The organism is Clostridium sp. 'deep sea' (assembly GCF_014931565.1).
Lineage (GTDB): Bacteria > Bacillota > UBA994 > PWPR01 > PWPR01.
In genome coordinates this window covers 1,672,472-1,787,814 of sequence record NZ_CP063353.1, presented here as the reverse complement: position 1 = coordinate 1,787,814, position 115,343 = coordinate 1,672,472, and the positions used below count along the sequence as shown (strand labels likewise).

Genomic DNA, 115,343 nt, shown 5'->3' with positions numbered 1-115,343 from the left:
TAGATCATGTAAAAATAACAGCCACTCCTAAGATTGGGTCTTTATGGATAGATTTAAATAATAGTAATACAATAGATAATGAGGAGACTGCCCTTACTGTTGATTCAATAGTTACTAAAGCAAATTTAGATAATAGTCAATTTAAATACATAAACTCCAATGGTCACAATTCTGCATTTACTTTTAAGGTAAATGATGGGGCTTTTGATAGTGATGATATTTACACAGCTACCTTAAACGTCATATCACAACCAACAGTAACACTAATCTTAGATCCTAGCTCTGAAATTAATGAAAATGGTGGTACTACAAATCTTAAAGCTACATTATTACATAAATTTAACAAAGATATTACAGTTAACCTTGCATTTTCGGGAGTAGCTACTAATATAACAGATTACACAGCCACTTCCTCTATTATAATTCCTAGTGGTCAGCTATTTGCAACAACAGTTCTAAAGGGAATTAAAGACACCATCTATGAAGAGGAAGAGTCCATTATTGTTGACATAGACTCAGTAACTAATGGTAGGGAAAATGGAATCCAGCAGGTTATTTGTAAGATAAATGACGACAGCGATAAGCCCTTAGTAACTCTTGAGGTGAGCTCAACTCAAATATTAGAAAATAATGAGACATGTACAATAACATTTCATAAAACTGGCAGCACAACTCAAGATATAACAGTAAATTTAGCTGTACTATCCTCTGGCACAACTGCTACAGGGTCGAGTACAGATTATAACTTAGCAAGTAATACCATAACAATACCAGCAAACCTGAATCAAGCAACAACAATACTAACAAGTGTTCAGGATACCTTAGATGAAGAAGATGAAACTATTATTATAGATGTTGATTCAGTGACAGGTGGAACTGAAGATGGAACACAACAACATACAATAACTATCTTAGACGATGATGATCCTCCAACAGTAACATTAACAATAGAAAAAAGCAACTTAGCTGAAAATAGTGGACAGGCTACTCTAAAAGCTACACTGTCAGAAGAGTCAGGTAAAAACATAACAGTAAACCTAGCATACACAGGTGATGCAAGTAATGAAGACTATGTAGCGCCTACTATTATTAAAATCAATGCTGGTGATATTGAAAACTGCATTACTATAACAAGCACAAATGATAATATAGCTGAAGGTCAAGAAAGAATTAATGTTGAGATAACATCAGTAAATAATGGCACTGAGAAAGGTGAGCAAGCAGTAACTGCCACTATAAGTGATAATGATGTAGCAGGATTAACCCTAACAGATACAACAGGGAAAACAGTTAGTGAGAATGGTTCAACAGACACTTTTACTATAGCTATAGATACAGAACCACAAGATAAAGTAGTATTAGAAGTTAGTAGCTCAGATACAGGTGAAGTAACTGCTAGCCCAGCTGCCTTAACCTTTACTAAAGATGACTACAGTAATAAAACAGTAACACTCACAGGTGTTGACGATAGCCTTATAGATGGCAATATAGCTTCAAATATTAGCATAGCCGTAAAAAATGATACCAGTGATAGTCAGTATCATAATTTAAATAAAACAGTTTTTGTTACAACAACAAGCGATGATACAGCAGGATTTACCATAACCCAAACAAATGGCAATACATCAGTAGCAGAAGATGGTGCTACAGATAGCTTTAGCGTAGTTTTAGATGCCCAACCAATAATAGATGTTGTTTTAGATATAAGTAACCCCAATACAGCTGAACTAACCCTAGATAAAAGCAGCTTAACCTTTACAAACTCTAATTGGAACAATCCCCAAACAGTAACAGTAACAGGAATAGATGATTACATAGATGATGGAAATCAAAATACAGATATAACAGTAAGTATCAATGATGAAAAAAGTGATGATAGCTTTGACCCTATTGCTAATCAAAAGATTACTGTAACAACAGTTGATGATGATGAAGCAGGCATAACATTAATTCAAACAGGAGATAAAACGATAGTGTCAGAAGAAACCACTACAGATACCTTTGATGTAGTGCTAGATACTAAACCAACCAGTAATGTAGTTATAAATATAACGAAATCTACTGTGGGAGAAATAAAAATTAGTGACGATAGCTTAACCTTTACAACAAGTGATTGGAATCAAGCTCAAACTGTTACTGTAACAGGATTAGATGATAACCTGGTAGATGGTAATGTAACCACTAATATTAACCTGAGTGTAAATAATTCAAATAGTGACCTAACTTATCATAATGTAAGCGAAACTCTAGTTGTAACAACAGAAGATAATGAGGTTGCAGGCTTTACTGTAACTGAAACAGATGGAAATACTACTGTTACTGAAAATGGAGCAACAGACTGCTTTGCCGTAGTATTAGATGCAAGGCCAGCTAACAATGTGGTTATAGACTTAACTGTTCTAAACATCGAGGAGTTAACACTTAGTAAAAGTAGCTTAACATTTACCAGTTCTAATTGGGATAAGGTACAAACAGTAGTTGTAACAGCTATAAATGATACCTTTGTAGATGGAGATAAAGAAGTAGGAATTGAATTAGGCGTAAATAACTCAAGTAGTAATATCCATTACCATAGCCTAAGAGATACTCTATCAGTAACAACAGAAGATAATGAGATAGCTGGTTTTACTGTTGAAGAAACAGCGGGAGATACAGAAGTAAGTGAGGCAGGAACTACAGATACCTTTACAGTAGTTTTAGATGCAAAGCCTGTAAATAATGTTGTAATCAACATAAATAAATCGGACACTAGTGAGGTAGAACTAGACACCACTAGCCTAGTCTTTAATAAAGATAACTGGAATATTAAGCAGGTAGTAACTGTAACAGGACTAGATGATCATTTAATAGACGGCTATATAACAACCAGTATTAATTTAAGTGTAGATAGCACAAATAGTGACCCTTATTTCCATAATATAGGTCAAATAATTGCAGTATTAACATTGGATAATGATGTAGCAGGATTAACCCTAACAGATACAACAGGGAAAACAGTTAGTGAGAATGGTTCAACAGACACTTTTACTATAGCTATAGATACAGAACCACAAGATAAAGTAGTATTAGAAGTTAGTAGCTCAGATACAGGTGAAGTAACTGCTAGCCCAGCTGCCTTAACCTTTACTAAAGATGACTACAGTAATAAAACAGTAACACTCACAGGTGTTGACGATAGCCTTATAGATGGCAATATAGCTTCAAATATTAGCATAGCCGTAAAAAATGATACCAGTGATAGTCAGTATCATAATTTAAATAAAACAGTTTCTGTTACAACAACAAGCGATGATACAGCAGGATTTACCATAACCCAAACAAATGGCAATACATCAGTAGCAGAAGATGGTGCTACAGATAGCTTTAGCGTAGTTTTAGATGCCCAACCAATAATAGATGTTGTTTTAGATATAAGTAACCCCAATACAGCTGAACTAACCCTAGATAAAAACAGCTTAACCTTTACAAACTCTAATTGGAACAATCCCCAAACAGTAACAGTAACGGGTGTAGATGATTATTTAAAAGATGGTAATCAAGATACTAATATTACATTAAGTATAAATAGTACAGAAAGTGATAATAACTTCGACTCAGTAGTAAATCAAGCAGTTAAAGTAACAACAGTAGATAATGATGTACCAGATCTAATAATAATTGAAGCGGGCGGTACAACTAGTGTTACTGAAGGTTCAACAGATCAAATAGCTATTAAGTTAGCAACCCAACCAACAGACGATGTGAAAATAACATTAGCACCAACAGATGAAAGTGAAGTAGCCTTATCTAGTACATCTATTACAATAGAAAACGCTAAATGGAATGTAGAGCACCTAGTAACAATAACAGGTGTTGACGATACTGACCTAGATGGGGATATAACAAGCGATATAAACATTAGTTCAACTAGCCCCGCTTCAGACTACAATAGCTTAAGCAAAAAAGTAAATGTAATTACAAAAGACAATGAAATTGTGATTATGAGCGTAACTGGAAATAGTCGTGTTATTAATAATGGTGGTGCCCCAAGTACAAGCAACGATACGGATTTTGGTGATGTAGATATTAATACTGGTTCTGCTACTAAAGTATTTACAATACATAACTCAGGAAACTATATTTTATTAGTTGATTCTTTTAATTGTAGTGGAAGTGGATTTTATATACAAACTGCTGCTGGTGATGTATTACCAGGGTCTGAGACGATTTTTGAAATAAAATTTGATCCAAGCACTACGGGTGAGAAAACAGCAACTGTAACTATTACCACTAACGATAAAGCCAATAGCACCCTTAACTTTACCCTAAAAGGAACAGGAACAGAGGATACAGTAGCCCCTACAGTAACAGCATATAACCCAGCAACTGGAGCAACATCAGTATCAACTAGCACTAATTTAGAACTGACCTTTATTGAAAATATAGTTAAAGGAACAGGTAACATAACACTAAAAAAATATAGCGATGATAGCATAGTAGAGGCAATACCTGTTAGTAAGGTATCAGTTGTAAATAATATTGCAAGCACTACCCTAACAAACCCTTTACAAAAATCCACTAAGTACTATGTAGCAATAGATAACACTTGCTTCAAGGATAGCTCAGGTAATGCTTTTGCAGGAATTAGCAATAAAGATACATGGAGCTTTACAGCGATAAAACCAAGCAATAGTGGAAGCTCAAGCACATGGATACCAGTAGAGGTAAATGGAGAGGTGCAGCAATTTGTAGCTAAATCTCAAACTAAATATCAAAACGGCAAGCGGGTGACAATAGTAACTGTAGACGAAAAGAAATTGCAAAAGAAACTAGAGCAAGAGGAAAAGCCAGTGGTACATATACCAATAAGCAATAAAATAAGCACAGTTAAAAGTAAGCTAAATGGGAAAATAGTAAAAACCATGGAGCAAAAAGAAGCAGTAATAGAAATTCAAACCCAAATAGCCTCTTATGCTCTACCTGCTGAACAGATTAATATAGATGAGGTTTCAGAGCAACTAGGAGAAGATCTTGATCTAGAGGATATTGAGGTAGGTATTGAAATTGGTGGAACACCAAAGGAAATGATAAAAGTAGTTGAAAAGACAGCTGAAAAAGATAAACTAACCTTGGTAGTGCCTCCAGTAGACTTTACGGTGAAGTGCAGCTATAAAAATAAGACTGTAGAAGTGAAAAAATACAATAGCTATGTAGAGAGAACAATAGCCATACCAGAGGGAGTAGAAGCTAGTAAAATAACTACAGGTATAGTGGTTTACCACGATGGATCATTCTGCCATGTACCAACAAAAATAATAGTAATAGGTAAAAAGTACTATGCTAAAATTAATAGCTTAACTAATAGTACCTATTCGGTGATTTATAACCCACAGCAGTATGAAGATGTAGAGGGACACTGGGCAGAAAATATCTGTAATGAAATGGGCTCCCGAATGATTGTAGCACCATCAACTGATACAAACTTTAAACCTAATCAAGAGATAACAAGATTATACTTTACCAAAACAATAGTAAAGGCACTTGGTATTGGCGATAAGGGAACGGTTTCTAAGTTTACTGATGTTAAGCAAACCGATGACTACTTTGGCTATGTAGCGACTGCCCTTGAGTATAACTTAATAAGTGGCTATGCTGTAGATAACACCCTAAGACCTCACAACAAGATAACCCGAGAAGAGGCAGCAGCCCTTATTGTAAGAACAATGAAGCTGGCAGGTTTAAGTGTGGAGATTACCGAGCAGGAAATAGAGCAAGAGCTTAATAAGTTCGCAGATAAAGATCAAGTAGGAAACTGGGCAAAGCAGGTTATGGCATTATGTATTAAAAATAACCTCCTTAAAGGAAATGAAAAAGGTCAATTATGCCCTAAAAGTAATATAACTAAGGCAGAACTTGCTGCTATTCTTTATAGGTTGTTAACTGAAGCAAAATTAATTTAATTGTAATATATAATTACTAAACTACACGTACATTAAATACTTTGGTGTCTGTTATATAGCAGACCCTTATTTACACATGCTAACATCGGTAATACTAACGAGTTACTTTTAGTTAAATCTATTATAGAATACAGATATTAAATTAGGTGATCTATCACATGAGTGAAGAAGCTAACGGAATATTCTATAAAAGAAGCCGATAAACAGGTTATTACAGTAAATAAGAGTAGTGGTTTAAAGAGCAGCTTAGTTGAGTTTGGGTAAAAGTTTTAAGTGTGTTTAAAATGAAAAGAATAGATAAGTAGTTCAAGCAGTAATTTAACCACATTGTAAACGTCAACAAAATGCAAGAGTCACTTTGTGGCTCTTTTTTTTATAATTTAGGATAAAAATAACTAGCTTAACAGTAAAAGTTTTAATCTAAACAGCTATTACTAAATAAAGTATGCACGTTTTGAATAATTTATAAATAAAGTATACTAATTATCTTTATAAATGATATAATATAGGCGTATGTGACATTATAGTTTAAATAGTATACACTAATTAACTAAATAGTATACACTATATATACAAATAATGAATTTACTATGTTACATATAGGTAACTGAAGGGAGTTAATTATGAAAAACAAAAAGTATGTTTACTTATTTAAAGATGGTAATGCAAGTATGAGATCATTACTGGGTGGTAAAGGGGCAAACTTAGCTGAAATGACCAATATAGGCTTACCAGTACCCCCTGGGTTTACAATTACCACTGAGGCGTGTAACGAGTATTATGATATAGGTGAAAAGCTACCTTTAGGATTAGAACAGCAGCTAGAGTTAGGAATAAAGAATGTAGAACAGCAGCTAAATAAAGAGTTTGGCAATACTAATAAACCATTGCTTTTTTCAGTAAGATCGGGTGCAAGTATTTCTATGCCCGGTATGATGGATACCATTTTAAACTTAGGATTAAACGATAAAACAGTTTTAGGCTTAATCAAGGCCAGCAATAATGAGTGTTTTGCCTTAGACTGTTACCGAAGATTTATTCAAATGTTTGGTGATGTTGCTATGAACATTCCCCATTTTTTATTTGAGCAAATTCTCAATAGTATCAAGCAAAAACAAGGTGTAGAATACGACTATCAGTTAACTGCTGAATCGTTAAAGCAAATTATAGAGCAGTATAAGGAGCTATACTTAAAGCACACTAATGAAGAGTTTCCCCAAGACCCTTATAAACAGTTATTATTAGCGATTAATGCAGTATTTAACTCTTGGAATAGTGATAGAGCAGTTTATTATCGTAATTATAATAAAATTGCGCATGATTTAGGTACAGCTGTTAATATTCAAGCTATGGTATTTGGCAACTTAGGTGATGATTGTGGTACTGGAGTAGCCTTTACCCGTAACCCATCAACAGGAGTTAACCAAATTTATGGCGAGTATTTATTTAATGCCCAGGGAGAAGATGTTGTTTCTGGCAGTCGTACTCCGTTACCTATTAGTGAATTAGAGAAGGATATGCCAGCTATTTATAATCAGCTTCTTAAAATTTGCAGCATTCTTGAAAAACATTATAAAAATATGCAGGACATTGAGTTTACAATAGAAAAAGAAAAACTTTATCTTTTACAAACTCGTAATGGTAAACGTACTGCTGCAGCCTCAATTAAAATAGCTGTAGACTTAGTAAAAGAGGGTTTAATTACTAAAGAGCAGGCTTTACTAATGGTTGATGCCAAACAAATAAGTCAACTATTACACCCCAATATTGAAAACACTAATGATTTAAACACAATAGCTAAGGGTTTGCCTGCCTCACCAGGGGCTGCCTCTGGTATGGTAGTTTTTAGTGCTGACAAAGCCGAAAAGCTTGGCAATGAGGGTGAAAATGTAATACTAGTACGTAACGAGACCACCCCAGACGATATCCACGGCTTAGTAATGTCGCAAGGAGTCTTAACTAGCAGAGGTGGTATGACAAGTCATGCAGCTGTAGTAGCAAGGGGTATGGGCAAACCAGCAGTGTGTGGTTGTGAGCAAATTAAAATTAATTTTAAAGAGAAATACTTTGTAACAACTAACACTAGGGTGCATGAAGGAGATATTATCTCTATAGATGGCGCAACTGGCTTAGTAATACTAGGCTTAGTAGCCATGTCATTACCTAAACTAGCAGATGAGTTTACAGAGTTTTTAGCTTGGGCAGATGAGGTAAAAAAACTTGGTGTTAGAGCCAACGCAGATAATGGCGAAGATGCCTTAAAGGCTCGTGAATTTGGTGCTACAGGCATAGGACTTACCAGAACAGAGCACATGTTTATGGAAAAAGAACGTTTACCTATAGTACAAAAAATGATATTAGCAGATACCCTTAACGAGCGCAAAGAATATTTGCAAAAGCTATTACCATATCAAAAACAAGATTTTTATGAAATTTTAAAAGCCATGCAAGGATATCACGTGTGTATAAGATTATTAGACCCTCCTTTGCATGAGTTTTTACCAAACAAAGAAGACTTAAAAGTAGAACTTACTGAACTAAAGCTAAGAAATGCAGATTTAAATATAATTAAAACTAAAGAAGCTTTACTTAAAAAAATAGAATCTTTACACGAATTTAACCCAATGCTTGGACATAGGGGTTGTCGTTTAGCAATAACTTATCCAGAGATTTATGCTATGCAAGCACAAGCCATATTTTTAGCTGTGGCTGAGTTGGTTAAACAGGGTTATGAAGTATTGCCAGAGGTAGAGATTCCTTTAATCGTCGATGTAAAAGAACTAGAATTACTAAAAAAACAAACTATCGAGATTGCAGAACAAATAATGCAAGAGCACAATGTTAAGTTTAGCTATACCATTGGTACCATGATTGAATTACCTAGAGCAGCACTAACAGCAGATGAAATAGCAAAAGAGGCTGATTTCTTCTCATTTGGCACCAATGACTTAACCCAAACAACATTCGGATTCTCTAGAGATGATGCCGAAAGTAAATTTATGCAACACTATTTAGATGCTAAAATCTTAAAAAATAACCCATTTGTAACCCTAGACCGCTCGAGTGTAGGCAAACTAATGGATATAGCGATAACTTTAGGTAAACAAACTAACCCTAATATACTAATTGGTATATGTGGAGAACACGGTGGAGACCCAGAGTCAATAGCATTATGTAATGAACTAGGGCTAGACTTTGTAAGTTGTTCAACCTACCGAGTTCCCATTGCTCGCTTAGCAGCAGCTCAAGCAGAACTTAAACAAAGAAAAGAATTAGTGTAAAAACTAATTCTTTTTAACACATGGGGACGGTTCTCTTCGTGCTAAATTACTACTTTAATCTTCAAAACGCACATCATATTTCCCGAATTATAGCTATTACCCGGGAAATATGATGTGTTTTGTCGTTTTAGTATCTATTATAAGTTTTTTAATCTAAGCTTTGCTAAACTAGTGATATTTAATTTGTAATTTAGTAAAATGAAGTTATTGACCCTTACACGAGGTAAGGGTTCATAATTTAGCTGAGGGGTGAAGTGCATGGTTAGAATTGGTGATGTTTCAAAGGCCTATGGTGTTTCAAATAGAACTTTACGTTATTGGGAGAGTGCTGGTTTAATTAAAAGCACCAGATTAACTAATGGCTATCGCTACTTTAATAATGATAATATTGTTAAAGTAAAGCAAATTGTTTTGTTAAGAAAACTAAACTTGCCTTTACAGGATATTAGCCAAATATTTAACTCTACTGAGTTAGCTACTATTGTTAAGGTATTAGAAAATCATTTATATAAAACTGAGCAACACATTGACTACCTTAAGTCCATTAAGCTATTACTTAAAAAACTTATAGTTATAGTAGATTCTAAACAGAGCTTATCCTCAGCCTTTAATGCGATAGATACACCCAATAATGTAGCATTTAATGAACTAAAAAACGCACTTCAAATAGCACTCTCAGAAAGGAAATTGAATTTGAGTAATGTGTATAGCTCAAATGATGTGAGAATAGTTAGCATATCTAAAATGATGGTAGCGAGTTACAGAGTAATAAGTAAAACTCCTGAACAGGACTGTCATCAACAGCTTAATAAGCTAATAGTAAAAAATAACTTACATCAGCAGTTAGGCTTTAGAATTTATGGCTATGGTTTTAATAATAGCGAAGGAAAGTATGGCTATGAAATGTGGGTTACAATAGCCCAAGATTTTGAGGTTAAAGATCCATATATTAAAAAAGAAGTAGCTACAGGGTTATATGCCGCTATTCCAGCTTATTTACCTATTGTAGGAGAGCGTTGGGATCAACTGAATAGCTGGGTTGAAGAAAGCGACATCTATAAACTTGACTGGAGACCAAAAGATAATCGCCACTATTTAGAGCAGTGTATAGATTGTTTTAGTTTTAATGCTGAAAAAAATGACGCCAATAGGCAGTTAGATTTACTACTGCCTATTGTAAAAATAAATAATCAAGAGCAACTAAGCCCTCAAATACATATGCAGTTAGAGCCACAAATAGTAACATTGCCAACTATTATATTAGCAGGCTGTTTATTTGAGCAAAAAGAAAATACTAAGCTCTGGAGCAAAAAAATACCCTGGTATAAGTTAGCTAACAGTATATATAAAGCAGGTGATAATTGTTCTGCTAAAATAATTGCTGGCAATAACACTTTTAGTTTAGTATATGGAGATTCTACAACTAAGGCTTTTTACTTAAATAAAAATAAAGCAATAGTGAATAGTGTATTTGCTGCTGTGCAAATTAAGCAGAGCTTTAAGACTTATCCTAATAAGCTACATGAAAAAGAGCTTAAAGGCAAGAGCTACCTAGTATTTAGTACTTGGATAGACCCAGAAAAGGTTGGGTTAAAAAAGCTAAAGAGCAAACAATTATATCTTGCAGCAAGTGAATATTGTGAAGCAAATGACTGTAAAGTAGACTTTAGTTATTATCTTGAGAGAGAGTATAGAAAAGACGGTAAATATGTAGATAAAATCGAGATATGTATTCCTTTAAAATGATTTAAAATAATGAATAAAAAAATTAGTGTAAAAACGAATTTTTTTGGTGCTACAATTATTTAAGTAATTACATTAATTTTAGAATAAAAAGAGCCGTGATTAAATAAACTAAAGACTGTAACTTAAGTAAGTACAGCCTTTTTACATAAACATTTTAATGGATTATTTTTTTTGAGGAACTAACAATTATTTTATGATTGCGATGAATTTTGTAATACAAAGACTTATCTTTAAAATACTTAAAACGCCAATAACCAGGCCAAGTATTAACCTCTAATACCCAAGGATACAAATTATTATCAACACCAAAATCTACCCCCAGTTCTCTTAGATGAGGGTATCTTTTTGTTAAGGTATTGGCAATATTTTTTGAGATAAATATTATAGATTTTTTAAGCTTAACAATCTCTTGCTTAGTTAAGTCAGTAGACTTTAAAAAACTATTTAAAGGCAGGCCTTTGCCCCCGCTGTCGAGATTTGTGACCATTTTATTATCTGCTGCGATTCTGGCAATATAGCCAGTTACTAGCCAATAGTCATAAGGTTTTTGTACAACTGCTCGTATATCTACTGGTTTATGCTGATGTTTTATTAGGTCAATACCTTGTTGTAGCAAAAATCGTTTTTTGGGAGCTAGTTTACTAATAAAATTAATTACCTCGTCCATATAAAGGTTTTTCTGAATATCTGTTAAATAATGAATATCATATTGCCCTAAAACACTAGTTCTGCTAATAGAGCCTACAAATATACCCCGTTCACCAATATTAGGTTTAAAAACTACCATAGGATATTTATTGAGCATGTATGTTAAATTATTAGTATTTAAAAAAATAGTTTCGGGTATATACGGTTTAACATGTCTGTTCTTTTGATATATTTTGGTTTTTTTCATTTTACTACAAACACGTTGATAGTAGTAAGCTGACATACAATTACACTCCTTATAAATGGTTTATCTTTATCTGCTAAATTTACATGTGTAATATATGTTATGTGATTTTTAACAATACTGTGTATTTTAAGTGGTAAATATTTACTATTAACTAATATTGAAACTTATATTTCTACTTAGTATAAGAAGCAAAAGAGGCAGTGATTAATCACTGCCTCAAAATGAATGGATTTTGTCTTGTTTATCGCCACTCTTTATACAATTTTGCTACTATTTTTTCAATAGGAGCTCTATTGGTCTCAATATCTATAACCTCATTTAGTTGAGCTATTTCAGTTAATAATGAAGCAATATTTACTCCCTTATTGAGCTGATACTCGTGAATATTTTGCTCGCTACTTAGCAATTTGGCGTTATTAAATACAGGGGATAAAGTGCCTTTAGTAGTTATTGTAATAGTCTTATTAACACCTATACTAGCTCTTAGCTTTTTAAAACCACCATCATAGGCTATTTTACCTTTAGATAAAAGAATTATTCTGTGGGCCATTTCCTCAAGGTCATCCATGTCATGGCTAGTAACCACTACGGTTACCTTGTTTTCTTTGTTTATTCTTTTTAAAAAGTCAATCATGTTTCTTTTTGCTAGTACATCTAAGCCTAAAGTTGGTTCATCTAGCAGTATAACTTGGGGTTCATGTAAAAGCATTAATCCTAAGTCGGCTTTCATTCTTTGCCCTAATGATAACTCTCTGGCAAAGGTATTTAAGATGCCTTTTAGATCTAATAATTCTACTACCATATCTAACATTTTGTTATATCTTTTTTTATCAATGTTCCACACAACTTTTTTCCACTCATAACTCTGAATAATAGGGTGATCCCACCAGAGCTCGGTTCGGTTACCAAATAACACGCCAAGCTTATGCATGAGTTTAATTCGATTACGTTTTGGAGATAAACCTAAAATACTTATATCTCCGTTTTTAGGCATTAACATGCCAGCTAAGAGCTTCATTGTAGTGCTTTTACCTGCTCCATTAGCACCTGCATAAGCCACAAACTCCCCTTTTTTAACCTGAAAAGATACATTATCTAAGGCTGTAATGGTTCTTTTTTGGGGTTTTATTAGGTTACTTATTATATCTTTAAAGTTATTAGTTCTTTGCCACTGCTCAAAGGTTTTTGTAACGTTTGTAATGTTTATAGCTAGGTTATCTTCGGTGTCCCATGTCTTTGTATCTATTTGCACCTGTTTTAACATAATGATTAAATCCTTTCTTAAATACAAAATAAGTTATTATAAATAACGTTAAAGCAACTAATGCTGGAAATATATTTGGTAATGCCAATGGTTGTTTACCTAATAAAGTCATGCTTGGAAACCAGCCCAATAAGCCGTATGGCAAAACAGTTATTAACGGATAAACAATAAATTTTGGCATACCTGTTAGGGGATATTTTGTTAATGAACTTAAATTATCTATTAATAACATCGATATTTCTTCACAAGCAACAGGGGCATAAAATGCTGTGCTTGAAAACAAATATGATAGACTTAAAATTATTACTATGCTAACTAATAAACTACCAATAAAACTTAAAACCCACCACCAAGTAACGCATACAGCAAGTTTACTTAGTGCTATGCAGGTTATAGATATGCCAACCACTAAGGTGCTACTCCCTGTAAAGGGAATAAAACCCTCACTAATAAGCTGAATGGGCATTGATAACGGTTGAATAAACATGTGTTCAAATTGCCCCCTACCAATTCGCCTACTTATATGACCCACATTGTTCATGGAGCAAAAGGTATTAAAAACTCCAAATACAGAAGTCACATAACCTAACATAAATAAAACCTCATAGTGGCTCATATTACCAATACCTTTAAATCTCATTGCTAGTAAAAAAATAGAGCTAATCGATGCCAGTGCTGCAATAGATTCTGATAAAATCGCAAATACTGCTATTTTAGTATCTCTTAGTAACCACATTAAGTCTAATTTGGCATAAAAACCTAATAACTTTAGTAGTTGCAAAGATTTAAATTGCTTTTTAACCTCCATGGCTTATCATCCTCTCCTGAGATTTTTTAAAGAATAATATAGCTAAAATCCACAGTACAATATTCCAAATAACTTGAATCATAATAGGCTTAAATGGCTCTGATATACCTGTGTAAATAGCTAGGGTAGCTCCTCCTAAGCTGGCAAACGGCTGATAAATTAAGATATTGCCAAGCCCCCAAGGTAAAATTGCTAGGGGTATAACACTGCCTGAAAAAACTAAAACAATAGCATTGCGAATGTTATAGACCAACCAAGAGGCATTTATCATTCTTATTTGAATACAAGCAAAGATAAAATCCATTGCTATTCCTAATGAAATACATAGAATTAAGCTAACTAAAAACCACCACGAATCAGGGGTAATTGTTACTGCAAATAACGGTGATAAAATTAACATTGGAAGAGTGAATAGCAATAAATCAACCAAGCTTGTGCCAATGGTTTGAGCAACTATATGCCCATAAATTGATAACGGTCTTTGATATAGACCAATTATTAGCCCTTCGTAAATCCAGTTTCCTAAAGGAGTTCTAACTACTAAAAGTCCACCTAACAAAGTACTCATATAGGTATAGCTAAGCATTTGTTTTAATGACATATCAGTTTTAACACCGCTAGTCATTAGAGTTCTCCATAAAAATATTAAGGGAATTAAGTATACAATTTTAAGAATATAGTTAGGCAACAAATAAAAAACGCCAGCATTGGTTTGGGCTTTTGCAGTCATTGTTGCTGTTTTACAGTATTTTTTTAAGTTCATAAAAATCACTCCTTTGTTTTTCTTTTTTTTAAACACAAAAATCCCCTAATACCGGTTAATGCCGGTATTAGGGGATTATCATTTTATATTTATAAAATGAGTTAACTAAATAAGCTAAGGTGCTTATGCAGTATTCCCTTTATATAAAGGCAAGAGGTTAGTTAAACGGTATAGTTTAAAATAGCGAACTAAACTATTATCATTATTTACTTTGATTACATTGTTAGTTGCCAAATTTGTTAATAAATTACAATAGAATGACGCACTAACCCAATTTGCCTTTTGTAAATGTGCTTTATTGCTAATAATATTACAGAAATCTACAAACCAATTTGTAAGTAATACATTTCTCGCTATTGTCACTACTCTCACCTCCTTATATTAATTAATACATATTTCATAGTACGTTAGTTCGTTTTTTTTGTCAATATTATGATATGTGTTTTAAAATTAAATATGATTGTTCATTATGGACATATAACATTAAATATTTTGCCATATTTAACTTATTTTTTTTATTTAGCAATAAATTTTACTCACATCGTTAAAGAAATGTGATAATATAAAATCATGAATTTATAATACTTTTTTCATTTCACTATAAATGTCTTAATAATATTTAAAATTTTTATTTTTTTAAATCGATAATAAGTTGTATTGAAGATATATATAAATAGTCACCTAAGAATAATCATCTATGGATATAAATAATTTTGCAATAAGTGCAAAATAAAAAATTATGGAAGGAATGTACAAAGGTGATGGTATCGTTTTTAAGGGGTATAAATGTTGGAGTTAATAACAAAATTAAGATGAGTGAAATTGTAAGTATTTACACTAAACTTGGCTATTTTAAAATAGCCACCTATTTAAACACTGGCAACATTGTTTTTATAGGAACTCGTAAAAGAAACACCAATTTAATAGAAAAAGAAATTCAAAACATGATTAAACATAACAAGGGGCTTAATATAGAGGTTATTATAAGAACAAAAAGAGAGTTGCAAGCTATAGTAGATAAATTTCCTTTTGAGACAGAAAACAATAAAAATCTATATGTAACTTTGTTAAAAACTGCAAGCAAAGTAGATTTTACAGAGCAGATAAATAGTAGTTTAAAAGAGTTTGATTTGTGCAGGATTAACGAAAAAGAAATATACTTATACTTACCAGATGGCTATAGTAAAAGCAAAGTCAATAATGCCTTTATTGAGAAAAAAGCTAATGTGGTATCAACAACAAGAAATCTAAAAACAATAAAAAAAGTGTTAGAAATGATGAGTTAAGACTTAACTATAGAACTGTTAACAGTTCTTTTTTTATGGGCTTTAGCTAGGTTATCATCAGATAGGGCAGAAAAAATTAAAGTTTATTAGCTAGCATAGGGTATAAATACTAGGAAAACTAAGTGAGCAAACCACGTAGTTAACTTGTCAAACACTGTAGTCGAAGCTAAAAGCGAGTATATTACAGAGCTGAATACTAGCTTTAAATTATACTAATGTTCAGCCCCTTATTAAGATCTTACATAGGGCCAGCTTTTTTATGGCCTTTTTTTGCTTTACCTTTTATCTCTGGAACTGGTTCAAAATCATTTTTATCATGATTCATTTTTTTATTACTTTCAGTACCATGTGAATCACTAGGATTAGGTCTTTTCATTCCTTGTTTTGCCATAACAACACCTCATTAAAAATTTTTTACTATTATGCCCAGTTAATATTGATTAATGCACGTTTGTTCAATTAGCAGAGCTTATTTAACGAACATAAATAATACATACATGTTATTGTACTTTATAGTTTACTTTATTTACTATATAATGTGTTTGTGTTACAAATAAAATACTATCAAAAGGAGGCCAAAAAAATGATTAACATTGATTTAAATGAACATAAATTAAATACTAAGATTTTAAATGGCCTACACTATTATTTTGCTATTATTAAGTTAGTAACTCATTAGTTTACTTATAAAAATAATAAAAGCTGTAGCCATATTAAGGCTACAGCTTTTTACTTAGAAAGTTGTTTAAAAAGAGAATATGTAAAATCATAACTCTTTATACATACAGAGGAGGATCATAATGAACGAAGTTAAAATTGTACACTATGAACCAAAGTATGCTGCATCATTGGCTCATATGTGGAATAAAAGCGGTCAAAATTGGGGTGGAGATAGCACTATTCGAACTGCAGAAAGTGTAAAAGAGGCAGAAGAAAGATACAGTAATATTTATACCTTTTTAGCAGTAGCTGGTGAAGAGGTTGTTGGTTATTGTAGTTTTTCTAATTACAAAGAAGATGAAGGGGCCTCATATATTCCCCTTTTAAATGTAAGACCCGACTATTTAGGCAAAAAGGTAGGTAAGATGTTGGTTCTTAAATGTGTTGAAATGGCCTTAAAATGTGAGTGGCCCAGGCTCGACTTATATACCTGGACTGGTAATAATAAAGCAGTTCCTCTCTATAAAAAATGTGGATTTTTTTGGGAGGAAGAAGATGCATATACACATTTAATGAATTTTTTGCCTTATGTAATGGATACCGAGGCTGTTAAAGAGTACTTTAAAGAGATAGATTGGTATCAAGATAATAAGCGCAAAATTGAAATTAAGAGCGATGGAAACGTTGAAGGTCAGTTTGATTTTTACGAATATAATTGGCAAAAAAATGACTTAGTTTTAAATATGGAATTTGAGCGACGTGGCCGTGGCTTAACCTGTATAGAAACAAATGATTATTTAATAAAAACTAGGCTAGAAAAACAAAAGTTAATTTGTGGTTCAAGTTATAAAATAAAGTATGAGTTAACTAATAAAAGTGGCAAACCTTTACAAGTTAGTATTGAAGGTCAAAATGATAAAAATATTAAGTTTAACTTTAATTATAGTAACGATATAAACAATACTGAAATAGTTTACGGGCAGTTTTTTGTAGAAGATATAAAAGAGAAACAGGCTAAAATAAAAACTCATCCCTGTGTTAGCTCTTTAATTAAAATAAATGGTAAAAAATCATTGTTTAAAATTGGTGTTAATGCAATTCAACCTATTAAGATTGATATTGCTAATGATAATGAATATAAACAGCTTAATGCAGATAGTATTTGTTATATTAATATCGAAAATAATTTTGAACAGAATATTAAGCTTAATTTTGAGCTAATCAATAATGATTTGGTAGAGTTTAAAAATAAAAATATTGCTTTAGAGTTAGAGCCTAAACAAAAACACCATTTAGCAATACCCTGTATTATTAAGTCTTATGGATTTTACAGTGAGCAGTTACAGGTAAAAATAGCTGTAAATAATAATCTTGTAGAGCATGTTACTAATTTAAAAACTACTTTTAGAGGTTATTATGGCATGTTTCATGGTGAAACAGAAGAAGCATATTATCTTTACAATGGTCCATATGTTGTTAAATTCATTAAAGAATCTAACTACACAGAGTTTTATAAACTAGGTATGGATGAAGAGGAGGTTATTGATACAAGTATACCTCAGTTTGGAAAACCTTATTACAGTGAGTTTAAAAATAAAAAACCCAATGAAGTTAAATATGTTGAAAAAAGTAATAGTGAGTGTTTAATTTTAAAATTTAATTCAGAAAAATTACCAAATATAGCTTTAAACTATATCCTTGAGCTTTTTTCAGGTGGAATAATAAAAATTTACTATGAAGTTGAAAACAACTCAGACAAAAATGTGAAGGATTTATTTGTATGTCAGGATAGTTACCTGTTATTAAATAATGGTTATTTGCCTTATGAACAAGGCATTATTATAAGTGAATGTGCAGATGGTGTTGATGTAGGTAATTGGGATGCCAAAAAATTAAGCGAAAACTGGTTATTTAGTGATTTTAGAAATACTAAAGGCATAGCGTGGCACCCAAGTTTAGAGGCTATTTTTAGAGGGGTCTCTACTATGATAGAGAGTAAAATAAATAATATACAGGCACATAAATCGGTCTTTACTAAGCCTATCATACTTACCATAGATACCTTTAAAAATTGGCAGGAGTTTAGAAATTATTTGGGTTATACTAAAAAATTAAATTCAGTTGCTAGCCAAAATAGCTTAATAAGTAGTATTAATAATAATAATCCATTTATAAAAGATCAATTTGAGTTATTAATCTATGAAAATAAACGACAAGAGATTAAAGGTAGTATAGAAGTCGAATCTTTTAATAACTCAATAACTATAGCAAAAACAAATCTATGTATCCAAAATAGAAAAGCTGTAAAATCTGCTTTACTTAATGCTAGGCCAGAGATAGATATTGTTAAACTCAATATTGAGCTAAATACCCAAAATCTTAAGAGGGAAAAAGCAATATTCTTTGTAGATTCAAAAGCGATAAAATCTAAGCAGTTTACAGAAAAGGGCAAAAGTATTTATGAAGTAAATAACGGTATTATAAGCCTAAAAGCTGCACCTAATTTTTCGCCAGGAATATATTCTATGCAGTATAAGGGTAGCGAATGGTTAAATAGTAGTTTTCCCGAGCCATCAATAAAAGCTTGGTGGAATTGTTATACAGGTGGAATGTTTACAATGTTAGATGAATTCAGCTTTGCTTCACTAAATAAAGAAGAAAAACAAGCCCAATTTGTTAGAATTGAAGATAATTTAGGTAATGTATGGTCTGGTATTAAAACAAGCCTTATTGTGACTAAACACGAAAAATATAAAGGAATAACAGTTAACGAGTATTATTTATTACTAAATGGTGTTCCTGTGGTAGCTAATTTTGCTGTAGTTTCGCAAACAAAGGGTAGTTTTAAACAAAATTTAAGTTTACAATTGTATTCTTTTATTGAACAAACAACTGATCGCACCCAAAATTGGATTAAGAGATGTGAAGGCAGTGAAGATGTTGTATTTCAATATGGTGAGAGAGAGTTTGAAATAGTAGCTAAAGATATAACTATTCATGGCTCAAAAACAGTAGATTATACTTTAACCAGATTGTTGAATGATGGAAAACATGTTTCTTTCTATACTAAAAACACTTATTATGCTTATGATGTTGTTGATATTAGTTTAGCAAGTAATAGTCCTGTGATTATTATTCCTCAGTTTGGCATTTTTAGTAAAGAAAGCCTATCAAAAGAAATGTTGAAGGATTTAAAACAAGTGAGATTTAAACTAACTAACTAAGTTATAAATTATGATTTTAGAATATTTAATGAAAGTGTTGCTTTAGTAATATTTGTTACACTTTCATTAAATTATAATTAATTCTTTATTATTATTGCTAAATAATGTATAATCATATTATGTTTTATTATGGTATGCAAATAATAAGCAAATTTAGAAAGAGGAGGTCATGATAATGATAAAAGCAAATACAGGTGTAAAAGATAGTGAAGTTTTATTTCATGACCTACAGTTTAATTTATAGTTTTTAAAATTTTAGACTGTAGCTATTATAACTACAGCTTTTTATTTCATAATATGTGTTCAAGGTAGCAAACTTTAAAATCTTGATTAACTATATTTATTTAAGTTGTGGTTATACTACAACTTTTATTATTTTAAAGGTTGATTTACATAATGGGTTTTAGGAGGAGAACATGAACGATATTAAAATTGTTGAATTTGACTATAAATACGCAGAGTCACTAGCTGATATGTGGTCCAAAAGTGGCGATAGCTGGGGCGGAGAGAGTGTTATTCACACTGCTGAAAGTGTTATGGAAGAGGAAAAAAATGCTGGCAATATCCATTCTTTTTTAGCCTTACATAATAATGATGTTGTTGGTTACTGTAGTTTTTCAAACTACAAAGAAGATGAAGGAGCCTCGTACATACCGCTACTAAATGTAAGACCCGATTACCATGGTAAAGGGGTTGGTAAAAAGTTAGTATTAACATGTGTAGCTGCTGCTATAAATTCAAAATGGCCAAGGTTAGATTTATACACTTGGCAAGGTAATGAAAAGGCTGTTCCTTTGTATAAAAAGTGTGGTTTCTTTTGGGAAAAATATGATGAATATACTCATTTAATGAATTTTTTACCTTACGTTAAAAAAACTGAAGCAGTAGCGCAGTATTTTAATACGATAGATTGGTATAAAGATAGTACCCGTGAAATTAAGGTTGAGAGTGATGGCAATATTGAAGGGGACTTTCATTTTTATAAGTATAGCTGGCAAAAAAATGATTTAATGTTGAGTATGGAATTTGAGCGTAAAGGTAGAGGTCTCACCTGTATTGAAACCAATGATTATCTGGTAAAAGTGAGACTAGCTGAGCAAAAATTGGTTTTTGGTAAAGAGTATGATATTACATATGAATTAGTAAATAAGAGTGGCAAACCTTTAAATATTAAAATTAAAGGTGTAGATAATAAAAATATTAAATACAGTGCTGATTTAAGTTTTAGTATAAAAAATAAGCAGCAGGTAGTAAGCAAGTTTTTTATAGAGCCTATTAAACATGTACAACAAGCATTAAAAACTCACCCTTGTGTTACATCTATCATAAACATTAATGGCAAAGAGTCAGTATTTAAAATAGGTGTTAATCCAAAAAGGCCTATAGAAATTGAGGTTGCTAATGCTAACCAAGTTAAGCAGTTAAATAAGGAAAATAAATGTTATATTAACCTAGAAAATAACTTTAATGAAGATATAGAAATCAACTTTAGTTTAAAAGACACAGATAACGTTAGTTTTATAAATGCCCAACAGGTTGTAAAGTTAAATGCTAAGCAAAAAAAATCCTTATTGGTTAATTGTATTGTTAAAAAATATAGTTTTTATAATGAAGATTTTGAAGTAAACATAAAAACTCAAGATAATAATATTAACTACTTAGCAAACTGTAAAACAGTTTTTAGAGGATACTCTGGGGTGTTTCATGGAGAGTCGGATAAAGCCTATGAGCTATATAACGGTGCTTTTTGTGCCAGATTAATGAAAGCAAATAATGCTACCAATATTTCTAAACTTGCTACTAACTCTACTTATGAACTAAGCGCAGCAATACCAAGGCTTGGTAAACCCTATTACAATGAGTTTAAAAGTAAAAAACCTATTAAAGTAGAGTTCATTACTAAAAGTACTAGTGAGATTATTAAAGCAACATTTAAATCAGAGAAATTTGCAAATGTAATTATGCATTATTATATAGAACTCTTTCAAGATGGTATTATTAAGCTATATTGTGATTTAGAAAATAAGAGTAGTATTAAAGATCTTTATGTTACTCAAGACTGTAAATTCTTATTAATTGACGCGTATTTACCTTATAATGGAGAAGTTATTAATAGTAAAAACTTTGAGGGAATACTTCTTAAACAATGGGACATTAACAAATTTAGCGAAAACTGGGTTTTTAATAACACAAAAGTTAAAGCTGGTTTGAGCTGGCATGATAGCTGTAATGTGTCCTTTGATAATATAGTTGTTATGATAGAAAGTAAAGTAAATAGCTCATATACAACAAGAACTAAGCCCATAATCTATACTATGGATAGCTTTAACTCATGGCAGCAATTTAGAAGTTATTTAGGTTATGAAAATCCCCTAAGCTCTAGCGACGTTAGTGATTCATTTATGTGTAAAATAAATAACAATAATCCATTTATAACTGATAAAATTATATTAGAGTGTGAGCAGCATAAAAAACTAGCTATAGAAGGTAAGCTAAGTGTAAGCAGTAAGTATAATTGCTTTACACAGAGCAATAGCTGCACAGAGTTTAAATTTAATAATAACAAGGCTGTAGTTAATAAGTCTATTGTGAAAAAGCCTGAATTAGATATATTAAGTTTAGACTTTAGTTTAAACTTTAAAAAAATGCAACAAGAAAAACTACTATTTTTTAAAAACAATACTCCAGTAAAACAATTAAAACACAACAAAGGAGATAATACAGTTTATGAGGTAAGTAATGAGCATATAGTAATAAAGTCTTCTCCTGAATATGCACCTGGTATTTACTCTATAATTTATAAAGGCAAAGAGTGGTTTAATAATAGTTTTCCAACTCCAAGTATTAAAGGATGGTGGAACTATTGGACTGGTGGAACATCCATGCTTCCTGGTAATATAAGTTATGCCTCTGTTCATAACGAGCAAAAATCTGCAGGCTTTATTGAAGTAACAGATATTTTTGGAAATGTATGGAGTGGAGTTAAAACCTGCTTAGAAATAACTGAACATGATAAGTATAAAGGACTAACAATAACCGAGTATTATCTTCTTTTGTCAGGCATTCCAATTGTGTGTTCATTTGCAGTAATAAATCAAAACGCTGGAAAATATTTTAGTAAGTTAAATATGGTGCAAAAGAGCTTCATTCAGCAAGCAGACATAGCTAATAACAGCATTATTTATACAGATAATGGCCAAAAAGCTGAGTTTAGTTGTGGTAACTTACAGTATGAAATTCAATTAAAAAACATATTGCAGTTTAAATCAAAAACAACAGATTATAGTTTATATAGGGTTATAAATACTGAAGACCTACATTGGTTTAGTAATACAAATCTTGTATCTTATAGTACCAATTATAGTAGTCATAGTGTTAATGATGGTGAAACATTTACTACCAAACCGCAATTTATGCTCTTTAGTAAAGAAAATCTTACAGAAGATATGCTTAATGATTTAAATAAGTTAAAATTTAAGATATGATTTAAGTAGTTTACAACTCGGAGGAACCTAAATGAAAATAATAGATGCCCATATTCACTTTTCTAATATCCAATCGTTTAAAGATACAGCTAAAGCAATCTCTATAGTTGATTATTCATATGAAGGCTTTAGCGAATCTTTTGCAAAAAACAAGGTAGTTGCTAGTATTGGTATGGGTATTCAAGAGAAAAGTGCAGGGGCCTTTCCTGACAATAAATGTCGCAACCCAATGATACTTGATTTAGCAAAAAAAACACCTAATAACTTATTTTGCTGTTTAGGAATTAACCCCACTAAGCTACTAGGTTTACATGCTAATGATGAGCTTGAAAATATAGAAAAGTATTTAAAATATGATAACTTTGTAGGAATAAAAATATATGCTGGTTATTATCATTTTCATGTTTTTGATAAGGTATATGAGCCAATATATGATTTAGCTGCTAGTTATAAGGTTCCTGTTGTTATTCACTCTGGAGATACCTATAGTGAGCGAGGTTTACTAAAATATTCTCATCCTTTAAATGTAGATGAACTGGCCGTAACTCATAGAGATGTTAATTTTGTAATAGCTCATATGGGTTGTCCGTGGACTATGGATTGTGCTGAAGTTGTTAGTAAAAATAGTAATGTTTACGCAGATTTATCCGGCTTAATTATTGGAGATAACGAAGCTGTATCTTATATGGGTGGTCAAAAATTATATCAAGATCACTTTAAAAAAGCCTTAATTTATGCAGAAAACTATGAAAAGTTTTTATTTGGCTCGGATTGGCCTTTAGTTGATTTAGCATCTTATATTAACTTTGTAAAGCAGATTGTTCCTAATGAACATCATAAAAATGTCTTTTACAATAATGCTAAAGAGCTCTTTAAACTAAGTATTTAATAATAAAATTAATATTAAAAACCACATAAACTAGCCATAGTTTATGTGGTTTTTAAGTTTGTAAACTTTGTTTTTTTTGATAAGCATGATATATTTAAATTATTAGCAGATGAATATGAAACGGGGGAGAGATTTGGAGAACGAGATAAGAGCTAGAAATCAAATACAAAAAATTGCCGAAAATTTAACTTCTACCTGGTTTGTGAAGAATGAGATTAATATTTTACCTAAATTAATTCATGATAAAGAAGATGTACTATATTTTACTAGTGGTCGTTTAGAAGATAAAAAAGCAGACTCTGCAATTATTGCTTTAACCAATAAGAGAATAATATTTTACGATGATATGCCGTTTACCGTTTCGCAGGAATATGATATAGCGCTAACAGAGATTAATAAAGTTCATTGGCAAGTAGACTCAGTAAATACCAAAATAATTATTGAATATGATAACGGAGTAGAGAAGGTTAATAATGTAATTAAAGACGAAGCAGAGACATTTTGCAGATTAGCTAGTAAAGTGGTAACTGAGAGTTTAGAAAAGCCAGTGGTTAAAGAAAACCAAAATAAAAAAACTCTAAGTAAGAAAAGCAATACTGATTTTATAAAAATAGAACAACGTTATATTAGAAAACACTCAGTTATTGAGGTTGAAATAGTAAATGATTTTTCTTTAATGATTACAACCAGCAAAGTATTTAATGGAACTAGTTTTCAGGTTTTAAAACACTTTTGCAATAAACAAGATATGATTAGTTTTTTAGAAGAACTAGAGATTTATTAAGTAAATAAAGTGGCTGAGGCATTTGCAATAATAGCTAATGTAACAGCCTTTTTTAATTAAGTACCTTATACTAAAGCTTTTATGAACTTGTGAATTTGGTAATTTTTAATGCAAAAAAAATTATTGTTACAATAAAAATTATAACTCTACGATTAGTTTACCTGGCTAGTAAACAGTAAGATTATTGATTAATAACACAAACAATACTATTATTAGCATATACAAAACAGATGAAGGAAACAAATTACTATGAACAGTGCCAAAACAGGAACATTTATATCAACCTTAAGAAAACAAAAATCTTTAACTCAAAAACAATTAGCAGAGCAACTTGGTATTACCGATAAAGCTATTTCAAAATGGGAGAGAGGTTTGGGTTACCCAGATATTGAAACAGTTTTGCCATTGGCTAAAGCTTTAGGGGTAACAGCCAATGAGATACTCATGGGTGAAAAAGTTGAAACAGAAAAGGTAAACATAAGAAAACTAAGGATTTTGCAAAAAAGCTCACTATCGCCCTATCTTCTATATTTATGTTAACTATAGTTATTTGTGGTATTTGTGATATGGCTATTAATGATAAGCTAAGTTGGTCTTATTATGTAATAGGGGGTTTAGTAGTAGCCTGGTTTACCTTAATGCCTCTTATAAATTTAAAAAGGAATAAGTGGCTAGTAACCTTAATAGGTTTAGCTATTACAAGTATTCCATATTTATATTTAATTGAGAGTTTAATAACAGTTAAAGGTTGGGTGTCAGCATTAGCATTACCATTGGCAATTATAACTATAGCATATTCATTTATTGTAATATGTATTTTGAGCTACTCAAAGTTTAATAAGTGGTATTTATCTTCTTTTTCTGTATTACTTTTAATACCATATTCAATTATTGGAAATACACTAATAGAGAGATATGTTGGTCGTAATATTTACTATTTGCATAATATCATTGCTTTAATTTTTATTTCAGTAATCCTAAGTTATATTGGCTACCATAAAAGTAGAAAGAAACAATAAACAGTGTAACCGCAAAGAGTGCTAAGAACAAGTATCTTTTATTGATTTATATAAAAGAGTTATTCAGTTTTTAACTAAAGAATAAATTTGTGAACTTTGCATACTTTGCGGTAGAACTATTTTTTAGTTATTTAATTTTTACAAACTTTCTTAAAAATCGGTAGTATATTAACTTAATTTTCCTCTTGAGCAATAACAACTTGAACTCCAAGCTCTTCAATTTTAATAATTTCTTCCTCTAAGGATTCACTATCTGTTATAACCATATTAATGTCTTTTATATCAGCAATTTTAACAAAAGATTCAATTCCAAACTTAACATTAGGAACAGGACAAATAACTTGTTTAGCGATATCTATTACCGCTTTTTGTAGCTTGGCGGTTTCAAATGTAGTAGTGCTAATGCCAAAATTAGCTGAAATAAATGGACCAGAAATAAAGGCTTTATCAATACGAACATTTCGTATAAAATCAATAACTAATGGGTCATTCATGCTACCACGACCTCTTACTTTTCCGCAGGTTATAAATACCTCAATATTTTCAAAGCCTTTAAGCTCATCTGCTGTTATAACTGAATTAGTAATTACAGTATAGCTAATATCTTTTGGTAAATACTTTATCATTAAATAATCAATACTAGTGCCAGCCAAATAAATAGTATCATTTTCATTAATGAATAAACAAGCCTGTTTAGCAATAACATCGTAATAGGGATTTACTTCTTTTATATCTCTTACATTATAGTTTCTGGTATGCTTTGCTCTTAGTTTATTAGGACAAATAGCACCACCTCTAGTCCTCTTTAATAATCCATTATTTTCCAAAATAATAAGATCTCTTCGTATGGTGTCTACCGAAACCTTTAATAATTGGGCAAGTTCAACGACTACCACCTTTTTGTGTTTAGCTAGTTGCTCGAGTATTAATTGCTGACGCTCTTCTATAAACATAAAACAACCTCCTAAGTAATTATCACCTTAATTATATGCATTAAAATGCATCAAGTCAATATAATAATGCAATAAAAAGCATTAATTAGTTAGATTAATGCTTTTTATTAAGTTTGTTTGCGTAAAAATGCGATGTTTTTAAAGCTAGTTTTTTCTAAGAGATTATTTAATTAGCTTATAAAGCTAATTATTAGTCTCTTTTTTTAACTGATGTAAAAATTTATTTAAATCCTATCTGTTAATCTTAAATTACAATATTGACATTACTATCATTATTATGTTTTAATATACATACCAAATGAATGTATGTTAGGAGCTAAGTATGCCACGAAATAAATATCCAGAGAATACTATTAATAAAATACTCGATGTATCACTTAATCTCTTTATTGAAAAAGGCTACGATAAAACAACTATTAAAGATATAGTAGATAATCTTAACGGACTAAGCAGAGGGGCTATTTATCATCACTTTAAGTCTAAAGAGGAAATAATAGATGCTGTTACTACAAGACTTTTTGAAGAGCAAAACCCTATTAATAAAATAAAGAGTGATAATAGCATAAATGGTTTACAAAAGTTAAAGCGTGTTTTTATAGCTTCGGTCTCTAATCAGCAACAAAAAAAACTATTAAAATCGTCGCCATCACTTTTAAAAAATCCTAAAATATTGGCTATGCAAATTAACAATTGCATAACTGTATATGCTCCACTAATAAATGAGATTTTGATAGAAGGTATAAACGATGGATCTATTAAAGTTAGTGACTCAAAAGAGTTATCTGAGGTTATTATGATTCTACTTAATATTTGGATTAATCCAAGCGTAGTAAACGTCACAAAGGTTGAATTTACAAATAAAATTGTGTTTATTAAAAAACTATTTGATAGCCTGGGCTTACCCGTTATTGACAGTGAAGTAATGTTAGAATTAAGGGAATTTAGAGATGCAGTTTTTGCTTAATTAAATATTAAAATAAGCTAAATGTAAATTTAGTTTTTTTAATGACTATTAACATACATTTGTTCGGTATGTAAATGAAAGGAGTACTATAATGAAAAATTATACTGAAAAAGTACTTAATAAAACCCAAGAGATAGTGGATAAATCTCATAAAATGTCTAGTAGATCTGTAGAGACCTTAACTAATCCACCCAAAAAGATAGCTGTAATTGGTTCAAGTGTGGGTGCTATACTAGGTGTTATACTTGTTTTAATGAGTGTAAAATGGTTTTATACTAAACATTCAACCTGGGCTACTTCATCCTTAATTATGGGGGTTGTTACTATAATATCTAATATTATTAATCTAAAAAAGTATAATAAGATTTAGTAACAGCATAGATAGCTTAACTATAAAGAGTTTTGATTAAGGTATATGTCAAAAATTATCCAGTAGTTGACATTAAAAATTTACGCTGTTAATATAATAAGTAGTAAGTAAAAAAGATAAGGAGAACGAAATGATTAATTTGTTTTTAGCTTAATTAATTAAATATTGCGTAATAAACATTCAATAAATTAGTGTTTACTTAACATTAGTTTTAATATTGCGTGTTTTGTACACAAATTAGCTAAGAACAATAATAACTTATTTCGTTAGTATTTATATACTACTGCTATATACTTAAATTACAATAAGCCCGTATAGGGTTTTGGTATGGTATAAATAGGCTGTAAGTTGATTAAGTTCAATTTGCAGTTTTTTTGTTGTTAAATATTAATTAGCTAAAAGTGTACCACCTATGTACCAATATTTAATTTCTGTTGAACTAAATATGGTAGGAGGCGATACAATTGAGTTTATTGTTTAAATGTATAAATATTAAAAAAAGATATGGTGATAGAGTTATCTTAAAAAACATTAATTTTGAGGTTAAGCTTGGTGAAAAAATTGCAATTGTTGGAGATAATGGGGCTGGTAAAACCACTTTAGTAAATATTTTGTTAAATAATATTCAGCCAGATGAAGGCCAAATTATATGGCATAGTCATAATTATAGTAAGGGATATTTAAAACAAGCTATTGTATATAATAATAAAGATTTTGAGCAAATCAATAAAAGTGACTCTTTAAAAAACTATCTTTATACAACAAAGCAGCTCGGTATAAATAAAGTTTATGATTTTTGTGAAAATAGGTTGAATAGTCTTAGTGGAGGAGAGCAGCGTAAGTTAGCAATAGCAAGTGTTTGGGCAAAAAAACCACAGCTATTAATATTAGATGAACCCACAAATCATTTAGATTATTTGGGTATAAATTGGCTTATAAAAGAGATTAATAACTACCAAGGTACCATAATAATAATATCACATGATCGCTATTTTATAGATCAATGTGTGAGTAAAACAATTGAAATTGAGCGTGGTACAGCACAGCTATATAAGGGAAACTATAGTTATTATCGTAAGCTAAAGCAAAAAAGATATAATGATCAATTACAAAAATTTAAAGAACAAGAGAAGCATAAACAAAGCATTAAGGAGGAAATAAACCAGCTAAGACAATGGTCTGCTAAAGCACATTCTCAATCAACAAAAAAAGATGGATTAAAAGAGTACTTTAGAGTTAAAGCAAAAAAGAAGGATAAACAGATTAAATCCAAAATAAAAAAATTACAAAAAATTAATTTAACAGGGTTAGCTAAACCAAATGCAGAACAAGCTATTAAATTTAAGATTACAAGCCATAACATTGGTGGTGAAAGGGTACTAGAGGCTCAAAATATAGCTGTAAACTATGCAAATAATATTATCTTTAGTAATAGTTCTTTTTATATTAAAAGAGCAGAAAAAATAGCCCTTTTTGGAGCCAATGGTTGTGGTAAAACTACTTTAATAAAAGCTATTTTAAAAAGTAGGAAGTTAAATCAAGGTAAACTATACCTTAGCTCTTCAGCTAAAGTAGCTTATTTAAGCCAAGATGACCTAACCTTAAATGAAAATCAAACAATTTTAGATTATTTTGAAACAAGTAACTTTAAACAGCAGGCCTTAGTACAAACTACTTTAGCAAATTTAGGATTTACTAACGAAATGGTCTATAAACAAATACAAACCCTTAGTTTAGGTGAAATAACAAGAATAAAAATAGCCAAGATGATTCTGCAAAATAATAATGTATTGATACTAGATGAACCAACTAATCATTTAGATTTGCACAGCAGAGAGATGTTAGAGAAAACACTTAAAGACTATAAAGGAACACTTATAGTTGTATCTCATGATCGTTATTTTTTAAACAAAATATGTGATAAGGTACTAGTATTTGAGAATAAAAAAATCAAGAGATATGAGTATTCTTTTGTGCAGTATATACAGCTACAAGAAAAGCAACACAAAAATGAACTTCAAAATTATGCTCATGAACAGCTTATGATTATAAAGAACAGATTAGCGATAATAGTAAGTGAATTTAATGGCTTAGAATTAAGTAGTGAAGCTTATAAGCAGCTTGATAAAGAATACTTAGAATTAACTAAGTTAAAACATCAGTTTACCAAGCTTGTAAAGCAAAAATAAAAAAATTAGTGTATCATAAAATTGTAGAGATGTATGTTTAATTGAAAAATAAAACTTTATTTGAAATAGCAGAAACAATAAGGTAGTAATTGAAAGAGTTATTTATTAAATGGCTCTTTCAATTTATAATAAACTATTTTGAATAATAATGGAAAATATGATATATTTATAAATATTAATTAATTATGTTAATATAATATAATAATTTAAATGTAAATTTAACACATAAATAAAGGAGAAAATATGAATTCTGATCAAAATATTAATATTGAGATTGTAAGTGAAGAACAACAAGAAGTCTTAAAAAATATAGTTTCATTATATTTACATGATTTATCACAATATGCAGATGATTTGCAAATAAATAAGAATGGTTTGTTTATTTATGAGGGTATTGAGTTATATTTTAAACAACCAGATTTACTGCCTTATTTTATTAAATTAGAAAATAACATAATAGGGTTTATACTAGTTAATATGGGCAGATATGTTCCAAAAGATGTTGATTTAAGTGTACATGAATTTTTTATACTAAAATCTTATAGAAGAAAAGGTTTTGGTAAACGTGCTATTCAGGTGCTATTTAAATGCCATGTTGGAACCTATAAAATTGAGCAAATTGCAAACAACTTGCCAGCTGTAAAATTTTGGAGTAATCTTTACAGTCAATTGCAAATTGAGTATACAGAAAGCCAAGAACTACTAGATGACATACCAGGTGTATCGCAGGTATTTAAAATAGGCAGTTAGTTTTATAGAATATTGGGTAAATATTTATTAAGTTATGTTGTTTAATAAATAGGGGGAGTAAGGTGTTGTTTAAGGAAATTAATGAGCAAATTGCAGAACTAAAATCTGGCGAAGAGAGATACTTAAAGCTTAATAGTATTATAGAAAGTTTGCGAAACGATAAAGAGAAAGTTGTAGCTAAACAAGCACAATTAAAAGCAGAATTAGATAAAGAGAGTAATGACGTAGAAAAGTTAGAAGGATTAAGTGTAACAAATTTATTCTATAAACTTTTTGGCAGTTATGATGTAAAACTGGATCAAGAAAAACAAGAGGCATTTGCAGCACATTTAAAATATAATCAATGTTTAACAGAGTTACAGAATATTGAATCTGAGATTAAAGATAGAATGGTAGAAAAAATAAAATATAAGAATTGTAGTAACAAACTACAAGAACTTTATAATGAAAAGATAGAGTTAATAAAAGGCTTTGAGCTTAATAATACTGAAGATACTATTTTGCTTACTAATAAAATAGCAGAGTGTAAGGCTAAGCTAAAAGAAATAGACGAAGCATTAGATGCCGGTGATTTAGCTGTTAAAGGTATTGTAGGTATTATTGATAGTTTAAAAAGTGCCCAAGGCTGGGGCATTTGGGATATGGTTGGTGGTGGATTAATTACTAGCATGATTAAACACTCTCATATTAATGAGGCAAAAAAACAGTCTGAGCAAGTGCAAACCTATTTAAGGATGTTTAAAAATGAGTTGCTAGATATAAATATTGATGAAACAATAAATATTAATATTGAGGGTTTTGATGTATTTATAGATTACTTTTTTGATGGCTTAATCTCGGACTATTTTGTTCAATCGAAAATAAACTCTGCTAAGAAAAGCGTTGATAATATTTATAGTAAAGTTAGCCTTTTAGTTGATCAACTATATGCTTTAAAAGATAATGAAGAGCAAAAATTAAGTGAGTATAATACTAGGTTAGTTTCCATACTAAATAATTAACAAGTTAGAGGTGTATTGATACTCTCACAATAAATATAAAAAATTACAAATGTATATACTAAGAGACTTAACATAAAAACACTTATGTTACAGTCTCTTTATTATTTTACTTAAAATGATAACTGTACTTTTTATTTGGAATATATCTTTTGTTTAGTGAAATAATATACAAAAGATATTTAGGAGAGTATTTTATGAATGTAAAAGGCAGTAGTTTTTTTTACAAAGAAAACGTTAAACCAAAACAATATAATTACTTAACAGAGGATTTAAAAGTAGATGTAATTATAGTTGGAGGCGGCATAGGTGGCTGTTTATTAGCTTATTATATGGCAAAGGCAGGTATAAAAGTAGCTGTTTTAGAAAAATATCAAATTGCTAGTGGTAGTACTTGTATTGCAACATCACTTTTACAGTATGAGTTAGATAGCAACTTGGCAGGTATTTTAGACTATACAACTGAGGCTAATGTAATAAGGGTTTATCAACTCTGTCAGCAGGCTTTAAAAGAGATTGATGATTTTATTAATAACTATGGCAATGAATGCCACTATAAAAAAAGAGACTGTTTGCTTTATACAGCTAAAAAAGGAGAAATAGCAGAGATTAAAAAAGAATTTGAGTATAGAGTAAATAACGGTTTTGAGGTAGAGTTTTACGATAAAAAATCTAATCCTTTTAGCTTTAATTTAGAAGCTGGTATTTATAGCATTGGTGGTGGTGCAGTATTAGATCCATTTTTGTTTACTCACCAAGTAGCTAAAGAAGCCGAAAAACTAGGAGCAAAAATATATGAAAACACTGAGGTAGTTAAAATTGAATATGAAAAAGATTACGTTACAGTAATTAATAATTTTGGGACAAAGGTTAAAGGTGAAATCATTGTTGCTGCCACAGGATATAATACAGGTTTATTTACTAATAAAAAATATGGTACATTTTCAACTACTTTTAATATTGTTACAGAACCGCTACCAGAAATAAATGGTTGGAAAAATGAGTGTGTTATTAGAGATAATAAAGAAGCGTACAATTATTTAAGAACAACCCACGATAAAAGAATAATTATTGGTGGAGAGGATATTAGTTGTACTGTAGATTTATGTAATGAAAATACTGCAGAAGAAAAGTACAGTATTCTACTAGATAAGTTAAAGGCCATGTTTCCGAATATTAAAGAGCATATAAAAGTGGCCTACAAATATTGCGGTAACTTTGCTTCAACAAGAGATAATGTGGGTTTTATTGGAAAAGACCCAGATCGTGATAAGCTATGGTTTGCTTTAGGATATGGAGCTAATGGCATTGTATATGCTATGCTTGCAGGAATGTTTTTAACTGATCTTTATTTAGGAAAAGAAAATAAAGATATGCAGTTGTTTAAACTAAATCGTTTCGAGAAGTAATTAAATGATAAAACCAGCTAAAATTTATTTTGAACAGACTATTAAAGACTATGATTTAGGTAAACAGTTAATGAGTAGGTTTAAAAACTGTGAGTGGGTAGAAATTTCAAACCATAATAATATTCCAGAATTACGTAAAATGGCAAATAGTGATTTTACCTATTTAAAAAAACTAATAATTATTGGTACTCGTAAAACGCATAGATATGTACCTAATCAAAAGGTATCAAACTATTTAGTTCCTTGGACATCATCGGGTTGTAGTGCAGCTTGTTTGTATTGTTATTTAGTTTGTAATTATAATAAATGTTCTTACTTAAGACTGTTTGTAAATAGAGAAAAAATGATGAAAAAGCTTATTGTACAAGCCCAAAAACAACCCAATGCTGTGTTCGAAATTGGCAGTAATAGTGATTTAATTTTAGAGAATGAAATTACCAATAACTTAATCTATACCATTAATGAGTTTTGTGCTAATGAAAAAGCTAAAATAACTTTTCCTACTAAATTTAGTATGGTAGATAGTATTTTACCGCTTAATCATAACGGAAAAGTTATAGTAAGAATGAGTGTTAATCCAGCATTAATAATAAATAGAATTGAGTTAGGAACATCGTCACTAAATACTAGAGTTGAGGCGATTAATAAACTTGCTGAGGCAGGTTACCAAGTAGGAATACTGATAGCTCCAATTATACTAATAAAGGATTGGCAAAAAGAATATGTAGAGTTATTTACGTTTTTAGCAGATAACTTATCTACTAAAGTTAAAAAACAGTTATTTTTTGAAATGATATTTATGACCTATAGTTATGTGCAGAATGCTATAAACACAGAGGCTTTTCCTAACGCTTATAGTTTCTTTAATAAAAATATTATGACAGGCAGAGGTAGAGGTAAATATTGTTATAGGCCTAAAATTAAAGAAGAAAGCACCCAATTTTTAATTAAGCAGCTAAATAGTAGGTTTACTAATAGTAAAATTATATATATAGCCTAAAGGTAATTTTAAATTAAGCTAAAAATTTATAAAAATTATATTTAATAAAATCTTATAATTGCCGATAATACTAGTAGAAGCATACGTAGTGCTACAATATGTACAAAATTTACTAAAAATATTACGTCTATATAAATATTAGGTCGCAAAAATATTTGTCATTAGCAAAACATTTCTCTATTAATTCATTGTTATTTCAATTTATATAAAGACATAGTATATTTAATTCTCCTACATAAAAGCCATAATAAAAATTAGAGAATAAGTTAATAAAAATTATTAAAATTAATTGGTGAATTTTGTTGTGGATTTTTAATGGAAAAATAAGAGTTGTTGAATAATGATATAATTTTAAAGAAATAATTACTACATAAATTAATAATTACTAAAATTAAATACAGATATTTAAGGAGGGGTATTTGTTATAAAAGTATTTTAGGAAGTGTGTGTTTATTTGATATTTTTTACATTTAGGAGAGGGCTAATTTTGTCATGGTAACAACATTATATAAAGGAGAGCAATTATGTATATTATTAATAAACAAAAATACGGAGTAAAAATGGCTTTTAGTGGCTTTATTCAAGAGAGTGAAATGAATAAATGGCTTGGAGAAGTAAAATCACTAGTTCCTAGTTTAGGTAAAGGCTTTAATGTTTTTATTGATATTAGAGAAATGAAAACACTGCCATCTGAGTCACAGGCACCTATGATTGAAGGTCATAAATTATTGTTAGAAAATGGACTAGACAAATCAGTAGTTATTTTAGAAGGTATTGTTACAGCAATGCAGTTTAAACGTTTAATGAAAAAAGCAGGTAAAGACAAGCAAAAAAGATATATCGATGCTGCCTCTAGTGCTACTTGGGAGACAACTGGCGTTAAGTGGTTAGTTGATGGCAAAGATCCAGATCGCAACACATATTTATAATATTGTGTTACATATAGATAATAAATAACACCCCTTTGGCTATTAAGGGGTGTATATTTTTTTATAACAATTTGTTTAAATCAGCAATAAACTGTTTTACAATACTTTCGGGAGTAGCCCAAGAAGTTACCAATCTAACTACTGAACTGTCTTCATTATGTTTTTCTATTACATAAAAATCATATTTTTTAAGAAGTTCCTTAACTAAACTATTGGGTAAGATTGCAAAAATAATATTACATGATGGTTTAGTTTTAAAAGTTATTCCACATTCACTTAATTCTTCACTTAAGATAGTTGCCATTTTGTTAGCATGTTTTGCCAAGTCAAAGAATAAATTATTTTTAAACAGTTCATAAAATTGAAGACCTAATAATCTACCTTTTGCTAACAAAGCACCTTTTTGTTTTAAACTATAGCGAAAATATTCTTGTAAGCATTGATTGTTAATAACAATGGCTTCACCAAGTAGTGCTCCGTTTTTTGTTCCTCCTATATAAAATACATCAGTTAATTTAGCACAGTCTGCTAACGTTAAGTCGCTGTAAGAAGAACTAAGGGCTGAGCCCAATCTTGCGCCATCCATAAATAAATACAGACCTAACTCATCACATACTTTTCGTAAATCACTTAGTTCCTGTTTTGTAAAAACAGCACCCATATCTGTAGCATTTGAGATATATACCATTTTTATTTTTACCATGTGTTCATCTGCATGAAAATTAACAGCTTTTCTAACCATATTAGCCGTAATTTTGCCATCTTTACAATCAACAGCATATACTTTATGTCCGGTTGCCTCTATAGCACCAGTTTCATGCACATATATATGACCGTTATCAGCCGATAACACAGCTTCATAAGGCCTTAAAATAGAGGATATAACTACTAAATTAGCTTGGGTACCTCCAGATGTAAAGTGAATTTGAGAATTTTTATTCTCTAAGTGTTTTGCAATAAGGTTTTTGGCACTTTTACAGTAATCATCTTCTCCATAACCGTGTTGCTGAACTAAATTTGTTTCAGTTAAAGCTTTAATAATATTTTGGTGTGCACCTTCACTATAGTCATTTTTAAAGCTATATAATTTTTTACTCATCCTTATTCTCCTATAGTAATTTTTAATGCTATTATACCAATAATATTATACAAATATAGTGGTGGATATCAATATTAATAATATTTAGTGATGGATTTAATTTCTATTTTTTTGTAGGGAATATTATAGCGTATAAAATTTATTATGTAGAGATGAATAATACTGATTAGTTATTTTAGTGGGAGGGGTTGGTTTGGCTATAAGTTTATGTTTGTAAACTATAGTGGTAGTTCTATAATAAACAATACATAAACCAGTAGCCAAACCAATGAATAATAACCAACTACCTAACTCATTAGCACCAGGATTTATCAGTACAATTTTCATCTAATTCATCTAAACATATTTTAGCCGTTGGTAGATTAAGCTGAAATCGCATAGATAAAATTCTTAGTGAAACTGTTGCTATAAAACAAAGGTACATAGCAAGCATTGTTGGTAATAAACTATGTGAAAAAAACATTATTGTAGCACCCGTGATGGATGCTAAGGCGTATATTTCTTTTTTTAAGATAAGGGGTATATTTCTAATAAAAACATCTCTAATAACGCCACCGCCAACTCCAGAAACAGTGCCCATAAATACTACGCTAAAAATATTGTTTATATCATGGGATATTGCTATCTCTGTTCCTAAAGCAGTAAAAGCTCCTAGACCTATAGCATCAAGGATTAATATTAGGTTTATGCCAAATTTATTTGTTTTGATCGAAAGAGTTTTTAAGATAATTGGGTATATAACAAAAGTTATAAGTGCTGTAATTAAACTTATTACAACATATTTTGGGTTTGTAAAAATAGTTGGAGGAAGTTTACCTATAAAGATATCACGCATTAATCCTCCAAAAGAAGCAGTAGTAATAGATAGTGTAATAACACCAAATAAATCAAGCTGTTTTCTCATGCCAGCCAAAGCTCCAGATATTGCAAATGCGACAGTGCCTATAATATCAAATACATTAAACCAAAACATAATAACTACTCCTTTCAGTTATAATACGCCTTTTATTCGCATGTACTAAAAAGAACAGGGAATAAAAAGCCTTTAATTGCTTTTTATTCCCTGTCCTTTTATCTGAAAGTTTCCTTATTAATCATAAGTTTCTTCGTCGATGCTCAATTAAATGAGTCTCTCCAGGGTAGTGTCAGATTATTGTTATTGACCTGAAAGTTTCAGAATAAGTTCAAGCAAAAATATTCCTTGCTTCTACGGTTATCTAAAAAGATATCTCCAATAATCATCTTCCACTTAAATTATTTTTGTTCATTCTATATATAATATTAATAAATGTCAAGTATGTTTTTATTTTTTTTGTAAAAAGATAAAATAATATGGTTGCTTAGCCATTAGTGATATAATATAAATGCTTAATTTTACTAGTTAAAAAAAAGGTCTAGCAGCCGATATTATTAATATAGATAATCGTTATCATTAAAAGTCTGAAAGTAAAAGAGGTGTTGAGAATTGAAGTATTTATTAACATCATTATTAATATTAATGATAATTGTCAGTGGTATTTTATATACCTCTGAACAAAATGCAATTAAAGAAATACCTCTTAGTTCCATAGTACACAAACCAGTAGATGATTATACCTATAATGTAATAAAAGAAATAACCTCAGCTTCATATATGGGTAGGTTACCTGGCACAGCCGGTAATTTAAAAACAGTTAAGTTTTTAGTAGAGCAGTTTAAGTCGTTAGGACTAACACCTCCTACTAAATATCCAGATTACTTACAAAGCTTTCAACAGGATTTAATGGTGGTAAATTCACCTGCTGTATTGATAACAAGCAGAAAAACAGGTGAGGTAACAGGTGAATATAATAATTTATCTGATTATAATGGGTTAGCATTATGGCCTCATACCATGATAAAGGGTGAAGTTAAGGCAGAGTTAGTAAATGTTACGAGCATGGAGCAATTAAGTAGAGCTAACAAAAAAATTAAAAATAAAGTTTTGTTAATTGACAAACGTTTAGCTTACGCTTTACAGTATGATGCTCGTCAGGCTGAGGGCATTGTTAACAAGGTTAAATCACTAAGCGGATACATAAAGGCCGCTATAATTAATTTTGATAATAAAAGAGATGGCTATTTTCATGTGAGTAAACAAATGAGGCGCTTAAATAGAGGTGGTAAAAAGCTGAATAATAAAAATGGACCTATTTTAATGTATTGCTCAAATGATGCCTACCCATACTTACAGGAGGCTGCTGAGAGAGGAGATTCTGCATATTTAAAGGTAGATTTCTCTTTAGAGAAATGTAAGAGCTCTAATGTTATTGGTATAATAGAGGGTACAAATCAAAAGAGTAAGAAACACCTAATAGTTGGGGCACATTTGGATCATATTGGAGACAATAAAGATGAAACATATAATCCTGGAGCGTTAGATAATGCCTCAGGAATTGCAGGTATTTTAGAAATTGCCAGAACCTTATTAGCAAAAGATGAAAGACCGGAGTATGATATTATTTTTATTGCCTTTAATGGTGAAGAAGAGTATTTTGCTGGTTCTAATCACTATGTGTCTAACCCATTAGTGTCATTGGATTATACAACAATGTTAAATTTTGATATGATTGGGGCAAAAGGAGCAGAGTATTTAGAGATATGTTATGCGGGTACAAACTCAATTAAGCTCAGTGAACAAATAGTAAATTATACAAAGAATATAGGTATTGCCTCAAGATCTAGTTATATATTGAGCAGTGACCATGTAACCTTTACGGTATGTGGAGTTCCTTCGGTAATGTTTAAACAATTACAAGAGATTCAAAGGCACCATACTATGCAAGACTCGTATGAGCTAACAATTGATATTAATAAACACCAAGAGGCTGTTAATGCAGCAGTTAAATTTATAACAGAAGAGTATTATAAGTAGGGGTATAGGGCAAGGTTAAATTTAATAGAGGTTCTTAAGGGGCTGTCGCATTAATTCTACAAAGTGAAGATCTAAATAAAAGTAAACTTAAAGATAACAATGTTAAATCAAATGCTAGATAATAAAATAATTCACGGATAATAAAAGGGGCAAGGAAATAATTTTTTTCAATTTCCACGCCCCTATGCTTTTATATGATGTAGTCTGATTTAGTAATAAATGCATGTTACTTAAGTGTCCACAGAATCACACAGTGAGGATTACATGGATACGGACAAATCTTTTTGATGTTGAAATTACAACAAAAATGAGGTACTATTGTGGTTTGAAAAATGAAGCTTATTATTAATCTTTTGAACATGGATTGACTTTAGATTAAGGTGCTGAGGCACGGAATTGACGGTAAGCAATAACCCCTTCTTTTCTCTTTGTGTACTTTGTGGTTTTAAATCAATATTTTGCTTTATCCTTGATTATGATTTTTAAAACTGTTTTTTAGACTTATTCATTTGCAAATAAAAGCAGTTAAAATTAGTAATTTAATTTACCAGCCTTACTAAAATTTTAAGTTGTATTTTTACTTTTTTTAAATCTATGTCTATAAATTATTATATTTTTATAGAAAATATAGGAATAATTGTTGTAAATATACTATCACTTTTGTATTTTTTAATTTCTTCTAATGGGACAGCCCCCTCTTTTTGTTAATGTTAGCTTATGATCTATTTTCTAAAAACGAAATATACTTGGTATTTAGTCTTTTGATATTGTAAAAATTGAGAATTATATTTGCCATTTCTGCTGGTTTTGCGGGGTTATCATCCTCTATCCATTTCTTTAAAACAAACCATAAACCGCCTGCTGAAAAGTGGTTCATATATCTTTCATGTTTACTGCGTATTCTAAAAATAAGTTTCTCAAATTTTGCATCTCCAGCCATGTTTTTAATATAATCTAAATGCATATCTAATAATAAAATATAAATATCATTATCTATTAATTTTTTTATAAAGTTTCTATTTTGATCCCAGTATTCAAAATAAAGGAGCAGTAAATCATAAAAAGAAATAGATTCTTTTTCGGAAATCATGTTATAAAAAAAGATATAAAAATTATCTACATAGTGTTTTACTATAGCATCTTTGGTTTTAAAATTTCGGTATACAGTTTGCCTAACTAAACCAGCCCTATCTGCTATTTCTTTTATTGAAATATCTTTGTAAGGCTTTTCTTCCATTAACTCAATCAAGGAGTCAACAATCCACTTTTTTGAGCGAATAGTAATAGGATTAACTTTTTTATCTGTATGATTCATTTGTAACAATACTCCTTATATGTGTAACTTGTTCAGTTTAATTGACTGTTGTCTCTTTTTATAATTATAATGGTAATATGTAAATGTAACAAGTGTCTAACTTGTTACTAGTATAACATTTTTACTGTAAATTGAGAAAAAATCAGTTGAAGAGTAAAAGGGGTGAGAAATTTGAGTAAAATTGCAATTGTTACAGATAGCACAGCTGTTATCGAAAAGAATTTATTGAATAAGCATAACAACTTATATACGATACCTTTACAAATAATAATAGGTAATAATACTTATAATGATGGAATTGACTTAACTCAGGAAGAGTTTTTTAGCTTAATGCATGAAACCGAACAATTACCAACTACCTCACAGCCATTAGTGGGTGAACTGACTAAACTTTTTGAAGATATTTTAATTGACTATGATCATATTATTTATATTACTATAAGCTCGGGAATAAGTGGCACTTATCAAACTGGAGAGCTAGTTAGATCAATGGTAGCTAAAGATAAAATAACGATTTTTGATACTTTAAGTACATCAGTAGTACAAAGACAAATGGTTATTGAAGCCCTTTGTTTAGCTAAAAAAGCTAAAGATGTTAAGGACATTATTAAACACTTAGAGTTCATAAGAGATAATTCTGAAATACTTTTAGTAGTAGGGGATTTAAAACATTTACATAGGACTGGTAGAATAAGTTTAGCGGCTGCTTCGATAGGTACTGTGTTAAAAATTAAACCTTTACTTCATTTTATAGATGGTAAAATTGTAGTTAAACAAAAAGTAAGAACAATAAAAAAATCACATGCAAAAATAATAGAGATATTAAAAAGTGAGCAATTGTGTGAAAACTCTGTAATTATGTTAGCTCATGCAAGTGCCGAAGATTATGTAAAAAAACTACAAGATGAAATAAAATTAATTTACCCAACACACGAGATAATTGTTAGTGAATTATCTCCAGTAATAAGTGTGCATACAGGACCACGTACTGTAGGTTTAGCTTGGGTAAAAAAAAATAGCATATAGGTGTAAATGGGGCTGCTTCAAAAGTTGAAGCAAAAGCCCCTTTTTACTTTCGATTAATAGATTAATTAGTTTTGATAAAAATCAGCTTTGTTAAACGTTTAAATCTTGTATTAATTGGGAACATATTCTAATATTAGAGGTCTAAGATGTTAGGAATACAAGGAGTGGTAGTTTTGAAAAAATTAATAAGTGTTGTTCTATTAATTGGTGTAGTTATGTGTTTGGTATTATGTAAACAACTAACAAATAAACCACGTACACATCCTGATGCAGATAATTTTCCTACATTATTATCTGACAAAAAAACCGAATATACAGTTATAAATATTACAGATTTAGAACGTGATCAAGATAAGTATTGGGTTGAAAGCAATAAAAAAGAACATGGATATAAAATACTAGCAATATATAACGAAAAATCATACAGATACTTGTTAATATCAGCTGGTGAAATGAAGACTGGTGGTTATAGCTTAGAGGTAACAGAGGTAATTGAAGGTGTAGATAAAGTAACATTTAAGGTTAAACTTAATAAACCTAAAAAAGATAGCATGGTTACTATGGCGTTAACATATCCTTATTTATTGCTTAAAGTTAGTGCGAGTGAAAAAACAATAGACGTAGATTTTATAGACTATAAAGGCAGCAACGGAGAGCTTATTAAGGTAGAAAATCACCTTAAAGTTGAGGAGCTAAATGGCATTTACAGTAAAAGGCTTGATGAAAAATATATTAGTGTAAAAACAACAGAAGAGAGTTATATGTTTAAATATAGTACAGAACAAGAAAGTAATACTCTTAAATTGCAAAAAAATATGGCTTTGGATATAAGTTATTTCAAGAACTCAAATGGCGAATTAGAGGTTTGCTCTTTAGAGCAAGCCTCGTTGCCAGCAGTGCCAGAGGATTGGCAAGGTTTAATTGGTTTAGGAAAGTTTAAAGAGGTTACAGAGGGTGATATTTGTATTATTTCAATAGAAGATAAAGATGAATTTTTTTGGACTACAGTTGAAAGCATAAAGGAATGTAAAGAGTCTTTTAAAGATAATGAAATTGTTGTATTTAACTATTATGTTGATGAGTATGGACGACGAATAATAGTATCATTTGAAAAATAAAACTGTTTTTACCCTAAACAATTAACATATTAGGCCTTTATTTAGAATTACCAATACATAGGTAGTTCTATTTTTTTTATATCATCCTAAACAAATATATGTTTGTATATTAAATTATAGTTATTGTTATTGTGTAAGATATGTTTTTTGTGTACCATTAGAATAGCAAGAAGAATTGAGGTATAAAATGAATGAATTAAAATTATATCAATTTGCCAAGAAGTTTAATAATTTAAGGCCATGGAAGTGGTTATTTTCTACAGATATATTTGCCTTAAAGATGCCTAAATATCAAGATATTTATTTTTGCAGTGTATTAGGTAATAAAGAAAAAGAATTAGGTTTAACAATATACAAAGGCATACCTGGTTTAGTTAATTTAATAGATACCTTTGTTAAGGGTTATGAAAATTACAATGAGTTTTTATTGTGTCAGCAAGGTTTTGCTGTTTATTTTAATGATAAATCAGATCTGCCAAAAGAAGATTACGACTATGCTTTTACCAGTGGAGAATGTTTTGAAGATGAAAAACTATGGCCTGCCTTTAGGGTTTATAAGCCAGGTTTTTACCCAGTAAGACCAAATGATAATGACTTAAGTTTAATAGCAGATATATTAAGTTATGCTACAGATTTTATAGTGGATTTAAAACAGTATAATGTTAGCGATGAAAGCTTTTTTGAGCAGAATATCTGTTATTTAAGAGAGATTAACAAAGACAATAGTTATGTAGATAAAAGCATGGTTATAGAAGACATGTTAAAGGATTATCAAAGGATTTTAAAAGTACCTGTTGCTTATGATGAGCTTAGTTTAGCACGGTTAAAAAGAAACACTAAAAAGCTTAATCAGGTATGGGAAATTAGCTATTTCTATTATCCATACCCAGTTGAGCAAGATGGTCTTATATTTTATCCCATTAACTTGTTAATGGTAGATACAGAGAGTCAAAGAGTTGTAGCTCAACATATGTGTAGTCCTCTAAAATTTGCAGAAAGCTTTCAGAAATTTATTTTATCTCACTTTAATCAAAACATAGCAATGCCTACTGAAATGGTAACTGATAATGAAGACCTCTTTTGTTATATAGAAAGTATGTATAAAGGTTTGGCTATAAAGCTTACTTTAGTAGACAAGCTTTTCTTAATCCCTCACATAAAAAAACAGTTTACAGAAATGCTGGAGAAGCAGAATAATAACTAGTCTACTAACTAAAATAGTAGAGGTTTATATTAAGTCTTAGAGATTAAGTTCAATATTATTAAAGGTTTAGTTTTAAAGATAATTATGACCTAAGATAATTTGTTAAAATTACTTTTTTAAAAAATAGCTATAGACAAAAGAATATTTTAATAAAATATTACATTTTATAAAAAAAATATTTATGTTAAAATCATAATATATTTCTATAAAATTTCGCTGTTTTGAGTTTATATTTGGTATTATGGAACATAGCATAGTTAAGATAGTCTTATACACATTATACAAAGATAAAAAGGGAGAATGAGATGAAGGGGTTTAAAATACTTGTAAGTTTTTTAATGTTTGCCTTATTATTAACAACAGTACAAGCCGGACATGCAATATCTACTAACATATACATTAATGGAAATCAATTAGTAACAGATGTTTCTCCAACAATTATTAATCAAACAACTATGGTGCCTATGAGAGCTATTTTTGAGGCGTTAGGTGCAACAGTACATTGGGATGAGCAAACAAAAACAGTATCCGGTTATAAAGATTCTACACGAGTATCTTTAACTCTTAATAATAAAAATGCACTGTTAAATGGAAGTTCAATAGTGCTTAACGTTGCTCCAACAATTATAGGTAATAGAACCATGGTACCAGCAAGGTTTGTGGCAGAGAGTTTACACGCGACTGTAGACTGGAATAACAGTACAAAAACAGTTAGTATTACAGTTAATAATAAGTCTCAAAATGAGGAAATGAGAGGCTTATGGGTTGCTTCTGTAATAAACTTAGATTATCCAAGTGTGCCTTCTGTAAATGACACAAAGCTAAAGGTTGAGGCAAACGCTATCCTAGACAAAGCTGAGCAATTAGGTTTAAACTCAATTTTTTTACAGGTTAGACCAACTGCTGATGCTTTATATAAATCAGAATATTTTCCTTGGTCTAAGTATTTAACAGGTAAACAAGGAACCGCGCCAAACTATGATTTTGATCCGTTAACTTACTGGGTTAAAGAGGCTCACGACCGTGGTATAGAGCTTCATGCTTGGATTAATCCATATAGAATTACTAAGAAAAAAGCTGGAGAGCCAGCCTTAGATTATGCCAGTTTAGACCCAAGTCATCCTGCTATTAAAAACCCCGATTGGGTAGTAGAGCATACAGATGGAAATTTGTACTTTAACCCCGGTTTACCAGAGGTAAGACAATTAATTATAGATAGTAGCATGGAGTTAATAGAGAAATATGATATTGATGGCATACACTTAGATGATTACTTTTATCCGAGTAAAAATTTTAATGATGGCAAAACATATGCTGAGTATGGCACAAAATTCAATAATATCGATGACTGGCGAAGAGATAATGTGAATAAGCTTATTAAAGACTTAGGGATTGCTATAAAAGCAAAATCAAGCAAAGTTAGTTACGGTATAAGTCCATTTGGTATTTGGTGTAATAAAAGCTCTTCGAAAATGGGCAGTGATACTAGAGGTATGCAGTCTTATGTTGATCAGTATGCAGATTCTAGAAAATGGGTTAAAGAAGAATATATAGACTATATTGTGCCTCAAATTTATTGGCATATAGGATTTGATATAGCAGATTATAGTAAGCTTTTAGCTTGGTGGACAGATGTTGTAAAAGATAGCAATGTTGATTTGTATATTGGACAAGCCGCTTATCGCGCTGGCAGTAGCAACCCGGATAGTGCTTGGTATGGTTCAGCTGAATTAGTGAGACAGTTAGATTTAAACAGCACGTATTCAGAAGTAAAGGGCAGTATATTCTTTAACTACACTGCACTTAAGAATAAATCTGTGATTGCAGATATGCTGGAAGAGAGATATGTTAAATAAATAAAACGAAACATCCAGTAGTAGTTTAAATAAATAGTTTTTAAGATTAAATCGCTCTATGAGCGATTTTTTTATCCATAAAAATTACCTATGGCTTTAATTAAATAACGTAAAGTAAGTTAAAAAAGCTTTAATCTAAAAAAACTATGATTAATTTAAAAATAAAATAAATACATTTAAAAAACTACTAAAAGTATTTTAAGAAATTGTTGAGAAAAGATATGTTATTATGTTAGTGAGACTGGTAGTAGGTTTGTTATTGAATTGGAGGTGATAAAAAATGGGACAAATTCAACGCAGAATAGATTTCATTAATAGCCCTGTTTATAGCAACTTAGCAACAAAATTTAGACTAATTAATGACTTAGTTGAAGAATACTCATTTAGGTATAATGACCCATGGTATGGCTTAAAAATAATTAATCCTAATCCTAGTGAGTCAATTAATAAAATCAGTAAAGCTATGAATATTTATGAGTACATTGGTGATGATCCAAAAATATACGAAATACTATCAGATGCCTTAGCTATGATAGTACAGTATAAAAGAAAATGTGATAGTATAGGTATTAAGTATAACGACAAACTCATTAACTCAATTACCGACTACATAAAATCTTATACAGATTTAGTTATTGAATTTGAAACAAAAAATAACAATAACGAAGAAAATGAAGAACAAGTAATCTTAGATAGCAAATTACAATCAGAGCTTGAGTCGGAGTTTAGGGTAATAAGGATTTCAAAGGAATTACGAGAGCTGAAGTTGTTACTAAATGAAGGTTTAATAAATGCTAGCGAATTTAATCAACTTAAAAAGATTATTTTAAAAATAAATAAATAAACAATGGATGAAAGTATATACAATATATAATTTTTGTTATTTTAATAAAGCTAAATAAGCATGTATTGGGGGGCAAATTGTCCTCTTATTTTATTTTAAAATTATAGTAAGTTAGCTCATTGAAATGTTTTTACTAGTAAGCTATAATGACTTTGAAATAATAAGTTTGAGATAGGTGGGATAAAATGAGTTTTACTACTAGCAGTAGAGCTCCAAATGGTGAATTAGGTATTATAGCCCTTGAAAGTTGTAGAGATTTAGGTGAAAAAATAGATATTTTTTTACAGTGTAAGTCTCAAAATATTAATAAGTCTAATCTACTTAAAACCCAAGAAATAAGATTCTCTAATGGAGAAGGTAAGGTAGTTATTGAGGAAACAGTACGAGGAAAAGATATCTTTATTCTTTGTGATGTAGGTAATTATAGCACTACTTACAAACTATTTAACTTTACTAACCATAAAGGGCCAGATGAACATTTTCAAGACATTAAACGAACTGTTTCTGCACTTTGTGGTAGAGCTAGAAGAGTGACAGTTGTTATGCCTATGTTATATGCTTCACGACAACACCGTCGAAAAATGAGAGAATCTTTAGACTGTGCTATTGCTTTACAAGAGCTTGAAAAACTAGGGGTTAATAATATAATAACCTTTGATGTACATGACCCCAATGTGCAAAATGCCATACCACTTGTTTCATTTCAAAACCTTTACCCTACCTATGACATTGTAAAAACTTTTATTGAAAAAGAAACAGAGTTAAATATTAATAATGATAATATGATTGTTATAAGTCCCGATACCGGTGCTATGGATAGGTCAATTTATTATGCTAGTGTATTGGGCTTAGATATAGGTTTGTTTTATAAACGTAGAGATTATAGCCAAGTAGTTAACGGAAAAAATCCTATAGTGCAGCACGAATACATGGGCAGAGATGTAGAGGGTTTAGATGTATTTGTAACAGATGATATGATTTCATCTGGAGAATCACTAATAGATATTATTTTAGAATTAAAACGGCGTAAAGCAAAAAAAATATATATCGCAACAACCTTTGCTTTATTTACTGAAGGTAAAAAAAGGTATGATAAGTTGTATGAGCAAGGATTAGTGGAGCGTGTTTACTCTACTAACCTAACCCATATTTCACAAGAATTAAAAGACTGTGAGTGGTTTGTAGAGGTAGACATGGCAGAGTTTTTAGCCAATATAATTTTTAATATTAATAACGATCAATCTATAGCACCTTTACTTGATGCTACTGAAAATATTAAGAAGCTGATAGTTAGTAAAGGGTAGTGATTTAAAAAATAGGTCATGGTGGAGATTATACAGATAAGGAATATATCATAGAGTTCTTTAAACAGAATAGAGAGTCTACTAAACCTGTATATCCTACATCAAAATATAGTAACTTAGTGGTTAATATTATTGAGTGAAAAAGTAAATTTTGCAGGGCTCAAGGCATAAACATAGTTGAGTAGTTTTACTGGAATGAAAAACAAATTTAAAAAGCAAAAAGAGAGGCGGTGACTCTCTTTTTGCTTTTAATGAATATATGAGTGCATAACCTATATAAAGAAAAATCTTACTTAATAAATACTTTTTCTAAACGCTTTTTATTCTCGGGATTATGTTCAAAAGCTTTATGTAATTTATCACAGGCAAAACTTTTACACTGCCCACAATTTGTTAAGGACTTAGCTATTCCACATAATCTAATTTCACATTCTTCACAAAACTTAAAAATTGCTTTGTTATTGTCTGAGCAACCATAACAGTTTATATCAGCACTAGTTAAAGGGTACTGAGGACTAGAAAAATTTTTAGCAACCTGTTCTTTATAATCACAGTCATCAGCAAGCGTTGCTTTGAATATTTCACATTCATTACACAACAAGCCACAGTAAGCTAAGTTTTTCATAATACCTCCTAAAGATATAGTTTTGTATGTAAAATTATTCTATAATTTTAATTAATGATATTAAATACATATATTAAGTGTAAAAAAATTATAGCACATATGTTTGCCTATTTCAATAATATAGTTTAAAATAAAAAAAATACGTTAGTTAGAGGAGACACTATGAAACACACATTAGTAACAATTGCTAAGCAGCTAAACGAACAAAGTATTAGCTGGGGAATAGGTGGTTCTTTAATGTTAAAGTACCATGGTTTAGTTACTAAAGCTAACGACATAGATTTAATTGTAGCTGAAAGTGATTATAGCAAAGTAGAAGAAATACTAAATACAATGGGTCAAAAACAAGTTGTTGCCCAATCAAAAACGTATGGTACAAAATTTTTTAGTAAATTTAGTGTTAATGATATAGAAGTAGATATAATGGGCAAGTTTATTATTCATCATGAGCAAGGTAGTTATGAGTATATTTTTGATAAAGAGTCAATAACAGCTACCGAAATTGTAAATGGTGTTAAATTAAATTATACTAGTTTAGAAGATTGGTATTTTTTATATTTGCTAATGCAAAGAGAGATAAAAGCCGATATATTAGAAGAACATTTAAAACATCAACTAGTGAATCCAATTTTGATTAAAAGATGTTTAAATCAAAGTTTACCAGATAGTTTAAAAGTTAGAGTTTCTTCTATTCTTAAATATTAGTATTTGTATACTATAATAAAAGTAAAGGGTGGTAACTATGCAATATAGAATTATGCCCAAAACAAAAGATAAACTATCTGTACTAGGGTATGGTTGTATGAGATTTAAGACCAATAGTTTTGGTAAAATAGCTAAAGAAAATGCTATTAAGCAGGTTCGTATGGCAATAGATAATGGAGTTAATTATTTGGATACCGCATATCCTTATCATAGAGGTGAGTCGGAGAGTTTTTTAGGGGAATATATCTTAAAAGACGGTTATCGAGAGAAAGTTAAAGTTGCTACAAAATTACCCACCTATTTAGTTAATAAATCTCAGGACATGGATAAATATCTTAATAAACAGTTAAGTAAGTTAAAGATTAATAACATAGATTATTATCTACTACACTCCCTAGATGGACCTACATGGCGAAAAATGCTTCGCTTTGGGGTACTCGATTTTATGAATAGAATAAAAAAAGAAGGCAAAATTACCTATATGGGTTTTTCATATCATGGTACTAAAGAAGATTTTTATGAAATAATAGATGGTTATGATTGGGATTTTTGTCAAATACAGTATAATTATTTGGATGAATATTTTCAAGCTGGTATTGATGGATTAAATTATGCTTACAGTAAGAATATAGGTGTAATAGTAATGGAACCATTACGTGGTGGTCAGTTAGTTGGAGCTATACCTAAAGCAGTTCAAGCAATATGGGATAAAGCCTCTATTAAAAGAAGCCCAGCTGAGTGGGCATTTAGGTTTATTTACAATCACCCTGCCGTTATTGTGGTTTTATCTGGCATGAGTGAAGATGCCCATATTATTGAAAACATAAAAATAGCAAACGAGGCAAAAGCAAATAGCTTGAGTAAAAAAGAGTTAGCTATAATAAACGAGGTAAAAGAGACCTATCAGCGTTTACTAAAAATAGGTTGTACAGGCTGTAGGTATTGTATTCCCTGTCCTGCTGGTATCGATATACCGTATGCTTTTCAAACTTATAATAATCATCATATGTTTGGGGGCAGACTCTCTCGTAGATTAATGTATGCAAGAATTGTTGGCATGACAAGCAAAAAACCTAAATGGACTACTATGTGTATAGACTGTGGAAAATGTGAAAAAGCATGTCCTCAAAACCTTAAAATAAGAGAGTATTTTAAAAATGTTCAAAAAGATATTGAAACGCCTGTAATAAGAGCAGTTGCAAAAGTGGGTAAACTGTTTATTAAATAAGGAGGGTAACATGAACGCAATTTTTAATCGTAGCAGTATCCGAAAATATCAAAACAAAGTGGTGGAGCAGGAAAAAATAGAGAAAATATTACGTGCAGCTATGCAAGCTCCTTCTGCAGGTAATCAACAGCCTTGGCAATTTATAGTGGTGCAGGACAAAGCAGAATTGAGAAAGTTAGCAGAAGCAAGCCCCAATGGAGCAATGACAGCTGATGCACCTTTAGCCATAGTAGTATTAGGAAATACTACTTTTATGAAATATCCGTGTTTCTGGGAGCAAGATTTAGGTGCTTGCACCCAAAATATTTTAGTAGAGGCCTGTGATTTGGGTTTAGGATCAGTGTGGATTGGCATAGCTCCAATTGATGAAAGAATGTTAGCAATTAAAGAGCAATTTAATTTAACAGATGAAAAATTGCCTTATTCTTTAATAGCAATTGGATATCCAGCAGAAGAGAAAGAGTTTACGGATAGATATGAGGAGGAACGTGTTACTTATTATTAATGAACTAAAAGGGGCTGTTAGAAACTAATTTTTATTAGTTAACTAGCTGCTCCTTTTTTGTTAGGTAAAACATTAATTTTTTTGGTTTAACTTGTTAACAAGCTCATCTGCTGGCCAATAAAGTGTAGTAAAACAAGTGTTTAATTAGTAATAAAAATGCTTACAAAATCATACAGAGGAATTTGTTAAAGATACTAGATTTAACTCCATATCAAACCACTGAGCCCCACCATGTACAGATTGTGATACACCACAATTGTTAAATCCAAATTTAGTATAATAGTGAACTAAATGCTTCTTACAGGTTAGTAGTACTTTTTTTCGGTTGTCTTCTTTAGCAATTTTAATATAGTGTTTAATAAGCTGGGCAGCGTAGCCGTTTCGCTGGTATTGTGGTAATACATCTAGACCAAAAATTGCAATGTTTTCACCGTTATCACAGTGTAAACTCATATCACTAAAAAACTCATCTTCTATAGTGGTTTTATTACTGGCTGCTCCATTTATAAAACCTATAATTTCATTATTAAGCTCTGCTAGCCAAAAACCACGGGGGAAAGTACTAATACGCTGTTTAAAAGAATCTTTACTGGCCTTTTCTGTGGCTGGAAAACAAATAGCTTCTATTTTTGTTACGGTATCTAAGTCTGCCATAGTGACTTGTCTAATTCTAATTTTATTCATTATAACTTCTCCCTCTCACATATATTATGTTAACTATTTAACTATATAATTAAAAAATTAGCAATTGCCTAGTGTAGCAATTGCCAATAAATATTTGATTTAAATTCAATTATAAAGATTCTTTATCAAGCATTTTAGTACCAAAAGAAAAGAATACTAAAGCAAACAGTAGTAATATTAAAATATTTTGAGTAGAATTTATAACTGTTGCTGTAGCAACTAACGTTTTATTAACATAGAATTGAGGTGAAAAGTAAGCTATAAACTTAAATGTTTTACCCATAAGTTTAGTAGGAATTATGCCGCCAGATAAAAAAGTAGTAAAGAGTGCCAGTATAGGTATTATTACTTGATAATGATCTTTTTGTTTAATTATGCTTGTGAGTGCTATACATAAACCAATAATTGCAACTAAAAAAGCAACAAGTATTGTAAATAAAGTGGTTATGCTAATAGTTAAGCTAGCTGCTAAAAATAATTTCAATGTTAGTATAAATATTGAAACTTGAGTTGTTCCTAAAGCAAAAAAAGCAAGCAGGTAACCAAAAGCAATACTCTTACCACTAGTAGCAAAACAAAATAGTCTCATATAGGTTTTGTTCCTTTTATCATCATAAATAACTGCTGCACTAGCTCCCATAAACATAATCATAAATAGTAGAAAAATGGATACTGAAGTTAAATCAAAATCTTTATCACTTTTAGATACAGAGTATATACTATTGTTGTTAAGATAATGTTGTAGTTGTTTTTCTAAATTGGTAACATGTGAGCCACTGTTTTTTGCTACAATTTCATAACTAGGTTGATCTAATAACGGCTTAATTACAACACTAACACTATTACTGTTTAGTTTATCTATGACCTCATTTGTTTGTAAACTAATTACATTATACTCTGGCAATTTGCTTATTTTTGCTACTAAGTCTTTGTTATTTTCTGTTACTACTATACCTATATTAAGTGGTTCATTTGGTTTTGCTGTTAGAGCTCCTAGTAAAGAAGAAATTAATGGAAAAACTATTAAAAATATTACTATAGTAGCTTGTTTGCAGATTCTAACAATAACATTTTTGGCAATCATTAAACTACTCATAACTATTCTCCTTACTAAATAGAACTATTGATAAGATTGTAAAACCTAAACCCAAACACAAAATAACTAAAATATCTTTATAGAGATTACTAAAGTTATTGCTGATGTATAATTTATTAAAGGCTGAAGTTATCCATTTATTTAAGGTGAAAAAATCACTGTTTTTAAATGGTAATTTACCAGAGGTCATATCACCATTTAAGAACGACATCAATATTACAACCCCACTCATAATTCCACTAGCTATATTACCATTTTTGAATAGTAATGATAAAAATAGACCAAAGCTAGAGCATAAAATAATACATAATAAGCTAGTAATTACTAAGCCAAAATAATTGATTGACCAAACTACTTTAAATATGACACTTATTAATATCATTACTAGACTCATAACAACCGTTAGCTCAATTATTACACTAAGAAAATGAGCTATTAAAATTTTTGATTTTGTTATAGGGTAAGTAAAAATTCTCATTAATGTTTTATTTGTCTTCACCTGAATTAAAGAGCCTGATGCCACAACACTACTAATTAAAAAAAATTGAGCTAATACAACAATCGCAAGTTTACTAAAAGCATAATGGTTATCTGTGACATTTAAAATAGTAATTTTAATTGCTGAATTTGCTACATGAGTTGAGTCATTAACAAACATTTCATTAAACATAAAGAGCATAGCAAGAGGAAATAAAACTAAGATAGCCCAAAAAATTGGACTTTTAAACTGTTCTTTGAGGTTTCTGATTACAATCGTTTTTATTTCGTTCATGGCGTTACCTAGTCTCTTAAGCTTTTGCCTGTTAAAGATAAATATACATCTTCAAGGCTAGGTTTTTCTATTTCAATTTTTTGGATTTGCATATTGTGTTTAGCCAAAATAGTTAGTGCTTCTAGGGTTGTATTTTTGCTTATAGTAGTATTTATTTCAAGCCTATAGTTATTATAATAAGCATCATTTACACCATATAATTGCTTAATTTCATTTAAGGCTGTGTAGTTTAAATCTAGTATGTCTATAATAATTTTTTCTTGTTCTTTTAGCTGAGATTTTAGTTCATTAGTAGTGCCTACTGCAATTAGCTTACCATTATCAATTATACCTACTCGATCACATATACGCTCAACCTCACTCATGTAATGGCTAGTATATATTACTGTCATATCTTTATTATTAAGCTGTTTAATAGAATCTAAAATATGGGTACGAGACTGGGGGTCAATGCCAACAGTTGGTTCATCCATAATAATTATTTGAGGTTCATGTACTATGGCACATGCAATGTTTAGCCTACGTTTCATGCCACCCGAAAAAGTACTTACCTTTTTAGTTTTAGTATCCTCTAGTCCACAAAAGCTAAGGGCTTTATCGGTTTTATCTCTTAACTGCTTACCTCGTAAACCTGCTAATTTTGCAAAAAACAGTACGTTATCTATTGCACTCATGCTTTCATATAGAGCAAGTTCTTGAGGTACTAAAGCTAAGTATTCACGTGCCTTTAAACCCTGTTTATTAATGTTTAAACCGTTAACTAATATTTCTCCACTACTAGCTTTTAACAGACCTATAATCATTTTATTTATGGTACTTTTGCCCGCACCATTAGGGCCCAATAGAGCAAAAATTTCACCCTTATTTATTTTTAAACTTAGGTTATCTACAGCAATGGTGTTACCGTATCTTTTAATAACATTTTTTAGCTCAATCATAGTCAATACCCCCTTGGTAATTCTATTGTATGATATAGAGAACCACTAAACAATTGACTTTAATCACTAGCTGTAATGACAAATGTCATGAACAGAGTTGAAGGTTGGAAAGTACAAACAACGGAGTTTGTTTTTTTAAACAGATTTACACAAAAGAGGTATAAAGAGTATTATAATTGAAGTGAAAATTTACATAAAAGTTGCTATTAAGAAATGTACTAATAGAGAATTATCCCAATTTTTTTCCTGCATGTTTATCAATCTAAAGTTATCACTTGTTATTGCTTTGTTTATATAAGCCTTTTGTGTGCCAAAAAATTGCTATTTGAGTGCGGTCTCTCAAATTTAACTGAGCTAAAATATCGCTTATTTTGTTTCTGATAGTGCCTTCACTTAAATGAATAGCTTTAGATATCTCCTTATTGTTATAACCCTTAGCGATTAGCTCAATTATTATAATATGATTATCTCCTAAAGAATATTTACTATAGTCTATTTTAGGATTTTTGCTTAGCATAGAACTCATTTTATTGACAATCGGAGAGTTTATTACCATATCTCCCTCATACGTTAATTTTAAGGTTTCTACTATTTTAGTGGGCTTAGCTGTTTTAAGAATATATGCTGAAGCACCATTTCTAATAGCTTCAGCTATATATTCATCATCATCAAAGGTAGTTAAAATTACAATTTTTAGATTAGGAAAACTATCTTTAATCTTCTTTGTAGCGATAACTCCATCGCATATAGGCATTCTAATATCCATTAAAATAATATCAACTTGATTATTCATGCAAAATTTATAAGCATCATCACCATTATTGGCAGTGCCAACAATATTAATATTTTGACAGTTTAAAATTTGTTTTAGGCTTTGGCATAACATATGATCATCGTCTACAATAAGTACTTTCATATTAGTTCTCCTTAAAAGGTATTATAAATTTAAGTAAAAAACCCTGTTCATTAATTATAGTCATTGATCCATTTAATAAAGTTGTTCTATTTTGCATAGCCCGTAATCCATAACCTACTTTATAAGTTTTACTATTATTGCCATTGTCTACAAAAGTTAATACTATGTTATTGGCTTTATACATTATGGTAATAGCTATTTCATCACCATTACTATGTTTTGCAGCATTAGTTAGAGACTCACGGATATTATTAAATAATACTGTTTCAATTTCGGGTGATAGTTTTACTACATGCCCTTTCATACTGAAACTGATTTTAAAAGGTTTATCTTTTTTAAACTCTTCAAGTAGCTCTACTATAGTATTATTAAAATTTGAGTAGCTTTTTACCTCTACATTTTTTACCTTATTTCTTAATAAAACAAGATTATTTCTAAGTGTTTCGGTAATAGCCGTTAATTGAATTAAACCCTTTTCCTTATTGTTTTTTAGCTCAATTTCACATGCTTGTAACCTAAATAATAAAGATGTAAGCTGGTGACCTACTGAGTCGTGAATATCTTCTGCTATTCTATTACGTTCTTTAATAGTACTGAGCTCACTTACTTGGGCACTATAACGTTCTATTTGAGCTTTAGCTCTTTCTAATTCATAGCTGTATTTTCTAATATCGTCGTATAAATAATTTAATTTTATGTTATTACTATGCTGTTTACTAATAATTAATTGGGTAATCAAAAAAGTATAAAAGAAAAGTAGGCTTACAAGAGTTGTAGCATTGTAGTTTAAAATGTTAAGGGTGGTATAACAAAAAGCTAATAATAAAGTTAGGGCATAGTTATAGTTTTTATAAGTAAAAACATCAACTGAACTTATTAATAACAGTAAGCTATTGTTTATACTAAAGTTATAAACTAAAAATGCAACTATTGCTAAATCTATTAAGATAGTTATAATAAATGAGGAGTCATTCTTTAATCTTAGGCGTATTTGATGGTTTAAGATAAAGGCTAAAACTAAAACTACAAAAATTACATGGTTAAAAGATGTAGTTGTTATTTGCTGTATTATAATAACAGCTGCTAAAATAAGAATTTTAATGTAGTTCAAAAATTTGTTCATAGTTATTACCCACTTTTGTATGCTTTATTTTAGTATAGATTAGGTAAATATAACTTTCAAGAATAAGGAGTATTTAAAATGGTTATTGTTAGTGCTTGTTTAGTGGGAATTAAGTGTAGATATAATGGAAAATGTACGAATATAGAATATTTGCAGAATCTAATAACAACAGGTGAGGCTTTGCCTTTATGCCCAGAAGTTTTAGGGGGTTTACCCATACCAAGACCCTGTTGTGAGATTGTGAATCATGCAAATGAAAAAAAAGTTATAAATACTAAAAATGAGGATATAACAAGTTTCTTTAAAGAAGGGGCTACTAAAACTTTGCAAATTGCACAAATTGTAAATGCTAAAATTGCAGTATTACAGTCCAGAAGTCCATCATGTGGTTATTTAAAAATTTATGATGGAAGCTTTAGTGGTAATTTTGTAAAAGGCAATGGTTTTACAAGCCAAATGTTATTAGAAAATGATATAAAGATATTTACTGAACAACAACTTAATGAATTTAAGGAATATTATAACAAAAAATAGTTGACAAACAACTGCTGGCTAATTATAATACAATACAATATTATAAATGCAATGAAGAGAAGAGTAGTTAAGAATAAGCTTATACAGAGAGCCTTGTTAGCTGAAAAGAGGTTAAGATTTATCTTAATGAAAAAAGACTCGGAGCTTCGTAGAGGAACTAACATTAGTTAGGGATAATACGGCGGTTGCTTCCGTTAAAAGAGCTAGAGTATAAGCATGTTTTGCCGTACTTGATAAGGTTGTTATAGCAATATAACAATAAACTGAGGTGGTACCACGAAGTAATAACTCTCGTCCTCAAGACAACAGTCTTGGAGGTGAGGGTTTTTTTGTATTGTTTTTAGGTAATCATGATTATTAAAGTAGTAGCTTTTTTAATGAATTTATAAAGTTAGTTAAGGTAGAAAGGAGAATAATGATGTTTAATGAGTATAACAATCTTAAAAAATTACGCAAGATAATGCCAGATGCTAATGAATACACCATTCATCGTATCAATAAGACTCAAGCTATTGTTAATAATAAAGTTAATCCCTACCCCTATAGTTATAAAAAAGAGCATTTTATCAGTGATGTTTTAGCTAATTCAGCTAGTGAGAATTTCTTTAATATTGCTGGTAGGGTTATGCAAGTTCGTAATATGGGTAAGTCTGTATTTATGAATCTTAAAGATCAATCGGGTAGTATCCAGCTCTACTTAAATACAAAAAATACTCAGGTGGATTTTAACATTATCAATGTTGATATAGGAGATATAATTGCTGTTATAGGACCTGTATTTAAAACAAAAACAGGAGAACTCACCTTAAGAGTAAAAGAAATTACGTTATTAACTAAGTGTTTACGAGCACTGCCAGAAAAATATCATGGAATTCAAAATACAGAATATAAATATAGATATCGTTCACTAGATATGATAATGAATGATGAGGTTAAAAATAGATTTATAAAAAGGTCAAAAGCAATATCAGCTATTAGAGAGTTCTTAATTAATAAAGGTTATCTTGAGGTAGATACTCCTATTTTAGATTCTAAATATGGCGGAGGCGAAGCTGCACCTTTTGTGACTCACATTAATGCCTTAAATACAGAGGTTTATTTAGCAGTTTCACCCGAGCTTTATTTAAAACGATATATCGTAGGGGGAATTGAAAAGGTATTTACTTTTAGCCGTTCCTTTAGGAATGAGGGAATAGATAAAACTCATTACCCTGAGTTTGTTTTGTTAGAGTGTTATGAGGCTTATAGTGACTATAATGATATGATGACTCTTATGCAAGAGATGTATGAGTATGTGTTCACAAATGTTATTGGAACCACAAAGGTTTTAATAAATGGCACAGAAATAGATTTTAAAGCTCCTTGGTGCAAAAGACCTATGTATGATTTAGTAAATAATGAATTTAATATTAACCTTTACAATATGTGTGAACATCAATTAAAGCAGTTTATATTAAGTAATAGCCTAAACAATAACCTAGGGTTAACAGAAATAGATGTGAATAATACCAGTAAAGGCAGTTTAGTAAATAGTTTATTTGAAGCTTATTGTGAAGGTAAAATAAAACAACCTACCTTTGTTATAAATCACCCCTATGAAACATCTCCTTTATGTAAAAAGCATAGAGCTAATGAAGAGCTTATCGAACGATTTGAGCCCTTTGTAATGGGAATAGAGCTTGGCAATGCCTACTCAGAGCTAAATAATCCCCTAATACAAAGAGAGCTATTACAGCAACAAGCAGAGCAGCTAAGAGCAGGATCAGAGACGGCTTTTCCCATGGACGAAGAGTTTGCACGTGCTATTGATATTGGAATGCCCCCAACAGGCGGATTAGGTGTAGGTATAGATAGATTAATTATGTTTTTGACCCAAACAGATAATATCAAAGATGTTATTGCTTTTCCTATTATGAAATAAGCTTAAACTTAGCACAATAAATTATAATGAATATATAATTTACAAAAGACAGTCCATATTTAATATTAGTATAGGTTTGTTTTCTAAAGGAATAGTTAAGTTTTCTTTATAGGCAAGTATGGCTATAATAATTATTTTAAATCGATAAAAATTCAGGTAAAATAATAATTATTATCTTACCTGAACCTTTTATCATATCTTTAAACTAAGTTTATTTACTAATAAATTGTTTACAGTAATAAAGTACCATAGTTGATTCACCTTTTGTTAATTTCTTTTCATAATCTATATCCTTAAACATTTCTGATATTTTTAGGTACTCACATAGTTCTTTATTTTTACTGAAATTATATAATACATTATTGAAAGTAAGGGGTTCGTAGTCATAGATTCTATTAAAAATGTCAGTTAGTTCCCATTTAATTCTTTTGCTTAAACCATCAAACAACCACATAAACTGCATATTAGTAATATTTTTATCAAGAAGATAATCATTATTGTAATTGCCACAAATTTGACCATATTTTCTAACTAGTTTTAATCCATCATAACAAGGGTGTTTAGTAATTTCAGTCTTTATATTAAAGGGTTTTAAATAAGCCCCATTTGCTATTAATTTATTTTGTAGCTCACTTACTAGCTTTTTGTTATCAACTAATTGCTTATTGCTAATTTTATGTTTATTTATGAATGTAGCTGCTAGTCCTGCTGCTTCACCAGTACACATGCCTATAGGAACAACCCTCGTACTTCCATGAGCAAGGGCATCAAACCCTGCTGTTCTACCCACAATAAATAGATTATCTATATTAATGGGCACAATACTTCTGAGCGGCACTGAGTACTTAAGAGGGTTGCCAACTATTAAAGCGTCCTTTGGGGTAGTACCTTGCATGTCAACAGGATAACTACCTAGCGCTATTCTATCATCAAAATCTTTATTTTCTAGTATATCATCTATTGTTAATTGATAAACAGTAGAAAAATGTCTTGATTCACGTATATACAATTCAGGTGCAAGAGAATCAAGTTCAATGTGTTTCATATAAGGTACGTTTTTTCTTAAAAAAGGAATAATAAGTTTAAGTTCCTCTTTAGCCATTTTTTTAGCTTCTTCTAAACTTTTATTATCTAACGGGTTTATAGCGTATATTTTTAAGGCATTTACCATAATTATACCGTTCGGTTCTCTTGCTAAATTTAAACCACGCAGTTGTACATTATTTTGCGTAGGCTTATATAAATCGCTAAAGTTTCCAAATCCCCAAGCAGTATTCTTATTAGAATTACTATGTATATCATTATCATTTTTTAAATACTTACATAATTTATTCCATTCAGCAGAACTCATACCTTTAAGACTAAATACCTGAGTTACAGCCATACCGTATTCGGGTCCTCCAATTGCAGCTTGTCCTAGTGTAAAGGGTACACCTGCATCTGACGCCAAATCACCATTTTGGCTAGCATCTATTATAGAGTCACAATAAAAATGTTTGTTTGAATTAAGAATAGTTGCTTTAATACCAGTTATTTTATTGTTATGTATAATTGGCGTAATATTTTTGGCATTTAATAGAACAGTAATATTTGTTTCATCTTTTATCATTTTGTTAAAAACTTTTATCGCTGTAGTTATTTTAAAAGCATATCCTTCTACTTTATTAAAAAACTCCTCAAAAATACCTCCAGTTAAAAGAGTTTGTTTGTAATAGTTCATGTCTAAAAAATTAAGCCAACCCAAAGTGAATAATCCACCTATTTTGTCTCTTTTATCTATTAATAGAACTTTACTACCCGCCCTTGCTGCAGAGACAGCAGTAGAAATTCCCTCAGGATCACTACCATAAACAATGACATCATACTTAGTCTTAACAAGGATACGATATTTAGAAAGAAAGTCATCATATTTATAACTATATTTACTAAGAGCATTAACAGATAATATGTTTGTAGACAAAACAACAAGCAATAGTATAATAGAAAATATTTTTCGCATCTTAAACTACCTCAACTTTAAATAATATATGCCTTTTTATTTTCACATTCTTCATCACATATATTTGCAGTACACTTCTCACAAATTTGCAATTTTTTTAAGGCACTTTCGTTTTTTTTCTTAAGCTCTAATAGGTGTTCAATATCTTTATTAATGGCCTTTAATTGAGTTTTAATAATATTACGAGAGTATTTCAAGAGCTTTGTTTTGGTAAGCTCGGGTTTAGGCAATAGTATATCTTTAATTTGCTCAAGTGAAAAACCCAGTTCTTTAAAATCCTTAATAACAGATAACTTGTGAAGAACTGTTTCATCGTATAATCTAAAACCACCTTCACTAACACTGGTAGGGTGGATTATTTCGAGTTCTTCATAGTACCGAATTGCTCTGCAACTCATATTTGCCATTTTACTTAATTTGCCGATTTTTAGTAGCTTATTATTTTCGTGCATAATATTCACCCCACAAATACAAATTAACTATAGCTATTATAGCATATAATAATCCCATGTAAATTGACGTTGACGTAAAGGTATGTTATAATAATCATTACCTTTATACACTTAATAACTAAGGAGGTCATAATGACAAATTCTAAGTTGAAAAAGTTTATTGAAACCTTTGATTGGGTAAGAGCAAGTAACATACCTTTTGCAAAACCTAACAAACCTTTAGCTGAATGTAAAGTAGCAGTTGTTACTACTGGTGGTATTTATGAAAATACCGATAAAGCTTTTAACATAGTCAATAGAAAAGATATAGATGAAGGCTTTAGGGAGATTACATTAACTACTTCGTATACAGATTTAAGTATTGCTCATGAACACTTTAACAAAGATTTTTCAGCAGTAGATTTAAACGTAATATTTCCTGTACAAAGGCTTAAGCAGTTGGCAGAGCAGGGCTTTATAAATAAGGTTAGCGAAGTTAATTTTAGCATTACAGGTTTTATACCTGAGCCTAAATATTTGTTTGAAACAGGTAAACAAATTGCTCAAAGAATTAAGCAGTTAGGTGTAGATATAGCGCTGATAGTTCCTGTTTGACCTATCTGTCAACAGTCCGGTGGACTAGTTGCAAGAGAGATTGAAAAGAGTGGTGTACCAACTGTAACTTTTAATTTAATAAAACAAATTGTATCAATTATAGGTATTCCAAGAGCTATTAATATTGAAAATCCATTTGGTTGTACAGTTGGTAAACCAAATAATGTTGAGTTACAAGAGCAAGTAATTAAAGAAGCATTACGCTTTGTTTATACTGCCACTCAGCCAGCAGAAATTAAAGTATTGTAAAAGATAGGGGTTTTATTAGTATAATCGTTTTGCTAAAAAACCCTTTTAAATATTTAAAGGTTGTACGCTACTAAATATGCTCATTTGCTCCGTAAACAAAAGAAAATAAAGCTTTAAAATTAATAACTTAATTATACCTACATTAAATGATGTTTAACTGCTAACAATAAAATAGAGTAATATGCAGGAGAATTTACATAATAAAACTAAGTATTGAATATAAGATAAATACATAATTGTTAACGATATTGTTAAAGGGGACTTACTAGTGAGTAAAAATAAGCTATCGTATACTGTAACAGATGTGACTGCAACAAAAGAGAGTCAAGTATTTGAAAACGTACCTACAATACAACATAGCAAAGAAGTAAAAGAATTAGAAAAAAAAATAGCAAAAGATTGTTGTAATGCAGAGCTATGGATGAAAAAAGGGTTAGGTTTAGCAAAACAAAAGCTTTATAGAGAGGCTGTTGAGGCATTTTCAAAAGCTATTTGTTTAGATCCCTTTAATGCGCTACTCTATCGACATAGAGGGCATCGTTTACTAAGTAGTTATAGGTTTTATGAGGGAGCCGCAGACTTTGAACTTGCCTCGAGAATAGAGCAAAATAATTGGAATATATGGTATCACCTAGGCTTTGCTTATCATTTAATAGGTGATTTTGAAAGAGCAGAAAAAGCGTATAAAACCTGTTATGAGATGACTGCTTTAGACTGTGAGTTGTTTCCTGCAATTGTTAATTGGCGAGTAATTAACCTGATGGAAATGGGTGAATTTGATTACGCCAATGATTTAGCTAGTTTAGTTGACCCTAAAATGCCCTGTGGAGAAAACTTTGTATACAGAGATATGATACAGGTATATAAAGGGACTAAAACCTTTGAAGAAGTTTTGGAAATAAAAGAGAAATATCGTTTTGCTAATATGGAATATGTAACAAAAGCATATGGAATTAGTAGATATTTAGCCCTAACAGGTATGAAAGATGAGGCTAATAAGATTATTGAAGTTATTTTAAGTTTAGCTGGAGATTGCTGGTCGGGGTTTGGTTATTTAGCAGCATATTGCGTTAAAAATAATGTAGGCAGAGAGTAAAAACTTAGTTGTGTTTATTGATTCATAAACTAATAATAATAAGCTGTTGCACTTAAATGTGGACAGCTTTTTTATTTTGATTTTATACTTGCATTATTTGAGATAAACAATTATACTGTTATTACTAAATATGATATCGAAAATCGATAACGAAATACTGAAAAGGAGTTTAAAAATGGGATTAACAATGAAAAGATTATCTCAGGGCTTAATTAGTCTGCACATCTTACATCATGCCAATAAAGAAGCAATTTATGGCAGTTGGATGTTAGCTGAGTTAGCTGAACATGGCTATAACTTAAGTCCTGGTACCCTTTACCCTATATTACACAGCTTAGAAAAAGAGGGTTTATTAGCTCATTTTGAAAAAAACGTAAACGGAAAAATAAGAAAATACTATGAAATAACAGAGCTGGGTAAAGAAGAGCTAAAGAATGCTCGTAATTATCTAAAAGAGTTAGTTAGTGAACTAAAAATAAAATAATAAATATGGTGAGGGGAGAAGTAGATGAAATTTAAACTACCTGAAAACAATCAGCATAAGTTAATATCTTATATTAATCGCCATCGTGGATTATTTTGGTTAGAGGCAGCAGGTGGTATTATATACAATACCATTATTGTTACTGGCCCAATTATACTGGGTAAAGCCATAGACGTAGTTTCATTATTATTAAACCAAGGGGTTACTTCTATAAGAGTTCAAAGCTTAATCTTTTGGTGTACATTATTTATTTTGTCTACTGCATTTTTTCAATATGCTCGCTACATTAAAAGACGTTATATTAGAAAAATGTGTTTTCTGATAAGAGGTGATATGAGAGCTGGCTTGCTTGAAAGTACCTTAGCTAAAGATATGGGCTCAATTGAACAAGAATCAGTAGGAGACATGATGTCTAGAACAGTTGGCGATGTAGAACAACTTGTTGATACAGTGCAATATACCATTAATGAGGCTTGGGATACGTGGCTGTTAATGATATCATATTTTGTTGTACTTCTATTCTATAACTTCAAAATTACTTTAGTATGTTCAATTCCGATTCCTTTTGCTTTATGGATAGCAGAGAGTGCTCGTCACCCACTTTACCAATACTCTTTAAAAGCCAGACAGTATGCCTCCAGAGTAACCTCCCATTTATATTCTACAATCAATAGTGTAGCAATTCTAAGGCTCTATGGTAGAGAAAAAGCTGAAAAAAAGAAATTAGCACATTACGCCAATGAGCAAGTAAAATGGAACATTAAAACCACCCTTTTAAAACAAGGTATGATGCCTATATATGCTTTTTTAGCTTCAATAGGTATTATTGCAGCAATAGCTTTGGGTGGTGAAATGGTAGCTAAGAAACTTTGGAGTATCGGAACCTTTACAGCATACTTAACAATGTTTACAGCTATGTCACGTAGAACTTGGGTAGCCGCAAATGTATTTAACCGTTGGCATGGTGCATTAGCCTCGTGGCAACGAATTAAAGAAAAAATCCTTACTGAGAACAACCTATCAAACGAAAATTCAGCTGAAAAAGTTAAATTTAATAAAGATGAAAGCATATCTGTTAAAAATATGAGTTTTAAGTATCCAAATACAAGCCAAAATGTTTTAAATAATATAAATTTTGAAGTACCGATTGGTTCTTTAGTGGGAATAACTGGCGCTATAGGTTCTGGTAAATCAGCTTTAGCTTTAGTGTTAACAGGCTTATACAGTTATGATGGTAACATAAAATATGGTAATAAAGAGCTTTCTCATCTTAGTAAAGAGCAAAAAGCCAACCTTATAGCCTATGCGGGGCAGGATGCATTTTTATTTTCAGCATCTGTTGCTGATAATATTAAGTTTAGTAGTAGTTTTCAAGATAATGATAATAAAAGACTAGAGCAGGCTCTTTACTTAGTAGCTTTAAGTGATGATTTAGAACTGTTTGAGAATGGTTCAGATACCCTAATTGGAGAGCGTGGGGTAAGAGTCTCTGGTGGCCAACGTCAGAGAATTGCCTTAGCCAGAGCTCTATATACAGATAACGATGTGCAAATTTTAGATGATCCTTTTTCCGCTGTTGATATAGGTACAGAAAGACGAATAATTGAGCGATTGAGAAAAGCTCTAAAAGGTAAAACTGCTTTTTTATTCTCCCATAGGCTAAATGCATTTCCTTATTTAGATCATATAATTGTACTTAACGACGGTAATATTATTGAGCAAGGAAGCCATGCGCATCTTATTAAAAATGGCAAAACCTATAATAAAATATATACAGCTCAAACATGGTTGGAGGATGAACAAAATGAATAATAAAATAAATCCTGGGCAATTAATAAAATTATCTATTAAAGAATCTTGGCCTAAATTATGGACAAAATTTACTGCAGTATTTATTGTAGCAATTGTAAGTATGTTTTTTGCTTTACTTCCACCATTAATTTTAAGAAGAGTTATTGATAACTATATTAAGTTAGGCATAACACAAGGGCTCTGGCAAGCAGCTACATTATATCTTTTGGTATATTTAGGTAGTAGTTTTATGCAGTTTTTACAAACCTATTTAACCTCATTTATTGGGCAATATCTGTTATATGATATGCGCTTAAAATTGGCAACACATTTATCAAAGCTGTCTATTAAATACTACAATAAAACCCCAGTTGGGGAACTAATTAGTAGAGTAACATCGGATGTAGATGCTATTGATAAAATATTCTCAGCAGGCTTAATTAACTCTATTACTAGTCTTTTTCAAGTATTTGGCGTGTTAGCTGCCATGTATATTATAAGCCCTACCTTGTGTTTTGTGAGCCTAATAGTATTGCCAATTGTTTATGTATTAGCAAAATATTTTCGTAAAAACATGTTACAGGCTCAAATGTTAATACGAAAATCTATAAGTCTTATTAATACCTATCTACAAGAAATCTTTAGTGGAATGAGAATTATAAAATCTTTTGATAAAGAAAATGATTATTGCCATAAATTTCAGCAACCATTAGAGAATAGCCTTAAGGTAAGCCATAAGGCAGCTTTTTATATCTCGGCATTTCCTTGTGTAATGCAGGTTCTAAGGTCATTTATTATTGCCTTAGTAGTATTCTTGGCAGCAAAAACCTCAGTAACTGATAGTTTAGCTATATCTGTAGGTAGCTTAGCAGCGATGATAGACCTTTTAGCACGTTTAATCGGTCCTATAGAATCACTAAGTAATCAAATACAAATCATTCAGCAAGCTGTAGCTGGCATCAAAAGAGTAGCTGAATTATTGTCAGTTAAAACAGAACAAAAGACAGAAGTAGAAAGCTTTAATGGTAATATAGCATACTATCATAACCCTTATAGCATAGAGCTACAAAATGTTAGCTTTGCCTACAATGAAAATCAAAATGTCGTAAACAATATGTCAATTAAAATACCGCAGGGTGAAAAAGTAGCCTTAGTGGGTAGAACAGGCGCTGGTAAAACAACTGTAATGAATTTAATAGCTGGATTATATGCTCCAAATAAGGGTAATGTAAAGATTTATGGAATTAATCCATACAACCTAAATCCAAACGATCGTAGGAAACTAATAGGTATAGTTCCACAACAGGTTGTTATATTTGAAGGAAGCGTAGCTGATAATATTACCTTAAATAGTGATGAAATACCTAGAGAGACAGTGATTGAAGCTGCCAAATCAGTAGGATTACATGAGTTTATAAAAAAACTCGAAAATGGATACGATACAGTACTGGGTACACTTGGAATGAAATTATCTTTTGGGCAATCTCAACTTTTATCCATAGCAAGAGCCATTGTATGTAATCCCCCTGTATTATTACTTGATGAGCCAACTTCTCAAATGGATACCATTACTGAAGAACAGGTGTTTAAAGCCCTACGACAGGCCAGTAAACAACGTACCATAATAACAATAAGCCATCGTTTGTCTGGCATAGTAGATGCTGACACTGTTCATATTATAGCTAATGGAGACTTAGTACAATCTGGTAGTCCAGAACAACTGGCTCAAGAAAAGGGCTGGTATCAGGTGTATAAACAGTTGGAAGACCTAGGCTGGAAATTAGGCTGATTCTTACGAGGTGGTCCGCTCTCGGCGTTACTAAAAATTTCATTATACTAAAACTGCAATAAATACGTTCGTGTTCACCCGTGTTTGTCATAAGAAGAGATGAACAAGAATAGGATAGTTACAAAATCCCCATTAAACTAAAATTATAATAAATACACAAACCCAATGTAGGGGTGAACCTTGTGTTCACCCGTGTTTGTCTTAGGAAGAAAAAACAAGAATAAAACAACTATACTACATAAGAATTAGAAATTACCATAAATAATTAGTTTAAATATAGTTGACATAATCTTGAAAATGTAGTAAATATAAAGGTATTATATTAAAATCAGTGGATATATTCTTAAATAATTTAATATATTACTTTTTTAAATGAGATAAACGCAAGTGAACACGAGGTTTACCCATAGAGTAGTTTTCGTATTTATTATAGTTTTGCTTAAAAATATAAAATTTTAGTTAATAAATTATTCTCAAATGATATAAAAATTTGTGAGGAGTTGAGTTGACAAGTGATTAAAAAAGGTTCTCTTTTTATTCTAAGTATTATATTTACTATCTTAAATGCTTTTTTTACAGTTTATATAGCTATAATACTAAAGAAAATTGTAGATTCATCTGTAACAGGAGATGTTAGTGTTCTTATTAATACAATAAAATTGGCTATTGCATATCTTATTTTAACCACAATTATCGGATTTTTAAGTAACATAATGCAAAATAAGTTAATAAAGAATAACCTTACTCGCTTAAAAAGAAATATTTTTAAAAATGTTATTTTAGATGAGTCACAAAAACATGAATCATCTAAAATAATATCTTTACTAAACAATGACATTAACCTTCTCGAAAATGACTATTATAGAAATATATTTAAAACAACACTCAGTATTTCCACAGCGGTTATAGCTCTAGTGTATATGCTTTACCTAAGTGTTTGGCTAACTATAGCAGTCATAATATCATCTCTTATACCTATACTGGTGGCATCTAAAACAGGCAAAGCAATATCCAAATCTAGGCTAAACTATACAAATGCTCTTGTAAATCAGGTTAGAAGTATAAAGGAATATATTTTAGGAATACATACCATTAAAAGCTTTAATATTGTTGACGATGTTTTAAATAATTATAATGCTTCTAATAATAGCGTTGAAGAAAAAAGATATAAATTTAACAATATAACTGTGGCTATAAGTTCTTTAAACAGTATGCTTAGCACATTAGTATTTATTGTAATTATGTCTGTAGGAACCTATTTAGTAATAATAGGACAAGTAACCTTAGGTACTATGATTGCCTCGATTCAATTAACTAACAATTTGGCATCGCCTATTATGAGTGTAGCCAATAACATTAATAAGTTTAATTCAGTAAAAGGAATTATTAAAAAGGTCAAGTTATATAATAAAAGCAATAGTACAGATATATCTTCAGAATCAAGTGCATTAACTACAGCAGTTACTTTTAATAAAAGTATTAAAGTTGAAGGTTTGCAGTTTTCCTACAGCAATAATGTTTTGTTTGATAATTTAAATTTAGAATTTAAAAAAGGAAAGAAATATCTACTTATTGGAGAGAGTGGATGTGGTAAGTCTACCTTGTTAAAGTTATTAATGAAAGCTGTTCATGCAAACAAAGGAGAAATTAGAGTTGATAATATAGATATGAAATCGTTTAATTATAAATCTGTTAGTAAGATTATGGCTATGATTCATCAAGATATTTTCCTATTTAGTACTAGCTTATATGATAATATAACTCTATTTAAAAAGTATGAGGATAAAGAAGTACAATCTGCTTTACAAGATGCTCAGCTTTATAAATATATGGATAAGTGGGATATGATTATAGAGGAAGGTGGATCAAACTTATCAGGTGGAGAAAAACAAAGAATAGCAATTGCTCGAGCTATTTTAAGAAAAACACCAGTATTATTAATTGATGAAATGACATCATCACTAGATCCCGAAACCGCTAAAGAGGTAGAGAAAACCATTTTGAATCTCAAAAATACTACATGTATAATGGTTACTCATAAGGTGAATTTAGATTTATTAGATATGGTTGATGAAATACTAAAAATAGAAAATGGTAAGCTAATAAAGCTCTCAAAAGAACAACTGCAAGTGAAAGCTCATTATAATACTGCTGACTAAAAGCAAACTTCAATAGATATAATGAAAACTCACCACGAGAATAGTGAGTACACCACAGGGCTGTTATAACAGCCCTATAATCCTATCAACTACCTCGTTTATTAATAAGTCAGTAGTATCTATTTTTGTTGTATTTTGGACTAAGTAACGTTGGTAGTTTTGAACAGACCTTTCAACAACAGCTACTGCTCTATTATCCTTTATCATTCTTTCTCTTAGCTTTTTTTCAGAACATATTAAAGTGAATCGGTGTAAATCATAATCTTTTTTTATAAGTTTACTATTTAGTGATTGCCAAATACTTTCTTTATGCAAAACCCAATTAAAAATAATGTATTGATAATTATCATTCTTTAAAAAATTATTTAATAGATACGAAATATTATCTTCTACCATTTTTTTGTTTTGTTCATCAATTATCCACGGATTCATGTGCCAACACCAGTCTCCATCTAGCCAAACAGATGGTTTAAGTTTTTTATTAAGCATAGAGCTAACAGCAGTTTTCCCAACACCCATTGTTCCATTAATAACAATAAGTTTTTTCATTAAAATACCTCTTATATAAATGTATGTTTTTTATAATTAGTTAAATGGTAGTATATAAAAATGTAAAAAGCAACAATATAGTTGTTTAAATAATCTTTTAAGGTTATGTAAATTTTATTTTATTGTGTTTAATTCATCAAAATCATTGCAAGATTTTCACTTTACATCTATAATATATATAGCTAATATATCACTAGTATATCAGTTGTTAGAAAACTGATATATTAATCATATTTGGGAGGAAAAATAAAATGATAGAAGTAAGATGGCATGGAAGGGGTGGACAGGGTAGCTTTACTATAGCAAAGCTGTTAGGAATGGCTGCCTCAGTGTACAATGGAAAGTATGCTCAAGCATTTCCATCGTTTGGTCCCGAGCGTCGTGGTGCACCTGTTTTAGGATTTACTCGTATTTCAGAAGAAAAAATTACAGATCGCAGTGAAGTTAATAGCTGTGATTATGTTGTAGTTTTAGATGAAACTCTGTGGGGTAAAGCAGTTTTAACAGGACTAAAAGAAGCTACCGTAATTATTATAAATACAGATAGCCCTCAAAAATATCAAGACATAATTCCAAATAAAATAATCACACTTGATGCTACAAAAATAGCACTTGAAATTTTGGGTAGACCTATTACAAACACTGCAATGTTAGGTGCTTTAGTAGCTACGAGTGAAATGGTTTCTTTAGATGATTGCAAAAATGCCATAAAACATGGCATGCATGCAAAAATAGCTGATAAAAATATAAAATTAATAGATAAAGCTTATCACATGGTGAAAGGGGAATAACTAATGGATAGACCTAAGGTACGTAAATGGACTGAGCCAAAAACAATAAAAGATTATCCACTTGGTTCTACCTGTAAAGGTGATCACTTAACAAGTATTAATGCTGGTTGGAGAACCTTTAAACCTGTTATTGATTTTAGTAAATGTGTTAATTGTTTACGCTGTTTTTTAGTATGCCCAGACGGTGCTATTGATAAATCAGGTGAAAAACTAGAGATAGACTACGACTATTGTAAAGGCTGTGGAGTTTGTGCTTATGAGTGCAAGCTAAAGGCCATTGATATGGTAAGGGAGGAAAAATAAATGGCCAAAAAATTTATAAGCGGTAATGATGCTGTTGCAGAGGGTGTACGTTTAGCAAAACCTCATGTTATTTCAGCCTATCCAATCACCCCTCAAACTATCGCTGTTGAAAGACTTTCTGAAATGGTTGAAGACGGATCATTAAAAGCTGAATACATGCATGTAGAGTCCGAACATAGTGCTTTGGCATGTGCTATAGGAGTAAGCTCAGTAGGGGCTAGGGCCTTTACAGCTACCTCTTCACAAGGCTTATTATACATGGCAGAGTGTTTACCATATGCTAGCGGTCAACGTTTGCCAATTGTTATGATGAATGCCAATAGAGCTATTGCTACCCCATGGAATATCTATGGAGATCAAATGGATTCCATGTTTTTAATTAATTCAGGATGGATTCAAATCTATGTAGAAGATGCTCAAGAAGCATTAGATATGATGATTCAAGCCTATAAAATTGCTGAACATAAAGATGTAATGATACCAGTTATGGTTAACTTAGATGGTTTTGTGTTAACCCATACTTATGAATTAGTAGATATTCCTGATCAAGCAAAAGTTAATGAATTTTTACCCCCTATTAATTTAACAGAACAAGTTATGGATGTAAATAATCCTAAGAGTTTATGTATATCTGCTGGTAACGATTTTAATATGGAGTTTAAAATTAAACAAGAAATCGATATGCAAAACTCAGTTAAAGTGTTAGAGCAAGTAGATGCAGACTTTGCCAAGCAGTTTGGCAGGTCATATCAGGGTTTAATAGAGCAGTATAGATGTGATGATGCCGAGGTAATTTTAATTACAACAGGTAGTGTAACTGGCACAGCTCGAGTTGTTGTAGATAACTTACGTGCTGAAGGTGAAAAAGTTGGTTTACTAAAACTACGTTATCTTCGTCCATTCCCAGCAAAACAAATAGCTAAGGCAGTAAAAAATGCTAAGGCAGTAGGAGTGGTGGATAAAAATATATCTTTTGGATATGAAGGATCAATATTTACAAATGTTAATTCAGCATTAACAACCCTAAAAAAATTACCTAAAACCTATAACTTTATTGGAGGTTTAGGTGGTAGAGACATAACTAAAGAAAATATTAGCGGTATTTTTAACTCTTTAAGTCTGGCCGCTCGAGGTAAAGAACAAGAGAGAATACAGTATGTAAATGTGAGGTGTGAGCTATAATGAATAAAAAATATAACGCTCGTACAATAACAAATAAAGAGCAGTTTTATGGCCATAAAGCCTGTGGTGGTTGTGGAGAGAGTTTAGCAATAAGATTAGCTATGAAGGTGTTAGGGGAAAGGACATTTGCAGCTTTACCAGCTGGATGTATGTCTGCGGTGTCTTTTATATATCCTAACATGGCTTTTACAAATAATGCTATTATCACACCCTTTGCCTCAACTGGAGCAGTAGCCTCTGGTATGTCAGTTGGACTAAAAGCCTTGGGCATTAAAGAAACCCAAACAGTTGGTTTTGCTGGTGATGGCGGTACTGCAGATATTGGTTTACAGGCTTTATCTGGTGCAATAGATCGTAATGATGATATTATTTATATTTGTAATGATAACGAAGCTTATATGAATACTGGTATTCAAAAAAGTGGCTTAACTCCTTATGGTACTCGTACAACTACTTCACCTGCTGGAGATAACTTGCCGGGTTCTATTACAATGAAGAAAAATATGTTTGAGATTGTAGCTGCTCATGGTATTGCTTATGCTGCAACAGCAAGTGTTGGTTATTTAGAAGATTTTATGAATAAAGTTGAAAAAGCAAAAAATACTAAGGGTACATCATATATACATGTAATTGCACCATGCCCAACAGGTTGGGGACACGCTAGTGATATCACTATTAGCTTAGCAAAGTTAGCTGTAGACAGTGGTTTATGGTATTTAGCAGAATACGAAAAGGGTGAGTTTAGCTTAAATCGTAATCCTAAAGAGTTTGCAAGTGTAGAAGATTACTTGAAGGTTCAGGGTAGATTTAAACACTTAAAAGAAGCAGATATCAAGGTCATTAAAGATTATCGTGATGCAAAATGGCAAAAAATGAGAAGAGATTGGGTTAAATAATTCTACCTATTATATTATAATTGGTGTATAGTATAACAAAAGAAATTAGCTAAGCTGTTTATACTGCTACAAAGTACTGCACTGCTGATAATCTTGCTTTATATTTTTGGGACAAAAGTAATTTAATTGGTAGTTTATAAATAGCTGTTGTAAAAGGGTTGATATAATGAGTAAAACTGCTAATGTTGAAATATATAATGAACTGAAAAGGCGAATAGTTGAACTAGAATATAAACCAGGCGATTCTATTAATGAAAAACATTTAATAGAAGAGTTTAACGTTAGTAGAACTCCAGTAAGAGAGGCTATTATTAAGTTATCTCAAATTGGACTTCTTGAAATACGTCCTCGAATTGGTACATTTGTTACCCAAATAGACTTAATGTCTGTAAAACATGCTTATGAAGTGAAAAAAAATCTTGAAGGATTAGCTGCTGAATTGGCAGCTCAAAGAGCTAGTGATGAGGTTATTAATGAGCTTTTTGCTATTGTAGAGAGGTTCGAACATATTAATATTGTTGTTGACTATAAACAATGTATAATAGAAGATCAAAAGTTTCATAAGCTAACTAGAGAGGCAGCCAATAATCCTATCCTAAATAATGTACTCGATGAACTAAATATAAAAACTGCTCGTTTTTTACAGTATATAAATTATGTATTAGAAGATAGATTATGGTTTCAAGACTCATTAAGAGGAATAGCAACAGCAATAAAAAATAGAGATATAGACCAAGCACGTAAAGCAACAGAAGAACATACCAGAATATTTTTAGAGCAATTGTCTAAGAGGTTTTTTGGATAAAAAACATTTTAAGTAAATGACTACAGGGGGTTTGCATAATAAGCGAGCCCTTTGCTTATTTTAATAGTAAAGTGCGGTTAGTTGGGTCTTTATTAAAAATTATATAAAAATAAGTGAAAGAAAAATATAAATATAGTTAATGTATCTGACAATAGCGCCGATATATTGATGTAGTAATTTTAAGCAAAATAGCAAATACATTTATAGCTATACTAAGAATAATTATAGAACAAACAAATAAACAGTTAGCTAATGATTAATACAATAAAGGGAGAAAAACAATGAATTTTAATTCATTAATTCAAGACGATATTATAAAGATAATACTCAATTTTGCAAATAAAGAAACCTGTATTAGAGCTGTTTTACTTAATGGTTCTAGAGTAAATAAAAATGCTCCAGTAGATAAAATGCAGGATTACGATGTAGTATTTTTTATAAAGGATCTTGCAAATAATGACTACCGTATTGATGATAATTGGATTTATGACTACTTTGGTAATCCTGTAATTGTTCAACAGAATGATAATAAGAATAATTCATATATATTTTTAATGCAGTTTGAAGACTTTAGAATAGATTTATCATTTGAGTCACTAAAAAAAATGTCACAGCGAGCTAAACAAGATAGTCTTAGTATGTGGTTATTAGATAAAGATAACATGGCACCAAAGTTACCTGAGCCTAATGAGAGTAGCTATTTTATTCAAAAGCCAGATGAAAAAACGTATAATGCTACTATTAATGAAGCATGGTGGATACAGCCTTACATTGCCAAAGGGATTTGGAGAGATGAGTTTCCATATGTACGTAGAGTATATGATGTTTATTTAATGAAGGCAATTAGAGCTTTAATAGATTGGGATATTGCCTATAACTATAATTGGAAAGTTAACTTAGGTAAGGCAGGCAAGTGGTATAAAAACTATCTAAATAAAAAAGAATATCAAGAATTTATTGAGCTTCATGCTACCACAAATTATGAGCAAATTTGGGATAGCCTCGAAAAAGCAGGCAATTTTATACGTAAGGTTGGCTCTAGGGTGGCAGATAAACTCAACTACCAATACCCATTTTTAGATGACGAAAGAGTACGAGTTTATTTAAGTAAAGTAAGAGAAGAACTAAGAAATAATAATAATTAAAGTGTTAGTAATAACACATATTTTTACAGTTCTATTGTAAAAAATATAAAGCTATGCTAAAATCTCTTTAGAAAACTTAATAAAAACTAGGGGAGCCTGTATAAATAGGCTGAGAAAGAGATGTTATCTCTGACCCTCATAACCTGATGTGGATAATGCCATCGTAGGAAAGTCAGATATAATATGTTAACTATCTATCACAAATTTCTTAGGATTTGTGATTTTTAATTTTAAAATATATGTTATGAGGGGAGTAGAGATTATTCTACTTCTTTTTTATTTATTATTTGCTCTTTTCCCTAGAGAAAGGAGACTATTATGATAGTTAACGGTAAAGCAATGAAAATTAATAATATTACTATTGCCCAGCTACTCACTAAGTTGCAGCTATCACAAAATAAGGTTGTTGTTGAGGTTAACCTACAAATTATTGCTAAACAGCATTATGATAGTTATAAACTTAAACAAGAAGATAAAATTGAAATTATTAGCTTTGTAGGTGGTGGTTAAAATAAAAATTTTGGTAAATGAAAAAGAATTTAGGGTGACAGCTAATACAACAGCGTTTACAGTGAAACAAATTTACAAAGCTAATGCTGATATGGTTATTTTAAATGGCTTTATTATAAATAAAGATGCTGCTCTTAAAGAAAATGATACACTTACCCTGATAAAAAGGGGTGAAATTCCCTTAAGAGAAGAGCTTGAGAGTCTTTTGATAGCTCGGCATAGTCCGGGCGTGCATAACAGAATTAAAAATGCTAGGGTTGCCATAGCTGGCTTAGGTGGATTAGGATCTAATATTGCGGTATCATTGGCTCGCATTGGTATTGGCCATTTAACTTTGCTAGATTTTGATATTGTTGAACCTTGTAATTTAAACCGACAGCAGTATTTTATTAAGCACATTGGTATGAAAAAAACAGAGGCATTAAAAGATTTACTTTATAACATTAATCCCTATGTTGAAGTAAAAACGCAAGATATATTTATAGAGGAAAACAATATAGAGCAGTTATTTAAGGATGCAAATATAATTGTAGAGGCATTAGATAGTGCAGTTTCAAAGGCAACTCTTATTAATACAGTAATGTTAAAAATGCCTCATAAAATAATTGTATCGGCCTCTGGTGTAGCTGGTTATTTCTCTAACAACACAATAATCACCAAGAAAATTAAAGATAATTTTTACTTAATAGGTGACAGTGTCTCTGAAGCAAAACCAGGATGTGGACTTATGGCTCCTCGAGTTGCTATTGCTGCCAATCATCAAGCAAATACTGTTTTAAGAATATTAATGGACGAAAAGGATGTATAAACTATGGATAAACTTATTATTGCAGGGCACGAACTTAGTAGTAGGCTTTTAATTGGTTCAGGAAAATTTCCAGATAAACGACTCATACCTCAGGTCATAAACAGCTCTGAGTCCCAAATTATAACCATGGCTTTAAGAAGGGTTGATTTAAACTCAACAGAAGAAAATATTCTAAACTATATACCTAAACAAAACATCTTGTTGCCTAATACCTCTGGGGCCAGAAATGCAGAGGAAGCTGTCAGGATAGCTAGGTTAGCAAAAGCTATGGGCTGTGGAGACTGGATTAAAATAGAAGTTATTTCTGATAATAAGTATTTAATGCCTGATAATTATGAAACAATTAAAGCAACAGAGATATTAGCAAAAGAAGGTTTTATTGTTTTACCTTATATGAATCCTGACTTAATGGTCGCTAAAAGTCTTGTTAATGCAGGTGCTGCAGCAGTTATGCCTTTAGGTGCACCTATAGGTACAAATAGAGGGCTTAAAACTAAAGAACTACTAAGAATATTAATAGCAGAAATAAAGTTGCCAATTATTGTTGATGCAGGCATTGGTAAACCGTCTCAAGCAACAGAAGCTATGGAAATGGGCGCTGCTGCTGTTTTAGTAAATACAGCTATTGCTACTGCTGGAGACCCAGTGCAGATGGCAAAAGCCTTTAACTTAAGTGTTAAAGCTGGTAGAATTGCTTACTTAGCCAAGACAGGAGCCGAAAAAATATGTGCTGATGCTTCCTCTCCTTTAACAGGCTTTTTGACTAAATAAGGAGATTAAAAATGTCATTTTATAAAGAGTATCTTAAATACAAACACTTTGTTTTTAATACCTTTTTTAGTAGTGTTACAAAAGAAAATGTAATTAGGTCAATCTCCCAACATCAACTTAGCATGAATGATTACCTAAATTTACTTTCTCCCACTGCCGAGGGTCTTTTAGAGCAGATAGCCCAAAAAGCACATAGCCTAACAGTTCAAAACTTTGGTAAAACAATTCAGCTTTATACACCTATGTATTTGGCAAACTATTGCATTAACAAATGTGCTTATTGTGGATTTAATATTGGAAACAAAATTGCCCGAAAGCAGTTAAACATGGCCGAGATAAAAGCAGAAGCCCAGTCAATATCAGCAACAGGTTTACGACATATCTTAATTTTAACAGGGGAGTCAAATAAACACACGCCTGTTTCATATATTGTTGATGCAGTTAAAGTTTTAAAGCAATACTTCGATTCTATAGCTATTGAAATTTACCCACTTACACAAGAAGAATACTGTAGGGTTGTTGAAGCTGGGGTAGATTCACTTACTGTATATCAAGAGGTCTACAACGAAACAATTTACGATAAAGTTCATATTTCTGGTCCAAAAAAGAACTATAGGTTTAGGTTAGATGCAGTTGAACGTGGCTGTTTAGCAAAAATGCATAGTGTTAATATAGGTGCTTTACTTGGGCTTGATGATTGGCGTAAAGAGGCCTTTTTTACAGGAATACATGCCAATTATCTGCAAAATAAATACCCCGATGTAGAAGTAGGCGTTTCATTACCACGATTGAGACCCCATATTGGTAGCTTTAATAGCTTTATAAATATAGAGGAAAAAAATATGGTTCAAATGATGATAGCGTTACGAGTTTTTATGCCTAGAGTTGCAATTAATATTTCTACTAGAGAGAGTAAAAGTTTTAGAAATAACTTAGTACCTTTAGGTGTAACAAAAATGTCTGCAGGGGTTTCTACCAAAGTTGGAGGTCACTCTGCCGATAGTACAAGCGACAGTCAGTTTGAAATATCAGATAACCGTAATGTAGCTGAAATGAAACAATATCTATTATCACGGGGTTATCAGCCAGTTTGTAAAGACTGGTTACAGCTATAGTTAAAGGTGAAAAATGTTATATCTTATAACTAATAGGCATTTAATAAAACGTGGTGATATCTATAGTGTTGTTTCAGAGGCATATCGAGGTGGGGTAGATGCAGTTATTTTAAGAGAAAAGGATTTATCATATAATGAATTACTACCTATAGCTCTAAAACTTAATAATATTACTCACCAATATGGTAAAAAGCTAATAATCAATAGCTGTTTTAAAACAGCTCAAAAAATTAAAGCAGATTTTTTTCATATTGGTTATGAGGACTACTTAAAACAAAAGCTAAACTTAAATAATATGCCCTATGGTATGTCTGTGCATAATATTAAAGAGGCTGTTTATGCAGAACAGAGACACGCCCAGTATGTCTTGGCAAGTCATATTTATCCAACAAAATGCAAACAAGGTCTTAAACCTAAAGGTCTTGAATTAATTAAAGCAATAAAGACACAGGTGAAAATACCGATTATAGCTTTAGGTGGAATAAGTGAAAAGAATATAGCCAAAGTAATACAAGCTGGTGCATATGGAGTAGCTGTTATGTCCGCAATAATGGGTTCGCTAAACCCCTACTTATCAGCAAAATATTTAAAGCAGTCAATGTTTAAATAATATAAAACAAAAGAGGGCAGTTTAAAAAACAGCCCTTTTTTACTTACCTACAATTATCAATGAATAGAGTAACCCTACCATATTTAAATAGTCAGAAGTAATTTTTGAATTGAATTATTTTTTACTAAATTAATAAATTAGGATTGTACAAAGTTAACATGATTACTTAGCTCTGGCAATACTTATAGAATTGTTTACTTGAAAAATGTTAACGTTTTGATATAATGTTTGTATATGTTTAAATATATTTATATTTAGTTGGTTGTTTTTTTTCATATTTACGAGTTTTAAATGCTTAAAGTGGATTCTTTAATATCTTTTTATGGTATAATTTTTATTGGTTAGTTCATTCAGTTCATTATGTTATGAGGTGTGTGAATAGAATGGAGTAAAACAAAAATGAGCAAGAAAAAAAAGTACTTAGATTTAACAACGGGTAGTATATGGAGACATATGATAAGACTAGCTATTCCAACTATAGGTGGTATGTTAGCTTTCACTATCTTTAACTTAACAGATACCTATTTTGTAGGTAAGCTAGGCACACAATCATTGGCGGCTATGGGGTTTACATTTCCTGTTGTTATGATTGTGGGTTCTATTGCATCTGGTATGAGCATAGGTGCAACCTCTGTATTGGCAAGAGCAGTAGGTAATAAAGATAAAAACCTAATGAAAAGAACAGCAACAGATGGTATCTTGTTATCTGCACTTACAGTAATAATTATTTCTATAATTGGTTTATTGACTTTAAATCCTGTATTTAAACTATTGGGAGCAGACAGTGAAACTTTGCCCTTGGTAAAAGAGTATATGACTATTTGGTATTCGTGTGTATTTGTGGTGATTATGCCTCCTGTAAGTGATTCGTGTATGAGGGCTTTAGGAGATATGGTTAGACCCTTTTTAGTGATGCTGGTATGTGCAATTACCAATATAATTTTAGATCCAATCCTAATTTTTGGTTGGTTTGGTTTGCCTGCTATGGGTATTAAGGGAGCTGCTTTAGCAACTATAATTTCTAGGTTTGCAGGTATGATTGCTACGCTTTCCTTTTTACACTTTCATCATGGATTATTAGATTTTAAAATCAGGAGTTTTAAAACTGTTTTTGAGTCATGGAAAAGGATTTTACATGTAGGTTTACCTGGTGCTGTAGTCAGGCTCTTCCCCCAGATTTTAAGAAGTGTTTTAACAGCTTTAGCAGCGGCAACTGCTGGTTCAACAGCGGTAGCAGCAATTGCAGCAGGAACCCGCATAGAGAGTTTTGGTTTTGTAATTAGTGGTGCAGTGGGCACAACTATAGTTCCACTAATCGGGCAAAATTGGGGGGCAAAACAGTACGGTAGAGTTAGCGAATTACGTAAAATAATTAATCAAATAGCTATAGTATTTGGTTTATTTATGTTTGTGGCAGCAGTTGTTTTTGCCGAGCCTTTAACAAGAGTATTTTCTCAGGATCCTCAAGTAATAAAATTAACGGTTTGGTACTTAAAAATTATGTTATTTGGTTCTATTGGGCTAAACCTCTATAATTGGGCAGGACAAAAGTTAAATGCTATTGGTAAGCCATTTTGGGGTTTCATAATAAACGGGCTAGGCACTTGTGTTTTACTCATACCTGCAACAGTTATGGGCTCAAAAATAAATGGTTATATTGGCATGTTATTAGGCCTTTGTGTTGGTCAATTAATATTAGGGGTAATATCTGTTGTTATTAATAAAAAACAAATGCAGCCGACTGTAGTTGAAAGAGAGGCTGCCTAAGAATATAAGATATTACAATGTTGCATATAAAGCTGTCGCATATAAAGCGGCAGTTTTTTTTATGTTATAAATTAAAAACTACAAAAATATATTTAATTTTAAGTCATCTACAACAAATGCCTATAATAATAACTTAATTTGTAATTAATGATTCTCATATGCTTTTTTTCTTAAATCAACTAAAAAACTTAATAATATATCCTAAAAAAAATATAAAATTTGTCGATATAGTTTAAAGGTAGCTTATACATATATTAGGAGAATTGCAAATGACTAATACGACTCAAGTTACATTACTGGATATGGTTGAATGTATTGTTGAATCTTTAAAATTAGCGAATCCTAATTTACATGAACATAGCGTTGTTACAGCTAGAATTGCATACGGTATTGGACAAAGTTATGGATTAAATAGCGTACAACAAAGGGATTTAGTAGTATGCTCTTTGTTACATTGCGTAGGTACATTGATTACAAACTTTGAGTTCAATAGTGATAAGCTCCAATCAAAGATTAAAAGAGTTTATTGCCGTTCTATGTACAAAATACTAAGCAAGTGTAGTAGGGTTGAAAATATCAGCAATATTTTTAAGTGTTTAATCTTTAGAGAAGATATTAATGTATCAACAGAAACTGCAAAAATTCAAAGCGATATAGTTCGTTTATCTTGTTATATTGCTCGTGAATTAGATTTAACAGAAAACAGCTTAGTTCAAAAATCTCAAATAGTAGAAACTGCAAATAATAATTGTATAGATATAAGTACCAAAGTAAAAGAAGCATTTTTAAATGTAACAAATAAAGATTGTTTTTGGTTACATATTGTGAGTCCTTCGGCTAGGATTACACAGTTAAGGTTAAAGAAAATTAAAGAGTTTGATACTATGTTAACCTATAAAGAAATATGTTCATTTGCTATAATCATAGCCTATATGATCGACTTTAAAAGTCCAAATACCATAAATCATTCTTATGGGGTAGCAATAACCTCATATTATTTAGGTGTTTTATGTGGTTTACCCGATGAGGAATGTGATAAACTGAAAATAGCTGGTTATGTTCATGACATTGGCAAGCTAGGAGTGCCAGATGAAATACTTTACAAAGCCTCAAAGTTGAGTCAAGTTGAGTTTAGTTACATAAAAAAACACCCATATGATACATACAGAGTTTTAGAGAAAATTAAAGGATTAAAAGATGTGCGAGATTGGGCAGCTTACCACCATGAAAAGCCAGACGGTAAAGGTTATCCGTTTAATATTTATGCTCAATATTTACCAATACAGTGTAGAATCCTTACTATTGCAGATGTGTTTAGTGCATTAAGAGAAGATAGAATGTATCGAAAAAGGTTTCCAAAGGAGAAGGTAATCTTTGAACTAAAAAAAATGTTTTCAGAAAGCCAAAAAGACATTGAAATTGTCAATCTTTTAATAAAACATTATGAAAAAATAGAATTAGCCAGAATGGTAGCTGAAGTAGATTCTTATAATCAATATGTTGAGTTGATTGAGGCGGTAGGTGGCAAAGCAAATCATGATATTTGCTCAGTAGCTGATAAAAAAGCTAGCTATTTACCTTAATTGGCTTGACTAAATATAACACCGGTATTAAAATTAAAAACAACTTAATAAACAGTTTAAGGTTCTTTTATATTTTTTATATAAAAGCTAAGAGGGAAAACGGTAAAAGCCGTTGCAGCCCCCGCTACTGTAAACATGACGAAATCTTAAATAGCCACTATTTAAAAAATGGGAAGGCAAGAGAGTAGAGAGATTGTGAGCCAGGAGACCTGCCTTTTACCGTGACAAGCTACTTCGGAGGGAAGTTGGTGATATAGTTTTATTTTATTTAAAAATCACACCAATTTTTGGTGTTTTTTTTGTTTTAAAAAAATAGGAGGGTAACTATGGGTAAAAAAGCTTTATTGGTAATAAGTTTTGGCACAACATATCAAGAAACAAGAGAAAAAACTATTTTGGCAATAGAACAGAACTTTGCAAATAAATTTGAGGGATATGATGTATTTAGAGCATTTACATCACGAAAGGTAATAAAAAAACTTAAGGATAGAGATAACATAATTGTTAATACACCAACAGAAGCACTAGAAAAAATATTGCAAAAAAACTATGAAGAAGTAATGTGCCAAAGCACGCATGTAATAAATGGTTTTGAATATGATAAAACTTTAGCAGAAATAAAAGAATTTAGTAATAAATTTAGTATGTTTTCTTTTGGTAAACCTTTGTTGTCTTCTCATGAAGATTATATATCTTCCGCAAAAGCAGTTTTAAAATACATACCTCAACTTAAGGATAATGAGGCTTTATTTTTAATGGGACATGGTACAGAGCATGCTGCAAACGAATCCTATTTAAATTTAGAAGATGCCTTTAGAGAGTTGGCTCAAGAAAATATTTATGTTGGAACAGTAGAAGGGCACCCTGAAATAGAGGATTTAATGCTTACTATTAAATGTAAAGATATCTCTAAAATACATCTAATGCCTTTTATGATTGTAGCTGGTGATCATGCCCAAAATGATATGGCAAGTGAAGAGCCAGATTCATGGAAATCATTATTAGAGAGTCAAGGTTACTTAGTTGAAGTAAATTTAACTGGACTTGGAGAGATACCAGAGATTAGAGACATATTTGTGAAACATTTAAAACAGGGACAATAAAAAAGGAAATAACTTAGTTAATGCCTTTGTTCATTGAAAATATACTAACTATTCGTAGAAAATAACATTTTACAAGCTCTTCTTGACTAATAATAAGAAAGTCTATAGAATGAATTCAGAATTATATAAAAAAAGATTAATTTTATTTGTTTAATAACATAATTTTAATGAATATGATGTAATAAATTATTAATTAATTTTATAATTAAAAATTGAATAGCGATTTAAGGTTCCTTTGTTGGTAAAACAAAGGCTAAGAGGGAAAACGGTGAAAAACCGTTGCAGCCCCCGTTACTGTAAACATGACGAAATCTTAATTAAGCCACTATTTTAACTAAATGGGAAGGCAAGAGAGTAGAGTGATTGTGAGCCAGGAGACCTGCCTTATATCAAGTTAATCAACTACTTCGGTGGGAGGTAGGTGGCAGTAGTAATTAATAATACTTTTATTATTTATGCACACCTATTCCTAGGTGTGTTTTTTGCTTTAAAAATAGTTGTCTTATTAAAATTTTAGAATGAGGTAAGTTAAATGTCAGCAGTAGTTATCGCAGGTACCAACAGTGGCGCTGGAAAAACAACAGTATCTATGGCTATAATGGCTGCTTTGGCAAAACACCATAAAGTACAGCCTTTTAAAGTAGGTCCAGATTATATTGATCCTGCTTTTCATAGCTATATTACAAAACGTAGTTGTCGCAATCTAGACTCCTGGATGGTTCAGGAAAAATACTTAAAATACCTTTATTTAAAGAATAACAACGATGCAGATATTAGCATCATAGAGGGAGTTATGGGGTTATTTGATGGTGCTGAAATTGGCAGTGATATTGGCAGTACTGCTAAAATTGCAAAAATACTTAGCTTGCCAGTAATTTTAGTAGTTAATGCGCAAGGAATCTCCCAATCAGTTGCCGCTATAGTTAAAGGTTATGCTGATTTTGATAAAGATTTAAACCTTAAGGCTGTTATATTTAATAATGTAAGCGGTGAAAAACACTATCAACTTCTTAAAGAGGCTGTTGAAAAATACAGCAATGTTAAAGCCCTCGGTTATTTAACAAAATCACAAGAGGTTATGTTACCCGAGAGGCATTTGGGTTTGGTTCCAGCAATTGAGCAAGGTCAACTAAACAATATTATAAATAAATTAGCTTACTTAGCAGAGCAAACAATAGACCTTAATGGTATAAAGGCTTTAGCTAAAAAGGCTAAGCCTATAAAAGCTGAGTTTATAAACATAGAAAAAATAACAGACTTAAATCTAGCACTTGCTTATGATAAAGCCTTTAATTTTTATTACCAAGATAATTTAGATTTGTTACAAGAACTAGGTGTAAATATTATAAAATTCAGCCCCTTAACAGATAAATGTCTACCTATTGAAGCGAACATGGTTATGTTCGGTGGGGGTTTTCCAGAGGTCTTTGCTGCTGAATTAGAGAGCAATAAAGCAATGTTAACAGATATAAAAAATAAGCTTTCTTTAGGACTACCTTATGTAGCAGAGTGTGGTGGGTTGATGTATTTATGTAATTCAATAACTACCCTACAAGACAAAAAGCATAGTATGGTAGCTTGGTTTAATAGTGATGCTGTAATGACAAAAAGATTACAGCGTTTTGGTTATGCTACCCTAACAAATTTAAGCAGTAACATTTATGGAGATGAAAATCACACAACGAAAGTTCACGAGTTTCATCGCTCTAAGCTATTGCCAAACACTGAAACCAAAGTTTTTAGTTTACAAAAAATACGTAAACAACAGGTTATAAAAGAATGGACATGTGGTCTTTCAAAACTTAATGGTGTGGGTTCATATGCTCATTTACACTATTATGCAAACTTAAGTTTTCCACAAAACCTTGTAAAATCTGTTAACAACTACTTAAAAAAGGGGAGAAAAAATGACTAACTATATAGTAAACCCATATCTTATAGAGGAAAAAAGCATGGAAATCATTGAATCTATAATGAAAAATCCTGCTGGTTTTTCAAAAATTCAATTACCTGTAATTAAGAGAGTTATCCACACCACTGCGGATTTTGAGTATGAGCAGTTAATAAAATTCAATGGTGAAGTAATAAGTAAAGCCCTAAAATACTTAAAAGAGGGCTGCCAAATTTATACTGACACCAGCATGATTAAGGCAGGTGTTAATAAAACAAAACTGGCTTCATTAAACTGTGAGTTATGCAACTATGTACACGATGACGATATCAAGAAAATAGCTAAAGAGCAGGGCATTACCAGATCAATGGCAGCTATTGAAAAGGCATATTTTAATAAAAATATTAAAATATTTGCCATAGGTAATGCCCCAACTGCTTTGTTTAAATTATTAGAACTCTGTAATCAGTATACCAAAGAAACCCCCATTATTATTGGGGTACCTGTAGGATTTGTGGGGGCAGCAGAGTCTAAACAACAATTAGCTAACCATAAACATATTCCTTATATAACAGTTGAAGGTCGTAAAGGTGGAAGTACTGTTACTGTAGCAATTATTAACGCCTTATTAAAACAAATAAAGTAGGCTAACTATGCTTAATAAATTTATTAATAAAGGCGGAAAAAAACTAAGATATGGCTATACTACAGGTTCTTGCGCTACAGCTGCTGCTAAAGCAGCTACTAAAATGCTTTTAACTCAAAAGCCTCTTAAAACAGTGTTGATAGATACCCCAAAGGGTTGGAGACTAGAGCTTAATATTCACGATATAGAAATATCTAAAGACTTTGTTAGCTGTTCAGTAATTAAAGATAGTGGAGACGATCCTGATATAACTAATGGAATTAAAGTTTTTGCCACAGTTAGTTTAAATGAAAGCCTTAAAATAATTGGTGGAAAAGGTATAGGAGTAGTTACCAAAAAGGGCTTATCAGTAGCGGTAGGTGAGCCTGCTATTAATCCTGTACCCAGGCAAATGATAATAAATGAAGTTAGTAAGGTTTTACCTGAAAATAAAGCCGTATTAATAAAAATTAGTGTGCCAAATGGTGAACAAATTGCCCAGAAAACCTTTAATCCTAACCTAGGTATTGTTGGTGGTATTTCAATTATAGGTACAAGTGGCATAGTTGAGCCAATGTCTCAACAGGCGCTTAAAGAATCTTTAGCTTTAGAGTTAAATATTCAAGTTGAGTCGGGTAATAAAGCCTTGGTTTTTGTTCCTGGTAATTATGGCTTTAGTTATGCTTTATCACTAAATGTAGATAGCAATAAAATAATAAAAACAAGTAATTTTATAGGCTTTATTTTAGATAAAGCCGAAGAGATAGGGCTACAAAGAATACTTATTATCGGCCATTTAGGAAAGTTGGTTAAGGTTGCAGGGGGAATTTTTCAAACCCATAGCAAATACGCTGATGCCAGAATGGAGATATTGGCGGCTTACTGTGCCTCCATAGGAGCCAGCAGTATTCTTACTAATGAAATACTTAATTGTAATACTACCGAGCAAGCTGTAGAACTTATAAAGGATAATAAGTTAACTAAGGTCTTTAACATTTTGGCCAATAAAGTAGCTAACAGAGCCACTAAAAGAACCCATGATAGCCTAAAAATTGAGTGCATAATATTCTCTCAGGGTTTTGGAGAATTGGGTAGATCAGCTAATGCCGATAATCTATTAAAGGAGTTTAAAAATGCCAAAAGTTAGGGTAGTAGGGTTAGGTCCTGGCAGTAGAGATTATATTCTGCCAATCAGTAACAAGATAATAAAAGACTGCCAAGTTGTAATAGCAGCTAAACGTAATCTTGCCAGTATAGAAATAAAGAATCAACAAACTTTACTTATTGATAAAAACCTAACTGAAGTTAAAGAGTTTATATTAAGCAATAAGAACACCACAAAAATAGCTGTTGTGGTATCTGGTGATACCGGTTTTTATAGCCTACTTAATTACCTTAAAGGATTTTTACAGGATAATGAGCTAACTGTTTACCCCGGTATTAGTAGTATGCAATATATGTTTGCCAAAATAAAACAGAGCTATCAGCAGGCCCATTTAACCAGCCTGCATGGTAGAGCTAACGATATTATAGATAAGGTTAAAATTCATGACTATGTAGGGGTACTGACAGATAAAATAAATAGCCCAGCAGCAATCGCAAGTTTACTAATAAACAATGACTTATTAAACTATAGGCTTTATATAGGTGAAAATTTATCTTACGAGAATGAGCACATCCATCAATTAACAGTACCAGAGGCAATGGCATTTTCGACACCGCATATAAATACCGTGATTATTTGCAAAATTAAGGAGTAAAACAATGAGTAAATATGGTTTGAAAGATGACCTCTTTATTAGGGGTGAGGTGCCAATGACTAAGGCTGAGGTACGGGCTATAACCCTTAGTAAGCTCCAGCTAATGCCTCATAATACGGTAGTAGATATTGGAGCAGGCTCGGGTTCTGTTACAGTAGAATGTGCCCTTAATTGTCCTAAAGGTATGGTATATGCAATTGAAAAAAGTGAAAAAGCCTTGCCAATTATTAAACAAAATATTGCCAAGTTTAAACTACAAAATGTAGAAATTATAGAGGGTAAGGCACCAGTAGATTTACCTATAATAACAAATTTAACTAGTGCTTTTATCGGTGGCAGTGGGGGACAGCTTGATAATATCTTTAGCTGGCTAGCTACTAATCTTATAGCTCAAGGCATTGTTGTGGCAAACTGTATTACCTTAGAAAACGCAGTTAAAATAATAAATCTCTTAAAGCAGTACCAGTACAAAAATATTGAAATAGTGCAGGCTAGCATAGCAAAAGGCAAGTCGTTAGCCAACTTAACTATGATGATAGCAAATAACCCAGTATATATTATTAGCGCCCAAAAATAAAAGAGGTAGAGATAATGAAAAAAGTTTTCTTCATTGGTGCCGGACCTGGCGATCCAGAGTTACTTACGCTTAAAGGAAAAAAATTAATAGACAATGCTGATGTAATAATTTATGCTGGCTCATTAGTAAACCCTTTAGTTTATCAGGATAAAAAGGATTCAGCTATTGTTTATAATAGTGCTCAAATGAGCTTACCAGAGGTATTAAAAGTAATGGTAGAGGCTGTTGCCAACCATAAATCGGTAGTTCGCATTCATACTGGAGACCCTAGTATATATGGAGCTATCCAAGAACAAATGGACTTTTTACTAAAGCATAATATTGAATATGAAGTAGTACCAGGGGTTAGCTCCTTTACTGCCTCTGCCGCTGCTATAAAGCGAGAGTTTACCTTGCCTGGCGTTACCCAAACCGTAATATGTACCAGACTTGAAGGCAGAACTCCCGTGCCAAAACTAGAGCAATTAGAGCTTTTAGCAAGCCACCAAGCTAGTATGGCTATATTTTTATCGGTGCAAATGATTGATAAGGTTGTAAAACGACTTACTAAGCATTATGGAGAAACAACTCCAGTGGCTGTAGTAGAGCGAGCTACTTGGCCTAATCAAAAAATAGTTATCGGTACCCTAGCTAATATAGCAGCTAAAGTTAAAGAGGCTAACATAACTCGCACTGCTCAAATACTTGTAGGTGATTTTATCGACTGTGAATATCAGTTTTCTAAGTTGTATGATGAAAACTTTAGCCATATGTTTAGAGAGGCAAAGTAAATGTCGACTGCCATCATAACACTTTCGAAAGCAGCCCGAGATTTAGCACTTAAAATAAAACAAACAAACAATAGTTATTGTATATATACAATGTCAAAATATCAGCTAGAAGGTACTGAGCTTATAGATGGTAAATTTAGCAGTTTTGTGGGGGATATATTTAACAAATACGATACCTTAATATTTATAATGGCAACGGGTATTGTGGTACGTTCTATAGCCCCATATTTAAAACATAAATCGCTTGACCCAGCTGTGTTAGTAGTAGATAACAAAGCTCAGTATGTTATCAGCTTGTTATCTGGTCATTTAGGTGGAGCAAATGAAAAAGCAGAGCAACTTGCTAAAGAGATTTTGGCCACTGCCATAATAACAACAGCCTCAGATTTAAACCATAAGTTAGCTGTAGATATGTTTGCTAAGCAGAATAACTTAGTTATAAAAGATTTTAATAATGCTAAACTAGTAACTTCCTTAATAATTAACGAAGAACAGGTGGGAATTTTAACAGACTTTGCTCTTAAAAGGGTGTTGTTGCCCCACAATGTAAAAATAATAAAAAGCATAAACAATGATATTAATGGTTTAATTTATATTACCAATAAACAGGTATTGCCTCAGTTTTCAGGGGAGCTTGTTCAGCTAATAAAGCCCAATATTGTAATTGGTATTGGTTGCAAAAAAGGTATAGAAGCAAACCACGTCATAAACACTGTTTATGCCAAGCTAAAACAACTAAATTTAGCCAATGAAGCTGTTGTTAAAATAGCCTCCGTAGATATTAAAAAGAATGAGCCTGCAATTTTAGAACTTGCTAAAAAGTTAGGTGTTAGCTATATAACCTATTCTGTAAAGGAACTAAATGAGGTTGAACATTTATTTGAAATATCTCAATTTGTGAAAAAGACAATAGGGGTGGGTACGGTTTGTGAGGCGGCTGGTTACTTAGCCTCACAGCAAGGTGAATGTTTAGTAAAAAAAGAGAAACACTCGGGCGTGACACTATCTATCTGGCAAGAGGGGGTAAAAAAGTGATATATGTAATTGGCATTGGACCAGGTTCAACAGATTATTTATCTGTTAAAGCCTTAAATTTAATAAAAAACTGTGAGGTCGTTGTTGGTTATAAAACCTATGTAAATTTAATTAAGCAACTATTAACAAATCAACAGGTGTTTACTACAGGAATGCGTGGCGAAGTAGAGCGTTGCCATAAAGCTTTACAATTGGCAAGCCTCGGTAAAACAGTGGCATTAGTAAGTGGCGGCGATGCAGGAGTATATGGCATGGCTGGTCTAATGAATGAAATTGTCATAAAACAAGGCAGTGATATTAAAGTTGAAGTTATACCTGGTATTACATCAGCCAATGCAGCAGCTGCATCTTTGGGGGCGGCTCTTATGCATGATTATGTCACCATTAGTTTGAGTGATTTATTAACCGATTGGGATGTAATAAGTAAGCGACTTCATTGTGCTGGAGAAGGGGATTTTGTAGTTGCCATTTATAACCCTAAAAGCAAAGGCAGGGCTACCCATATCAATAAAGCTCAGCAAATACTATTGCAGTATAAAAGCCCTAATACCCCTGTTGGGATAGTTAGGAATGCTAAGCGAGATCAACAGGAAATAGAGATTACAGACTTAGCAAACATGTGTGAATGCGAAATTAATATGTCAACTATGGTTATTGTGGGTAACTCCAAAAGCTATATCCATGGCAATAAACTGATAACCCCTAGGGGGTATTCATATTGATTTTAGTATTTGGAGGCACTAAAGACGGCAGAGAGATCATAAACTTGCTCCTAACTAAAGGGTATAAGGTTATTGCTTCTACTGCTACTGAGTACGGTATTAATTTACTAAGTAATCATCCTAATTTAAAAAAGATTCACGGAAAACTAGATTTTGAGGAAATTTGCACATTAATAAAAACTGAAAAAGTCACAACAATAATAGATGCTACTCATCCTTATGCCGTAGAAATATCTCAAAATATTATTAAAGTTAGTACACATTTAAAAATAAAGGCCATTCGTTATGATCGACCATCTGTTAATCGGTCGAATATAACTAAGCTTAACTCTTATGTGGAAATAAACTACTACCTTAAGCAGCATAAAGGAAACATTCTATTAACAATAGGAGCCAATAATCTTAACCTAATAACTAAGGTTGTTGATAAAAACCGAATAATTGCAAGGCTGTTGCCAGTTAGTTCATCGCTAAAAAAGGCTGAGAATGCGGGTTTAAAACCTAGTCAAATAATTGCCATACAGGGACCATGTAGCACGGAATTAAATAGCAGTCTATTAAAGCAATTTAATATAAAATATCTGGTAACTAAAGATAGCGGTTATGAAGGAGGTCTTGTTCAAAAGCTAGAGGCAGCCCAGCAAAATAATGTAGAAGTAATAATGTTATCTCGACCACAACTACCCTATAAATGGGTGGTTAATGGAATTGATGATATAAACAAAATGTTATAAAGAATAAGAGGAGAAAATATGAAAAATAAACTAATTAGTTTATTAGTATTATCTATACTAATTACCGGTTGTTTGGCCGGATGTACCAATAACACTAAACCAGCAGATAAAAACACAGATTTTCAGTCAGTATATCCTGAGTTTGTTACAGACTCAAATGAAACAAGTGTTACTTATGTAAATGTAGATGGAGAGTCTATTACAGTTACTAAAAAACCTAAAAAAGTAGTAGTATTATTAAACTCTATACTAGATCTTTGGTATTTAGCAGGTGGCGAATCTATAGCAAGGGTAAAGGGTACCGTAAATGTACCGACTGAAGCTGCTGATCTACCAATTTTAGGTAGCTTTGCAACAGTTAGTGCTGAGGCTGTAATGGCTCTTGAGCCTGATTTAGTATTACTATCCAGCACTTCATCTGCCCATAAAAAGCTCTATAAAACTCTATCTGATAATAATATTGAGTGTGCCCCTATGGATACTGGAACACAGGCTTATACCGCCTTTCAAAAGAACCTTTATTTAATGACTGAAATTTTAGGAACCCAAGATATTTTTAATGAGAAAATTAAGGCTATTACAGATGAGTGTAACTCTATTATCAAAAAAGCTGAGACTATATCAGAGAAGCCTAACATAGCAGTTTTATATGTAACTAGTAAGTCAATTAGATCAGAAACACAGCACTCTTTAACCGGTGAAATGCTTGACTTATTAGGCGCTCAAAATATTATAAAAGGTAAAGATATTCCTGTTGCAGGTAGCACCAGAGTAGACTTTAGTTTAGAAGTTTTAGCGGCTAGAGACCCTCAGTATTTGTTTATTTGTACTATGGGTGATGTAGATGCATGTAAAGAAAAAGTAGCAAAAGATATCAAGAAAAACGCAATTTGGTCGGAAATGGACGCCGTAAAAAATAATAGAGTATACTATTTGCCAAAAGAAAACTATGTGTATAAACCAAATGCTCAATACCCAGAGGCATTAAGTTATTTAGCTAAAATTATTTATCCAGAGACATTTAAATAAAATGAATAATAATAAAGCCAAAAAAACAGGAACATTGTTATTTGTATTTTTGGCATTTACCGTTATTAGCTTTTTACTAAGCGTAAGCTTAGGGGCTTATCACATACCTATAAAAGAGATCTTAAAAGCAATAATGCATAATGATAATAGCTTAAATAGTAGAATTATATTAAATCTTAGAATTCCGCGTTCTTTAGTGGCCTCTTTAGTTGGAACAAGCTTAGCCTTGGCAGGAGCAATTCTCCAGGGGGTTATGCGAAACCCCTGGCTTCTCCTAATATTATTGGAGTATCTTCGGGGGCGGGCTTTATGGCCACTGTTTCTTTAATTCTGCTGCCTAAACTAACATTTATGCTTACCCCTTTTGCCTTTATAGGGGCATTAACAACAACTATTATTATATATGGTTTATCGTGGAAGAATGGCATTCAACCTTTAAGAATGATTTTAGCTGGTATAGCTGTTTCAACACTATTAAATGCTTTTATAAGTTTAATCTTAATATTTTATCCAGACAGAGTATCGGATACATTAGGGTTTAAAATAGGAAGTTTAACAGCTATAACTTGGCATGAATTTTATCAACTAGTGCCTTATACCGTTGTGGGCTTTGTATTAGCTATTATCGTTGCTGAAAAACTAAATGTATTAATGTTAGGCGATGATATTGCTGGCAGCTTAGGTTTAAACGTAGAATTAACACGTTTATTTTTAATAATCTTATCCTCTGTGTTGGCTGCTAGTGCAGTTAGCATAGTAGGATTGTTAGGCTTTGTGGGCTTAATTGTTCCCCATATTGCTAGGATTTTAGTTGGATCAGAACACCGTGTATTATTTGCTGCAAGTGCTATTTTAGGGGCGGGACTAGTACTAATATGTGACACTATCTCAAGGGTTATTTTTGCACCACTAGAATTACCCTTAGGAATAGTAATGTCTATAATTGGGGTACCTTTTTTCTTGTATTTACTAAAGGGTGGTATGAAGAATGCTAGAGCTAAATAATGTATCAATAGCTTACGATAATCAGGTAGTAGTAAATAAGCTCTCATGCCAGTTTATTAAACACAAAATAACAACAATTATTGGCCCCAATGGTTGTGGTAAATCTACCTTGCTAAAGGCCATAAGTAAAGGCAAACGCATAAATGCAGGATCTATTAGTTTAAATGGCAAACCTTTGATGAAAATAAAGTATAAAGAGCTTGCAAAAATAATAGCTTTGTTGCCTCAGAATCCCCAAATTCCCTATAGTATAACGGCAAAACAGCTGATTACTTTGGGACGCTACCCTTTTCATAAATGGAATTCAGGTTTATCTGGTGCTGATAAAGAGGTTATAGAGAGGGTTATTAAACAAACTAATATAGTCAATTTACAGGAAAAATACCTACATGAGATGTCGGGTGGTGAAAAACAACGTGCTTGGATAGCAATGACTTTAGCCCAAGAGCCGCAGCTCTTATTGTTAGATGAACCTACAACTTTTTTAGATATAAATCACCAATATGAAACCCTTGAGCTAATAAAAAAACTCAATGAACAGCAAAAAATAACTATTGTTATGGTTTTGCATGATATTAATCAAGCTGCTAGATATTCAGATAATATTATTGTCATGAATAAGGGTCAAGTAAAGGCTCAGGGCAGTGTAACAGATGTTATTAATGAACAACTAATTCAACAGGTATTTAAGCTTAAAACAAAAATTATTTTGGATGAAATAAATAACAAACCTATAATCATTCCTATTTAGGATAATATACATGGTAGATGAACAACATTTAAATTGTTTAACTGTTACTTGTTTTAAGAATTCGCAATAACAAACAAGTAATGAACGGCATGTTTGTTACGGTGAATAAAACTGGAATCACCTCAGTGTGATTCCGTTTGGGGTGTTAAGCAGTCCTATATTTAATTCATTTTTAAGTAATAACAAAGAGGAACCACACAGTCGTTCCTCTTTGTTATTTTTTAGTTGCTGTACATCGAACTTTCAATTCACTTCTTCCACCCCTAATTATAGAGGCAGAGGGATTATCCCTAGCACATTAAATAATTCATAAACAAAAAAAACAAAAGACTTAATTTAAGTAAATTTAATAAAAATAGATATAAAAATAAATAATTTAAACAATTCTATTTACAAATGAATTATTAATGATAAAATTGTTTGTTGATGTCTATATTTAACATATTGTTATAAAAAGCATTTATATAACAATAAATAAAAATTAAGGTGCATAAAAAAAACAGGGTTTATAATTATAACTATCAATAATACATAAATAAAAAATTGAGCAATAGTTACAGATATTAGCCTTGTGTTTAAAAGTGAGGGAGTGGAAATGTCGAGAACACTGGTTGAGAGAATTAAAGATCTTATGAACGAAAAATTAAAAATCCTAAGTGAGTTGCGTAATATTAATTATGAGCTGACATTAAAAAAAACACCAAAACAGCTACAAGAATTACATAATAATTATCAGCAAAGAAATGAATATATTGAGCAACTAGATGTTAAAGTAAACCAGTTAATTATGAATATTAATATGGATAATACTCGTAGCTTACAGCATGTGTTATCTTTTAAAGAGCTTTATAATGCAGATTGTTTTGGGGAGAGGATATCTGACATTAGCAATAAAGTTTTATATGAGTATAATACAATAATGAATTTAGATAAGATACTAATCAAACAGTATAAAGAAATAACCAAAGATTATCAAAAAACATTGAGCATTTCAGACTAATACTTTACACACATTCATATAAGAGTGTGTGATTTTATTTATAATAAGGCTTTAGTTTCAATGCAATTAATAAGATTTTATTTATTTATATAATTTAACTAGATTTTAACTTATTTATAGTATATTATAACTACCTGTAAGGTAGTTAGTCGTGTGACTAACAATGAGGAGATTCTAAAGCTAATGAAAACAAGTACAAGAGAATTACTACTAGAATCAGTCCATAAAACGTTGCTCTTGAACGGAAGTAATAAAACTACTATAAAAGAAATAGCCAAAAATGCAGGTGTGAATCATGGTTTAGTACATCATTACTTTAGTTCTAAAGAGGATCTCTTTATAGCTGTATTAATATATAAAAACGGTGCATTTTGCGAAAGCATCAACAACATTAGTGAAAATGAAGATATAGAGAAGGTATTAAGCAAGTTTATTATTCCAAATTTAATGCTACTAATTGAATTTACCAACCTAGCAAATAGTATGCCTAAACTACAGGTAGAGCTCGGTAATAGATTGAATATTACAAGGAATGTTATCGGTAAACACTACAATATTAAATGTGTTGAAAAGCAAAAGGTGTTACTAGCTAGTTTATTAGGTTTTTTAGTTCACAGTAGAATTGATCACAACCTTAGTTTAAACGACTATGTGAGGAATTTAGTAAGTTTACTTAATAGGTAATAGAGGTGAAAGAATGCATATAGGAATTGATATAGGAAGTACAACGGTGAAACTGATTTGTTTAAATGATAATAATGAAATTATTTTTAAACGATATCGAAGACATTACTCAAAAATCCAAGAAAACTTAATAGATATACTAAAAGATTTAATGCAAGAAACAAATATTAATCATGCCAAGGTATCAATAGCTGGCTCAGCTGGCATGGATATTGCTGAAATATTAGAGATTGAATTTACTCAAGAGGTTATAGCAGCAACTCTGGCTGTTCAAAAGTACCAGCCACATACCGATGCTGTGATTGAAATTGGCGGTGAGGATGTAAAAGTAATATTCTTTGACCAAACTATTGAGCAACGTATGAATAGTACTTGTGCAGGAGGTACTGGAGCCTTTATTGATCAGATGTCTAAGTTACTAAATATTACGCCCGCAGAGCTTAATGAAAAAGCAAAAAAAGCTAACAAGGTTTATGCAATTGCTTCTCGTTGTGGGGTGTTTGCTAAAACAGATATTCAAGCCCTTATTAACCAAGGAGTAACTAAAGAAGATATCTCTATTAGTATTTTTCAGGCTGTAGTTAATCAAACCATTGCGGGGTTAGCACAGGGAAGAGAATTTAAAGGCAATATTTGCTTTTTAGGAGGACCTTTAACCTTTTTTAGCGAGTTAAGAAATCAGTTTATAAAAACCCTTAAGCTAAAGGATAGTGAAATTGTATTTCCAGATAACTCCGAATACTACATTGCTTTGGGCTGTGCATTATATGCCCAAGATATGAAAGAAATAGATCTACATGATTTAATAAAAAAACTGTCAAACACCAATTTAGCTTATAGCATTACCAATAGACTAAAGCCCCTTTTTAATAATGAGCTAGAAAAAGAACAGTTTTTAAGAAGACATCATCAGGTTGATTTTGTAAAGCAGAAATTAAGTGAATACCAAGATGATATATATATTGGCATAGATGCAGGTTCAACCACAACCAAAATATTAGTTATAGGTAAAAATAACGAAATACTACACTCTTATTATGACTATAATCATGGAAGTGTAATTGAGGTAGTAAAACAACAGTTAGTTGAAATAACTAGCTTAAAACATAAAAACGCTCTTATAAAAGCCGTAGGGGTAACGGGCTATGGTGAGGAATTAATTAAAGCCGCGTTTAACCTAGATATTGGCGAAGTTGAGACTATTGCTCACTTTGAAGCAGCAAAACACTTTATGCCCGAAGTAGATTTTATAATAGATATTGGTGGCCAAGATATGAAGTGTTTAAAAATAAGCAACGGTGTTATTGAGTCTATAGTGCTTAACGAGGCTTGTTCTTCGGGCTGTGGTTCATTTATATCTACCTTTGCAAACTCCTTAAACTACAGTGTAGAACAGTTTGCTGAGTTGGCCTTAAAGGCAAAACAGCCTGTAGATCTTGGTTCGAGATGCACTATTTTTATGAACTCAAGTGTTAAACAGGCTCAAAAAGAGGGTGCAAGCGTAGAGGATATTGCAGCAGGACTTGGCATTAGTGTTGTTAAAAACGCTTTGTATAAAGTGTTAAGAGTAAACAGTGCTGAAGATTTAGGTAAAAACATAGTTGTTCAAGGTGGTACTTTTTATAATGACGCTATTTTACGTTCCTTTGAATTAGAAACAAATAGCACAGTGGTTAGGCCATCTATCGCAGGTTTAATGGGAGCATTTGGCATTGCTCTGCTTGCTAAAAAGAGAATAACAGGCAGTAAATCAAGCATAATATCGCCACAAGAAATTAGTGATTTTAGCGTAAAAAATACCACAGTTACCTGTAAAAAATGTAATAACCGTTGTAGCTTAACAATCTCTACATTTAATAATGGCAGCAAATATATATCTGGAAATAGATGTGAAAAAGGTTTAGGTTTATCTAAGAAAAAACAAAGTTATGATGCCAATAAATTTAAACTAAATTACCTGCAAAACCTTAAATCAAATAAGCACAGCCAAAAAATAGGTATACCTCTGGTACTTAATATGTACGAAAACCTGCCGTTTTGGGTAGAGTTTTTTAATGTGCTTGGAGTTGAGGTAGTTACTAGTGAAATATCTACCCGTGAGACCTACGAAAAAGGTCAACATACTATTCCTAGTGATACGGTTTGTTATCCAGCTAAAATGGTACATGGCCATATTGAAAGCTTATTAGATTTGGGGATAGAAACCATATTTTATCCTTGTATAGTATATAACTTTAAAGAAAAGGATTACCCTAAAAATCATTATAATTGTCCGGTTGTTGCCTCATATGCAGAGGTTATAAAAAATAATGTTAGTAGAATAAAAGATAAAAACTTTGTAATACCTTATATAACACTTAACGATAAAAAGGTCTTTACTAAAAAAATGATTCCAGAGTTAAAACAAATGGCTATTATAAAGTCTAGTAGAGAAATCGGAAAAGCCTATGAGCAAGGTATGTTAGCCTATCTAAAATATAAAAAAGCTGTAATAGATTATGGAAAAGAGGCTTTAGAATTTGCCAATCAAAACCACAAAAAAGTAATAGTACTTGCTGGTAGACCATACCATATTGACCCAGAGGTTAACCATGGTATAACAGATTTATTATCATCATTAGATATAGTTACTTTAACAGAAGATTGTGTTTCGAGTTTGGCTGATCATAGCTCGGCTAAGGTCTTAAACCAATGGACATACCATACTAGGCTGTATGATGCAGCTAAATATGTGGCAGATAGTAATAACAATAACATGCAACTAATTCAATTGGTATCGTTTGGTTGTGGTTTAGATGCAATAACTTCAGATGAAACCAAACGAATACTAGAACAGAGTGGTAAGGTATATACACAAATTAAAATTGATGAGATGAGTAATTTGGGAGCAGTTAAAATAAGGATTCGTTCACTTATATCAACAATGTTAGAGAAACGAGGTGAATAGAATGGCAGAGTTACAATATAACGAAGATGGTAGACTACTTTTTACCGAAGAAATGCGCAAAGAATACACTATATTGGTTCCACAAATGGCACCATTTCACTTTGACCTGTTGGTAGAGACCTTAAATCAAGAAGGGTTTAAGTCGGAGCTTTTAGATAATGTAGGGCCTAATTTAGTTTCTGAGGGATTAAAATATGTGCATAATGATTCTTGTTATCCTGCTTTGTTAGTAATTGGTCAAGTTTTAGATGCCATAAAAAATAAGGGTTACGATAAAGATAAAATTGCAGTTATCATTACCCAAACTGGTGGGGGTTGTAGGGCAAGTAATTATATTCATCTGTTAAGAGCAGCCCTTAAAAAAACTGGATTAGCACAGGTTCCAGTTATATCTCTTAATATTTCTAAGCTGGAAGCAAATCCAGGGTTTAAACCGTCTATTAAGTTTTGGTTTAAGGCAATTTGGAGTGTTTTTTACGGTGACCTAATGTTACAGCTTTATAATGAAGTTATGCCCTATGAAATCAATAAAGGTGAAACAGATGCCTTAGTGGCTAAATGGAAACAAAAGATTATGCACAGCTATAAACATGACTCTGTGTTAAATAGCAAGGCCTATAAAAAAAATACTAAAAAAATGGTTAGTGATTTTGCTAACATAGCTGTAACAGGCAATAAATTACCTAAGGTAGGTATAGTGGGTGAAATTTATGTTAAGTTTTCAGCTATTGGTAATAACAATTTAGAGGACTTTTTACGAGGTGAACAAGTAGAGGTAGTTGTACCCCCTTTAATGGATTTTATCCTGTTTAAGCTAGATTATCGAGCCCTAGAAGTAGATTGGTATGGCGGTAAGGCAATTAAAAAACATGCAGTTCACTTTATGATAAGCTATATTGAAAAAGTAAGAGACTATAGTAGAGACATACTAGCGAAAGCAGGATTCTCTAGACCCATAGAGTTCGACAAATTAAAGGGCTTAGTAAAGGGCATTGTTTCACGAGGAAATAGAATGGGCGAAGGCTGGTTATTAACAGCCGAAATGATAGAGCTCATAAAACATGATGCCCCAAATATAGTTTGTGCTCAGCCATTTGGTTGTTTGCCTAACCATATTTCGGGTAAAGGATCCATGAAAATTATAAAAGAAAACTACCCCCAAGCTAATATAGTAGCAATAGATTATGACCCAGGAGCTTCGGCTGTTAATCAGCGTAATAGAATAAAATTAATGTTATCCAATATTAAAAGGTAAAAAAGTGGCTTATAGCCACTTTTTTTGGTTTGGGCTTGTTTTTGCAAAAGCATCGCGGGGTTGGTATTTTGCTTGGCAAATACGGGGTGGACTCGCTATGGCTCGTGGGGTGGGTAGCCCTTTAGGCTACGGGGGGTGCTCGACTTTGTCATCGCGATTATGGTTAACCCACCCCGCAACCTAAAGGGTTGCCCACTCCGTATTTCACTTTGTGAAATACCCACCCCACGATGCCGAAGGCGAGTCCATCCCATAATATTTTTACATAAAAAAATATTATCCAACACATAAAAATATGTTATAATCTCTTTAGCTTGTTTATATAAATATTAAAGTGGCTTATTTTTAGGGGGTAATTATTATTTATTCTATAGGAATAGACTCAGGATCAGTTGCTACCAAAGGGGTTTTATACAACGGTGCTATTGTTAAAAGTATGATAGTGCCAACGGGGTGGAGTCCTCAAAAAACATCGCTTAAGGTTTACAACTGTTTGTTAAATGAGGCTAAACAAAATAATGTAAAAGTTATTGGTACAGGTTACGGTAGGGTATCAATGAAGTTTGTAAATAAAACAGTAACTGAAATTAAATGTCATGCCACAGGTGCATACTACTTAAATAATAAAGCCCGAACAATTTTAGATATTGGGGGGCAAGACAGTAAAGTAATTTCTCTAAATAGTAATGGCAAGGTAGTAGATTTTTTAATGAATGATAAATGTGCGGCGGGTACAGGTCGGTTTTTACAGGTAATGGTTAATAAATTAGGTGAAGATATTGGCAAAATAGACCAGCTAGCTAGTGGAGCTAAGCCAGCTGAAATATCTAATATGTGTACAGTTTTTGCAGAATCAGAGGTAATTAGTCTTTTAGCTAATGGTGTAGACAAGGCCTCGATAGCGGCAGGCATAATAGAATCAATTGCTAATAGAGCTTGTAATATGATTAAAAGAGTAAACTATAAAGATGAAATTATTTTTACAGGAGGTCTCTCTCAAAGTAATTTACTAAAATTAGCTATAGAGAAGAGCTTAGGTGTGCCAGTAATTACCTATGAAAACTCCCAATTAATTGGTGCTTTAGGGGCAGCAATTGTAGGATATAACTTAAATTAAGGAGAAACATATGTCAAGAAAAGAGTTTTTTGCACAGTTGGTTGATGCCCGAAGAAATGGTTTTATAGAGTTTAAAGAGCTTAAAGAAAATGGCCAAAAAGTAGTTGGCACCTATTGTACGTATACTCCCAAAGAGTTAATTACCGCATCGGGTGCTATACCAGTAGGCTTATGTGGTACTAAAGAAGAGCCTATAAAAGCAGCAGAGCGTGATTTACCGCGTAATTTATGCCCCCTTATTAAATCTAGTTATGGTTATGGCATAACAGATAAATGCCCATATTTTTATTTTTCGGATATGTTAGTTGCAGAAACAACCTGTGATGGCAAGAAAAAAATGTACGAGCTACTAAGCAAGGTTAAACCCATGCATGTTATGAATTTGCCTCAAACAACAGAGGGCAAAGAGGCCTGTGAGTTGTGGAAAAACGAGTTATATAAACTTAAAAGCAGATTAGAACAAGAGTTTAATACCGAAATAACTGAGCAAAAATTAAAAGATGCCATAGCCTTGCACAACGAAGAGCACCGAATTTTACGAGAGTTTTATGAGCTAGGTAAACTATGTCCACCTGCAATTAGTGGTAGTGAAATGCAAATTGTGCTTGAGGCCAATAATTTTACAGCTAATAGAGATGATTTACTACAGGATGTAGTAGAAATTACGCAAACTATCAAAAAAGAATATGAACAAGGATTTAAACCAATATCTAAGGTAGCTCCCCGAATACTTATAACAGGCTGCCCTATGGGTGGGGTTAATGAAAAGATTACTAAAGTTATAGAAGATTTAGGAGCAGTAGTTGTTTGTTTTGAAAACTGTGGTGGTGTTAAAAACCTAGAGCTAAACACAGATGAAACAATAGACCCCTATGATGCCCTAACTAAAAAATACCTCAATATTTGTTGCTCCGTAATGAGTCCCAATAAAAGTAGATTAGATTTACTAAATCAATTAATAGATGAATACCAAGTAGATGGGGTAGTTGAGGTAGTTTTACAGGCCTGCCATACCTATAACATAGAAGCTAAAACCATAAAACAATTTGTAAACGAAGAGAAAGAAACCCCATATTTAATGCTTGAAACAAACTTCTCGCAAAACGACAGCGGCCAAATAAAAACCCGCTTAGAAGCATTTATAGAAATGCTTGGTTAGGACTTGACTTTGTCTTCGTGGTGTGGATAATTCACATAGTGAATTATGGGGTGGGAATGCCTGTTGGGCATTCGGTGTGGGCTGTCGCGATTTTTTAATGTCATTGCAGATTTAAAAATGTCACTATCTTTATGGCAATAAGTTTTTTTTCTGTAATTAAATAGATATTCATGCGATGCGTCAGCGAGCATACTCTCCCGTAACCCAAGGGGTTACCCACCCCGCAACCTAAAGGGTTGCCCACCCCACAATGCCGTAAGGCGAGTCCCCCCCGTATTTCACAAAGTGAAATACCCACCCCAATAAAAAAGTTGTAGTTATTTTAACTACAACTCTTTTTTATTCTATAAAGGTTGTCTTTGCAGTGGCATACTCATACAGCGAGGGCCACCTCTACCTCTAATTAATTCAGAGTCAGCAATTTCAAGCACCTCAACTCCATGTTGACGTAACACAGCATTAGAGGCTTCGTTACGGCTGTAGGTTACAACAACACCTGGGGCAATTGCTAGGGTATTTGTACTATCATTCCATTGCTCTCTAGCTGCGGTAATTGGGCATCCACCGCCACTTCTTATTAAATCAATTTTGTCTATATTAAGAGACTTCTCTAGGGTATGAATGAGAGAATCTGTTATTGCATTGTACTTTAGTACATCTTTACCACGACTAATTTTAAATAGTCTAAATGCATTGTAAATGCCAGGGTAAACTGTAAACTTATTATAGTCTACCATAGTAAATACAGTATCTAAATGCATAAATGACCTAACCTTAGGGATTTGCACTACTAAAATTTCTGTAAGTTCAGGTAATTTATCAAAAGCATTTTGGGCTAATCTTTCAATAGCAAAAGGTGATGTTCTTTGGCTACAGCCAATAGCTATTACCTTATTACTCAAAATTAAGATATCTCCACCTTCAATACTGCTATCATCATTTACATGGTGAATTAATGGTGTTTTACTTTTATTAAATAAAGTATGATATTCATATACATATTGTAATAATAAGCTTTCACGTTTTCTGGCAGCGGTATTCATGGTATTAACACTCAAAGCATTACCTACAACTGTAGCTGGATCTCGCATAAAGTATAGGTTTGGAATTGGGTTTAAGAAAAATTTATGATGTGCTTTAATATGGTCAGCTAAAGTAAACTCACGTTTAAGGTGATTAGTTTCAGACTTTTCTAAACCCGCTATTAAGTATTCAACAACCTTTTCACTGGGTTGATCAGTTAAAAAGTCATGTAATACAGACTCTAAAGCTTTACTACGTAAACCCGCATCTTGTAATACAGCCTTAATAATTATGTCTTTTTGATCTTTAACTTTAATAATGTCTTCAATTAAATCTTCAATATAGTGAACATTAACCCCTCTACTTCTTAAAACATCAGCAAATCCATCGTGTTCAACTTGCATTTGTTTTACCCATGGTATGTCGTCAAACAATGATTTTTCAAGGTTTTCTGGAGTTAATCTTTCTAGCTCTTTACCAGGACGGTGCAATAATACTGAATTTAACTTACCTATTTCTGATTGAATATTTAAAAATACTTGTTTTTCATCCATTCTCAACTTCCTCTCTAGCTATATTTTTATGAACTTATCACCTATCTTTAGCTAAATGATTGTTTTTTTAGGCATGAATGTTAAACAATCGCAGGGTTAGTATAGCACCCCGAAATATGTCGAAACAAGGTAAAAGGGCAAAATGGATTAATATTCATTGTAATGTATGGAATTTCATGGTTGCATAAACTAAAGATTTTAAGGATTTTAAGTAAAAAAATGCTGGTAATAAAGCCTAATTGTATTGATTTTAGAGTAAATATTTGTTATTGTGAATGTAATTGAATAGTGTCCTTGGGGTGCCACAATTGGCTGGCTGAGATAAAAGACCATAATCTTTTGACCCATGAACTTGCCCTGGGTAATTCCAGCGAAAGGAAGGCTGTATGAAATTATGACCATGTTCTTTTTCTGGAACATGGTTTTTTTGTGATATAAGCGACACATAAATAAAAAAGTGGGGTGTAATAATGAAAATTGCATGTACAATTGCAGGCAGTGATTCATGTGGTGGTGCAGGAATACAGGCCGATATAAAAAGCATGAGTGCTAATGGGGTTTACGCTATGAGTGTAATTACAGCAATTACAGCTCAAAACAGCCAAGGGGTTTTTGCGGTGCAGGATGTTGACCCCGGGATTATTAGCAAACAAATAGAGGTTTTATTTGAGGATATTAACATAGATGCAGTAAAGATTGGTATGGTATCCCAAATAGCATCCATAGAAGCAATAGCCACATCTTTAGCTAAGTATAACTATAAAAATATAATACTTGACCCTGTAATGGTCTCAAAAAGTGGTTATAAACTGTTGTTACCTGAGGCTGAAAATAGCCTAATCAAAAGGCTCTTGCCAATGGCTTTAGTGGTAACGCCTAATATTCCGGAGGCAGCGGTTTTTGTAAAAATGCCGATTAAATCTATAGCAGATATGAGACAGGCAGCCCTTAAAATACATGCTCTTGGCCCTAAATATGTTTTGTTAAAGGGTGGGCATTTAAGTGATGAGATAGCTGTAGATATTTTATACGATGGCAACGAGTTTTTTGTTTATAAAAGTAAACGAATTAATACCAAAAATACGCATGGCACAGGATGTACGTTATCGAGTGCTATCGCAGCCAATATTGCCAAAGGAATGGCTGTTCCAAAGGCTGTAGAAAAGGCTAAACAGTATATAACTGGAGCTATTGTGAATAGTTTTAGTATTGGCAAAGGGGTAGGTCCTACCCACCATTTTTATGAGTTTTATAGCTCTAATAGTAAATAGATTAATCATAATAAGGCATTAATAAAATACTCAATAAGGAGAATAATTTAATGATAAACAATAATAGTTTTGCCTTAGCGTTAGCTAAGTTAAAAGAAAAAGCACCTTTAGTTCACAATATAACAAACTATGTTTCAGTAAATGATGTAGCTAATGTTTTATTAGCTATTGGGGCATCACCTGTTATGAGTCACTCACCCCAAGATACCCAAGATTTATTAGCAGTTGTAAAGGCAGTTGGGGGGGCTTTGGTTTTAAATATTGGCACCCTAGACACAGAGCAGGTAAAAAATATGTTATTTGCTGGTGCTAGAGCCAATGAGCTAGCAGTGCCTATTGTTTTAGACCCAGTAGGAGCTGGTGCAACTAAATTTAGAACCGAAACTGCTCTAAAATTAATCAAGGAGATCAAAATAGACTTAGTGCGTGGCAATATGTCGGAAATCAAGGCCCTTATTGGGTTAGCAGGTCAAACTAAAGGAGTTGACTCGGTTGCTGATGAAAGCGATGGTAAAGTAGTTGCTGTACAGGCCAGTAAACTGCTAGGTACTAATGTTGCTATAACTGGAGCAACTGACTATATCTGCAATGGTAAAGAGCTAGTTAAAATTAATAATGGCGTTAAATACTTAGCTAAGGTTACTGGAACTGGCTGTATGACTACTGCTCTTATAGCAGCATTTTTGACCCTTGCAGAGCCTATAGAAGCCGCCAGTTATGGTATTTGTGCTATGGGTTTAGCAGGTGAACTGGCGTACGAGAACCTAGGTGATGCTGGCATTGGCACCTTTAGAACTAAAATATTTGATAAGATAGAGCAGCTAAATGATCAAATTATTAATTCACGAGGTAAAATAAGTTATGAAAAATGTTAATTACACACTATATTTGGTAACAGATAAAAAAATAATGGGTAACAGAGATTTTTATAACACCATTGAGCAGGCCTTAAAGAGTGGAGTAACTCTGTTGCAAGTGCGTGAAAAGAATATGGGATCTAAAGAGTTTTACGAAACAGCCTTAAAGCTAAAAACAATGTGTAAAAAATACCAAGTTCCTTTAATTATTAACGATAGGTTAGACATAGCTTTAGCTGTAGATGCCGATGGTTTACATGTGGGTCAAAGTGATTTGCCTATAGAGCTATGCAAAAAATTATTCCCGAATAAAATAATTGGAGTATCTGCTAACAGCTATAATCATGCCCTAAAGGCCTATGAAGCAGGGGCAGATTATATTGGTTTAGGGGCAGTATTTCCCACCAACTCTAAAGATGATGCTGTAGTCATTACTGATGATATTAACAAAATTGTTAAGGAAATACCTATTCCTATTGTCGGCATAGGGGGCATCAATGAAAATAATTGTGGCCAGTTAATGCAACAAGGATTTGCTGGGGTGGCTGTTATATCAGCAATTCTAGGCAAACAAAATGTAGCTAAAGCCACAAAGAACTTATTAAGTAAATTAGTTATAAGCTGATTTAATATACGCTAGAATAATAAGAGGCTGTCGCATTAGCAGAAATAAAAAAGCTAATGTGGCAGCCTTTTTGCCAATAAAAATAACTTAAACCACAAACATAAAGAGAAAATAACTATGCGATTGTAGGAGTTAGTACGTATTTTGCAAAATGGATGGACTATAGATTAAGGTGCTGAGGCGTAGAGATTATCATTTTAGCAATACCATCTTCTTTCCTCTTTGCGCACTTTGTGGTTTCAATATAAATATTAATTCTTTACTCTAAGCTCGATTTTTAAACCTTAAATTGTAATAATATACTAGTAACAGCTTTAAAAATCAGGATCCACAATTAGTTAATAGATTTTAGACACAAAGGGCACGAAGAAAAAGATTGCTTAAAAAGATATATGTAACTATAACGCCACTCGTAATAGCAGGACTGTGTCTGCCTTTTAAAGTAAGAGCCTAAGTAAGAGGTGTACTTTGCGGTTTATAACAAAAATGTATTAGCTTTAAGTAAGATTTATAAACCAATAAATACTGCAGCCTAGGTATAGACTTTGTAGAGTTAGGGAAACAGCTACTTTTATGAATCATATGTTATACTAAGTTTTAGTAAATAAAAGAAAATGGAGAAATATTTATTATATGATGAAATTATCTTTAATGAGTAGGGTTGTGGCAACTATAAATGAAGAACATAGTTCACCCTTAGCTCATGAAATTGCTAGTAGATGGTTTAATGACATTAAAAAGGTGATTTACTGGCGTGCTAGCTCAAACTTTATTTTTGAAGTAGTTACCAAACAAGACAGTTATGTTTTAAGATTTAACTCTATTAATGAGCGATCTGTTGATTTAATTAAAGCTGAAGTTGAGGTGCTCAATTACTTAAATGATAATGGCTTTAGTGTTTGTAAACCCCTAAAATCATTGACAGGAAACTACTACGAACTAGTAGATAGCAATTTAGGAACTTTTATAGCAATGGTTTATAAAAGAATAGCTGGAGTTATGTTTGAATACCATGAAATTAATGAGCAACAATTAAAACTTTGGGGAGCAGAATTAGGTAAACTACATAGTGCATTACAAAACCAAGTTCAATTGCATAATAGACCTAATTGGCAAGATTTAATGGGTTTTATTAAAGAGCATATAAAAAATAATGAAACACAACTGTTAAATGAATATCATAAAATATATGAAGCCCTTAGTAAACTACCTGTTAATGAAAATAATTATGGACTAATTCATTTTGATTTTGAAACAGATAATATTATATTTAATAACAATGAAATATCAATTATAGACTTTGATGATATGTGTGTACTATGGTTCGCTGCAGATATTTTATACGCTGTTCGTAGTATGTTTGCCAATGAAAAGATAGACATAACTAATAAAGATTTTAATAGATTTATAGAATCCTATAGATTACATAAAGAAGTTAGCGACGAAGAACTCACCTTATTACCTCTTTTTATGAGGTTTCATAGGCTTTATCTTATAGCCAGACTAAGAAGATCTTTAGATATAACAGATTTTAGCCAACATCCAGAATGGATAGAAAAACTAAGCAATAAAGTACAGCAAAATTATATCCAAAGCTCAATTAGAGATATTGAAAATAAAGTTATTCATATAAGATAGGGTGGACTCGTTTTACTTCGTGGAGTTGATAATTCACTCTGTGAATTATGGGGTGGGCTCGGTTTTCAAAACCTCGCGGGGTGGGCAACCTTTTAGGTTGCGGAGTGTTCGCTTCGCTCCATAAAACATATTATTCTTGCTTCGCATCGTAATGTTTTCATAGAGGATACTAAAAATTATTTATGTGACATTTTTTGTTTTAATAATAGTATAAATACTCCTGTATCCATAAAGGAAACTCCACTCTATCATTTGTGGAGTGGAGTTTATATATATAATTAGCTTATTACCATAAGCATATGAAAATATAAGTATCATTTTTAAATCTACAATAATTTTTAAAACCGCGCTAGCCCAAACCGTGTTCCTATCAGGAACACCCACCCCGCGACGTGAAACGAGCCCACCCCATATTTCACTCTGTGAAATATCCACCCCACGAAGTCTATTAGGCGAGTCTAAAGCTTGCATTTCATAAAAATTGCAACCTCATTATAGGGGTAGTTATTATCGTAATAAGACAAATCAAATCCATCTATGGTAAAGCCATTTTTTTTATAAAATTCAATAGCGTTTACATTAGTATTTTGAGTCTCTAGTGCCACAATTCTTAGTTTGTTTTCAATAGCTATTTCCTTGGCTTTTGCCAACAATTCCGTACCAATACCCTCGTTATGATGTTTATCAGAGACCTGTATTAAATCTATAAAAAGAGTTTTATTCCACTTGCGTATGTCCAAAATTATTACACCTAATAACTCGTTTTCTAAATATGCTGCATAGCAATTTCCTTGTTCTAAGACAGTATTATAATAATCCAAGTGGGTTTGTAGTATCGGCCAAGTCTTATCATAAGGCTCCTTTAGGGCCTCTTTTCTAAAACGAATTATTAGCTCATTATTAATAAAATACCTCTCAACTACATACTTTTCATTTGCTGTGTAGCCATACTTACCTAACTTGTTTAAATCTGTAATAGAAAAGCTGGTAATCTTTTCAATAATCATATTGCCACCGCCTTACATATGTAATAAAACTATTATATTTTATGTATTATAAAAATCAACTAGTTTATTAAAATTTAATATATTATTTATTATTATTCAAGTTTTTACTAGTAGAATTAAGCTATCATAATAAATAAGAGGTGAAATAAATGAAAAAACATGGTATTAGTATTAGAATAGCTTTATACATACTGTTTGTGGCTATTCTTTTAATTCCTTTAATAGAATTCATGGGTGGTGTTCAAGTAGTGGGAAAGAGTTTATACAAGTCTGTAGAAATGCAGCAACTGCGAACTGATTATCAGCTTGTTAAGGAAATAGTAGACCTTACAACTAAAAATGTTAGTAAGATAAATGACTATAATACATTTAAAACAATTATGACACCATATCTTAATGACAATAGTAGATTAATTCTACATAATGAAAAAAACTATGTTTTATTCGACTCACATGATAACACTCCCAAAACTAAAATTATAAACCCAGACTATTTAGGTAATTCAGATTTAAAATTCAAGTATTCTTTTTTTGCCTATAACGCTAACTTCATAAACTCTAAAAATGGGAAATTCACAGTAATGAATTCAAATCATGATGAGGATTGGTATCGGTATGAGTTTAAGATAAATCAAGAAAATAATGATATTTATGGAATGTATATTGTAAATTATACTGATTTATTAAATTCTATCTCATCTAAAGCACACTTAAACTCTAAAAGACTAAGTGCTTTTATGTATGCCTCACTTATAGTAATTGTTTATATTCTTTCTAGAGTAATAAAGTGTAAGATGCTTATTCCTCTCAATCAACTAAACAGTTCAGCAAAAGCTATAGCTAATAAGGATTTCACTAAAGAAGTTACCTATAACAAAAACGATGAGATGGGTAAATTTTGTAATGCCTTTAATGACATGAAACAACAGTTATTAATAAGTAGGCAAAACCTAGTACAAGAGTCGGAGGCACGTAAATTATTAATTGGCAATATAGCCCATGATTTAAGAACCCCAATTACCTCTATTAAGGGTTATATTGAGGGTCTACAAGACGGTATTGTTAAAGATAAACAGGCTTTAGAGCGATACTATAAAGTAATAAATGACAAAACTAATGAACTAGATTTTTTAATAAACGATTTATTTACCTTTTCACAGCTTGAGTTAGGTCAGTTAAAAGTTAATCAAAAGCCTGTTAAAAAACTAGATTTATTAAAGCCATATTTAAATAAAGAGTATGAAGTGCCTATCGTCATAGCTGAAAGCTGTTTAGTAGAAAATGAACTTTTATACATAGATAAAAAACAAATTGATAGGGTTTTTAGAAATATAATTGTTAATTCAGTAAAATTTGGGGCAAATAATATTAATATATGTTGCAGAGTTGTAAACGATTTTTTGCAAATAACAATTACAGACAACGGTATTGGCATAGAATCAAATAACATTAAAAAGGTATTTGAAAGATTCTTTACTTATGTACCAAATAACGCTGAAAAAGCCGGTGGCTCAGGAATGGGTTTAGCTATCTGTAAAGAAATAGTTGAACTGCATAACGGACAAATAAAAGCAAAAAGTGAAAAAGGTGAAGGTACTAGCATAGTATTTACCTTGCCACTTTTTAATTAATAAGAAGGGAGCATAAAGCTTGAGTGACTTAATTATTGTAGTTGATGATGAAAAAGAAATAGCAGAATTAATTAGAGACTATTTAGTAAGCGAGTCTTATAGAGTTGAAATAGCTTATAATGCAAAAGATGCTTTAAAACTTTTTAACTGCTTACAACCAAGTTTAATGATATTAGACATAATGATGCCTGGTATGAGTGGTATGGATTTATGCAAAAAAATAAGAATGTTGTCTAATATACCTTTATTAATGCTAAGTGCCCGACAGAGTGATGTAGATAAAATTTTATCTCTAGGCTTTGGCGCTGATGACTATATGACTAAGCCTTTTAGTCCTAATGTATTAGTAGCACAGGTAAAGGCTTTGTTGAGAAGATATAAAGAACTTTCTGCTAGTAAAAAAAATAATCTTAAATTTAAGAGTTTGGTTATAGACCTCAATAACTACAGTGTTAATTTACATAATAAACCAATACAGCTTAATAATAAATCATTTCAGCTACTTAGTTATTTAGCTCAAAACCCCCATAAGGTGTATACTCGCCAACAGTTATATGATCAAATTTGGGGTTATGAATATACTGGAGATTTAAACACAGTTACAGTACATATTAGAAAACTTAGGCAAAAACTCGAGCAAGACAGTAACCAGCCAACATATATTAAAACAGTATGGGGAGTAGGATATAAATTTGACCCTAGTTAATTTGCATAGACATTATTCCCTTTCATATTTCATAAATTAAAATGTATATTTAAAAACGTTAGGAGAAAATATGTGGTCAATTAGTAATGTAAAAGAACAGGCTAAGCGAGTATTAAATGGAACATATTGGTCAGCTTTTTTGGTTTGTTTGTTAGTTGCAATAGTGAATGGAAACTATAGTAATACTTTTCGTTATACCTATGAACATAAGGATTACTATCTCACTAATTCAAATTATATTAAAATAGCAGTGGGTTTGTTAGTAATTATGGTGATACGCATTTTAATCGGATATATTCTTGATGTTGGTTCACGTAGATACCTATTAGATTTATGTAAAGGGCATAATAATATAGGTACTATAGGGTATGGCTTTTGCAAGAGTAGGTATACAAATATAGTTAAAACCATGCTCTACAAAAACATTCTATTATTCTTGTGGTCGCTGCTTTTAATTATTCCAGGAATAATAATGTCATATGCGTATAGGTTTGTGCCATATCTTTTAGCAGATAACCCTAACATGAAGCCAAGCCGGGCGTTAGAATTAAGTATGGATATGACTGATGGGCATAAATGGAATTTATTTGTGTTTGACTTAACTTTTTTAGGATGGTATATATTAGGTTCAATAGCATTTGGCATAGGTATTTTTTTTGTATTCCCTTACCAAGAAACAGCCTTAACAGAGGTCTACAATCAACTAAAATTAACAGCGATTACAGATAAATTAACCTGCTACAAAGAATTATCAGAGCCAGAAGAAGTAGTTTAACAGTATTAATAAAAATCAGGAAACTTAGCTGTTTCCTGATTTTATATTTGGTATTAAAGTGAAGCTAATATAACCTGGTTTTTACCATTTCTTTTGCCTTTATATAAAGCGTCATCAGCTTTTTTAATGGTACCCTCAATGCCTAGTTCATCACTATACTCTGCAATTCCCATGGTAATAGTTACCGAGATTTCTTCCACATCACATTTATATAAAGTGCTTGTTACTAGTTTACGCATTCTTTCTGCAAAAACTTTAGCTTTCTCTATGTTAGAGCAGGGCAGTAAAAATAAAAACTCTTCTCCGCCCCATCTACAAAATAGGTCACCTTCACGTAAAGAAGACTTAAGAGTGTTTACAACAGATTTTAGAATAGCATCACCACATAAATGACCATAGGTATCATTTATACTTTTAAAGGAGTCTATATCCGCAATAATAACTGTAAATGGCTCTATATTATTGCCATTGGAAATATGCTCTTGAAATATTTCTATGGCATATCTTTTATTATAAATACCAGTTAGGTAGTCGGTAGTTGACGCTATTTTTAGTTTACCCATCATTTGCTTTAAGTCAATATTTTTTTGCTGAATTTCAACTACAGCTTTCTGCAATGAAATAATAGACGCCTGTAAGTCCTTAATTTGTTGTTTCACTGCTAAATGAGAATTTACTCTAGCAATAAGTTCTTGTGCAAAAATAGGTTTGCTAATATAGTCAATACAACCGTGTTTAAAGCCTGCCACTATTTCTGCTTCTGTTGTATCATAATCAATTAAAATAATAGGAATACTGCTAAAGTCTTTACTATTTTTCAGTTTATAATCTAGGTCTTTATGCACGTCATATAGCTTAGCATAATATACAATTAAATCAGGAAGGTTAAAGTCTATAAAATCGAGAGCTTGGCATTCATTTGTAGTATATTCAACCTGATAATTAGCGTAGCTAAACGCTTGGTGAAGGTCACTGTAAATTTGCTTATTATCATTAACTATTAAAATAACATATTGCTCATGATTAGTCACTAGGCATTCTCCTAAATTAAATAGTCACTGAAACTAATATTGACAAGTTTATTTTAGCACTTTTAAGAAAGAAGAATAGTCGAATTTTAGCAGGTAGCGAGCTTATAACATATTTACAACAGATAAAATCAAAATATCTTACTATTTTACAGTAATTGTTGTTGAATTTAGTACCAACTCCGAATTAAACTTTGAACTTAGCTTTTTAATCTCTTGATAAAACTCTGCTGTTTGTTGCTCATTCATGGAGTGAGGTCTACCTTCAATAGGCGTTAAGGGATATAAAGTAGTATCAATAATACCTTGTTTATTGACCTTAATCACAGCTGAAAATGTATCTCTTCTATGTTCGTTTGTTGGTGGAAACACAAAATTTCCCAGGCTATAAAAAACAAGTCCACCATTATATTTTTCCACCGCCTGCACAACATGAGGGTGATGTCCCATAATAATATCTGCCCCGTTATCTATTAATAAATGAGCTAGCTTTGTTTGTTGGGTAGTAGTTTCTTTTTCACGCTCAATTCCCCAGTGTAGCGCTACAATAACTATATCTGAATTATCTCTTAAATATTTTATATCTTCTAAAATGTTGTCATTAATAAACTCAACACCTGCACTATTTGCATTGCCTTGCCAAAGCTTGTGATGCCAATATGGAACAATAATTTTGTCTAAATAAGAGGCTAATCCAATTTTAATGCCTTTATAATTAATAATAGGGGGCATTTGTTTTTCTTGAGCATTTTTAAAATAACCAACACAGGTTATGTCTGCTTTTTTGCAGTATGAAACAGTATCAATTAAGGCATCTGGGCCATAATCAAGGGCATGGTTGTTAGCAAGAGCTACTGCGTTTATCTTGGCGTGTTTTAATATTTCAACAGTATTTGGGCTTGACCTAAATCTATAGGCTTTATTATTAATTTCGGTACCTCTATCCGAAATAGGGTTTTCAAGATTAGTAAAAATAAAATTATCTTTACTTAAAATATCATCATTTAGTTTTTCAAAAGCATAGTTTGTATTTTCTTGTTTTAACTCATTTTCAAGATGGTAAAGCACCGTATCACCTAATAAAGTAATATTAATGCGGTTGTAGTCCGCTGTAGTAAACTCAAAACTAAACTCTTTTGTACTAGGTTTTCTAATATGATGTTTTACTCCAGCACTAAGCTTTACTGTATAAGTAGTCTGGTGTATTAAATCAGTTTTAGGCTTAATTATTAGGGTTTTATTTTCTTTTGTATACTGCCATTCATATTCTATATGAGGAGAAATACTTAGGTTATCAATGGCACT

Annotated in this window: 100 protein-coding genes, 5 riboswitches and 1 other annotated feature (2 of these 106 running past the window's edge); of the genes, 76 read left to right on the top strand and 24 right to left on the bottom strand. The window is 31.5% G+C overall.

Translation table 11 applies throughout. From position 1 onward, the window contains the following. From IMX26_RS08350 to IMX26_RS08340, 3 genes are all read left to right on the top strand, one after another. Positions 1 to 5,939: the 3' portion of an S-layer homology domain-containing protein gene (locus IMX26_RS08350; protein WP_195161214.1), read on the top strand. It extends 865 nt beyond the left edge of the window; only the last 5,939 of its 6,804 coding nucleotides appear in the window; its start codon lies off the left edge, out of view; its stop codon occupies positions 5,937 to 5,939. A 623-nt stretch (positions 5,940 to 6,562) separates the two neighbouring features. Beyond that, positions 6,563 to 9,220 (top strand): pyruvate, phosphate dikinase, encoded by a 2,658-nt coding sequence (gene ppdK / locus IMX26_RS08345; RefSeq protein WP_195161213.1) that lies wholly within the window; start codon positions 6,563 to 6,565, stop codon positions 9,218 to 9,220. A gap of 258 nt (positions 9,221 to 9,478) precedes the next feature. Then, positions 9,479 to 10,966, top strand: coding sequence for a MerR family transcriptional regulator (locus tag IMX26_RS08340; RefSeq protein WP_195161212.1), 1,488 nt, complete (start codon positions 9,479 to 9,481; stop codon positions 10,964 to 10,966). Positions 10,967 to 11,120: 154 nt separating this feature from the next. Here IMX26_RS08340 and IMX26_RS08335 read toward each other — a convergent pair whose 3' ends face one another. The 5 genes from IMX26_RS08335 to IMX26_RS08315 all read right to left on the bottom strand — a co-directional run bounded on the left by IMX26_RS08335 (position 11,121) and on the right by IMX26_RS08315 (position 15,059). Next, positions 11,121 to 11,897, bottom strand: a complete 777-nt coding sequence (locus IMX26_RS08335; RefSeq protein WP_195161211.1) for a YheC/YheD family protein — start codon at positions 11,895 to 11,897, stop codon at positions 11,121 to 11,123. 205 nt (positions 11,898 to 12,102) lie between these two features. Beyond that, complete coding sequence (locus IMX26_RS08330; RefSeq protein WP_195161210.1) at positions 12,103 to 13,125, bottom strand: ATP-binding cassette domain-containing protein; 1,023 nt, start codon at positions 13,123 to 13,125, stop codon at positions 12,103 to 12,105. Beyond that, positions 13,076 to 13,933, bottom strand: a complete 858-nt coding sequence (locus tag IMX26_RS08325; protein WP_195161209.1) for an ABC-2 family transporter protein — start codon at positions 13,931 to 13,933, stop codon at positions 13,076 to 13,078. Before IMX26_RS08325 ends, IMX26_RS08330 begins: the two co-directional genes overlap by 50 nt. Then, the gene (locus IMX26_RS08320) at positions 13,923 to 14,696 is read right to left on the bottom strand and encodes a hypothetical protein (RefSeq protein WP_195161208.1); all 774 of its coding nucleotides are present in this window, start codon (positions 14,694 to 14,696) and stop codon (positions 13,923 to 13,925) included. The genes IMX26_RS08325 and IMX26_RS08320 overlap by 11 nt, the downstream gene beginning before the upstream one ends. 123 nt (positions 14,697 to 14,819) lie before the next feature. Then, the gene (locus IMX26_RS08315; protein WP_195161207.1) at positions 14,820 to 15,059 is read right to left on the bottom strand and encodes a hypothetical protein; all 240 of its coding nucleotides are present in this window, start codon (positions 15,057 to 15,059) and stop codon (positions 14,820 to 14,822) included. 398 nt (positions 15,060 to 15,457) lie between these two features. Between IMX26_RS08315 and IMX26_RS08310 the strand changes: the two genes are divergently transcribed. Then, on the top strand, positions 15,458 to 15,982 hold the full coding sequence (locus tag IMX26_RS08310) for a DUF1697 domain-containing protein (protein WP_279324899.1): 525 nt from the start codon (positions 15,458 to 15,460) through the stop codon (positions 15,980 to 15,982). A 238-nt stretch (positions 15,983 to 16,220) separates the two neighbouring features. On the opposite strand, the gene IMX26_RS08305 is transcribed toward IMX26_RS08310, so the two are convergent. Continuing rightward, positions 16,221 to 16,373: a hypothetical protein gene (locus IMX26_RS08305; RefSeq protein ID WP_195161205.1), complete on the bottom strand. Its 153-nt coding sequence runs from the start codon at positions 16,371 to 16,373 to the stop codon at positions 16,221 to 16,223. Positions 16,374 to 16,782: 409 nt separating this feature from the next. On the opposite strand from IMX26_RS08305, the gene IMX26_RS08300 reads away from it, so the two are divergent. The 6 genes from IMX26_RS08300 to IMX26_RS08275 all read left to right on the top strand — a co-directional run bounded on the left by IMX26_RS08300 (position 16,783) and on the right by IMX26_RS08275 (position 26,043). After that, positions 16,783 to 19,866 carry a GNAT family N-acetyltransferase gene (locus tag IMX26_RS08300; protein WP_195161204.1) on the top strand — a complete coding sequence of 1,028 codons (3,084 nt, stop codon included), beginning with the start codon at positions 16,783 to 16,785 and terminating at the stop codon, positions 19,864 to 19,866. A gap of 416 nt (positions 19,867 to 20,282) precedes the next feature. Beyond that, positions 20,283 to 23,351 (top strand): GNAT family N-acetyltransferase, encoded by a 3,069-nt coding sequence (locus IMX26_RS08295; RefSeq protein ID WP_195161203.1) that lies wholly within the window; start codon positions 20,283 to 20,285, stop codon positions 23,349 to 23,351. Positions 23,352 to 23,382: 31 nt separating this feature from the next. Next, positions 23,383 to 24,240 carry a TatD family hydrolase gene (locus IMX26_RS08290; protein ID WP_195161202.1) on the top strand — a complete coding sequence of 286 codons (858 nt, stop codon included), beginning with the start codon at positions 23,383 to 23,385 and terminating at the stop codon, positions 24,238 to 24,240. A gap of 115 nt (positions 24,241 to 24,355) precedes the next feature. Next, positions 24,356 to 25,024 (top strand): PH domain-containing protein, encoded by a 669-nt coding sequence (locus tag IMX26_RS08285; protein WP_195161201.1) that lies wholly within the window; start codon positions 24,356 to 24,358, stop codon positions 25,022 to 25,024. A gap of 249 nt (positions 25,025 to 25,273) precedes the next feature. Beyond that, positions 25,274 to 25,564, top strand: coding sequence for a helix-turn-helix transcriptional regulator (locus IMX26_RS08280; protein ID WP_195161200.1), 291 nt, complete (start codon positions 25,274 to 25,276; stop codon positions 25,562 to 25,564). Beyond that, positions 25,558 to 26,043 (top strand): DUF6320 domain-containing protein, encoded by a 486-nt coding sequence (locus IMX26_RS08275; RefSeq protein WP_243259330.1) that lies wholly within the window; start codon positions 25,558 to 25,560, stop codon positions 26,041 to 26,043. The genes IMX26_RS08280 and IMX26_RS08275 overlap by 7 nt, the downstream gene beginning before the upstream one ends. Before the next feature lie 173 nt (positions 26,044 to 26,216). Here the strand turns inward: IMX26_RS08275 and IMX26_RS08270 are convergent, their stop codons facing one another. Continuing rightward, positions 26,217 to 26,996, bottom strand: a complete 780-nt coding sequence (locus IMX26_RS08270) for a DeoR/GlpR family DNA-binding transcription regulator (protein ID WP_195161198.1) — start codon at positions 26,994 to 26,996, stop codon at positions 26,217 to 26,219. Between the two features lie 322 nt (positions 26,997 to 27,318). On the opposite strand from IMX26_RS08270, the gene IMX26_RS08265 reads away from it, so the two are divergent. The 8 genes from IMX26_RS08265 (at position 27,319) to IMX26_RS08230 (ending at position 35,605) form a co-directional block, all read left to right on the top strand. Then, positions 27,319 to 27,960, top strand: coding sequence for a TetR/AcrR family transcriptional regulator (locus IMX26_RS08265; protein ID WP_195161197.1), 642 nt, complete (start codon positions 27,319 to 27,321; stop codon positions 27,958 to 27,960). A gap of 91 nt (positions 27,961 to 28,051) precedes the next feature. Then, positions 28,052 to 28,330 carry a hypothetical protein gene (locus IMX26_RS08260; RefSeq protein ID WP_195161196.1) on the top strand — a complete coding sequence of 93 codons (279 nt, stop codon included), beginning with the start codon at positions 28,052 to 28,054 and terminating at the stop codon, positions 28,328 to 28,330. Between the two features lie 464 nt (positions 28,331 to 28,794). Next, the gene (gene abc-f / locus IMX26_RS08255) at positions 28,795 to 30,519 is read left to right on the top strand and encodes a ribosomal protection-like ABC-F family protein (protein ID WP_195161195.1); all 1,725 of its coding nucleotides are present in this window, start codon (positions 28,795 to 28,797) and stop codon (positions 30,517 to 30,519) included. A 243-nt stretch (positions 30,520 to 30,762) separates the two neighbouring features. Then, entirely contained in the window at positions 30,763 to 31,269 is a 507-nt protein-coding gene (locus tag IMX26_RS08250) for a GNAT family N-acetyltransferase (protein ID WP_195161194.1), read from the top strand. Between the two features lie 62 nt (positions 31,270 to 31,331). Beyond that, entirely contained in the window at positions 31,332 to 32,270 is a 939-nt protein-coding gene (locus tag IMX26_RS08245; protein WP_195161193.1) for a hypothetical protein, read from the top strand. 194 nt (positions 32,271 to 32,464) lie between these two features. After that, positions 32,465 to 33,676: an FAD-dependent oxidoreductase gene (locus IMX26_RS08240; RefSeq protein WP_195161192.1), complete on the top strand. Its 1,212-nt coding sequence runs from the start codon at positions 32,465 to 32,467 to the stop codon at positions 33,674 to 33,676. Between the two features lie 4 nt (positions 33,677 to 33,680). Further along, positions 33,681 to 34,676 (top strand): radical SAM protein, encoded by a 996-nt coding sequence (locus tag IMX26_RS08235; RefSeq protein WP_243259329.1) that lies wholly within the window; start codon positions 33,681 to 33,683, stop codon positions 34,674 to 34,676. Positions 34,677 to 35,200: 524 nt separating this feature from the next. Further along, complete coding sequence (locus IMX26_RS08230) at positions 35,201 to 35,605, top strand: hypothetical protein (RefSeq protein WP_195161191.1); 405 nt, start codon at positions 35,201 to 35,203, stop codon at positions 35,603 to 35,605. A gap of 61 nt (positions 35,606 to 35,666) precedes the next feature. Here IMX26_RS08230 and IMX26_RS08225 read toward each other — a convergent pair whose 3' ends face one another. Beyond that, positions 35,667 to 36,704, bottom strand: a complete 1,038-nt coding sequence (locus IMX26_RS08225; protein ID WP_195161190.1) for an aminotransferase class I/II-fold pyridoxal phosphate-dependent enzyme — start codon at positions 36,702 to 36,704, stop codon at positions 35,667 to 35,669. A gap of 295 nt (positions 36,705 to 36,999) precedes the next feature. Continuing rightward, the gene (locus IMX26_RS08220; RefSeq protein WP_195161189.1) at positions 37,000 to 37,677 is read right to left on the bottom strand and encodes a trimeric intracellular cation channel family protein; all 678 of its coding nucleotides are present in this window, start codon (positions 37,675 to 37,677) and stop codon (positions 37,000 to 37,002) included. Positions 37,678 to 37,757: 80 nt separating this feature from the next. Further along, positions 37,758 to 37,852: riboswitch (glycine riboswitch) on the bottom strand. A gap of 317 nt (positions 37,853 to 38,169) precedes the next feature. Between IMX26_RS08220 and IMX26_RS08215 the strand changes: the two genes are divergently transcribed. Beyond that, positions 38,170 to 39,597 (top strand): M28 family metallopeptidase, encoded by a 1,428-nt coding sequence (locus IMX26_RS08215; protein WP_195161188.1) that lies wholly within the window; start codon positions 38,170 to 38,172, stop codon positions 39,595 to 39,597. A gap of 715 nt (positions 39,598 to 40,312) precedes the next feature. Here IMX26_RS08215 and IMX26_RS08210 read toward each other — a convergent pair. Next, on the bottom strand, positions 40,313 to 40,912 hold the full coding sequence (locus tag IMX26_RS08210; RefSeq protein WP_195161187.1) for a TetR/AcrR family transcriptional regulator: 600 nt from the start codon (positions 40,910 to 40,912) through the stop codon (positions 40,313 to 40,315). A 171-nt stretch (positions 40,913 to 41,083) separates the two neighbouring features. Between IMX26_RS08210 and IMX26_RS08205 the strand changes: the two genes are divergently transcribed. From IMX26_RS08205 to IMX26_RS08180, 6 genes are all read left to right on the top strand, one after another. Beyond that, positions 41,084 to 41,938 carry a DegV family protein gene (locus tag IMX26_RS08205; RefSeq protein ID WP_195161186.1) on the top strand — a complete coding sequence of 285 codons (855 nt, stop codon included), beginning with the start codon at positions 41,084 to 41,086 and terminating at the stop codon, positions 41,936 to 41,938. 173 nt (positions 41,939 to 42,111) lie between these two features. Continuing rightward, positions 42,112 to 43,056: a protease complex subunit PrcB family protein gene (locus IMX26_RS08200; RefSeq protein WP_195161185.1), complete on the top strand. Its 945-nt coding sequence runs from the start codon at positions 42,112 to 42,114 to the stop codon at positions 43,054 to 43,056. Positions 43,057 to 43,243: 187 nt separating this feature from the next. Next, complete coding sequence (locus tag IMX26_RS08195; protein ID WP_195161184.1) at positions 43,244 to 44,260, top strand: hypothetical protein; 1,017 nt, start codon at positions 43,244 to 43,246, stop codon at positions 44,258 to 44,260. A 305-nt stretch (positions 44,261 to 44,565) separates the two neighbouring features. Then, the gene (locus IMX26_RS08190; RefSeq protein ID WP_195161183.1) at positions 44,566 to 46,116 is read left to right on the top strand and encodes a family 10 glycosylhydrolase; all 1,551 of its coding nucleotides are present in this window, start codon (positions 44,566 to 44,568) and stop codon (positions 46,114 to 46,116) included. 280 nt (positions 46,117 to 46,396) lie between these two features. Beyond that, positions 46,397 to 46,960, top strand: a complete 564-nt coding sequence (locus tag IMX26_RS08185) for a hypothetical protein (RefSeq protein ID WP_195161182.1) — start codon at positions 46,397 to 46,399, stop codon at positions 46,958 to 46,960. A 185-nt stretch (positions 46,961 to 47,145) separates the two neighbouring features. Then, positions 47,146 to 48,264: a ribose-phosphate pyrophosphokinase gene (locus tag IMX26_RS08180; protein ID WP_195161181.1), complete on the top strand. Its 1,119-nt coding sequence runs from the start codon at positions 47,146 to 47,148 to the stop codon at positions 48,262 to 48,264. Between the two features lie 289 nt (positions 48,265 to 48,553). Here the strand turns inward: IMX26_RS08180 and IMX26_RS08175 are convergent, their stop codons facing one another. After that, positions 48,554 to 48,889: a DUF3795 domain-containing protein gene (locus IMX26_RS08175; RefSeq protein ID WP_195161180.1), complete on the bottom strand. Its 336-nt coding sequence runs from the start codon at positions 48,887 to 48,889 to the stop codon at positions 48,554 to 48,556. 162 nt (positions 48,890 to 49,051) lie between these two features. Here IMX26_RS08175 and IMX26_RS08170 point away from each other — a divergent pair, with 162 nt between their 5' ends. The 3 genes from IMX26_RS08170 to IMX26_RS08160 are packed head-to-tail and all read left to right on the top strand — an operon-like array spanning position 49,052 to position 51,327. Next, positions 49,052 to 49,594, top strand: coding sequence for a hypothetical protein (locus IMX26_RS08170; RefSeq protein ID WP_195161179.1), 543 nt, complete (start codon positions 49,052 to 49,054; stop codon positions 49,592 to 49,594). Between the two features lie 37 nt (positions 49,595 to 49,631). Further along, positions 49,632 to 50,822 (top strand): aldo/keto reductase, encoded by a 1,191-nt coding sequence (locus IMX26_RS08165; protein ID WP_195161178.1) that lies wholly within the window; start codon positions 49,632 to 49,634, stop codon positions 50,820 to 50,822. A gap of 10 nt (positions 50,823 to 50,832) precedes the next feature. Beyond that, positions 50,833 to 51,327, top strand: coding sequence for a nitroreductase family protein (locus tag IMX26_RS08160; protein WP_195161177.1), 495 nt, complete (start codon positions 50,833 to 50,835; stop codon positions 51,325 to 51,327). A gap of 168 nt (positions 51,328 to 51,495) precedes the next feature. Here the strand turns inward: IMX26_RS08160 and IMX26_RS08155 are convergent, their stop codons facing one another. From IMX26_RS08155 to IMX26_RS08130, 6 genes are all read right to left on the bottom strand, one after another. Further along, positions 51,496 to 52,011, bottom strand: coding sequence for a GNAT family N-acetyltransferase (locus IMX26_RS08155; RefSeq protein ID WP_195161176.1), 516 nt, complete (start codon positions 52,009 to 52,011; stop codon positions 51,496 to 51,498). Positions 52,012 to 52,120: 109 nt separating this feature from the next. Beyond that, positions 52,121 to 53,107 carry an ABC transporter permease gene (locus IMX26_RS08150; protein ID WP_195161175.1) on the bottom strand — a complete coding sequence of 329 codons (987 nt, stop codon included), beginning with the start codon at positions 53,105 to 53,107 and terminating at the stop codon, positions 52,121 to 52,123. Next, positions 53,100 to 53,879: an ABC transporter permease gene (locus tag IMX26_RS08145; RefSeq protein ID WP_195161174.1), complete on the bottom strand. Its 780-nt coding sequence runs from the start codon at positions 53,877 to 53,879 to the stop codon at positions 53,100 to 53,102. Before IMX26_RS08145 ends, IMX26_RS08150 begins: the two co-directional genes overlap by 8 nt. An 8-nt stretch (positions 53,880 to 53,887) precedes the next feature. Beyond that, a complete protein-coding gene (locus tag IMX26_RS08140; RefSeq protein WP_243259328.1) occupies positions 53,888 to 54,817 on the bottom strand; it encodes an ABC transporter ATP-binding protein in 930 nt (309 codons plus the stop codon). 271 nt (positions 54,818 to 55,088) lie between these two features. Then, positions 55,089 to 55,733, bottom strand: a complete 645-nt coding sequence (locus IMX26_RS08135; protein ID WP_195161172.1) for a response regulator transcription factor — start codon at positions 55,731 to 55,733, stop codon at positions 55,089 to 55,091. 1 nt (position 55,734) lies between these two features. Further along, positions 55,735 to 56,856, bottom strand: coding sequence for a sensor histidine kinase (locus IMX26_RS08130; protein ID WP_195161171.1), 1,122 nt, complete (start codon positions 56,854 to 56,856; stop codon positions 55,735 to 55,737). A 78-nt stretch (positions 56,857 to 56,934) separates the two neighbouring features. Here IMX26_RS08130 and IMX26_RS08125 point away from each other — a divergent pair, with 78 nt between their 5' ends. Further along, positions 56,935 to 57,390, top strand: coding sequence for a DUF523 domain-containing protein (locus IMX26_RS08125; protein ID WP_195161170.1), 456 nt, complete (start codon positions 56,935 to 56,937; stop codon positions 57,388 to 57,390). Between the two features lie 42 nt (positions 57,391 to 57,432). Continuing rightward, positions 57,433 to 57,692: a binding site (T-box leader), on the top strand. Positions 57,693 to 57,808: 116 nt separating this feature from the next. Next, positions 57,809 to 59,311 (top strand): lysine--tRNA ligase, encoded by a 1,503-nt coding sequence (gene lysS, locus IMX26_RS08120; RefSeq protein WP_195161169.1) that lies wholly within the window; start codon positions 57,809 to 57,811, stop codon positions 59,309 to 59,311. A gap of 211 nt (positions 59,312 to 59,522) precedes the next feature. On the opposite strand, the gene IMX26_RS08115 is transcribed toward lysS, so the two are convergent. Then, a complete protein-coding gene (locus tag IMX26_RS08115; RefSeq protein ID WP_195161168.1) occupies positions 59,523 to 61,310 on the bottom strand; it encodes an FAD-dependent oxidoreductase in 1,788 nt (595 codons plus the stop codon). A 17-nt stretch (positions 61,311 to 61,327) separates the two neighbouring features. Further along, entirely contained in the window at positions 61,328 to 61,762 is a 435-nt protein-coding gene (locus tag IMX26_RS08110; protein WP_195161167.1) for a MerR family transcriptional regulator, read from the bottom strand. Between the two features lie 132 nt (positions 61,763 to 61,894). Here IMX26_RS08110 and IMX26_RS08105 point away from each other — a divergent pair, with 132 nt between their 5' ends. The 6 genes from IMX26_RS08105 (at position 61,895) to IMX26_RS08080 (ending at position 69,924) form a co-directional block, all read left to right on the top strand. Next, positions 61,895 to 62,356: a glycine/sarcosine/betaine reductase selenoprotein B family protein gene (locus tag IMX26_RS08105; protein ID WP_195161166.1), complete on the top strand. Its 462-nt coding sequence runs from the start codon at positions 61,895 to 61,897 to the stop codon at positions 62,354 to 62,356. A gap of 517 nt (positions 62,357 to 62,873) precedes the next feature. Next, complete coding sequence (locus IMX26_RS08100; protein WP_195161165.1) at positions 62,874 to 63,701, top strand: hypothetical protein; 828 nt, start codon at positions 62,874 to 62,876, stop codon at positions 63,699 to 63,701. A 175-nt stretch (positions 63,702 to 63,876) separates the two neighbouring features. After that, the gene (locus IMX26_RS08095; RefSeq protein WP_195161164.1) at positions 63,877 to 64,185 is read left to right on the top strand and encodes a PadR family transcriptional regulator; all 309 of its coding nucleotides are present in this window, start codon (positions 63,877 to 63,879) and stop codon (positions 64,183 to 64,185) included. 24 nt (positions 64,186 to 64,209) lie between these two features. Then, positions 64,210 to 65,997 (top strand): ABC transporter ATP-binding protein, encoded by a 1,788-nt coding sequence (locus tag IMX26_RS08090; protein WP_195161163.1) that lies wholly within the window; start codon positions 64,210 to 64,212, stop codon positions 65,995 to 65,997. After that, positions 65,990 to 67,765 (top strand): ABC transporter ATP-binding protein, encoded by a 1,776-nt coding sequence (locus tag IMX26_RS08085; RefSeq protein ID WP_195161162.1) that lies wholly within the window; start codon positions 65,990 to 65,992, stop codon positions 67,763 to 67,765. Before IMX26_RS08090 ends, IMX26_RS08085 begins: the two co-directional genes overlap by 8 nt. Positions 67,766 to 68,277: 512 nt before the next feature. Next, complete coding sequence (locus tag IMX26_RS08080; protein ID WP_195161161.1) at positions 68,278 to 69,924, top strand: ABC transporter ATP-binding protein; 1,647 nt, start codon at positions 68,278 to 68,280, stop codon at positions 69,922 to 69,924. Between the two features lie 63 nt (positions 69,925 to 69,987). Here the strand turns inward: IMX26_RS08080 and IMX26_RS08075 are convergent, their stop codons facing one another. After that, the gene (locus tag IMX26_RS08075; protein ID WP_195161160.1) at positions 69,988 to 70,473 is read right to left on the bottom strand and encodes an AAA family ATPase; all 486 of its coding nucleotides are present in this window, start codon (positions 70,471 to 70,473) and stop codon (positions 69,988 to 69,990) included. A gap of 251 nt (positions 70,474 to 70,724) precedes the next feature. On the opposite strand from IMX26_RS08075, the gene IMX26_RS08070 reads away from it, so the two are divergent. The 33 genes from IMX26_RS08070 (at position 70,725) to IMX26_RS07915 (ending at position 102,923) form a co-directional block, all read left to right on the top strand. Then, positions 70,725 to 71,264, top strand: coding sequence for a 2-oxoacid:acceptor oxidoreductase family protein (locus IMX26_RS08070; RefSeq protein WP_195161159.1), 540 nt, complete (start codon positions 70,725 to 70,727; stop codon positions 71,262 to 71,264). A gap of 3 nt (positions 71,265 to 71,267) precedes the next feature. Beyond that, positions 71,268 to 71,567, top strand: coding sequence for a 4Fe-4S binding protein (locus IMX26_RS08065; protein WP_195161158.1), 300 nt, complete (start codon positions 71,268 to 71,270; stop codon positions 71,565 to 71,567). After that, positions 71,568 to 72,749, top strand: a complete 1,182-nt coding sequence (locus IMX26_RS08060) for a transketolase C-terminal domain-containing protein (protein WP_195161157.1) — start codon at positions 71,568 to 71,570, stop codon at positions 72,747 to 72,749. Beyond that, the gene (locus IMX26_RS08055; protein ID WP_195161156.1) at positions 72,749 to 73,645 is read left to right on the top strand and encodes a thiamine pyrophosphate-dependent enzyme; all 897 of its coding nucleotides are present in this window, start codon (positions 72,749 to 72,751) and stop codon (positions 73,643 to 73,645) included. The genes IMX26_RS08060 and IMX26_RS08055 overlap by 1 nt, the downstream gene beginning before the upstream one ends. Before the next feature lie 166 nt (positions 73,646 to 73,811). Then, positions 73,812 to 74,450, top strand: coding sequence for a GntR family transcriptional regulator (locus tag IMX26_RS08050; protein WP_195161155.1), 639 nt, complete (start codon positions 73,812 to 73,814; stop codon positions 74,448 to 74,450). A 281-nt stretch (positions 74,451 to 74,731) separates the two neighbouring features. Then, positions 74,732 to 75,595: an aminoglycoside 6-adenylyltransferase gene (locus IMX26_RS08045; RefSeq protein WP_195161154.1), complete on the top strand. Its 864-nt coding sequence runs from the start codon at positions 74,732 to 74,734 to the stop codon at positions 75,593 to 75,595. Positions 75,596 to 75,673: 78 nt separating this feature from the next. Beyond that, positions 75,674 to 75,782, top strand: a riboswitch (TPP riboswitch). A 131-nt stretch (positions 75,783 to 75,913) separates the two neighbouring features. Next, positions 75,914 to 76,105, top strand: coding sequence for a sulfur carrier protein ThiS (gene thiS, locus IMX26_RS08040; protein ID WP_195161153.1), 192 nt, complete (start codon positions 75,914 to 75,916; stop codon positions 76,103 to 76,105). Further along, positions 76,095 to 76,913: a sulfur carrier protein ThiS adenylyltransferase ThiF gene (gene thiF, locus IMX26_RS08035; RefSeq protein ID WP_347707904.1), complete on the top strand. Its 819-nt coding sequence runs from the start codon at positions 76,095 to 76,097 to the stop codon at positions 76,911 to 76,913. Before thiS ends, thiF begins: the two co-directional genes overlap by 11 nt. A 3-nt stretch (positions 76,914 to 76,916) precedes the next feature. Beyond that, positions 76,917 to 77,684 (top strand): thiazole synthase, encoded by a 768-nt coding sequence (locus IMX26_RS08030; RefSeq protein WP_195161152.1) that lies wholly within the window; start codon positions 76,917 to 76,919, stop codon positions 77,682 to 77,684. Positions 77,685 to 77,695: 11 nt separating this feature from the next. Continuing rightward, the gene (gene thiH / locus IMX26_RS08025) at positions 77,696 to 78,799 is read left to right on the top strand and encodes a 2-iminoacetate synthase ThiH (RefSeq protein WP_195161151.1); all 1,104 of its coding nucleotides are present in this window, start codon (positions 77,696 to 77,698) and stop codon (positions 78,797 to 78,799) included. Between the two features lie 13 nt (positions 78,800 to 78,812). Then, a complete protein-coding gene (locus IMX26_RS08020) occupies positions 78,813 to 79,409 on the top strand; it encodes a thiamine phosphate synthase (protein WP_195161150.1) in 597 nt (198 codons plus the stop codon). A 399-nt stretch (positions 79,410 to 79,808) separates the two neighbouring features. Continuing rightward, positions 79,809 to 81,176, top strand: coding sequence for an MATE family efflux transporter (locus tag IMX26_RS08015; RefSeq protein ID WP_195161149.1), 1,368 nt, complete (start codon positions 79,809 to 79,811; stop codon positions 81,174 to 81,176). A gap of 269 nt (positions 81,177 to 81,445) precedes the next feature. Further along, positions 81,446 to 82,759, top strand: coding sequence for an HD domain-containing phosphohydrolase (locus IMX26_RS08010; protein WP_195161148.1), 1,314 nt, complete (start codon positions 81,446 to 81,448; stop codon positions 82,757 to 82,759). A gap of 42 nt (positions 82,760 to 82,801) precedes the next feature. Further along, positions 82,802 to 82,991: riboswitch (cobalamin riboswitch) on the top strand. Between the two features lie 94 nt (positions 82,992 to 83,085). Further along, a complete protein-coding gene (locus tag IMX26_RS08005; RefSeq protein ID WP_195161147.1) occupies positions 83,086 to 83,862 on the top strand; it encodes a sirohydrochlorin cobaltochelatase in 777 nt (258 codons plus the stop codon). A 210-nt stretch (positions 83,863 to 84,072) separates the two neighbouring features. Then, positions 84,073 to 84,264, top strand: a riboswitch (cobalamin riboswitch). Between the two features lie 130 nt (positions 84,265 to 84,394). Then, positions 84,395 to 85,777, top strand: a complete 1,383-nt coding sequence (locus IMX26_RS08000) for a cobyrinate a,c-diamide synthase (protein ID WP_195161146.1) — start codon at positions 84,395 to 84,397, stop codon at positions 85,775 to 85,777. Beyond that, positions 85,770 to 86,399 (top strand): precorrin-8X methylmutase, encoded by a 630-nt coding sequence (locus tag IMX26_RS07995; protein WP_195161145.1) that lies wholly within the window; start codon positions 85,770 to 85,772, stop codon positions 86,397 to 86,399. The genes IMX26_RS08000 and IMX26_RS07995 overlap by 8 nt, the downstream gene beginning before the upstream one ends. Positions 86,400 to 86,406: 7 nt before the next feature. Next, a complete protein-coding gene (gene cbiD / locus IMX26_RS07990) occupies positions 86,407 to 87,525 on the top strand; it encodes a cobalt-precorrin-5B (C(1))-methyltransferase CbiD (protein WP_195161144.1) in 1,119 nt (372 codons plus the stop codon). After that, positions 87,512 to 88,138 (top strand): precorrin-6y C5,15-methyltransferase (decarboxylating) subunit CbiE, encoded by a 627-nt coding sequence (gene cbiE / locus IMX26_RS07985; protein ID WP_195161143.1) that lies wholly within the window; start codon positions 87,512 to 87,514, stop codon positions 88,136 to 88,138. Before cbiD ends, cbiE begins: the two co-directional genes overlap by 14 nt. 4 nt (positions 88,139 to 88,142) lie before the next feature. Further along, complete coding sequence (cbiT, locus tag IMX26_RS07980; RefSeq protein WP_195161142.1) at positions 88,143 to 88,715, top strand: precorrin-6Y C5,15-methyltransferase (decarboxylating) subunit CbiT; 573 nt, start codon at positions 88,143 to 88,145, stop codon at positions 88,713 to 88,715. A gap of 11 nt (positions 88,716 to 88,726) precedes the next feature. Next, positions 88,727 to 89,485 carry a precorrin-4 C(11)-methyltransferase gene (cobM, locus tag IMX26_RS07975; RefSeq protein WP_207729345.1) on the top strand — a complete coding sequence of 253 codons (759 nt, stop codon included), beginning with the start codon at positions 88,727 to 88,729 and terminating at the stop codon, positions 89,483 to 89,485. After that, positions 89,486 to 90,520, top strand: coding sequence for a cobalt-precorrin 5A hydrolase (gene cbiG, locus IMX26_RS07970; RefSeq protein WP_195161140.1), 1,035 nt, complete (start codon positions 89,486 to 89,488; stop codon positions 90,518 to 90,520). It abuts the gene before it with no gap. Beyond that, positions 90,517 to 91,242, top strand: a complete 726-nt coding sequence (cobJ, locus tag IMX26_RS07965; protein WP_243259327.1) for a precorrin-3B C(17)-methyltransferase — start codon at positions 90,517 to 90,519, stop codon at positions 91,240 to 91,242. The genes cbiG and cobJ overlap by 4 nt, the downstream gene beginning before the upstream one ends. Continuing rightward, on the top strand, positions 91,239 to 91,976 hold the full coding sequence (gene cobK / locus IMX26_RS07960) for a precorrin-6A reductase (protein ID WP_195161139.1): 738 nt from the start codon (positions 91,239 to 91,241) through the stop codon (positions 91,974 to 91,976). Before cobJ ends, cobK begins: the two co-directional genes overlap by 4 nt. A gap of 18 nt (positions 91,977 to 91,994) precedes the next feature. Further along, entirely contained in the window at positions 91,995 to 93,005 is a 1,011-nt protein-coding gene (locus tag IMX26_RS07955) for an ABC transporter substrate-binding protein (RefSeq protein WP_195161138.1), read from the top strand. 1 nt (position 93,006) lies between these two features. Next, positions 93,007 to 93,333 carry an iron chelate uptake ABC transporter family permease subunit gene (locus IMX26_RS17860; protein ID WP_243259326.1) on the top strand — a complete coding sequence of 109 codons (327 nt, stop codon included), beginning with the start codon at positions 93,007 to 93,009 and terminating at the stop codon, positions 93,331 to 93,333. Beyond that, complete coding sequence (locus IMX26_RS07950) at positions 93,315 to 94,010, top strand: iron ABC transporter permease (RefSeq protein ID WP_243259325.1); 696 nt, start codon at positions 93,315 to 93,317, stop codon at positions 94,008 to 94,010. The genes IMX26_RS17860 and IMX26_RS07950 overlap by 19 nt, the downstream gene beginning before the upstream one ends. After that, a complete protein-coding gene (locus IMX26_RS07945) occupies positions 93,994 to 94,761 on the top strand; it encodes an ABC transporter ATP-binding protein (protein ID WP_195161137.1) in 768 nt (255 codons plus the stop codon). Before IMX26_RS07950 ends, IMX26_RS07945 begins: the two co-directional genes overlap by 17 nt. Before the next feature lie 595 nt (positions 94,762 to 95,356). Further along, a complete protein-coding gene (locus tag IMX26_RS07940) occupies positions 95,357 to 95,761 on the top strand; it encodes a hypothetical protein (RefSeq protein WP_195161136.1) in 405 nt (134 codons plus the stop codon). Positions 95,762 to 95,944: 183 nt separating this feature from the next. Further along, positions 95,945 to 96,445, top strand: a complete 501-nt coding sequence (locus IMX26_RS07935) for a TetR/AcrR family transcriptional regulator (RefSeq protein WP_195161135.1) — start codon at positions 95,945 to 95,947, stop codon at positions 96,443 to 96,445. A 13-nt stretch (positions 96,446 to 96,458) separates the two neighbouring features. Next, entirely contained in the window at positions 96,459 to 99,392 is a 2,934-nt protein-coding gene (locus tag IMX26_RS07930; RefSeq protein ID WP_195161134.1) for an acyl-CoA dehydratase activase-related protein, read from the top strand. A gap of 1 nt (position 99,393) precedes the next feature. Next, entirely contained in the window at positions 99,394 to 100,647 is a 1,254-nt protein-coding gene (locus tag IMX26_RS18105; RefSeq protein ID WP_195161133.1) for a 2-hydroxyacyl-CoA dehydratase, read from the top strand. Between the two features lie 355 nt (positions 100,648 to 101,002). Beyond that, complete coding sequence (locus IMX26_RS07920; RefSeq protein WP_347707909.1) at positions 101,003 to 101,764, top strand: acyl-CoA dehydratase activase; 762 nt, start codon at positions 101,003 to 101,005, stop codon at positions 101,762 to 101,764. Positions 101,765 to 101,774: 10 nt separating this feature from the next. Next, entirely contained in the window at positions 101,775 to 102,923 is a 1,149-nt protein-coding gene (locus IMX26_RS07915; RefSeq protein WP_195161132.1) for a double-cubane-cluster-containing anaerobic reductase, read from the top strand. A gap of 344 nt (positions 102,924 to 103,267) precedes the next feature. Here IMX26_RS07915 and IMX26_RS07910 read toward each other — a convergent pair whose 3' ends face one another. After that, a complete protein-coding gene (locus tag IMX26_RS07910) occupies positions 103,268 to 104,500 on the bottom strand; it encodes an arginine deiminase (RefSeq protein ID WP_195161131.1) in 1,233 nt (410 codons plus the stop codon). Between the two features lie 285 nt (positions 104,501 to 104,785). Then, a riboswitch (TPP riboswitch) is annotated at positions 104,786 to 104,896 on the top strand. Between the two features lie 74 nt (positions 104,897 to 104,970). Between IMX26_RS07910 and thiD the strand changes: the two genes are divergently transcribed. The 4 genes from thiD (at position 104,971) to IMX26_RS07890 (ending at position 108,891) form a co-directional block, all read left to right on the top strand. Then, entirely contained in the window at positions 104,971 to 105,771 is an 801-nt protein-coding gene (thiD, locus tag IMX26_RS07905) for a bifunctional hydroxymethylpyrimidine kinase/phosphomethylpyrimidine kinase (protein ID WP_195161130.1), read from the top strand. A 50-nt stretch (positions 105,772 to 105,821) separates the two neighbouring features. Beyond that, on the top strand, positions 105,822 to 106,646 hold the full coding sequence (gene thiM, locus IMX26_RS07900) for a hydroxyethylthiazole kinase (RefSeq protein ID WP_195161129.1): 825 nt from the start codon (positions 105,822 to 105,824) through the stop codon (positions 106,644 to 106,646). Then, the gene (gene thiE, locus IMX26_RS07895) at positions 106,633 to 107,253 is read left to right on the top strand and encodes a thiamine phosphate synthase (protein WP_195161128.1); all 621 of its coding nucleotides are present in this window, start codon (positions 106,633 to 106,635) and stop codon (positions 107,251 to 107,253) included. The genes thiM and thiE overlap by 14 nt, the downstream gene beginning before the upstream one ends. Positions 107,254 to 107,886: 633 nt before the next feature. After that, a complete protein-coding gene (locus tag IMX26_RS07890; RefSeq protein WP_195161127.1) occupies positions 107,887 to 108,891 on the top strand; it encodes a phosphotransferase in 1,005 nt (334 codons plus the stop codon). 458 nt (positions 108,892 to 109,349) lie between these two features. Here the strand turns inward: IMX26_RS07890 and IMX26_RS07885 are convergent, their stop codons facing one another. After that, positions 109,350 to 109,898 carry a GNAT family N-acetyltransferase gene (locus IMX26_RS07885; RefSeq protein ID WP_195161126.1) on the bottom strand — a complete coding sequence of 183 codons (549 nt, stop codon included), beginning with the start codon at positions 109,896 to 109,898 and terminating at the stop codon, positions 109,350 to 109,352. Positions 109,899 to 110,047: 149 nt separating this feature from the next. On the opposite strand from IMX26_RS07885, the gene IMX26_RS07880 reads away from it, so the two are divergent. The 3 genes from IMX26_RS07880 to IMX26_RS07870 all read left to right on the top strand — a co-directional run bounded on the left by IMX26_RS07880 (position 110,048) and on the right by IMX26_RS07870 (position 113,010). Beyond that, positions 110,048 to 111,529 (top strand): HAMP domain-containing sensor histidine kinase, encoded by a 1,482-nt coding sequence (locus IMX26_RS07880; RefSeq protein ID WP_195161125.1) that lies wholly within the window; start codon positions 110,048 to 110,050, stop codon positions 111,527 to 111,529. 19 nt (positions 111,530 to 111,548) lie between these two features. Continuing rightward, positions 111,549 to 112,235, top strand: coding sequence for a response regulator transcription factor (locus tag IMX26_RS07875; RefSeq protein ID WP_195161124.1), 687 nt, complete (start codon positions 111,549 to 111,551; stop codon positions 112,233 to 112,235). A 70-nt stretch (positions 112,236 to 112,305) separates the two neighbouring features. Then, the gene (locus IMX26_RS07870; RefSeq protein WP_195161123.1) at positions 112,306 to 113,010 is read left to right on the top strand and encodes a DUF975 family protein; all 705 of its coding nucleotides are present in this window, start codon (positions 112,306 to 112,308) and stop codon (positions 113,008 to 113,010) included. Between the two features lie 53 nt (positions 113,011 to 113,063). Here IMX26_RS07870 and IMX26_RS07865 read toward each other — a convergent pair whose 3' ends face one another. Both IMX26_RS07865 and IMX26_RS07860 read right to left on the bottom strand, forming a co-directional pair. Beyond that, a complete protein-coding gene (locus tag IMX26_RS07865; RefSeq protein WP_195161122.1) occupies positions 113,064 to 114,041 on the bottom strand; it encodes a diguanylate cyclase in 978 nt (325 codons plus the stop codon). A 141-nt stretch (positions 114,042 to 114,182) separates the two neighbouring features. Next, positions 114,183 to 115,343, bottom strand: the 3' portion of a protein-coding gene (locus tag IMX26_RS07860; protein ID WP_195161121.1) for a CapA family protein. Its footprint extends 159 nt past the window's final position; 1,161 of the gene's 1,320 nt are visible here — the last part of the coding sequence; its start codon lies off the right edge, out of view; it ends in the stop codon at positions 114,183 to 114,185.

Coding starts and splice junctions, on each gene's coding strand:
- IMX26_RS08130 (WP_195161171.1), bottom strand. CDS start 56,856: ATGAACAAATTTTTGAACTACATTAAAATTCTTATTTTAGCAGCTGTT.
- thiS (WP_195161153.1), top strand. CDS start 75,914: ATGATAGTTAACGGTAAAGCAATGAAAATTAATAATATTACTATTGCC.
- IMX26_RS07910 (WP_195161131.1), bottom strand. CDS start 104,500: ATGGATGAAAAACAAGTATTTTTAAATATTCAATCAGAAATAGGTAAG.
- IMX26_RS07870 (WP_195161123.1), top strand. CDS start 112,306: ATGTGGTCAATTAGTAATGTAAAAGAACAGGCTAAGCGAGTATTAAAT.
- IMX26_RS08165 (WP_195161178.1), top strand. CDS start 49,632: ATGCAATATAGAATTATGCCCAAAACAAAAGATAAACTATCTGTACTA.
- IMX26_RS08285 (WP_195161201.1), top strand. CDS start 24,356: ATGAAACGGGGGAGAGATTTGGAGAACGAGATAAGAGCTAGAAATCAA.
- IMX26_RS08220 (WP_195161189.1), bottom strand. CDS start 37,677: ATGTTTTGGTTTAATGTATTTGATATTATAGGCACTGTCGCATTTGCA.
- IMX26_RS07885 (WP_195161126.1), bottom strand. CDS start 109,898: ATGATTATTGAAAAGATTACCAGCTTTTCTATTACAGATTTAAACAAG.
- IMX26_RS08230 (WP_195161191.1), top strand. CDS start 35,201: ATGTATATTATTAATAAACAAAAATACGGAGTAAAAATGGCTTTTAGT.
- IMX26_RS08290 (WP_195161202.1), top strand. CDS start 23,383: ATGAAAATAATAGATGCCCATATTCACTTTTCTAATATCCAATCGTTT.
- IMX26_RS08000 (WP_195161146.1), top strand. CDS start 84,395: ATGTCAGCAGTAGTTATCGCAGGTACCAACAGTGGCGCTGGAAAAACA.
- IMX26_RS08325 (WP_195161209.1), bottom strand. CDS start 13,933: ATGGAGGTTAAAAAGCAATTTAAATCTTTGCAACTACTAAAGTTATTA.
- IMX26_RS08180 (WP_195161181.1), top strand. CDS start 47,146: ATGAGTTTTACTACTAGCAGTAGAGCTCCAAATGGTGAATTAGGTATT.
- IMX26_RS08015 (WP_195161149.1), top strand. CDS start 79,809: ATGAGCAAGAAAAAAAAGTACTTAGATTTAACAACGGGTAGTATATGG.
- IMX26_RS08155 (WP_195161176.1), bottom strand. CDS start 52,011: ATGAATAAAATTAGAATTAGACAAGTCACTATGGCAGACTTAGATACC.
- IMX26_RS07950 (WP_243259325.1), top strand. CDS start 93,315: ATGGCCACTGTTTCTTTAATTCTGCTGCCTAAACTAACATTTATGCTT.
- IMX26_RS08295 (WP_195161203.1), top strand. CDS start 20,283: ATGAACGATATTAAAATTGTTGAATTTGACTATAAATACGCAGAGTCA.
- IMX26_RS08135 (WP_195161172.1), bottom strand. CDS start 55,733: ATGAAAGTACTTATTGTAGACGATGATCATATGTTATGCCAAAGCCTA.
- IMX26_RS08125 (WP_195161170.1), top strand. CDS start 56,935: ATGGTTATTGTTAGTGCTTGTTTAGTGGGAATTAAGTGTAGATATAAT.
- IMX26_RS08250 (WP_195161194.1), top strand. CDS start 30,763: ATGAATTCTGATCAAAATATTAATATTGAGATTGTAAGTGAAGAACAA.
- IMX26_RS08305 (WP_195161205.1), bottom strand. CDS start 16,373: ATGGCAAAACAAGGAATGAAAAGACCTAATCCTAGTGATTCACATGGT.
- IMX26_RS08010 (WP_195161148.1), top strand. CDS start 81,446: ATGACTAATACGACTCAAGTTACATTACTGGATATGGTTGAATGTATT.
- thiE (WP_195161128.1), top strand. CDS start 106,633: ATGAAAAATGTTAATTACACACTATATTTGGTAACAGATAAAAAAATA.
- thiM (WP_195161129.1), top strand. CDS start 105,822: ATGATAAACAATAATAGTTTTGCCTTAGCGTTAGCTAAGTTAAAAGAA.
- IMX26_RS08235 (WP_243259329.1), top strand. CDS start 33,681: ATGATAAAACCAGCTAAAATTTATTTTGAACAGACTATTAAAGACTAT.
- IMX26_RS08280 (WP_195161200.1), top strand. CDS start 25,274: ATGAACAGTGCCAAAACAGGAACATTTATATCAACCTTAAGAAAACAA.
- IMX26_RS08075 (WP_195161160.1), bottom strand. CDS start 70,473: ATGAAAAAACTTATTGTTATTAATGGAACAATGGGTGTTGGGAAAACT.
- IMX26_RS17860 (WP_243259326.1), top strand. CDS start 93,007: ATGAATAATAATAAAGCCAAAAAAACAGGAACATTGTTATTTGTATTT.
- IMX26_RS08065 (WP_195161158.1), top strand. CDS start 71,268: ATGGATAGACCTAAGGTACGTAAATGGACTGAGCCAAAAACAATAAAA.
- IMX26_RS07945 (WP_195161137.1), top strand. CDS start 93,994: ATGCTAGAGCTAAATAATGTATCAATAGCTTACGATAATCAGGTAGTA.
- IMX26_RS08240 (WP_195161192.1), top strand. CDS start 32,465: ATGAATGTAAAAGGCAGTAGTTTTTTTTACAAAGAAAACGTTAAACCA.
- IMX26_RS07940 (WP_195161136.1), top strand. CDS start 95,357: ATGTCGAGAACACTGGTTGAGAGAATTAAAGATCTTATGAACGAAAAA.
- IMX26_RS07890 (WP_195161127.1), top strand. CDS start 107,887: ATGATGAAATTATCTTTAATGAGTAGGGTTGTGGCAACTATAAATGAA.
- IMX26_RS07955 (WP_195161138.1), top strand. CDS start 91,995: ATGAAAAATAAACTAATTAGTTTATTAGTATTATCTATACTAATTACC.
- IMX26_RS07930 (WP_195161134.1), top strand. CDS start 96,459: ATGCATATAGGAATTGATATAGGAAGTACAACGGTGAAACTGATTTGT.
- IMX26_RS08195 (WP_195161184.1), top strand. CDS start 43,244: ATGAATGAATTAAAATTATATCAATTTGCCAAGAAGTTTAATAATTTA.
- IMX26_RS08225 (WP_195161190.1), bottom strand. CDS start 36,704: ATGAGTAAAAAATTATATAGCTTTAAAAATGACTATAGTGAAGGTGCA.
- IMX26_RS08090 (WP_195161163.1), top strand. CDS start 64,210: ATGAAATTTAAACTACCTGAAAACAATCAGCATAAGTTAATATCTTAT.
- IMX26_RS08265 (WP_195161197.1), top strand. CDS start 27,319: ATGCCACGAAATAAATATCCAGAGAATACTATTAATAAAATACTCGAT.
- IMX26_RS08310 (WP_279324899.1), top strand. CDS start 15,458: ATGGTATCGTTTTTAAGGGGTATAAATGTTGGAGTTAATAACAAAATT.
- IMX26_RS08175 (WP_195161180.1), bottom strand. CDS start 48,889: ATGAAAAACTTAGCTTACTGTGGCTTGTTGTGTAATGAATGTGAAATA.
- IMX26_RS08320 (WP_195161208.1), bottom strand. CDS start 14,696: ATGAACTTAAAAAAATACTGTAAAACAGCAACAATGACTGCAAAAGCC.
- IMX26_RS08050 (WP_195161155.1), top strand. CDS start 73,812: ATGAGTAAAACTGCTAATGTTGAAATATATAATGAACTGAAAAGGCGA.
- cbiT (WP_195161142.1), top strand. CDS start 88,143: ATGAGTAAATATGGTTTGAAAGATGACCTCTTTATTAGGGGTGAGGTG.
- IMX26_RS08055 (WP_195161156.1), top strand. CDS start 72,749: ATGAATAAAAAATATAACGCTCGTACAATAACAAATAAAGAGCAGTTT.
- IMX26_RS08105 (WP_195161166.1), top strand. CDS start 61,895: ATGACAAATTCTAAGTTGAAAAAGTTTATTGAAACCTTTGATTGGGTA.
- thiD (WP_195161130.1), top strand. CDS start 104,971: ATGAAAATTGCATGTACAATTGCAGGCAGTGATTCATGTGGTGGTGCA.
- IMX26_RS08140 (WP_243259328.1), bottom strand. CDS start 54,817: ATGATTGAGCTAAAAAATGTTATTAAAAGATACGGTAACACCATTGCT.
- IMX26_RS08070 (WP_195161159.1), top strand. CDS start 70,725: ATGATAGAAGTAAGATGGCATGGAAGGGGTGGACAGGGTAGCTTTACT.
- ppdK (WP_195161213.1), top strand. CDS start 6,563: ATGAAAAACAAAAAGTATGTTTACTTATTTAAAGATGGTAATGCAAGT.
- IMX26_RS08145 (WP_195161174.1), bottom strand. CDS start 53,879: ATGAACGAAATAAAAACGATTGTAATCAGAAACCTCAAAGAACAGTTT.
- IMX26_RS08185 (WP_195161182.1), top strand. CDS start 46,397: ATGGGACAAATTCAACGCAGAATAGATTTCATTAATAGCCCTGTTTAT.
- IMX26_RS08150 (WP_195161175.1), bottom strand. CDS start 53,107: ATGAGTAGTTTAATGATTGCCAAAAATGTTATTGTTAGAATCTGCAAA.
- IMX26_RS08085 (WP_195161162.1), top strand. CDS start 65,990: ATGAATAATAAAATAAATCCTGGGCAATTAATAAAATTATCTATTAAA.
- IMX26_RS08330 (WP_195161210.1), bottom strand. CDS start 13,125: ATGTTAAAACAGGTGCAAATAGATACAAAGACATGGGACACCGAAGAT.
- IMX26_RS08275 (WP_243259330.1), top strand. CDS start 25,558: ATGTTAACTATAGTTATTTGTGGTATTTGTGATATGGCTATTAATGAT.
- IMX26_RS08005 (WP_195161147.1), top strand. CDS start 83,086: ATGGGTAAAAAAGCTTTATTGGTAATAAGTTTTGGCACAACATATCAA.
- IMX26_RS08060 (WP_195161157.1), top strand. CDS start 71,568: ATGGCCAAAAAATTTATAAGCGGTAATGATGCTGTTGCAGAGGGTGTA.
- IMX26_RS08045 (WP_195161154.1), top strand. CDS start 74,732: ATGAATTTTAATTCATTAATTCAAGACGATATTATAAAGATAATACTC.
- IMX26_RS08260 (WP_195161196.1), top strand. CDS start 28,052: ATGAAAAATTATACTGAAAAAGTACTTAATAAAACCCAAGAGATAGTG.
- IMX26_RS08340 (WP_195161212.1), top strand. CDS start 9,479: ATGGTTAGAATTGGTGATGTTTCAAAGGCCTATGGTGTTTCAAATAGA.
- cbiE (WP_195161143.1), top strand. CDS start 87,512: ATGCCAAAAGTTAGGGTAGTAGGGTTAGGTCCTGGCAGTAGAGATTAT.
- IMX26_RS08170 (WP_195161179.1), top strand. CDS start 49,052: ATGAAACACACATTAGTAACAATTGCTAAGCAGCTAAACGAACAAAGT.
- IMX26_RS07880 (WP_195161125.1), top strand. CDS start 110,048: ATGAAAAAACATGGTATTAGTATTAGAATAGCTTTATACATACTGTTT.
- IMX26_RS07935 (WP_195161135.1), top strand. CDS start 95,945: ATGAAAACAAGTACAAGAGAATTACTACTAGAATCAGTCCATAAAACG.
- IMX26_RS08020 (WP_195161150.1), top strand. CDS start 78,813: ATGTTATATCTTATAACTAATAGGCATTTAATAAAACGTGGTGATATC.
- IMX26_RS08335 (WP_195161211.1), bottom strand. CDS start 11,897: ATGTCAGCTTACTACTATCAACGTGTTTGTAGTAAAATGAAAAAAACC.
- IMX26_RS08110 (WP_195161167.1), bottom strand. CDS start 61,762: ATGCACGAAAATAATAAGCTACTAAAAATCGGCAAATTAAGTAAAATG.
- thiH (WP_195161151.1), top strand. CDS start 77,696: ATGTCATTTTATAAAGAGTATCTTAAATACAAACACTTTGTTTTTAAT.
- IMX26_RS07915 (WP_195161132.1), top strand. CDS start 101,775: ATGTCAAGAAAAGAGTTTTTTGCACAGTTGGTTGATGCCCGAAGAAAT.
- IMX26_RS08300 (WP_195161204.1), top strand. CDS start 16,783: ATGAACGAAGTTAAAATTGTACACTATGAACCAAAGTATGCTGCATCA.
- IMX26_RS08190 (WP_195161183.1), top strand. CDS start 44,566: ATGAAGGGGTTTAAAATACTTGTAAGTTTTTTAATGTTTGCCTTATTA.
- IMX26_RS08160 (WP_195161177.1), top strand. CDS start 50,833: ATGAACGCAATTTTTAATCGTAGCAGTATCCGAAAATATCAAAACAAA.
- lysS (WP_195161169.1), top strand. CDS start 57,809: ATGTTTAATGAGTATAACAATCTTAAAAAATTACGCAAGATAATGCCA.
- cbiG (WP_195161140.1), top strand. CDS start 89,486: ATGTCGACTGCCATCATAACACTTTCGAAAGCAGCCCGAGATTTAGCA.
- IMX26_RS08095 (WP_195161164.1), top strand. CDS start 63,877: ATGGGATTAACAATGAAAAGATTATCTCAGGGCTTAATTAGTCTGCAC.
- IMX26_RS07995 (WP_195161145.1), top strand. CDS start 85,770: ATGACTAACTATATAGTAAACCCATATCTTATAGAGGAAAAAAGCATG.
- IMX26_RS08115 (WP_195161168.1), bottom strand. CDS start 61,310: ATGCGAAAAATATTTTCTATTATACTATTGCTTGTTGTTTTGTCTACA.
- IMX26_RS08030 (WP_195161152.1), top strand. CDS start 76,917: ATGGATAAACTTATTATTGCAGGGCACGAACTTAGTAGTAGGCTTTTA.
- IMX26_RS08270 (WP_195161198.1), bottom strand. CDS start 26,996: ATGTTTATAGAAGAGCGTCAGCAATTAATACTCGAGCAACTAGCTAAA.
- IMX26_RS08210 (WP_195161187.1), bottom strand. CDS start 40,912: ATGAATCATACAGATAAAAAAGTTAATCCTATTACTATTCGCTCAAAA.
- IMX26_RS18105 (WP_195161133.1), top strand. CDS start 99,394: ATGGCAGAGTTACAATATAACGAAGATGGTAGACTACTTTTTACCGAA.
- cbiD (WP_195161144.1), top strand. CDS start 86,407: ATGCTTAATAAATTTATTAATAAAGGCGGAAAAAAACTAAGATATGGC.